This is a genomic window from Nocardia sp. CNY236 (genome assembly GCF_000482385.1).
Taxonomy (GTDB): Bacteria; Actinomycetota; Actinomycetes; order Mycobacteriales; family Mycobacteriaceae; genus Nocardia.
Genome location: NZ_AXVD01000011.1, coordinates 115343 through 199013, shown reverse-complemented (window position 1 = coordinate 199013; position 83671 = coordinate 115343). Strand labels below are relative to the sequence as shown.

Genomic DNA, 83671 nt, shown 5'->3' with positions numbered 1-83671 from the left:
CCCGCTCATGCTCCAGTTGTTCGGGTGTCGCTGGCGCCGTAGCGCGCGAGTACCGTGTCGCGCTTGGCCGGGTGGATATTGGCGCGGATGATGTCGCCGTCGTAGTGCGCCAACACTCGCTTGTCCATGACCCTGCGCCACAACGGCGGAACGTAGGCGAGCAAGATCATCGTGGCGTAGCCGCTGGGCAGGTTCGGCGCACCATCCCAACTGCGCAGCGTCTGATACCGCCGAGTCGGATTCGCGTGATGATCACTGTGCCGCTGCAGGTGGTAGAGGAAGACATTGGTGACGATGTGGTCGCTGTTCCAGCTGTGCACCGGCGCGGCACGCTCGTAGCGCCCACTCGCAGTACGCTGCCGAGCCAACCCATAGTGCTCCAAGTAGTTGACCGCCTCCAACAAACTGAAAGCGAAGACGGCCTGCGCAATCAGATACGGCAGCAACCCGATACCGAAGACTGCGACCAAGACCGTGAACAACACAACCGACATCAGCCAGGCACCGAGGATCTCGTTGTGTCGGCTCAATGGCCGCTTACCCAGCCGATGCAAGCGGTCTCGCTCCAAACCCCAAGACGACTTCACGCTGCCCCAGACGGTTCGCGGCCAGAAGGCCCAGAACGATTCACCCAGTCGGGCGCTCGCTGGGTCTTCCGGGGTTGCGACCTTCACGTGGTGGCCGCGGTTGTGCTCGATGTAGAAGTGGCCGTAGAACGACTGCGCCAAAGCGATACGTGACAGCCAGCGTTCCAGATTCACCTTCTTGTGCCCGAGTTCGTGCGCGGTGTTGATCGCGAGGCCACCGACCACTCCGATACTGACCGTCAAGCCGATCTTGTCGACCAGATGTAGGCCATTGTCCAACCCGAGCCAACCCACTTCGTCGGCGGTGAGCAGATAGCAAGCGATGAACAACGTCACGTACTGGAACGGCAAGTACACATAGGTGAGGTAGCGGTAGTACTTGTCGTTCTCCAGGTACTCCATCATCTCGTCGGGCGGATTCTCACCATCCGGACCGAAGAAGATGTCCACCGCCGGGATCAAAACGTACAGAATGATCGGACCGAGCCAGAACAGCACGTGCCCGGCAGCGCTCCAGCCGAGTGTGTTGAATGCCCAGACCAACGGGAGGACGATCGTCATCAGACCGGTGGGAACGAACAATCCCAAAACCCACATGTAGCGCTTGCGGTCGCGCCATCCTGGCACGTCGACTGCTCGCGCCGACCCCTCGACTTCTGTCGACATCGCCGCCTCCCGTCCATCGGCACATCGCCTGTGATGTGCATTACTCACAATGTGGACAATATTGGCAAACGTGTCATATGTCTAGACAAATTTTTCATTTTGTAAACACGGTGAGGTCCGGTTCCGGCAATGCTGTGGAGCCTGCCGTGGCCGGGACTCCACAGCGACATCAACGGCGCGATCGCCGGTTCCGACCTGCCGAGGATCCACCGACGCCAACGCGCACGTGGTGTCTCTCGCAGCGAAATGTCAGCGCACGAGAACCTCAGCGCTGTCCGGCAGCGCGTCGATCGGCCACCACCGCAGGTCGACGGACTCGCTGCTGCGGATCGGCACGGCACCTACCGGGGCGGTGATCCGGAACAGCAGGTCCAAGTGCCTGGTCGGCACACCGAGGGAGCAGGTGATCGGATGGGCCTGAGCACCGTACAGCCCCGGCGCCATCCGCAGCCCCTCGATGCCGGACTCCTCGACAGCTTCACGCAACGCCGCGTCGGCGACGGAGTCGTCGGTGTCCTCACAGTGCCCGCCGAGCTGTATCCAGCGACCGACGCGAGGATGCAGCGTGAGTAGCACTTCGCGACCATCGTGCGAGTAGACCACTGCAGACGCGGTGATGTGTCCGGGGACGTGCTCGCGCAGACACCCGCGCGGCGCCGACCCCAGGAACGCCAGGATGGCCTCACGCAGCGATCGATCGGATTCGGTGTCGGGGTGCCACGATTCGAGCAACCCCGTCGCCGAGACGTGCAGCGATTCCGCGCTCACCGACGATCCTCACGCGTGCCGGCCCAGCACGATCGAAGCATCGTCACCGCTCGACCAGCCCGACGTCGACGCCCGAAACCGACCGCGGGCTCAATTCCTCTATGGGATGGCCGATAGCGATAGCGCCCAAGGGATCCCAGTCGTCGGCCAGCCCCAGAATGTCGCGAGTGACCCCGGGGGCGAAGATCGTCGATCCGATCCAGCAGCTGCCGAGCCCCTCGGTGGCCAAGGCGACCAGCAATCCCTGCACGGCCGCACCCACCGCAACAGTGAACATGGTGCGCTCGTTGGCGCGCCGGCGCTCGTCCGGGTAGTCGTGCGCCCCGTCGGGCACGCAGAACGGGATGATCACCTCCGGAGCATCGAACAGGATGCGGCCCCGCGCGATCCGCCGTTCGATCCGGTCCCGCGAGAGCCCATCGGCAGTGAGATCGGCCCGCCACTGCTGGGCCATCGCCTCGAGCAACTGGGTGCGCAGGCCCGGTGTACGCACCCAAACGAACCGGACCGGTCGGGTGTGGTGCGGGGCAGGCGCGGTCAATGCGACCGACACCGCGGCACGGATACGCTCCGGGTCCACCGGCTCGTCGGCGAACTGCCGTATCGAGCGACGCAACAGCACAGCCTCCCGCCGCCCTCGCTCGATGGCCTCGGCCGTACCGAGCCAGAACAGATCCTCGGCCCCGCCGCGCAGCAGGTCCGTTGCGCTGGACCCGTCGTCCGCGATCGGAAACCCACGCACCACGGCGACAGGTACACCGCCGAGTTTACCTTTCACCAGGTCGCCGGCCGCCGCAAGCTCATCGGCTACCGCAACTTCGGTGACTTGCAGTTCATTGCCCTGGACGTCGACCGCGCCGCCGTAGCCGTGCAGCACCCGCAGCCCGGCCGCGCCGACGGCCGCGTCGGTCTGACCGTTGCGCCACGCGCGACCCATGGTGTCGGTGACGATCACTGCGACCGTCACGCCCAAGCGTTCGATCAGCGCAGCGCGCAACGCCCGAGCACTGGCGTCCGGATCGGCGGGGAGCACAACCAGTTCGCCCTGCTCGACATTGGACCCGTCGACTCCGGAGGCCGCCTGCACGATGCCGAGCTTGTTCTCGGTGATCAGCGTGCGCCCCTTACGCGCGAGCACGCGTACGGCTTCCTGGTCGATGAGCCGCCTCCGGGCGATGTCGCGGTCCTCGGGGTCCAGTGGGGCAGCCACGATACGGCCCTCGGCCTTGGCGACGACCTTGCTGGTGACCAGGAGAACGTCACCATCGGCCAACCAGGGCGCGCACTGCGCGATGTGCTCGGCGAGATCGTCACCGGGGCGAAATTCGGGAAGCCCGGTGACAGGCAGAATGCGCAGCTCGTGCGCGGCGTGATCGACAGATATGGTCACGGCTCCACTCCGGCCAGCTCGAGCGCCCGACGCACCATTTCGCCGGTGGTCGACGGATCGGTCATCAACAAAGGCACGCTGCGTACCTCGACACCAGGGACGTCGGCGGTGTCGGTACTGTGTACCAGCCAGCCGTCCAGGATTCCGGTGGCCGAGCGCGCGCCATAGTGCCGGCCGATCGCTTCGGCCGTGGTCTCCACTCCGATCACCGACAAACACTCGTCGGCCATGCCACGCAACGGCTTTCCGCCGATGACACCGGATACGCCGATCACCGCAGCAGGAGTGGTGCGCAACGCGCCCCGGATTCCGGGCACCGCAAGGATGGCGCCTATGCTGACGACGGGGTTCGAGGGGGCGAGCAGGACCACATCGGCGGCATCTATGATATCGATCACATTTGGCGCCGGTTTTGCTTCGTCGGCGCCAATTGTGGCGAATCCATGGGTAGGGATGTTCCCACGGTGGCGAACCCACCACTCTTGGAAATGGATCGCACGCCGTTCGCCGGGGTTGCCCGGTTCGGACACAACAACATGGGTTTCACACCGATCATCAGTTGCCGGGATCAGTTTCACGCCCGGTTGCCATCGCTTGCACAGCGCTTCGGTCACCGCGGAGAGTTGGTACCCTGCGCGCAACATTTCGGTACGGATCAGATGTGTAGCGATATCGCGGTCTCCCAAACCGAACCAGTCGGGCTGTGCGTGATATTTCGCAAGTTCCTCCTTGGCATGCCACGTCTCCCCCACCCGCCCCCAACCACGGTCGGTATCGATGCCGCCGCCGAGGGTATACATACATGTATCGAGGTCGGGGCAGATTCGGAGGCCATGCATCCATACGTCGTCGCCGACATTGACGATCGCGGAGACATCGGCCTCGGGCAGCAGTTCCCGAACCCCTTGAAGGAAACGTGCGCCACCGACGCCGCCGACCAGCACGGCGATCCGGGGCCCCTTCACGGGCGCGGCGTCTGCTTGTTGTCCAGTCACATCCACACACCCTATGCGTTGGCGTGGCGACTTCCATTCGGAGTCAATTTGCTATCTATTTGCTATTGCAGTGCACAAGATCGATTCGGAATGCGGCTCGGGATAGTAACGGAATAGCGTCGACAGCTTGACCATCGACGCGTCCGGCGTGTCTAATCTCAGTCATGTCATTCCAGGCTCGCGCGAGAGACCAAGCCGCGAGCGGGTTTTCGAACAGATGTTCGCACAGGGATGACGGGTTCGGGGACGTCCGCGGGACAACGTCGCGGGGTATGGCCGTCGACGCACAGGTTGGCTCGACGGAAAGAAGCATTCTGCGCTAACACACAGTGAGGAGGCGGAGCGATGGCCCATGAGATGGTCTCGCCGACCGATTCCACCGCAGGCGCAGCACGTGGCGTCTGCGCAGACAACGGCCGGCACGACGAAGCAGGGGGTGATGGAGTCGCAGCCCCGCAGCTCAGCCTGGTCGTGGCGGGTTTCGATGAGATATTCGACTCCATCGAAGAGCAGTGGCAGGAGCGCGCGCTGTGCGCCCAGACCGATCCGGAGGCGTTCTTCCCCGAGAAGGGCGGCTCGACCCGCGAAGCGAAACGGATCTGCATGGGATGCGAAGTACGCGACGAGTGCCTGGAATACGCTCTCGCGCACGATGAACGCTTCGGCATTTGGGGCGGGCTCTCCGAGCGGGAGCGCCGACGCCTCAAGCGCGGCATCGGCTGAAGGTGCGTGCGCGAGGCTCGGAGTCGCCCGTCGGACCGGACGACTCCGAGCACATGCGACCCGACGAGATGGTCGTGTGCCTCGATGCAGGCGATACGAGCCGGCTGGCCTAGATTTCCTGTCATGGCACGTTCCCGTAAGCGTCGACCACCGACCGCACGGTCGGTGACCCGCCGCGGCCGCGGCGTGCGCGGGCCGGTGCTGCCACCCACGGTGCCCGCGTGGCGGACTCGCGGCCAGAAGTTCGACCGTTTGGTGCTGGAGGCGTTCGCCCCCTTGGACACCCGTTGGCACGATCGCCTCACCAAACTCGACATCGCCGTCGACGATGTACCGAAAATCCGTCCACTGCATCCCGATTCGGTCACCTGGCCCGACGAGGTGGTCGCCGACGGTTCGGTCCCGCTGTCGCGGCTCATCCCTGCCGGAGTGGACCGACACGGAGCGGCGACCCGGGCGCGGGTGGTGCTGTTCCGCAAGCCGCTCGAGCTTCGCGCCAGCGATCCGGACGATCTGGTGGACCTTCTCCGCGAGGTGCTGGTCCAGCAGGTTGCGACCTACCTCGGCGTCGAACCGGACGTCATCGATCCGGAAGACTGAACTGCACCGGCCGGCGTGATGCGTGCGCTCGAATGTCCTTGCCCAGCAGAGCGGGCGGCTGCAGGCCGCCAACGTCATTGCGCAGACAGCAGACCGAAGCGCTTCGCGCGTGTCTGTCCCCATCGGCCCGCCCGGGGGGTTACCCTCATCGGCGTGATTCCCATGCGTCGTTGCTGCCGACCAGGTTGCAAGAATCCGGCCGTCGCGACGCTCACGTATGTGTACTCGGACTCCACGGCAGTGGTGGGGCCGCTCGCGACGGTCGCCGAACCGCACTCCTGGGATCTGTGCGAGACACACGGCTCACGAATCACCGCTCCGAAGGGATGGGAGTTGGTTCGCCACGAAGGCGGATTCTCCTCCAGCACACCGGATGACGACGACCTGACCGCTCTTGCGGAGGCGGTGCGCGAGGCAGGTCTACGCCGGCGGCCACCAGAACGCGAGCAACGCGGCTATCCCGACCGCACCCCGCCACCGCGCACGACACGCACCGGCCGGCGCGGTCATCTGCGGGTGCTACCCGACCCGCCCTCCTGACCGGACCGGGACGATGTCGGACCGACCCGACGCAACCACTAGGGTGTTGGGCATGACAGTCGCGCGCTCTGCCGAATCCGTGAATGCGGTGATCAAGGCGTACGACGTTCGCGGCGTGGTCGGTGATCAGATCGACGCGGAATTCGTCGAGGACGTCGGAGCTTCGTTCGCTCGACTGATGCGCGGCGAGGGCGCGCGCCGGATCGTCGTCGGTCACGACATGCGGGACTCCTCACCAGCATTGTCGAGGGCTTTCGCCGACGGTGCGCAGAGCCGAGGGCTGGACGTGGTGCACATCGGCTTGGCCTCGACAGACCAGTTGTACTTCGCCTCCGGCTACTTGGACTGCCCTGGCGCCATGTTCACCGCCAGCCACAACCCCGCCCGATACAACGGCATCAAACTGTGCCGGGCGAAGGCGCGTCCGGTCGGCCAGGACACCGGCTTGGCCGCCATCAAAGCCGAACTGACCGAGGGAGTACCCCCCTACTCGGGCGGCCGCGGTGCAACCAGCGAACTCGACCTACTCGGCGAGTATGCCGCTTTCCTCCACGGCTTGGTCGATCTCGGCGCCATCGGCCCCCTCACCATCGCAGTGGACGCCGGCAATGGCATGGGCGGCCACACCGTACCGGCAGTGCTGGACTCGCTGCCGCAGGTCACCATCGTTCCGCTGTATTTCGAACTGGATGGCAGCTTCCCGAACCACGAAGCGAACCCGATCGATCCGGCGAACCTGGTCGACCTGCAAAAGCTCGTGCGCGACTCCGACGCGGACATCGGCCTGGCCTTCGACGGGGATGCCGACCGGTGCTTCGTGGTCGACGAGAACGGCGACCCGGTGCCCTCGTCGGCGATCACCGCCTTGGTCGCCGAACGTGAGCTCGCCAAAGAACCGGGCGCCGTCATCATCCACAACCTGATCACCTCACGTGCGGTTCCGGAGTTGGTGCGTCAGCTCGGCGGGACGCCGGTGCGCACCCGGGTGGGCCACTCCTTCATCAAGCAAGAAATGGCTGCATCCGGAGCCGTGTTCGGCGGCGAACATTCCGCGCACTACTACTTCCGTGACTTCTGGGGCGCCGACTCCGGCATGCTCGCGGCTCTGCACGTGCTGGCCGCGCTGGGCGAGGCACACAGGCCGATGTCCGACCTGATGTCGTCGTATGCGACCTACGCCTCCTCCGGTGAGATCAATTCCACCGTGGCCGATGCCCACGAGCGGACAATGGCCGTTGTGGACGCATTCGCAGACCGGGCACACGTGGTGGATCGGCTGGACGGGGTCACCGTCGAGTTGGCGGACAATGCGTGGTTCAATTTGCGCGCGTCGAATACCGAACCATTGCTGAGGTTGAATGTCGAGGCCCGGTCACCGGAGGAAGTAGACGCACTCGTAACCGAGATCCTCAGCGTCGTGCGCTCCTGACTGGAATAGTGGAATCACAGGCCTTGGATTCGCCCGGCTCACGGTGCCAACCGGACCGGGCGGGCGCAGTGGCCCGAACGATACAGCGCGATGAGGGGAGGTGGGACGCCCGATGATCGCTGGGACACCGGTGCTCGACCTCGACGATGCCGCTTCACTCGAAGCTGCCGATGCCCAGGGCGCCCTGCGCTCGGCCGCCTCCGGTGGCGCCCAGGTGCGGGCCACCGCGGCGGCCGTCGGTGAGGACGCGCTGACTCGCTTGGCCGATCTGCGACCACGCAGCGTGGTGCTGGTCTCCGGTTCCGGACGCGCCGCCCGCGCCGCCGGGCTCTTGGTCGCAGCGCTCGGTGACCGCGTGAGCCTACCCGTCGTACCCACGGCCGCCCTCCCGCCCTGGGTGGGTCCGTTGGATGTCGTGCTGGTCGCCGGTGACGACGCGGGCGATCCTCGACTGATCGACGCGGTGGACCGGGCGCTACGCCGCGGGGCCGAAGTGGTCGTCGCCGCGCCACACGAAGGCCCGCTGCGCGCGATCGCGGCCGGCCGCGCCCATCTGCTGGAGCCGCGAGTGCCGGTACTGGGCCACAACCGCCTGCTGCGGTTCTTGGCCGCTGGAATAGCGGTGCTGCGGGCAGCCGACCCGCTACGGGCCGGCGCCGCCATCCCCGAGCTCACCGCATTGGCCGATGTGCTGGACGCGGAGGCGCTGCGCGACGGGCCACGCAACGAGGTCTTCCACAACCCGGCCAAGACATTGGCCGCACGCATGCAGCGGCACGGCATCGTGTTCGCGGGCGATTCACCCGCAGCCGCTGAACTGGCCGAGCATGCAGCCGAAGTACTCTTGCAGTCCGCAGGCAAGGTCGCCGCCGCGGCGAACCTGGCCGAAGTCGCCGCGGCGAAAGCTCGCATAGCGGAAGCAGCGGGCGGATCCGCCCCCGATTTCGACCCACTGTTCCACGACGAAGAGCTCGACGGACCTCCCCCGGTTCAGCGGGTCTGGGTGTTCGTGCTCAGTGCCGATCGAGATCGGGCTGCCGCGCGGCGCCGCGTCGCCATCTTCGGCGCCGGCGAGTCCCGGGTGATGGACGCCGACCTGATCAACCCCGACGTCGACCTACTCCATACCGAAACGACCGATGGCGCCGCGCCTGTCGGGGCCCGCGCGGAGGACTCCACGTCCGAGTACGGCACCGAACTGGAACAGCTCGCGGTGCTCGCGCTACGACTCGAGATGGCGGCCGCCTACCTAGGGCTGATCGGCGGGCGGGTAGCCGGCGGCGACGGCTCGAGGCAGTACGGGGGAAGCTTCTAGTGCACGAACTCGTTGGTGCGTTGCGCTCATATGCCTGGGGTTCGCGCACCGCACTCGCTCAATTGTGTGGCCGACCAGTGCCTTCCGCACACCCGGAAGCCGAACTGTGGTTCGGCGCCCATCCGGCCGACCCTGCGCATGTGAAAGTCGGTGAGCACACCACGTCGTTGCTGGACATGGTCGCAGCCGATCCGGACAAGGAACTCGGACCTGCCGCACCGAAATTCGGTGGCAAGCTGCCGTTCCTGCTCAAGGTCCTGGCGGCCGAGGAGCCGCTGTCGCTGCAAGCGCATCCGAGTGTGGCGCAAGCCAGGACCGGTTTCGATCGGGAGAATCGGGCGAAAGTTTCGATGGACTCCCCCTTACGCAACTATCGGGACGAAAACCACAAACCCGAACTGATCGTCGCATTGGATCGATTCGAAGCGCTGGCGGGCTTCCGCAATCCGCACCGCACCGTCGATCTGCTTCGCGCAGTTGCACCGGAAGGGTTGGGTTCCTACGCTGATCTGCTTGCTGCCCAACCTGATTCGGCCGGCCTACGAACCTTGTTCACCACGTGGATCACCCTGCCGCAACGCGTACTCGCGACCCTGCTACCCACAGTTCTCGACGGCTGCGTGGAATATCTGTCCGCAAAGGGGCCACACGAGTTCTCCATGGAGGCACGCACAACGCTCGAGCTCGCCGAGGCCTACCCCGGTGACGCGGGCGTACTGGCAGCGCTACTGCTGAACCGAATGACGCTGGAACCCGGCCAAGGACTATTCCTCGCAGCCGGCAATCTGCATGCCTACCTTCGTGGACTCGGTGTGGAGATCATGGCCAACTCGGACAACGTGCTGCGCGGTGGCCTCACCCCCAAACACGTCGACGTACCGGAACTACTGCGCGTATTGGACTTCGAACCGATCGATCTGCCGGTCGTGCTGCCGGAACCGGCGGGCGACGGGTCGGTTCGATATCGCACGCCTGCGCCCGAATTCGCCTTGCGGCGCTTCGACCTCACCGCAGGCTCCGCGCACGTACCTCTGACCGCGGTAGGACCAGGCATCGTGTTGTGCACCGCGGGAAGGGTACGCCTGCTGCAGAACAGCTCTTCGTTGGAGCTTTCACGAGGTGGCGCTGCCTGGATTTCGGCGGTCGACACAGATATTCGAGCGCAGGCCGTCGAAGGAGCCGGCCAATTGTTCAGCGCGTCCGTCGGCACACCTGCCTGACCGATCCACAGCGTGCGCCGAAGCGGCACCATCGTGCACCGACAGGTAGCGTCCTAGCTTGTTCGCGGGTGGTCGCAACAGAGAGGACACGTCTCCATGTCTACTGGTGGTGGCAGGAAAGCAATTCTCGCTGCGCTGACCGCGAATGCGGGAATCGCCATAGCGAAGTTCATCGGTGCGGCGATCACCGGCTCGGCGTCGATGCTCGCCGAGGCCGTGCACTCCGTCGCCGACACCGGGAACCAAGGACTACTGCTGCTCGGACAGCGACGCGCGGCGAAAGAGGCGGACGAGTTGCACCCCTTCGGGTATGCCCGCAGTCGCTACTTCTATTCGTTCATCGTGGCCCTGGTGCTGTTCACCCTCGGCTCGTGCTATGCGATCTATGAAGGCATCCACAAGATTCAGCATCCACAGGAATTGAACTCGCCGATCGTTGCGATCGTCATCTTGACGATCGCAATCGCACTGGAGATCTACAGTTTCTCCACAGCAGTGAGCGAATCCAGGCCATTGAAGGGCGAGGCGAGCTGGTGGCGGTTCATCCGCAACTCGCGGAGCCCGGAGCTGCCAGTCGTGCTGCTCGAAGATACCGGCGCACTCGTCGGGCTGCTCTTCGCACTCGCCGGCGTCAGCATGACCATGCTCACCGACGACCCGATCTGGGACGGCGTGGGCACCCTGGCCATCGGCGGACTGCTCGGCGTCATCGCCGTCGTGCTGATCGTGGAAATGCAGAGTCTGCTGATCGGCGAAGGCGCCACCCCAGAGGAGAATCGGCAGATCTGGGCACATGTGGTCGACAACACCCGCATCGATCGAGTCATTCATCTCCGAACGCAATACCTCGGCCCGGACGAGCTGCTGGTGGCGGCGAAGGTCGGTGTGGTCCCCGATCTGGATATCGCAGCGATTGCGCAGGCCATCGACGACGCGGAGTCCCGCGTCCGCGCGGCAGTTCCCGCCGCACGCGTCATCTACCTGGAACCCGACCTCTATCGCAGCACCGACGCCGCCACGCAATAGGTCTCGATTCCCGACACAGTGGTCGCTCGTCGTAGCGACCCCGGCATTCGGCTGTGGTCTTCGTCGTGTTCTGCAGGCCGTTCACGGCAACCTCGGTATGGGACGACGCAGCAACTCGAGCGGATCGATATCGATCGCGAAGCGATCGCGCAGGGCATGACCAGCCGCGTACAGACCGTTCATTCCGTGTACACCGGGACCGGGAGGGGTCGCGGACGAACACAGGTACACACCGGGAATGGGCGTAGCGTAAGGATTCCAGCGTGCAACGGGACGGAAGGCGAACTGGCGCAGGTTCATCGCGCCGGCGCTGATGTCACCACCGACATGATTGGCGTTGTGCGTAGACATTTCCGCTGCCGTGCGGACGTTCACCGCCACGATCAGGTCAGCAAAACCCGGTGCGAACCGTTCTATTTGAGTGATCACCTCGGCGCTGACGTCACGTGCGGAGCCGTTCGGCACGTGAGCATAGGTGTAGAAGGTATGACCGCCCGCAGGAGCGCGCGTGGGGTCGACCACACCGGGCTGTATGGCCAGCACGTAGGGCCGCTCGGCATGCCGGCCCACGGCAACGACCCGTTCGGCGACCATGGCCTCGGTCCGAGTGCCGATCAGGTGCAGCGTTCCCGCCGCCGCGCAGCCTTGCGCGCGCCAGGGGACCGGTCCCGACAGCGCGAAGTCGACTTTGCAGGCCGCACCGCCGTATCGGAAGCGGCGCAGCCGGTCTGCGTAGCGTACGGGCAGCCGATACTCTGCGATACGCAGCAGTTCTGCGGGAGCGAGGTCGAGCAGAACGGCGCAAGGAGTGTCGGATCTGGTCGGGACGAACTCGTCGAGCGAGTCGACCCGACAGCCGGTGTGCACCCGACCACCGAGCCGCTCGAGTTCGGCGATCAGGGCATCGGGGATCACCTGACTGCCGCCGCGCGGAATCACCCAGCCCCCCGTGTGGGCAAGGGTGCCCAACAGCATCGCGGCGCCCGCTGCGGTGATGGCGCGCGGTCGGACGATCGCGTGCGCGGCGACGCCGGTCAACAAGGCCGGCGCGAGTTGCTCGCGAAATCTGACTCCCCACAGCGGCGAGCCCTGTTCCAGGACCCGCAACCCGAACCGGATCGCGGTGGTCGGTCCGGACGGCACACGACGCAGATCAGACATCGCGATATCGACCACATCGGGCCAGTGCCGAACCAATGGCTCGAACATCGCGCGCCACGCACGACCGTCTCGGCCGAGTCCTTCGACGGTCCGATCCAGGTCCCGCCACGCCAACGCGGCCACGCCGCCGTCGAGCGGATGCGCGTAGGAAATCTCTGGCGCCAGGAGTTCGACGCCATGCGCGGTCAGGTCGAAGGCACGAAATACGGGTGATGCCAACGCCATGGGATGCGCGCCGGCACATACATCGTGTCGATATCCCGGTATGGTCGATTCGGCGGTGCGTGCTCCGCCGCCGGCGGTCGCCTCGGCCTCGTAGACCTCCACACCGAGCCCCGCGCGGGCCATGATCACTGCAGCGGCAAGCCCGTTCGGCCCGGAGCCGACCACCACCACGTCCGCCATGCGCCCACGCTACCGCCTTGCCGTCGAGCGAGGGGCGAGCTACGTCCGGGCAGACGCCATCGTTCGATGATCAGGCCGGTATCGGTTCGGGCACCGGCGCCCGACGCCCGAGTTCGACCGGCATCCGCGCACAACCATGCACGGTGAACAGCCGGCGCCGCTCCAGCGGACCGGCCAAGCGAAGATCGGGAAACCGCTCGAACAGGGCTCGCAGTGCATATCCGGCCTCCATTCGAGCCAAACGGGCGCCGAGGCAGGAATGGACACCGCTGCTGAAGGCGAGGTGTTCGCGGGCGTTGTCGCGCCCGATATCGAACCGCAGCGGGTCGCTGAAAGCGCCCGGGTCGCGGTTGGCGCCGGCCAGCGACACGATCACCGTATCGCCCTCCCGGAGCTGGACCCCGCCGATCTCCACGTCGGCCGACGCGGTGCGGGTGGTGGTCTGCACGGGCGGATCGAAACGCAGAATCTCCTCGACCGCGTTGGGCCACAGCTGCGGCTCATTACGCAACCGCTGCAGCTGATCGGGATGAGCCAACAACTGCACGACACCGTTACCGATCAGGTTGACCGTGGTCTCGAAGCCCGCGCCCATGAGCAGGCTGCCGGTCGCCGCGAGCGCGTGAGAGTCCAGCTCACCTCCGCTGACCAGGCTGCTGAGGATGTCCTCGCCCGGATCCAGACGCAGCCGTTCGATGTGGGAGCCGAGGTAGTCGTTCATCTGGTCCATGGCCGACAGCGCCGCCCGGTGCGTGCGCCATGGGATGCCGATGTCCAACAACGGTGTCATCCGATCGCCCCAGTGGAGAAATCTGGCCTGGTCCTCATCGGGGAAGCCGAGCATCTGCGAGATGATCGCGATCGGCACGCGGACGGCGAACGCTTGGATCAAATCCACCGTGCACCGCGTGGGCAATCTGGCCAGCAACTCATCGGTGACCGTCTCGACCCGATCACGGAGCCGCTCGATGGCGCGCGGGGTGAACGCGGACGCCACCGGTCTGCGCATCCGCGTGTGCTCCGGCGGGTCGATCACCAGCATCGACGGCGGCTCGACCGGACTCGGTGGCAGGGGAAAGCGCTTGGCGAGCGAGCGGAGCGGTTCCGGGGCGGTGTAGTCCCCGACCGGGCGTACGCCGAAACGGCTGTCGCGCAGCATGGAGCGACACAGCTCGTAGTCGAACGTCGCCCACGCGATCGGAGTGTGCACCAATCTGCCCTCTGCACGCAACCGCTCGATCAGCGGATACGGGGCCGCCCATCCGGTGTGTCCACCCCACAACTCGGCGAACGGATCGCCCCGACGGGCTTGGAGGCGCATCACCAGACGTGGTATTCCCTGCGCCGACACCCAGTGGAACCAATAACGTGATCTCATTGCGCAATCCCGTCGTTCGTGCAATGCCACCACCGTACAGAAATGCACCCGCCTGGACGGCGGACCCAGCTCAGCGCAGCTGCGCAGTCACTCGCTCCGACGCGATACGCCGCTCCCGCAGACCGGGGTCGGGGTTGACCACCTGGACCAACGACGCACCCGCGACGAGGACCGCGAGGTATCCATCGATCAGCTCGGCGGGGGTGTCCCACGGCGCACTGGACAACACCCGATCACCCTCGGAAATGCCCTGCCAGATCGCAGACTTTCGCGCCGCGGCGAGCACGTCGGCCACCGGCATGCCATCCAGGGCCACCCCGGCTCCACGGGCCAGGAACTCGTCGCCGTGTACCCGCACCGAGGTCGCGAAGTCCGTGACCCCTACGGGCAGATCCCGCACAGGCGCGCCCATTGCGTCCAGGGACAACACCGCGACCTCGCCGACACCGTCCGCCTCGTCCAGTCGGTTCGGAGTGGTCAGGGCCAGGTCGGCGTCCGCGTCGGCATGCAGCACCACTTCGGTACCCGCCCACCAACAGCCCAGCAACACTGCGGCGGTCTGCCAGTGTGCGGGCAGTAGCGCGGCGACCCGCGAACCCGGGCTCAGACCGAACTCGTCGCGAATCAAGTTGGCGGTTTTCGCCGCCCAGTTCGCCAAGGTCAGGCCGGACAGCTCGATCCGCGCTCCGATGGCGTCGTCGTAGTAGGTGACGCGGGGCCGAGCAGGTTCTCGAGCAAGCATCGGATCGAGTACCGCTTCGGCGAGGGTGTGCATCTGGTGTGAGTTACGCATGTTCAGTTCACGCATTTCGGTCCGGTGTGACCTGCATCGATCGGTAGGGCGGATGGGACGGGGGCGACCGAGGTCGCGGTGGCGGACGGATCGAACACCCGGCTGGCCGCGGAGCCCGGACCAGAATAGTCGCTCGCCAGTACGACCCTCACCGCTTCGGGCGACAGTGCCGGATCTGCGAGAATCGACAGTCCACCGAGCGCCTCGGACACCGCCCGAGCCGACGCGCTCGAGGTGGTCGAGGCGAAGATCCGACTGCTCGTCACTGCCGGGCCGGCGTAGTTGGTCACTGTGCCACGACCGAAACCGGTGGCGCTGAGCCTCCCGGCCACCTCGGCAGCCAATCCGTCGACCGTGCCAGCGTTGTAGACGCTGACGGTCACCGTCGCGGGGTCGGTGACCGGCTCGGAGTCACCAGCGGTCTCGCCATCGCCGACCAGGGAGGCGACGAAGGTCTCGACCGACTCGACATCGACGTCGATCACCGACTCGCCGCTGCTGGTGGATGCGTCGGGATCGGTCACTGGAATGGTCACGAAGGTCACCTGTTGGCCGGACAGCTCGTCGAGTCGCCGCAAGAACGCCAGCGCATCCCACCGTTCGTCGAGCACGACAGTGCGCCCGACCGCCGCGCCGAGCCGCTCGAGTCCGGCCGGGTTGCTCAGGGTCTTCGCGCTGAGCACTTGTCCTACCAACTGCGCCATGAACACCTGCTGGCGCACGATGCGATCCAGGTCGCCGCGCGGCAGACCATGCCGCTGACGCACGAAACTCAATGCCTGTACCCCGTTGAGGCGTTGGCGGCCCGCAGGGAAGTCGGCGCCGGACATCCAATCGTCGACGCGGTGGTTCAGGCATATCTCGACTCCGCCGACAGCATCGGTGAGCAGTACGAAACCGAGCAAACTCACCTCCGCGTAATGGTCGATGGTGACACCGGTGAGCGTGGCCACCGTTTCGATCAGCGCCTGCCTGCCCGCCCGGGTGGCCTGGCGCCACGCTTCGGCCTCGGCGACACCTCGTCCCAACAACGTCGACCGACGGGTCTGCGCGGTGGCGCCGTACACCGAGTTGATCTTGCCCATTCCGCCACCTGGAATACGCACGTAGGAGTCCCGCGGAATCGAGATCGCGGTGGCCGACCGGCCGTCGCTCGGGACTCGCAGCAACACGATGGTATCGGTGTTGGTGCCGACCTCGTCGCCGGCATGCAGCATCGCGCGCTCGTGGTCGGACAATGGGTTGCCGTGGGCATCACTGCGGCTGTCCATACCCACCATCAAGATGTCGACCGCTCCATCTCGCCCGCCACCGAGACCCAGGCCATCGATACGCTCGATGGTGGAGACCAGCGCGTCCACGCCGCGCCAGGCGAAACCGGTGAGCACGAGCACGACAGCAGCCGTGGTCGCGGTGACCATGCGCAACGTGCGCCGAGACGACACCGCGGGCCGTACAGGCGGCCGCGACGACACGACCGGACCTCTCCACTGCGACACTGCGCATCCTCTCGCCGACACCGAGACCTGCCACACCTGGGAGACTGCCGCGCCATCACCTACTTTCGGCCCAATTCTCGGCCCCGGGCGCGGCATGTCGAACGAACGATCGTTTCCGATAGCGTCGACCGCGAACAAACGTGCCACACTTGCGCCCGTGACCGACCTCACCACCGTCGACTCCACCGTATCCGGCCGCCTCGTCGTCACCGGGGCAGGCGGCCAGGTGGGTCGGGAACTTCTGCGCCTCGCCCCGGCCGCGCGCGGCTTCGCGCGCAGTGCGCTCGACATCACCGATTCCGCCGCGGTGCGCTCGGTTCTCGCGCCCGGCGACGTGGTGGTGAACTGCGCGGCCTACACCGCGGTGGATCGAGCCGAAACCGAAACCGAAACCGCCTTTGCGGGCAATGCGACCGGACCGGCAGTCCTGGCCGCCGCGTGCGCGGCGGTCGATGCCCGACTGATCCATCTGTCGACGGATTACGTCTTTGCGGGCACGTGCCGTCGACCATACGACACGACCGATCCGACCGGACCGTCTTCGGTGTACGGCAGGTCCAAGCTCGCCGGTGAACGAGAAGTGCTCGCGCACTGTCCGAACGCTCATGTGGTCCGTACCGCGTGGGTATACGCCGGACGCGACGGCGATTTCGTGGCGACGATGCGACGTCTGGAACGGGAGCGCGACACAGTCGATGTCGTCGACGACGAGGTCGGCTCCCCCACCTACGCCGCCGATCTGGCCGGCGCACTGTTGGAACTGGTTACGCGCCCGGACGCGGCACGGGTGCTGCACGCCACCAATTCCGGCGCCGCCAGCCGATTCGACCTTGCGCGCGCAGTTTTCACCCTGGTCGGAGCAGACCCCGACCGAGTGCGCCCCTGTGACTCCTCGAGGTTTCCCAGACCCGCACGCCGCCCGGCCTATTCGGTCTTGTCTCCGCGGTCCTGGGACGCGTCCGGGCTGACTCCGCTGCGAGACTGGCGCACGGCATTGCGGCAAGCCCTGGCGTGACGGTCGGTCCACACGCCAGCGCGTGATCGTCGGACTACACGCCAGAGCCTGATCGTCGGGCTACACGCCAGGGTGTGCTCGTCGGACTAGGGTGGGCGGATGTGAACGAGCGCAGCGAGCGGACCCTCGACCCAGCAGCTACCGCTGACGGTGCGTCCGAGCGTCGAGGGAGCACCACCGGAAGTGATCCGAATTCCGATGCGCCCGCCCAGGTGGCCGTCGTCACTGTCACCTACTCACCGGGTGCACATCTCGTGCACTTCATCACTTCGCTCGCCGGGGCCACCACGGCGAATCCCCAGGTGATCTTGGCCGACAACGGGTCGGTGGACGGCGTGCCCGAGCAGGTCGCACAGAATCACGCACAGGTGCGGCTGCTGCCCACCGGCGGCAATATCGGTTATGGCGGCGCGATCAACCGCGCGGTCGCGGAGATCGACCCGGCCGTCGAGTTCATCGTGATCGCCAATCCGGACATCCGCTGGGGCGCCGGGTGCATCGATACACTGCTCGCGGCGGCGAAACGCTGGCCACGCGCGGGCGCGCTCGGTCCCCTGGTGCGAGAGCCGGACGGCAGGATCTACCCTTCGGCCCGTCGGGTACCGGGGCTGCTCGACGGTGCCGGGCACGCGGTGCTGGGCACGCTGTGGAGGTCCAACCCGTGGACTCGCCGCTATCGACAGGACACCGAGCACATATCCGAGCGGCCAGTCGGATGGCTGTCCGGGTCGTGCCTGCTGGTGCGGCGCGCAGCCTTCGATTCGATCGACGGCTTCGACTCGCGGTACTTCATGTATCTGGAGGATGTCGACTTCGGCGATCGCTTGGGCAAGGCCGGGTGGCACAACGTGTTCGTGCCCGATGCCGAGGTCTCCCACGCCCAGGGGCACGCAGCCGAACGCCACCCAGAGGTGACACTGTCCGCTCATCACGCCAGTGCCTACCGCTTCCAGGCCGATCGACATCCGCGCTGGTGGCAGGCCCCACTGCGATTGGCTTTGCGGGCCGGACTTGCGGTGCGCGCAAAGATTGCGGTTCGATCTGCCCTGCGCCGTCGGGCGCGCGGCGCAGGATAACGGCCGAAGCAACAACCAGCCGCGGGCGACCACGGACGCCGCGAGCGAGAACAACAGTGTGGACAGGGGAGCGTGATGACAGGAAATGCCGGCACCGATGCTGTGATCCTGGTCGGCGGCCAGGGCACGCGGCTGCGTCCGCTGACGCTCTCGGCACCGAAACCCATGCTGCCGACGGCGGGACTGCCCTTCCTGACCCATCTGCTGGCCCGCATCGCCGAAGCGGGGATCACTCATGTAGTGCTGGGTACCTCGTTCAGAGCCGAAGTGTTCGAGGAGCACTTCGGCGACGGCTCCGAACTCGGGCTGGAGCTCGAGTACGTCACCGAGACCGAACCACTGGGGACCGGAGGCGGGATCCGGAACGTTCTGCCCAAGCTGCGCGCCGATACGGTGATGGTCTTCAACGGAGACGTGCTCGGGGGCAGCGATCTCGGGGCGGTGCTCGACACGCACGAGGCGGCACGCGCAGATGTGACGCTGCATCTGGTGCGGGTCGGCGACCCCCGCGCATTCGGCTGTGTGCCGACCGACGACCACGGTCGGGTCACTGCGTTCCTGGAGAAGACCCAGGACCCGCCCACCGACCAGATCAATGCCGGGTGCTACGTGTTCCGCCGCGAATACATCGAGAAGATCCCGGTCGGACGCCCGGTCTCGGTGGAACGGGAAGTATTCCCCGCACTCTTGGCCGAAGGCGCGCACATCCACGGTCACGTCGACACCTCCTACTGGCGCGACATGGGCACCCCCGAAGACTTCGTGCGCGGCTCGGCGGACCTGGTGCGTGGCATCGCCCCCTCCCCCGCGCTACCGGGCCAGCGGCGCGAATCACTGGTCCACCCCAGCGGGGGTGTCGCTCCCGGCGCGGTACTCATCGGCGGCACGGTCATCGGCCGCGGCGCCGAAATCGGAGCGGGAGCGCGCTTGGACGGTGCGGTCGTTTTCGATGGTGCGGTCATCGAGGCGGGCGCCACGGTCGAACGCTCGATCATCGGCTTCGGTGCACGCATCGGTCCACGAGCGCTGATTCGCGACGGCGTCATCGGTGACGGCGCGAATATCGGCGCTCGTTGTGAGCTGCTGCGCGGCGCTCGTATCTGGCCTGGGGTGGAACTCCCCGACGGCGGCATCCGATTCTCCACCGACGTGTGACGACCCGGCCGCGAGCCGAATGCCGGCCGCGGCGGTGACGTCAGTCGCGCCGGTCCAGGTGACCGAGGTCGCGACTGGGCGCGACCCGGTCACGCACTCGCTGCTTGAGGGTCGCGATGTCGGGAAACCCACCGTCGGCCTTGCGCTCCCAGATCTGTTCACCGTCGACGGTGATTCGAAAAATGCCCCCCGAGCCCGGGACGAGCGCAACCTCACCCAATTCGGTGTCGAAGGTGCTGAGCAATTCTTGCGCCATCCAACTCGCGCGCAGCAGCCAGCGGCATTGGGTGCAGTACTCGATCACGACTCGTGCCATGCTCGCCGACGCTACCGGCCGATGTGGCGCGCCGGCCGAACAGGTCGATCCGGGCAGCGCCGCACGGCGGTGACTCACTCTCGGCAGCCACCGACTGCGTCCAACCGAGCAATGATGGCGATGGTCTGTTCCCGCCAGCGACGTAGATCGGTGACGCTCGGCGCGAGTTCGTAGTCGTGGTGATGAGCCGCGCGCGACAGCGCCGTCCACAGCACCGCCACCTCGGCTGCCACATCCGGTCCCGCGAATGCCCGCAGCGCGATGAGCTGTGCCCGCATCGGGCAACGAACCAACGCCGGCGCCACACCCAACCACAGGTCGTCGACGGCTTGCTCCACAGCGATCCGCAGGATCCATGCTGTTGCCCGCGACCACAATCCGCCCGCGGCCGTGACCGACCCAGCGAGCAGTAGATCGACAGTGTCCATGCGCTCGATCATCGACGGACGAGACACACGGGGTCCGGACTCCCCGTTCTGCGGGGCTCGCGCACCGTGCCGGGCAGAACGGCCGCGCCCAGTGCGCGCACGCCGTGCTCCGGAGGACCGACGTCGCCCGCTCATCAGCGCTTCACTGGGCCAACCACGCCACGAACTTCTCGGTCGCTCGGATCAGTTCGCGCATGTTTCGTCCGATCGGCACATGCGCCGCCGCGGTGGTGTCGCGCAACGCCTCTACCACCCATCGCCCCTCCCGTGCCATCAGGTTCTTGTTCAGATCGTCGATCTTGCTGCCGACACCGAACACAGCCAATGCCACCTTCGCCCTCGTCGAGTGCGCGGAGTCGATGTGGCGCTCCACCTCACCATGATTCATGCCTGTAGCAAGGAGAGTGCGCCGGGCCCGAGCCAGACTGGCCGCCTCGACCGCCGAACGACAGCAGGTGGCCACCAGTTCGTCGGCAATGGATGGCGGCAACTGCGGCGTGCGTACCAGCGCGCGGGCGTCGTCGAGATAGCGTCGGATCGGGTCGCTGGACGTTCGCACCTCGACCACCGAGCGGTCGCGACGCTGTACCTCGAGCACCGTCACCTCGAGGTGCATTCGTCGCGCCGCCTCCGCGAGCCGCTCGTCGTGCGTGAAGACCACCACTTGACGGGCTCTGGCCACCGTGGCCAATACGTGTGCCAGTCCGTCTACCTTTGCCGGGTCCATCGCCTGAACCGGGTCGTCGATCATGACGAAACGAAAAGGGCTCTCCGCAACCGTGGCACGCGGCAGGAACAACGAAAGCCCGAGGGCATGCAACTCGCCTTGGCTCATCACGCCCAACGCGGCACCGTCCACGTCGTCCACGGTCACATCGAGCAGCACCCGGCGCGCGGTGCCCGTGTTGCCCTGTAGGCGAATCGCGCCGAGCTCGACATTGCTCTGCTGCCGCAAGGTACGCCACACCCACTGCGCAGTGGTCTCCAACGGAGACATACGCTCACCGCGCAAACCTGCGGTTGCGGACTTCAACCACTCTTCCGCCTTCTTTGCTGTGCGCAGTTCGGCTGCGTGCGCGGCGACCTCGCGCGCACCGGACAACCAGTGCGCGATCTGCGCGACCAACGGGGTCCACACTTCGTCCAGACGATCGAGTTCTTTGCGGATGCCCCGTTGCAGGAGCTCGAGTTGATCCACCAACCGGACGTGTGCACCGCGCAGCCTGTCCGGCAGGTCCGGCGCGTAGTCGGCGGCGGCCAGCGCAGCCCACTCCGCCCAGGCACGCCGCGCCGCACCGGTGTCCACCGATGGCGGGTTGCGTGGGTCGAATTCCAACACTGCCGGAACCGGATCCGGAAGCGCCAACGCCGCACGCACCGCGTTCTCGAGCTCCGCGCGCGCCGTGGTGAGCGCCGAACGGCGGGCGGCGAGTTGCGCAAGGACGGAATCGGTCTCACGAGCCCACGCCTGGTCGAGCGTACCGTGCCCGCAGACCGGGCACGGACAGGTTCCGGTCAGCGCGCGGTGCTCACGAGCGCCACGCAACAGCTCCAGGACCCGCAGATCGACCTCGGCATCGGTCGTGGACCTCTTGGCGATGGCCGCGCCGCAGACTTCGAGTCGGGCGGCGACCTCCTCGACCTCTGCCACGGCAGGAACCGTCAGCCGAGCGATCGCCCGCAAGCTGTCCGGCAGAACCGGATCGTCCACCGTCCCGCGCAGCTCACGACCGATCGCAGCCAGATCCGGCTGCGCCGGACGCAACAAGCCGGCCACACGCACCGCACGGTCGTCGGCCACCGACCCGAGCACCTCCAACAGATCCAGCCGTTGCTGACGTGAATCCCGCACGGCCCGTTCGAGCTCCAAGCGCCGTGCTCGGATCCGCTCCTGCGCCAAGGTCAGCTCGTCGAGCCCGAGCAACTGGTGCAGTGCGTCGAACAGATCACTCGGCTTACCGTCGACCAACGCACCCAGTTCGCTATAGGACAGGAAGGGACGGTAGAGCTCGAGTTCGGTCGACCATCTGTCTTTGGCGAATTCCGTTGGCGGACCCAGCGCACGCTGCTGAATCCAGCGCGCCTCGGGAAGGTCCGCATCGGCCTCCCACCGTGTACCGATGGTCAACTCCGGCGCAGACCCACCAGTGAGCAGCTCCAGCTCGATACGGGCCCCCGCACCGTCGTGCAGGTTGCGCCACCCTTCGCGCCACGCGGCCGACCGACCATCCCACCGGCGGTTTCCGCCGGTCATGGCGAATTCGGCAGCTTCGGCGAAACTCGACTTGCCGCTGCCGTTGCGACCGACGACCAGCGTGAGGCCCGGCCCGGGCGGTAAGTGCAGCGTGGCTTCCGGACCGATGCCGCGAAAACCGCAGACGCGAATGGCGCGCAGAAAGATGCCGGAGTGTTCGAACGGCTCTACCGTAGAGTCGGATTCGACGTCACCGAGGGCACGGCGCACGACCCGGGCGACCGACGGTGTCACCGCAGTGTCTTGCGCGAGACGCCGGTGCACGATAGTCGGCAGGCGAGGCGCCTCGCCCGCCATGCCGGCTCGGACGGTATCGGCATCCGAGCACATGCGGGGATCCAAGCACATGCGAAATCCCTCCCCATCGAGCCGGCACGCGTTCCGCTGCCGGTGCACGGTGCCTTCATCGAAGCGAAACGCTACCGGATGACGCTCGAATCGCCCACCCGCGCCAGCGTGCATCCACCCTGGGGACGGCTTGCGAATCTGCCTGTGGGGACGGCTTGCGAATCTGCCCGTGGGGAAGGTTGTGGCCATCGACATGCCTGTCCCGTTCATCGATGTCCACCCCTCGCACCAACCCCGACGGGCAGCTCGATGGTGTCAGCACCCGGATGGGTGGCTCGGTCGCGCCGAACAGGACAGAATGCCAGAGCAGCCGCAGCCACGCAAGATTTCCGAGCGACGAATACATCGTCGCGACAGGTCTTCTCACGTTCGGCAGCCGGCGACCTCGACGTGCCCCGGCCGCACAACATGTCGGTGCGCTGCGATACAACTGTGCGCGCTCGACCGAAGAACGAAGGAAGGCGATGCGACACATTCGCGCAGGAGTCACCCGATGAGACCATGGACCGAGGATCAGATCGAGAGGGTGGCACCAGATGCGAAATCGCTGGTAGCAGCAGGCAAACTGGCGGGCCGCTGGCGCGACAGCGGACACCACGACAGCGCGCTGTGGGGCCGGTGTGCCGGCAGCGGCGCGACGGTGTATCAGACTGTTGTCGATCTGTCCGGTCCCGCCTACCGATGCTCCTGCCCGAGCCGCAAGATCCCGTGCAAGCACGCGCTGTCACTGTTGCTGCGCTGGTCCAAGGGTGAGGTCGCCTCGGTCGCGGAGGCGGCGGATTACGCCACATCGTGGATCGACGAGCGCGCAGCTCGCGCAGCCCGGGCGGTCGTACCCAGGGTCCGAACCCCGAGCGCGACCACCGCGCAGCAACGCAGAGCTCGGGTGGGCGCTGGGCTGGACGAACTCGATCAGTGGCTCGCCGACCAAGTACGGACCGGACTCGCACAGAACGATCATTCTTTTTCCGCGTTCGATGCCATTGCCGCCCGAATGGTCGACGCGCAAGCTCCCAATCTGGCCTCGGCATTGCGCCGCCTTCCGACCGTGATCGCCACGCGACCCGACTGGCCGGATATCGTGCTGGGTGAATACGCCTGGATGCACCTGCTGATCACCGCACACCGGCAGCGCGACGCAGCCGCGCCTGCACTGTGCGCCAGTATCGACAGCCATATCGGCTACCCCACCCCCGTCGAAACGGTGCGCGCCGAACCCGCGGTCCGCGACCACTGGATGGTCGTCGGCCTGCAGATCACCATGCAGGAGCGGCTCTACACCCGACGAACGGGACTGTACGGGCGTGTCAGTGGTCGGTGGGCGGTCATCATCGACCATTCCTTCGGGTCCGCCGACTTCCCGACCCAACCGGCGGCGCTGGGCCACGTGATCGATGCACAGCTGCACTTCTACCCGAGCGCCGCGCCACTGCGGGCGCTGTGGGGAACGCACTACGGCACCGCCGAAACCTTCACCGCCATCCACACTGCGACGAACCGGCCCGCGACCATCGCCACAGCGCTCGCCGAGCATGCCGCCGCATTGGGCGCCGATCCATGGCTACGCACCTGGCCGGTGCTGCTGGCCGAGGTGGTGCCGACATGCACCGACCAGGGCTGGTATGTCACCGACCCCGGAGGCGAGGCGTTGCCCATTCGGCCAACCGAACAACCGTGGTCCCTGCTGTCGGTGTCCGGCGGCCACCCGGTCACCGTGGTCGGCGAATGGACTGCCGAAGGCCTGTCGCCGGTCTCGGTCTTCGCCGAAGGAGAATTGATCGACCTGGCACGAAACGACTCGTCCCGCGGCGCGGGGTCACCCGCGCCCACCAGCGGCGCACGGAACCGGGAGCTGACCTCCGTGGCTTTGCTGGGCACCGCACGGCGCGCACCGGACCTCGCCACCATGGCCCCGATCGCCGCCGCGGCAGCGGCGCAGCTGTCGACCGATCCGGCACTGCGACTGCTCGAATCGGTAGCGCTTGACGACCTGTTCCTCCGTGGTGGTATCACACCCGTTCCTGCATGCACTCCGGAGCCCGCGGCGAGCGACCCTCGGCAACGGCTTCCGCGCCCCGCTGCAACGCGCCTTGCGGGGATGCTCGGTTTCGATCATTCGGGTTTGCGGTTTTTGAACGAATGGCTCGCCGCGGCCGCCGTACACGACTATCGGGCCCCGGACGACCTGTGCGACCTGCTGCTCGACAATGCCGAGATCCACACTTCTCAGCGCGAGCCACTCCTGCGTTTGGCCGGTGTTCGAGGCGCCTGGCTGGCGTCGCAGCATCCGGTGTGGCAGTCCTCGACGCAAGCCGAGCCCTGCACGGACACCTGGCAATTCGGCCGCCCACCCCAGCGACGCAACTGGCTGGGCGAACTGCGCCGACGCGATCCCGAGGCCGCCAGAACACGCCTGACCGAGGCGTGGCCGAAAGAATCCGGACCCGCCAAGGCCGAACTGCTCGCGGTGCTGACCGACGGCCTGACACTCGCCGACGAGCCGCTATTGGAAATAGCACTGGACGACCGCCGCCCCGACGTCCGCCGAACCGCGGTCGGACTGTTGGCCCGGCTACCCGATTCGGCATTCGCCCAACGCATGTGCGCGCGGGCGCACGCATGGCTTCACATCGACCATCGGCCACCACACACCCACATGGGAGTCGCACTACCGGCTACCGTGGACGCAGCGGCACGGCGGGACGGGATCACCGGCCGCGAATTCGCCTACAACTGGGACGGCGCACCCGATGTCACCGCTAAACACCTTCGGCAACTGGTCGCGGCGACACCATTGACGCACTGGGCGCAGGCACTCGGCACAGCTGCTGCGGCAGCGAAAGTCGTGATCACCGATCGGTTCCGAGGGCCCGTCTTCGACGGCTGGCTGGATGCAGCTCTGGCGCACCGTGATCCAGAGTGGGCACGAGTGTTGTTCGCAGCCGGTGTACCCACCGATGTGGCCCTGCTGCGCAGGCGCGAGTTGTTCGCCCTACTACCGATGACCGAACGAGTCGAGCACCTCCTGCACCTCGACAGCACCTGGATCTCCGAACTCGAAGCGCTGTTGCCGGCCATGGGGCATCCGTGGCCGGAGCCCCTTGCCCAGCATGTGCTCGTGCTGCTGGTAGAGCAGGCTCGGTCGGCAGCGCGCAGCGGGGCGAACCTGCCTCGCTCGCTGTTGACCACGGCCGCAACCCATCTTCCCGTGGCCACCGCGGGCACACTGTCGGCGGCGGCGCGCCGATGCGACGATCCCGACTGGGAATCGGCCTTCGACCAACTGGCCAACGATCTCATCTATCGCTCGAAAATGCTCGAGGAGTTGCAATGACCCCCACCGACCGGCGCCCTACGGTGCTGCGCCCGCACGCGGAGCAGAAGTACGCCGAGGAACTACGCGCCCTCGCCGGCGCCGACGACCGGCCTCGCCCACCGTCGTGGCGACTGTCGCCCTGGGCGGTGGTCACCTATCTGCTCGGCGGTACCCTCGACGACGGTACCGTGATCACCCCGAAGTACATCGGCCCACGCAGGCTGATGGAGGTGGCCGTGGCCACCCTGGCCACCGATCGGGCACTGCTGCTGCTCGGTGTGCCGGGAACCGCCAAAACCTGGGTATCGGAGCATCTTTCCGCAGCCATCAGCGGCGCATCGACCCTGCTGGTGCAAGGCACCTCGGGCACGGCCGAAGAGGCGATCCGGTACGGATGGAACTATGCTCGGCTGCTGGCCGACGGTCCGAGCGAGGCAGCATTGGTGCCCTCCCCGGTATTGACGGCCATGCGAACGGGGGCCATCGCTCGAATCGAGGAACTCACTCGCATCCCCTCGGATGTACAGGACGCGCTGATCACCATCCTGTCGGAGAAGACTCTGCCGGTGCCCGAACTCGGGATGGAAGTGCAGGCGGCCAAGGGCTTCAACGTCATCGCCACCGCCAACGACCGCGATCGCGGTGTGAACGAGCTGTCCTCCGCACTGCGCCGCAGATTCAATACGGTGGTGCTCCCGCTGCCCGGCAGTGAGGACGAAGAAGTCGCGATCGTCGTTCAACGCGTCGAGCAACTGGGTTCCGCCCTGGAACTTCCGGCGGTGGCGACCGCTGCCGACGAGGTGCGGCGGGTGGTGCGGGTCTTCCGGGAACTGCGTTCCGGCAGCACAACCGACGGGCGGACCAAGCTGAAGTCACCGTCGGGAACGCTATCGACCGCCGAGGCGATCTCGGTACTCACCAACGGCATGGCATTGTCGGCGCATTTCGGCGACGGGGTTCTGCGCGCCTCCGACATTGCGGGCGCGGTGCTCGGCTCGGTGATCAAAGATCCAGTGGCCGACGCCGTGGTATGGGCGGAATATCTGGAAGCCGTGGTCCGCGAGCGGCCGGACTGGTCGGATTTCTACCGGGCCTGTCGTGAGGTCTCCGGGTGAATTCTGGCGCAGCACCCGATCCGACGACCAAGGTTTTCGGTATCCGGCACCACGGTCCCGGGTCGGCTCGCTCGCTGCAGCTGGCCCTGGACGCATTTCGCCCCGATGCAATTCTCGTCGAAGGACCCGCCGATGCCGACCCACTGGTGGGTCTGGTGGCCGCCGAAGGGATGACTCCGCCGGTGGCATTGCTGGCGTATGTTCCCCATGCCCCGTCCACCGCCGCATTCTGGCCCTATGCAGTGTTCTCCCCCGAATGGCAAGCGCTGCGCTACGCCGCGGACCACGACGTGCCGGTTCGGTTCTGCGATCTGCCCGCGGCCATCTCCCTCGCCACCGAGGTCGAGCCGAACGACCGGTTCGATCCGCTGGCGACATTGGCCGAGGCGGGCGGCTACGACGATGCCGAACGCTGGTGGGACGCGGTGGTCGAGTCCGCCCCCGATGCCGGGGTTTTCGACGCGATCGCCGAAGCGATGGGCACGTTGCGCGAGCACGCCGGACCTGCTGAACATACAGCTGTCGAAATCGTCGATGACTCGGGGCCTGCGGTCTCGATCGATCCGCACACCGTGCGTCGGGAAGCGCATATGCGCCAATGCATGCGCGCCGCGCTCGCCAACGGAGCCACGCGCCTTGCGGTGGTGTGTGGCGCATGGCATGCGCCCGCGCTCGCGGGCACGCTCGGTCCCGCCGCGCCGGATGCTCGGCTGCTCGCCGGGCTGCCGAAAACCAAAGCAGTGCTCACCTGGGTCCCGTGGACACATTCACGACTGTCGACAACCTCCGGCTACAGTGCGGGCATCGCTTCACCGGGCTGGTACCACCATTTGTTCACCGAAACCGAGCAACCGCTCACTCGGTGGCTGACCCGGGTAGCCGCGGTGCTACGCGCACGCGACCTGCCCGTCTCCAGTGCGCACATCATCGAATCCGTGCGGCTTGCCGACACACTCGCCACACTGCGTGGGCGACCCCTGGCCGGTCTGTCGGAAGTCGTCGAGGCGACCCGATCCGTGCTCTGCGGCGGAGACGAGACGATGCTGCAGCTGGTGGTGAGTGAACTCGTTGTCGGTGAGGCGCTCGGCGCCGTACCGGAGCAGACGCCGACCGTTGCGCTGGAGGCAGACCTACGTGCAGCGATCCGGTCGCTGCGCCTGAAGCTCGAACCGCAGGCCCGCACTCTGAACTTGGACCTGCGCAAGAAGAACGCGGTCGCGCGGTCACGTCTGCTGCACCGGCTGCGGGTGCTGGGCATCGACTGGGGTCGGCCCACCAGCAATGGCGATCCGCGCGCCACCAATACGTTCCGGGAATCCTGGATCCTGCAATGGCAGCCCGACTATGCGATCTCGATCATCGAGGCGTCGCGCTGGGGCACGACCCTCCGCGCCGCCGCGGAGGCCAAGATTCTGGACTCGACGAGCGGACCCGACGTCACTGTTGTCGCGTTGATCGGCGCGGTGCGCACAGCGCTGCTGTCGGATCTCGGTGGCGCCGTCGACGGGTTGATCAGCCGGCTGGATTCCATCGCCGCACTCGATCACGACGTCACACACCTGCTCGCCGCACTGCCGGACCTGGTTCGAACCCTGCAGTACGGTGATGCACGCGGCACCGATACAACCGCGCTGGCCCGCACCACCGACGGGCTGTTGGTCCGGATTTGTGCGGGACTGCCCGCCGCGGTGAGCGGACTGGACACCGACGCGGCGACCGAGCTGCGCCCCCAACTCGACCTGGCACATACCGCAGTGCACATCCGCGATGACGAGTGGGCGACCCGCGAGTGGTTGGCGACCCTGCGTCGGATCGTCGACCGTGAGGACGTGCACGGCGTCCTGGTCGGGCGAGCGGTCCGCTTGCTGGCCGACTCGGGTCGGATGGACGACGCGGAATCCGCGCGCAGGCTCGCGGCAGCCCTGTCGGTGGGCAACCCTGCTGCGGCCAAAGCAGCATGGATCGACGGGTTTCTGGGCGGCCGTGGATTGGTCCTGGTGCATGATCGTGCTCTGTTGGGATTCATCGACGACTGGCTTCGCAGACTCGACGAGAATTCGTTCGTCGACACGCTTCCATTACTACGCCGAACATTCGGCGGCTTCGAATCGGGTGAGCGCCGTGCGATCGGACAGGCTGTGCGCGACAGCGGGTCCGTGACCACTGCCGGGGCCGGCCTCGTGGATATCGACGAGCGCCGGGCCGCTATCGCCATTCGCACCGCCGCGGAAATCTTGGGAGCGAGGACATGAACGACGAAATGCGGCTGCGACGGTGGCGCCTGGTGCTCGGCGCAGCAGCGGACGCACCACTCGGCACGCTGGAAGTCAGCACCGACACGGCAATGGATCACGCGTTGTCAGCGCTGTACAACGTCGACGACGAGCCGCCATCCGGCCCGCGCGGTGGAAGTTTGCAAGGCTCGGCGCCACGGGTGGCCCGCTGGCTCGGCGACATTCGCAGCTATTTTCCGACAACGGTCGTCGAGGTCATGCAGCGCGACGCCGTGCAGCGACTCGATATCGCCCAATTGCTGCTCGAGCCGGAGCTCTTGGACGCAGTGACACCCGATATCCACATGGTCGGCACTCTGCTGAGCCTGAACCGGGTCATACCGGAGACCACCAAAGCGACCGCACGCCTCGTGGTCGAGAAGGTGGTGCGCGAGATCGAACAACGCATAGCCTCACAGACCGTAGCGGCGGTTTCCGGCGCGCTCGATCGCGCAGCGCGCGTCTCCCGGCCTCGATTGCGGGATATCGACTGGGACCGCACTATTCGCAAGAACCTCGCCAATTACCTCCCCGAACACCGAACCGTCGTTCCGGAACGCCTGGTCGGGTACGGCCGCAAAGCGCATACGATACAGCGCGATGTCGTGCTCGCGATCGACCAGTCCGGTTCGATGGCTCCCAGCGTGGTCTACGCCTCGGTGTTCGGCGCGGTGCTGGCGTCCATGCGGTCGCTGCGTACCTCACTGGTGGTCTTCGATACCGAGGTCGTGGACCTCACCGAGGATCTCGACGACCCGGTGGACGTGCTGTTCGGTACCCAATTGGGTGGCGGCACCGATATCAACCGCGCTCTGGCCTACTGTCAATCCTTGATCACCCGGCCCACCGACACCGTGTTCTTCGTGATCTCCGACCTCTACGAGGGTGGTGTTCGCGCCGAGCTGTTGCGCCGCGTCCGGGCGATGCGCGATTCCGGCGTGCAGATCGTGGTGCTGCTGGCCCTCTCCGACGAAGGCGCCCCCGCTTTCGACCATGCCAATGCTGCAGCCCTGTCCGCCCTGGGCGTGCCGGCCTTCGCCTGCACGCCGGACAAGTTCCCGGACCTGTTGGCGATGGCGTTGGACCGTGGGGATATTCAGACCTGGGCCAACGCCCACGCCGCCCATGAATAGCGCGCCGGCAAGCCGGCGCGCCGGCCGTTCTAGAAACCGATAACGCTCTGGAACAGGGAATATACCTGGACGGCCAAGGCCGCCACCGTGTTCACGATGCGGAACGGATCCATAACAGCTCCTTCTCCACGGTCGAATGGCACAGTGTTGCGGATACTACGCGGGGCCGGGTGTCGTTCGGGTGATCACCGCAGGCGTGTACACCGGTCGCTCTCGGTTGGTGCGCCACTCGATCGGCGCGGTGCACCAACCCCGGTCAGAGATCTGCCAATGCCGCGAGCGGAGGTGTACGGGCCGCTCGGACCGCCGGCCACAGTGCGGCCAGCACTCCGACGACACCCGAGCCGAACAACATCAGCACCAATTGGGTCCAAGGAATATCGATCTGATCGATTCCGAAATTGCGCAGCGTCCGCAGGAACCCGACACCGAGACCGATACCGAGCGCCAATCCGACGACCGCACCGAACAGTGCGATCAGCATCGACTCCAGGTAGATCGCCTGGCGTACTTGGGCACGGAGCATGCCCACGGCTCGGAGCATCCCGATCTCCCGACGACGCTCCACCACCGACAGCGCGAGTGTGTTCACAATGCCCAGAATCGCGATCACCACCGCCAAGGCCAGCAGGCCATAGAGGATGGCGAGCAGCATGTTGATCTGCTGGCCCTGCGCGCCTTTGAATTCTTCGCGATCTTGCACCTGGACCACGACGAACTGCTCGGTGGCTTTTTCCAGATCGGCGCGCATCTGCGCGACGTCTGCATCCGACGTCGCCTTGACCAGAACGAGCAGGTCGGTGCGGAAATTGAACGGCACCACTTCCTCGTAGACCACGGGCGAGATCACCATGGGCCCCAGCAGCGGATTGTTCTTGTAGACGCCGGTCACCGTGAGCGGTATCTCCTTACCGTCCACGCTGGTCGGCCGCACCTCCTCGCCGACCTGCCATCCCCGTTTGTCGGCTTCGTCCTCCGACAACAGAACATCGCGGTCACCGAGAGTGTCTCCACCACGAATGATTTCGTAGCTGAGTACGCCATCCAAGGCCCCGTCCGGCGAGCTGGCGATCAGTTGATCGTTGCCGATCTTGAAACCGGCGCCGCGGATACCGATCGCTTCCGCAACCCCGGGCACCGTGGTGCGAACCGCGTCGGCGGCCCCGAACGGTACGCCGAGCAATTGCGGCCCGCGCAACACGTAGTCGGCGCGTACGCCCTTGTCCACCAATACCGCCACGCTGGCCTTGGCCGAGGTGCCGAGCATTCCGATCGCCGATACCAGCATCAGCCCCAGCGTAAGTGCGAATGCAGTCGCGGCGGTACGGCGAGGATTGCGCGCGGCATTGTTGCCCGCCATGCGACCGATCGATCCGAACGGGCGCACCAGCACCCCGAGTGCGGCGACCAACGGCTGCGACAGCGCGGGCGCGGCAAGCAACACCGCGAAGATCAACCCGAGCGCGCCGACACCGACTGTGGCCGCGGCCGAGCCGCCCGTGTGTCGTGCGCCGAACACGACGAACCCCACACCGATGACACCCAGCACGGCCCCGACGAGCGTACGCACTCGCAGCGACTCGCCAGCGGAGGCGAACTCCTCCCGCATGGCCTGCACCGGCGGAATCCGCGCAGCGCGGCGCGCCGGCGCGTAGGCACTCACCGTCGTCACCACCAGACCGACCAGCAATCCCACCACGATCGTGCGCGGTTGGACGGCCAACGATCCGGTCGGCAATCCCAAGTCGAAGGCATTCAATACCGCCGACAGTCCGAATGCCAGCCCCACCCCACCCGCGAGGCCGATGGCACTGCCGATCAACCCGATGACGAGGGCTTCGCCGACCACCGACCGGCCGATCTGTTGGCGACTCGCACCGACGGCGCGCAGCAGCGCCAACTCGCGCAGTCGCTGCGCAACGATCATCGAAAACGTGTTGTAGATGATGAACGTGCCGACGATCAGTGCAATGGCGCCGAAAGCGAGGAGAAAATAGTTGATGAAGTTCAACGCGGTGGCGACGTCTCGCTTCAGGTCCTCGCGAACCTGCTCGCCATTCTGCACCTTGTAGGCGGGCAATTGCTCTGCCAGGTCGTCGCGCAACGCGTCGCCGGAGATACCGGCGGCCGCGATGTCCACGTAGGCGACATGTTGTCCGTCGGTGAACAACTCGCGCGCCTGCGCATCGTCGAACAGTACACCGATGAACCCGCCGGTGTCCGTGGGCTGCTCGTAGATCCCGGTGAGGGTGACATCGACGGGTTCGGGTTGCGACGGGATGAGGATCTTGGTCCGGTCGCCGATCTGCAGGCCGGCTCGCTCTGCCCCAGCGGCGCTGAGCCCGATCTCACCCGGACGCTCGGGGGGCGCTCCTCGAACGAACGCGTCGGTGTCGGCGACAGCGCGCTCCGGCGGTAGATACGACCGTCCGAACGACGGCGCACCACCGGTTTGAACCGCCTTCTTGCCGCTCGGATCCAGCAGTACGACCGGGCCGTTCACCATGGGAGCCACCGTCCCGACACCCGGATACTTGGCCAGCTCGTCCACGATGACGTTCGGAATGCCCTGTGCTTGCAGCTCCTTGGGACTCACTCGCACATCGACGCCCTTGGCCTCGTTGGCGAAGATACCGTCGAACGTGCGCTGCAAAGTGTCGGTGAACACGAACGAGCCCGCGATGAAGGCGGTACCGAGCACCACCGACAGCACGGTCAGCGCGAGCCGGACTTTGTGGGCTGCGAGATTGCGCAGCGCGACGGTGCGGATCGGATTGTCGGCCACTACCCCTGCCCCCCGTTCTCCCGGACCTGGGCGTTCACGCCTGCTCCAATGCCTTCATCCGATCGAGCACCGTATCGGCACGCGGATCGCGCAGCTCGTCCACAATACGTCCGTCGGCCAGGAAGACCACGCGGTCGGCGAATCCGGCCGCATGCGGCTCATGGGTGACGATGACAACCGTCTGGCCGAACTCGTCGACTGCTGCGCGCAGGATCGACAACACCTCTTCCGAGGCGCGGGAGTCCAGGTTGCCGGTCGGTTCGTCGCCGAAGATGATCTCCGGTTTGCCGGCCAGGGCCCGCGCGCAGGCCACCCGCTGCTGCTGCCCACCGGACAGCTCGCTGGGGCGGTGCGTCAGCCGATCGGTCAATCCGAGCCGCTCGATCACGGTGTCCAACCAGTCCTGGTCGGGCTTTCGTCCGGCAATGTCCAGGGGCAACGTGATGTTCTCCAGTGCAGTGAGCGTCGGCACCAGGTTGAACGCCTGGAACACGAATCCGATCCGGTCTCGGCGTAGCCGCGTCATCTGCTTGTCGGACAAAGTCGTCAGATCGGTGTCTCCGATATGGACGGCACCCAGGCTGGCACTGTCCAGCCCGGCCAGGCAGTGCATCAAGGTCGACTTCCCCGAGCCGGACGGACCCATGATCGCGGTGAACTCTTCCTTCGCGAACTCGACCGACACCCCGTCCAGAGCTCTGACTTGGGTATCACCCGCTCCGTAGATCTTCGTCACCTCGACGGCGCGTGCAGCGGTCTCGGTGGGAACCGCCGTATCGGCGGCATCGGCGCCCAACGCTTGCGAAGTCATGCCGTACAGTCTTACCGCGTTTGCGCCCGACCGCCATCAGGGACTTCCCCGACGCGCCGAGTACTACCGATTTCTTCGGCGCGTTCCACCTCGACACCCCGAGGCGCGGCGGACGCCGCCGAGACCACCCAGGGGAAGGCCGACGCCCTCGATCGGGCACCCTCCACAGCACGTGACCGGTTGGGCTCGCCGAGATCGGCCAGCAATTCGGTCGACATCTCGACCATGGCGGCGAGTGTGGCCGGGGTGAACCATTGCGGCCTGGTCGCGAACAGGATGTCTTCCGAGGCGGTATTGCCGCTCGCGCCCGGCGCGAACGGGCAACCGCCCAACCCACCGAGTGCACCGTCGACCATATCCGCCCCCGCAGCGACTGCGGCCAGCGTGTTGGCCACGCCCATTCCCCACGTATCGTGCCCGTGGAACACCACACGTCGGCGCGGCGTACGCTCCCGTACCGCGGCCACGAGCGTGGCCACGTGCCCCGGATACGCCTGTCCGAGGGTGTCGGCGAGCACGATGTCGGCAGCCCCGTCGGTCCGCGGATCACGGGCAATGGCCAGCACCCGTTCCGCGTCGACCGGGCCGTCGAACGGGCAGCTGAACGCGGTGGCCAGACAGAGTTGGATCGAACCGCCCACCTCGCGGGCCAATCGCACCGCCTCCGGCATCGCCGCAATGCTGTCGTCGGTGTCACGGCCGATATTCGCTCGATTGTGCGCGTCGGACACCGAGAAGCAGTACTGAAAGTTGCGCACGCCCACCGCAGCGGCCTTCGCGACATGTCGTGGCGTCGCCACCCACACCCAGCAGCGACTCAACTCCTCCGGAGTCAGCGCGGCAACCACCTCCATGGTGTTCGCCATCGGCGCGACCAGGTCGGGACGCGCCATCGAACCGATCTCCAACGCCGGTACACCGAGCGCCAACAAGCGACGAACGATATCCACTTTGCGTTGGGTCGGCAGCAGCTTTCCGGTCAGTTGCAATCCGTCGCGCAACGTGACATCGCGCAGCACCGGCGCACTCACCGTTGCTCCTCGGTCGAACCGCGGCTACCGACACCCGCGCCACCCTGTAGCGCGTCCACTTCTGCCTTGCTCATCCCGAGCAACTGCGACAACACCTCTCGAGTGTGCTCACCTAAGTCGGGTCCGACGCTGCGAATGGGTAGCGACTGCTCGCCGATCACCGGAACGATGCCGGGGAAACCGACGGATTTCGGCTGCGACGCCCCGACATCGACCATGAACGGTTGAATCATGTTGCGGGCTCGGTATTGCTCGTCGGCGACGATGTCGGCGGCCGAATAGATCGGACCGCAGGGTATGCCTGCAGCTTCGAGGTACTGGAGCGCCTCGGCACGACTATGCCGGATCGTCCACTCACCGATGGCTGCATCGAGCCGCTCACGATGGCGCCACCGGCCGGCATTGTCCTGCAGTTCCGGATCGCTGGCCAGGTCCGGACGGTCGATGACCGCCATGTAGCGCTGAAATATCGCGTCCCCGTTGCCGCCGATGATGATGCTGGCTGCGTCGGCACACTGGTAGGCGTTGCTCGGCGCGATCCCCTCCATCCGGCCTCCCACGCGTTCGCGCTGGACACCGTATGCGAGATAGTCCGGTATCAACGACTCCATCACCGACAGGATCGCCTCGTTGAGTGCCACGTCGATCACACGTTCCTGTAATGGAATCCGCTCGTCGTTCGCGGTCCGGCGTGCCCGCTGCAACAGCGCGGTCACGGTACCGAACGCCGCGTAGATCCCCGCGATGGAGTCTCCGATCGAGACCCCGGTACGTACCGGTGCGCGATCCGGGTCGCCGACCAACTCGCGCAGACCACCCACCGCCTCGGCGATCGCGGCGAAGCCAGGGCGCCCGGACAGCGGCCCGGTCTGTCCATAACCCGAGATCCGGGTGATCACCAGGTCCGGGTTCACCTCGTTCAGCGCCTCTGGGCCGAGACCCCACTTTTCGAGTATTCCGGGCCGGAAGTTCTCCAAGAGCACATCGCAGTGTCGGATCAGATCCAAGACGACGGCGCGCCCGGACTCGGTACCCAGATTCACGGTGATCGACTTCTTGTTGCGATTGATCGTCCGATAGAGCATCGAGGTGTCACCGCCGTACAGACGCCAGTTGCGCAACTCGTCGCCGGTCCCGGGACGTTCCACCTTGATCACTTCTGCTCCGAAATCACCGAGCATACGCCCGGCGGTCGGGGCGGCGATGTAGTTGCCGAGTTCCAGGACACGCACGCCATCCAGCGGCCGAATACTCATGCCACCAGTGTGGACCATGCCATCGGTGGTTTCCGCGCTATCGTGCGACTCGGCCATTGCCAGTCAGCCGAGGTGTTGCCGCAGGTATGCCAGATCATCGGCGATACCATCTGCGGGGGTTTCGAGGACGACAGGGGCGCGAGCTGTCCTACATACCTCGGCGAGCAGCTGTGGGTCGATGGTGCCATGGGCGAAGTTGGCATGCCGGTCGGCGCCGGAATCGAACTCGTCACGCGAGGAGTTCAGGTGCACCAGATCGATCCGGCCGGTGATCGCCTCGATCCGCTCCACGATGCCGATCAAGTCCTCGCCGGCCGCCCACGCGTGGCAGGTGTCCAGACAGAAACCCGCACCGTAGTCACCCACGGCGTCCCACAGTCGTGCGATGGCATCGAAGTGCCTGGCCATGGCATGGTTGCCGCCGGCGGTGTTCTCGATCAGGATCGGCACCGCGAAACCGCCCTTGTCCTGTTGGCGCTCGAACAGCTTGCGCCAGTTGTCTATTCCGGTGTCGCGCTCGGCGTCGGAACGTACGTGTCCTCCGTGGACGACCAGGCCGAAAGCGCCGAGCTCCGCGGCCGCCTTCGCCTGCTGTGCCACCGCGTTGCGCGAGGGCATGCGCAGCCGGTTGTTGAGGCTGGCCACGTTGATCTGGTAGGAGGAATGGATCACGACGTCGATCGAACTCGTGCGGATCTGTTCGGCCCGCGGATGAGGGACGGGTTTGTCCCAACTCTGCGGATCGACGACGAACATCTGAATCACCTCGGCGCCCAGTCGCTCACCGAAGCCGATCGGGTCGCTGTCGAGGCGGACATGTGCTCCAATGCGCATACCGGCCAGCCTATCGACCGCTTCCGACATCGCCCGGCAGTGACGCCGAAGCAGCCGAGGCGAACGCGAACTTCAGTCGGTATCGTCGGTACTGGCACGTAGCTTCAGCAGCACCAGTCCCGACGTACACGCGAGAATGAGCCCGGCGACGGTGATTTCGACGTGCAATCCGGCGATACCGAGCACCGCTGCGGCCCCACCTCCGACAAAGATCGCCCACGCCGAAATGCGCAAAAGCATCGTAGACAGTGTGCGGGCGGCCGGGATCGAGGCCATCTGCCGCACTGTGGCCGACACCGTCTCCTCGGCAGCACGGGGTGACCCATGCCGTGACGCTGTCGAGTAAGCACCCATCATCCACTCCTCGATGACGCCGGCCGGAGAACCACTGTCACGTTCTCACACAACATGTCTCGCGGTTCGACACGGGCGTCTCACCCATAACTTTCCGCCCAACGCTACGACGGCCGATCGTTGCACGACAGCGACACGTGCCCGCGACACGCCGAAGAGACCAATTCGATATCTGAATTGTCAGTGTTTTACACGCTTTGCTCGAGCACACCCGCGACGACCTGCCGCGCCCGATGACCCGGCCCCGAGTATCGTGAGGCCACTCGAGATACACCAGGAGTGTCACCGATGGACAGCAACAAGGCCACGATCGCTGGCTCGGCGGTCGCCGTGGGAGCAGTTTCCGTTGGACTCGTCGTGGTCGGGGTGTACGGCATCGACTCGCAGGACACCTATGTCCCGCCTCCGCCGCTGCGTGCTGCCCAGCAGGCCGAACCGGTCCTCCAGGAGATCGCCGCCGGTCCGACGACAGCCGAGGTGATCATCCCACCGTCGCCGAGTTGGAAGGTCGCGCCGTATCGGCGACAACCTCCGACCCCGTTCACCGGCTTCGCCAGCAGCACCACAGCGGGCAGCACCACAGCCAGCAGCAACCTTGCCAGCACGTCCGCCGAGCGTTCGACATCGATGCCAGACGAGACCACCTCGCCGAGCATCACGCAGGCGGAGTCGCCGCCGCTGACTCACGCGCTACGGTCTTCCGAACCGCTGTCCGCCGATGTGCCGGAACTCTCCCAGACACCAACACTCGCAGAAGTGCCGACACTCGTCGAAGAACCGACACTGCCCGCGCGAACTGGCGACAGCGCGCCAGGACCGTCCAGCATCACTCCGACCTCGGCAAACGCCCTTACTACCATTGTGCAGGCAATCGACACCGACCCGGACGACCCGATCGCGCAGAACGCAACCGGCACTCGAATCGACGCACAATGAGATGGTGGTGCGCGCAGCACCACCACAGCAGTCCTCTGGTTCGGGTAGCGCAGTCCTATAGTTCGGGCAGAACGTATTCGCCGACTCGGGAGCTGAGGACGCGCTGATGCTCCAGGAGCCCACCGAGCGTGCGCTCGATCGCGGTCAGCCGGGCCACGTAGTGGCCTACGGGGTACTCGGCAGTCATGCCGATGCCGCCGTGCATCTGGATCGCCTCCTGCCCGATGTGCCGGGCCGCACGACCGACGCGCAGCCTCGCACGGGAGGCGACCACTGGATCGTCGCCTCCGCCGGCCAGCGACGCTGTCGCATACATGCTCATGCTGCGCGCCAACTCCAAGGACACGTACATGTCCGCCGCCCGCTGAGTAAGTGTCTGGAATTTCGACAGCGAGACACCGAATTGCTTGCGCTGCACAAGATATGCCGAGGTCAGCTGCAATACCTCGTCCATGGCACCGACCGACTCCGCGCATAGACCTGCCTGTGCCCGGGTCAGCACCGAGGCGATCACCTCGGTCGCCCCCGCCTCCCCGAGCCGCTCGGCCACCACGTCGGCCAGCTCCAGCTGTGCACCGCGCTGACCGTCCATCGTGCGGTACGGCTTACACACGACACCCGACGCGTCCGGTGCAACCAGGAACAGCCCTACCTCACCGTCCGGCAGCCGGGCACTGACCACCAACTCGTCGGCGCAATCACCGTGCGGGATCGGGTTCTTGACGCCGGTGAGCGTGTAGAAGCCCCCTCGAGCGGACACTGTCGCGGTGGTCGTCGGCTCCATGGACGGCCAGCGAGCCCCGGGTTCGGAATGGGCAAAGGCGAGTAGTTTCGTGCCGGCCGCCACCTCCGGCAGGATCCGTTGGCATTGCTGGGCCGTGCCCGCCCTGGCGACAAGCCCGCCCGGCACCCACACCGCATCCAGAATCGGTTCCGGTGCGAGCCTGCGCCCGAACTCTTCCAGCACAACCATCGTCTCCACCGGCCCGGCACCAGCGCCGCCGTCGGCTTCGGAGAAGGGCAAACCGAGTACGCCGAGTTCGGCGAGCTGGCGCCACACATCGCGGCTCCAGCCGAGTTCGGAATCGGTGACTTTCGACCGGGTTTCGGCGTCGTAGGTACCCGCGAGCAGATCGCGAATGGTGTCGCGAAGCAAGTTCTGTTCAGCGGTGAGTTCGAAATCCATGATGTCGCCTCACAATCCGAGGATCGTGGAGGCGATGATGGTGCGCTGCACCTCGCTGGAGCCTCCGTAGATGGTTGTCTTGCGGTAGTTCAGGTAGTGCGGTCCACTGCGCTGCGCCCAGGAGGGCGACGCGATATCCTCTGCATCCACCGGAACGGCGTCCGGACCGGCAATGTCCAGCAGCAGCTCGGTCGCCGCTTGCTGCAGCTCGGAACCGCGCAGCTTCAACACCGAGGAGACCGGATTCGGTTTGCCCTCCGCGGAGTCGGCGACCACTCGCAGCTGGGTGAGCTCCAACGCGAGCAACTCGTTCTCCAGTTCGGCGACCCGCGTAGCGAACACCGGATCATCCAGCAACGTTCCAGCACCCAACCGGACCTCGGCGGCGTGCTGCTTGGCGACACCGACCATGACCTTGGTACGTCCGACTCCGGTGATACCGGTGCGTTCGTTGCCCAGCAGAAACTTCGCGTAGGTCCAGCCCATGTTCTCCTCGCCGACCAGCTGGTCGGCAGGCACCCGAACATTCTCGAAGAAGACCTCGTTCACTTCGTAGCCACCGTCGATCAATTTGATCGGACGGATGGTGACGCCGGGAGCCTTCACATCGAACAGCAGAAACGAGATACCCGCCTGCTTCTTTCGTGCGTTGGGATCGGTGCGGACCAGGCAGAAGATCCAGTCTGCGTGCTGGGCTGCCGTGGTCCAGATCTTCTGGCCGTTGACCAGGTAGGAGTCGCCGTCGCGAACCGCGGTGGTGCGCAACGACGCCAGGTCCGAGCCGGCGTCCGGTTCGGAGAAGCCCTGGCACCACCAGATGTCCAGCGCCGCGGTGGGGGGCAGGAATCGTTGCTTGAGTTCCTTGGATCCGAAGTGGGCGATCACGGGTCCGACCATCTGCGCATTGAAGGTCAGTGGCTCCGGCACCGATGCGAGTTGCATCTCGTCCTGCCAGATATGCCGCTGCATCGGCGTCCAATCCTTGCCACCCCACTCGACCGGCCAGTGCGGTACCGCTATGCCGTGGTCGTTGAGGATCTTGTGCGCGGTGACGACGTCACTGGTCAGCCCCCGACCATTGCGGACCCGCTCGCGAAGGTCGTCAGGGATCTCGGTCCGATAGAACGCGCGCAGCTCGTCGCGAAAGGCGGCGTCATCGGGCGACAAGGATAGTTTCATACGCATCTCCCTGCGTGTCTCGTACTTCAGGGTCGAAACTACCCTGCGAAGTTGTTCGTCTGTCGACTGGATCACAGCCGAGGTACGCGGACCCATCCCAGACCTCTCACCCCCGCCGCTCCCGACACGCTGGATCCGGCGAGCTGGTACCTTGCTCCCCAGGGGCGGGGACCCCGAAGAGTTCGGTATGCAGGAGAACGAGTGCACAGCAGGACCCTCGCGCGCGCCACAGCGATCGCGGTATCTGTCGGTATCGGCACAGCGCTGATGGGCACGAGTCCAGTTGCCGCCGCACCCGGCCCGACACCACTGCAGTCCGGGTTGGACGAGCTGATCGAGAGTGCAGAATCCGATCCCGCCACACAAGCCGGCATCGACGCGGTCGTCCAGTACGCGACACACACCGACGCCGACCAACTGCGCGTGATTGCGAGCGCCTTCACTCCCTTCGCTTATGCAGCGCCCACCTTCGGCTGCGGGAGCAATGGCCCGATTACCACGATCGTCGCCGCAGCGTCCACCAATGCCCCGGACGACGCGCTCGCGGGCAATGCCTCGGACTTGAATGTCACGCCCAGCACGCTGCGGTTCAGCGCGACACCCGCGCACCCTGGCACTGCACTCGCCTCTGGGCTCGTCGTCGCGTGGGTCAACGTGAACACCGGCGCCAGCGGCGTCGCCCCACTCGACGACATGACCGAATACGGCATGCCGTCACTGTCCAAGACGGTCGAGAGCGGTCCGGGCACAGTGCTCGCTTCGATGTGGGGCATCATCGACTACCCATTCGCGCACTGCGTGATGACTCCCACGGTAGGCCTGTTCACCGTGCCGGACGAGCCGAAGACCGCACCTGTCCTCGATACTGCGCGGGTCATCCCAGGATTGGTCGCGCCGGGTCCGGACACTTCCGCATCCACTGCTCCCTAGCCGATCGCAGTCCGATCCGCGAGAATCGGCCGGCCGGCGTGCAGGGGTGCAGCCAGGTCACAAGCCACCCGCCTCACCTGGACAGACGAATACGCAGGATCGCACCGCTCTCTGTGCTCGCAACCAGTTCGTTCGGCTGGTCGGGCACGGTGGCGACTGCGGTCATCGGCTGGTCGTACACAATCGTGCATGTAGTGCCGGTTGCCGGATCGACGCGGACCAATTGTCCGGCGAGTGTGGTGACGTAAGCGATTCCCTCCGAATCGACCAGGAGGTCATCGGCGAAATCCGGTAGACCGGCCACCGGAGCAGACAGGTCTGCGACGATGCTGTGTTCCTCGGGGGCAGAGATCGGGATGCGAACGATCCGACCCAACGGACCACCGTTGGTGGTCACGTACACCATGTCGTCATGTGCAGCAACGCCACTGGCCGCCGGCGCGGCTACGAACTGCTCCCATGCGTCCTCGGCCGGCGCCTCGGAACGAATCTTCACCACACCGGACAGGGTCGCGACGTACAGGTCGCCTCGAGCATCGAATGCGGCGCCGTTGGGCATCGTGAGCCCCGAGACGAATATCTCGGGCTCGGGCGCGGCAGCCGAGGGATCGAAACGAACGATGCCACCTGGACGAACGACACTGGTGGGCGAAGCGCCATAGACCACATACAGCAACCCGTCGGGGCCGAGCCGAACCGCGCCGGGCAATTCCACCGGCACGGTTGCCGTGAGCGTCCCCGCTGAGTCATAGCGTTGTACTTCGTTGCGGTTGAGCCGGGATACCCACATGTTCTCCTGCGCATCGTAGCCAACGTTCTCCGACCAATCGACGATCGGAATCTCGAAAGGCACGGCGGTAGTCGCTGTGGCGCCGACACAGGAGGGAGGCGGGGCAGCATCGCTGGGCTGAGCTGTGGCGACCGGCGCGATCGCTGCGCCCATTGCCAGTGCTGCGGCCGAGAGCCCAGCGAGGCGAGGTCGGACGGCTTTCATCGATGAAAAGTCCTCAACGCGGCCCCTCAGCTCGGAAGGTGGTATCCGCGACGCAGTATAGCTGCCTCGGTGACGAAAGACGTCGCCGCGCAGAGCGGATCATGATGGACGACGCACCGGGCCGCCAGCCCTCGGACCAGTCGAACCCCAACCACAGCGTCCTGGTGCTGGATTGCCTTCCAACACCAGGACGGTGGTGTCGAGACCGCTATCCTGCCTGGATCGGAGCCGGCTGCGGGTTTTCGATCTCATCGGGTACAGGCTGGGTGTAGCCGATCACGGCGCCCAGCAGCGCACCGAACACGGCCCCCGGAATGATGCCGATCAGAAGTGGCAGCCCGATCAGAGCACCGATCAGAGCACCGATTCCAGCTGCCTCGCCCGCCCGCTGCAAGCGATATTGATCGGCTGCATAGCCGATGTTGGTCCCACTCGGCAGCGCGGAGTTGGTCAACTCCAACCGCCGACCATCATCGGCCACGACCGGTTCGAGCGTAACGGTGTCGTTTGCGATCTCGTGCGCCAGCGGGATGGTAGCGACCAGTGCGCCATCCTCGTCGGAGAGAGTCACGGCACCCTCCGTGAGCTCGAACCGACCGTCCGCCACCGTGGTCACCAGGCGAGCGTCACTGTCGAGCACCGACTCGTACTGGATCCCGTGATCGATCCCCTGGTCGGCCAACACCGTCTCAGCGGTCGGCGTTCCGTGAGCCGTACCAGCCGCAATAGCAGTGGTGCCGATTGCCAGCATGGCTGTAGCAGCGTACTTCCTGAAATTCACTGTCATATCCCCTTGCTGTCCCAGCCAACTCGACTGGAACAGCAAACCTTAACCGATTTCCAAAACGGTCAGAAATTCCGGGGCACAGATGATTTCGTGTCCTCGTGTATCCCGACAGCTTCGGATGCGGTGCGACCTCTTCACAGCCTCGGAGAGGCCTTTCCCACAGCCTCGGAGAGGCCTTTCCCACAGCCTCGGAGAGGCCTTTCCCACAGCCTCGGAGAGGCCTTTCCCCACAGCCTCGGAGAGGCCTTTCCCCACAGCCTCGGAGAGGCCTTTCCCCACAGCCTCGGAGAGGCCTTTCCCCACAGCCTCCGAAGGCCGTTCCCCAAACCCTCGGACGAGCTGTTCCCCAGAGCCCCGGCGAGATTGATTCCCGCAGCCTGGGGGAGGGTTCTGTTTAGAATTGCGTGGTATCCCCTCTGCTGGACACCCGCCGGCGCACGCGAGTCACCGCAGACTTCGCGGAGCGGATACCGGGTGTCGTGGAGATGGTGCGACGCCGAGGAATCGAACACGCTCTCCGACCGAGGAAGGGGGACGGTGCAGATGCCTGTGCAGGAGAACGAATTCGGCGCCGAACCCGCAGCCGCCGCAACCGGCGCCGAACCCGCAGCCGCCGCCAATGTCGCCGCGCTCAACCGGGCCGTCGATGATGGTGCGCTGTGGATCGATGGCCTTCTGGTTGCCGATGGTGTGCACGAACGATGTGCAGATGCCTACGAGTGCCTGGCCGACCGGATCGAAGCGCAGGTCGCGGTGCTGCGCACGGCAACGGAACTGCCCGGCTTCGGCGGATTCGCCTCCGGCGCTGCGCTGCAGACCGGTTTCGAACACAAGGCCGATGGCGCACTCACCCGATTACTCGAATACGCCACCACTGCACGGGAACTCGCACAGATCTTGCGTACTGCGGCTGCCGCCTATCATCAGGCCGATCAGAGGCTAGCCAGCGCGGTCGACCAGATCGGCGGATCGGGGTCCATTCATGCTTAGGCAATCACATGCCGGCACGCCGACTACGGATCAACGCACCGACCCACCGTACGCGCCGACGGTCGAGGTTTTCGACAGTCTCACTCATGCCGAGATCCACGCTCGGGTCCAGCAACTGGACCCGGCGGTGCTCGCAGGTGGCGCGCAGGTCTGGAACGAGACCGCTGCGGCGGTATCCGAGGCAGTTGCTCAGACGCACAGCGAGATCCGTGCGGCGATCGCGGACGGGTGGCGCGGCGCAGCGGCCGCGAGCGCCGAGGCGGCAATGAGCGCCTTCGAACGTGACGGTCACGACCTCGCCGAAGTGTTCGCCGTGGTCGCATACCGCCTCGGCCGAGCATGTGATGCAGCAGAAACCGTGCGAGCCGCGGTGTCCGAGCCGCCCGAGGTCGCAGTGGATCTCGGTGCGGCGCTGTTGAATCCCGACCGAGCCAGTAGCAATATCGACCAGCAGAAGGCGAGTGAGCACGCGCGCCAAGACGTTGTGCGGGTGATGGACGACGTCTACGTCGGTGCGTTCATCGGCACCGGCATTGGCGTGCCCGCATTTCGCGCCACTGGTGCCTCGGCACCGGAAACCGTCTCCGATATGCAACCGATTCCGCCCGACACCACCGACACGCGCCCCATTCGCGCACGAGACCCGAACCTCGAGGCCGAACCGAACCTCGAGGCTTCTGCCGATACTGCGGTGTCGACGGCTTCCGATGAAGCGTCGGCCCAAGCAACGATCGACTCCGGCCGAACCACGGCCGCCACCGCCTCCGGCCAGGCCATGGACACCGCCTCCGGCCAGGCCATGGACACCGCCTCCGGCCAGGTCATGGACACCACCTCCGGCCGCGCCATGGAGGCCACGAACCCACCCGCCCCAGGTGGTTCGACCCCGTCGACGACCACTGCCGGCGTCGCGCCAGCGAGGGCCGCGGGCGACGGCGCGGCCCATGGTCGGACCGCGCCCAGCGGCGCTCACCAGGCCATGCACGACGTAGGAACTCCGTTCCCGACCAGTGCCACGGCGTCCGGCGTCCGCGCCGTCGCGGCAAACACATCCGCCCCAGCCACGACTGTCGATGCGTCCGAGCCGGCGGCCCCCGGCGCCGGGAGCCGCACAGCACCGGAAAGGTCCCACAAGCACAGCGATCGGAATGACGGTGGCGACGCAGTCACCAGCCTTGGCGCAGGTACAGTCGGCGGCCTGATGGGCGGCGCTCTGGCTACCGCCGATGCGCCGAGACCGTCAGCACACCGGGTCTCGAACTCCACCGCAGCGCGCGCCCCGGCGGCCCAGGACGATGCCGACGACATCGACCTGGACGACCTGAGCGACTTCCTCGAACCCGCCGAGCACGACGAAGGATCGTCCGCGCCCACGACACCGCCCGTGCTGGGCGAATGGACCGAGGACGAGTGAACTGGACACTGAGCCCGGACCAGTTCGCTCTGGCCTGGTCGCGCACCGATGGTGATCGCATCCCCTATCCACTCGCCGTGCGCCTGTCCGCGCGCGACACGGCCGAGCGCGCTGCCCAGCTGCCCGCACTCATCCGATGGTGCGATCAGGTACTGGATGCCGACCTCGAGGCTGCACTACGCGTTCTCGCACAGCCCGACATTCGCATCGAAGTGTTCGGTCAACGTGATCCCGCATCGGTCTCGCCCGAATCCCTTCCGGGCCGGCCGTCGTCGCCGGAGCAGGCGCCGGCAGCGGCGGACGCTCCCGGGTCCCGCAGCGACGTTCGTCCGGTGCGGATCCTCGGCACCGTCACAGGAAACATCGCCGTGGTAGCGGCGCAGCGCCCGGGGGCTACACCTGACCGCGGCGGCGCGGTGCGGTTGTTCGCCGGTGGCTCCAAAGGACTGTGCGCGCGAATCGTTTCGATGTTGCCGCAGAACGTGCCCGGCACCCTGTCACGGTTGACCGCTCCCGTGGCGCAGGTCGATACCGACAGCCGCGATCTGGTGACTGTTCCGGTAGCGGGTCCGTCCACTTCGGCACGAATCCGCACGCTGCTGAAGCAGCAACGCGACGGTGTCGGCCAGGTCGTCGTCTCCGCACGCCGCAGCGACGACGAGTCGCAGCCATCCGCCGTGCTGTGCTGGCTCGATGTCGTCGCCGACGGTCGCTACACGGTCCGGACCGACACCGACGTAGAAGTTACCGCCGTGACCGCACAGCAGTTCACCGCCCAACTGCGGCCCGTGGTCGCCGCGGTCGCCCGCGCCTCCGCCGCGTCCTTCGAGCGCTGAACCACGCGACGGTCGAGTGCCAACAGCCCGACCGGGGCAACTCACCGTCTCGCCGAGGTGTGGGCATCCGATCGGATCGGGCGCAGCAGTGTCTCGCCGGCTGGGCGGGGTCCGGCAGTGCCGACCGCGGGCGTGAGTCGTTTGCCTACAGTGTGGGAGTGCCCCTCTACGAATTCGAAGGCAAGCGGCCTCAGGTCGATCCGAGCGCGTTCATCGCACCGACCGCGACACTGATCGGTGACATACGCGTCGAGGCGGGGGCCTCGATCTGGTACGGCGCGGTACTGCGTGCGGATTTCGCACCGATCATCATCCGGGAACGGGCGAACATCCAGGACAATGCGGTACTACATGTACCACCGGACGTGCCGATGGAGATCGGCTCCGGCGCCACTATCGCGCACAGCGTGGTGTTCCACGGCTGCTCGGTCGGCGCGGAAACCATCGTGGGCAATGGCACCGTTGTGCTGGACCTGGCGAAGATCGGTACCGGTAGCATGATCGCCGCGCAATCGCTGGTGCCGCCCGGCGCGGAGATTCCCGACCGAGTTCTGGCGGTTGGCGCCCCCGCCAGGGTGAAGGGACCGATCGAGGAAGGCAGTCAGGCGCAGGTGTGGGTTCAGATGAACCCGGCGATCTATGTGGATCTGGCACAACGGCACCGCAAAGGAATCGTCGAGGTCTGAAATCGCTCAGGACAGCAGTGCGAGAACCTCGGCGTCGGTGAGCTGGTGGAAGTCGCGATAGGCGCCGCCCACACCGTGCAACGAGCGCGGCACCCATGGGCAGATCACTGCGTCGGCTTCGGGAGCGACGCGGCGCATGGCCTCGGTCGAGGAGACCGGAACCGCGACCACGACTCGGTCGGGCTGGTGCAGGCGCGCAACCCGACAGGCGACCACGACAGTGGCGCCCGTAGCCATACCGTCGTCGACGATTACTACGGTGCGACCCGCCAGCGGGATCGGATCAGCGGACCCCCGCAGTACATGTCTGCGGCGATGGAGTTCGGTGAGTTCGCGCGCCTCGATCGCGGTCAGCTGTGGGGACGATATGCCGGCATACCTCATGACGTCGGGATTGACCACTCGGACTCCGCCCTCACCGACAGCGCCCACGGCCAACTCCGGTTGCCGCGGCACGCCCACCTTGCGGACCAACAGAATGTCGAGTTGACCGCCGATCACCGCCTGCACGGCGGCAGCCACCGCAACGCCGCCGCGGGGTAGACCGAGCACCAACGGATGCACTGCTTGCAGGTTGTCCAGACTGAGACCCAGCACGTGACCGGCCGCGGTCCGATCGGCATAGACCATCGACTCGAACGCTATTGCGGTTCGCGCTCGGTGATCGCGAATCGACGCAATGCGAGGCTGGGGTTGACCGCCCGTACCTTGTCCAGATGCGCAAGGTCGATTCCGGCGGTCGTCACTGCGGGGTCGGTACCGAGTTCGCTGAGCACCGCGCCGGCCGGATCCACGATCATCGAGGAACCGGCGCCCCAGGGGGCAGCCTGATCGGCGGCTACGACGTAGACCGTGTTCTCCAGTGCACGTGCCCGCACCAGCGTGGTCCACTGGTCGACCTTGGTCGGGCCGGGTATCCACTGGGCAGGCAACAGCAGCGCATGCGCGCCAGCGGCGGCCACCCGTCGAATTCCTTCGGGAAACCTCAGATCGAAGCAGGTCTGGATGCCGAATGTGACCCCCTCGACGGCGAACACGGCAGGCTGCTCGATCGCACCCGGCGCGACGACGTCGGATTCGAGATGGCCGAAGGCGTCGTAGAGGTGCACCTTGCGATAACGGGTGACGAGGGTGCCATCGGTCCCGAGCACCACGACGGTGTTGTGGATCCGGTCGTTCCCGGAAGCAACCTGCTCCACCGTTCCGGCAACGAGAACCACTCCGAACTCGCGTGCGATATCACCCAGGCCGGTGACGAACGGGCCGGTCAGCGGCTCGGCAACGCCGACGACCCGCGCATCGAGGCGAACAACCGCATACATCGAGTACTCCGGGGCGACGACCACCCGCGCGCCCTGCTCACGGGCTGTGCGCACGTGCTCGCGCAGCGTGGCGAGATTGGTCGAGGGGTCGGTCGAGGGGGCGAACTGCACGGCTGCGACGACCAGCCTGGGCGGCAGTGGGTCCTGATGTGCAGACACGGCATCCAGTTGCATAGGTCTCACCGTATTGGGGCTGTAGCCGGAAGGACCAGCACGGGGCAGTAAAGTCCCTGGCAATGAACACCCATCAGGTCGACAGCGTTCCTGGCGACAACGACAGGGACGCCGCCGGCCCGTCATTCGCCGATCTCGGAGTCGATGACCGCATTCTGGCGGCCATCGCCGACGTCGGTTACGAATCACCCTCCCCGATCCAGGCCGCGACGATTCCGCCATTGCTCGCCGGCACCGACGTCGTCGGGCTCGCACAGACCGGCACCGGCAAGACCGCCGCCTTCGCGATTCCGATTCTGATGGGGCTGGCAATGGCCGGGCGCACCCCGCGTGCTCTCGTGCTCGCCCCGACGCGCGAACTCGCAATCCAGGTCGCGGAGGCATTCGGTCGCTATGCCGCACACATTCCCGGGTTACATGTGCTGCCCATCTACGGCGGCCAGAGCTATGGGGTGCAGTTGTCCGGTCTGCGCCGTGGCGCGCACGTCGTGGTCGGCACGCCGGGTCGGGTCATCGATCACCTGGAGAAGGGCACACTCGACCTGTCGCAGTTGCAATACCTGGTCCTCGACGAAGCCGACGAGATGCTCAAGATGGGCTTCCAAGAGGACGTCGAGCGCATCCTCGCCGATACGCCCACGGACAAGCAGGTCGCGCTGTTCTCCGCGACCATGCCGGCCGCGATCCGCAAGATCTCCAAGCAATACCTGCGCAGTCCGGCCGAAATCACCGTCAAGGCGAAGACCTCGACGAATACCAACATCACCCAGCGCTGGGTGCTGGTGTCACATCAACGCAAGCTGGACGCCCTCACCCGGGTTCTCGAGGTCGAGTCGTTCGAAGCAATGATCATCTTCGTCCGCACCAAGCAGGCCACCGAAGAACTCGCAGAGAAGCTTCGGGCCAGGGGATTTTCCGCCGCAGCGATCAACGGCGACATCGCCCAGAACCAGCGAGAGCGCACGATCGGTCAGCTCAAATCGGGTGCGCTGGACATCCTGGTCGCCACCGACGTTGCCGCGCGTGGCCTCGACGTCGACCGCATCTCGCACGTGGTCAACTACGACATTCCGCACGATACCGAGTCCTACGTGCATCGGATCGGCCGCACCGGACGCGCCGGCCGCAGTGGCGAGGCACTGCTGTTCGTCGCGCCGCGCGAGCGCCACCTGCTCAAGTCGATCGAGCGGACCACCCGTCATCCCTTGACCGAGATGCAGCTGCCCAGCGTGGAAGACGTCAACGCACAGCGCGTCGCCAAGTTCGGCGATACCATCACCGAGAACCTGGCCTCGGCGAACCTCGCGCTGTTCCGCAAGCTGATCGAGGACTACGAGAACGAACACAACATTCCCCTGGCCGACATCGCCGCGGCATTGGCGGTCGGCTCCTACGACGGCGACAACTTCTTCATGGAGCCCGAGTCGGAGCCCGTCGAGCGCCCACGGCGCGCTGCCCGTGAGCGTCCGGCGCGACGCTTCGACGACGATCGGCCACGCGGCGCGCATCAGCGCACCGGCGGGGGCGATCTGGCCACCTACCGAATCAGTGTCGGCAAACGCCATCGTGTCGTGCCCGGAGCGATCGTCGGCGCCATCGCGAACGAAGGCGGATTGCGCCGCAGCGATTTCGGGCATATCAGCATCCGTCCGGATCACAGCCTGGTAGAACTGCCTGCGCAACTCCCCGCGGAAACGCTGGAGGCATTGCGGCGCACCAGAATCAGCGGTGTGCTCATCCAGTTGCAGCTGGACCCTGGACCGCCGCAGCAGCGCACGTTCAGCCGTGGGCAGCGCCGGGACCGAGAGGGCGGCAAACGCGCGGAGCGCCGCAAACCGCGCTCCTGAGGCAGGCGGCTTCCTCGAGACCGAAGGCGCTGGCTACAGTGTTGCCGTCCGTGCGTCACCAGATGCACGGCGGTAGCGGGTGTCCCGCGAAGACACAGGAGGGCCGCGTTTGTTCGTATTCGGTGATCGTGTCGTCTGCTCCGCTGTAGATCTGGTGCGCGCCGCGCACTGCGAGTTCGCGCTCCTGCGCGCACTCGATGCCGAACTAGGCACCATCCCGGCCGAGTCCGACGCCATCGCATCGCCGACCGCGCGCGCAACCGCCGAGAACTCCGAGCCCGGGGTCGCCGTGGGCTCCGAACTCGAGGTCGCCGTGGGCTCCGAACTCGAGGTCGCCGTGGGCTCCGAGCCCCGACTCACCGACTATCGCGCGCATTTCGGCACCTCGGTGGTGGAGATCGTCCGCCCTCACGACCATGCGGAGGATCCCGCCGAACGGGCCACGGCACTAGCCGCGGCCCACACCGCCACGGTCACCGCCCTGTACGCCGGCGCGCCGGTCATCGGTCATCCGACGTTCTACGATGGCCGATTCCATTGCTCCTGCGACTTTCTGGTGCGCGCGCAACATCGACCGCGCTATACCGCACACGGGTCCGCGACCACAATGTCCGATCAAGTGAGCACCGCGCTCGAGCTGGCCGCTTGCGCCGAGGCAGTCGGCCGTGCGGGCGCGCAATCCGCGGTATCGGTCCGGCTGCACCTGGGCGCGAGGAGCAGCGCTCAGGCGCTGCGCGAGTTGCTTCCCGTTCATCGTGCGCGACGACGGCGGGTGGAGCACATCATCGAGATGAAGCTCGCCGAACTCCTGCCGGTGCAGTGGGGGGATCCGCGCTTCCTCGCCTGTGGACACTGCCACAGCTGCGTCGCCGCCCTCACGGCCGCACGTGACCTGTTGCTCGTCGCGGGCATGCCGTTGGCGACCCGCACTCGACTGCGCGCGGCAGGTGTGGGCACGATCGACCGGCTGGTCGCCCTGCACGGCACGGTTCCCGGCGTTCCGGTGCGTACTCTCGCCGCCCTGCGTCGTCAGGCCCACACCCAACTCGAGCGCGAAATTCCGGGTAAGCCCGCGTATACGCTGGCGAACCCGATCGCGCTGCGCACACTGCCACCGCCCTCGGTCGGCGACCTCTCGCTCACCATCGCCGCCGACGAGTACTCACCGCTCACAGTCGAAATCGGCGGGCTCGACACCGTGCACCTCTCGCTGCACGGGCCGTCACCCACCTCGGACGATCCCGAGCACGTCGTGGCCCAGGAACGCCGACTGCTCGAGCAGGTCCTCGACTACCTGACCCAGCGCAGGCGGCTCTACCCGGATCTACACATCTATCACTACACCTCGGTAGTGCGCACAACGTTGGCGCACCGCACGGGACGCTGCGGAGTCGACGAGCAACTCCTGGACGAAGTGCTGGGCACCGGTGCTTTCATCGACCTGTACCCGATCGTGCGCAATGCGGTGCTCGTCGGCGAGTCGTCCTACGATCTGGGCCAGCTGCGTCGACTGTTTTCCGCCACCGCGCTCCCGTCGGGTGCCACAAGCGATTGCCGGGCCGTGTTGTGGCTGCGTGATTGGCTGCTCGACCGCGCAGTCGAACACGGTGTCACGCCGCACGGGGACGAACGACAGGCGAGCGCAGCGACCGTCCTCGGTGAATCACGGCCGGCGCCGTCTTGCCCCTCGGCGCTGGAAGCCGCGCTCGCGGAATACGCCGCCACGCACGGTGACCCGCTGCATCCAGCCGCGATGATGGCCGCCACGCTGGGTTATCACCGCCGCGAGTGGCAGACATCCTGGTGGGCGCATGTCGACCGGCTCATGCTTCCTGCAGAGGAATGGGCCGATACGCCAGGGGTGCTGCTCGCCGACACCGGAGCGGTCGACACCACATGGCATCACCGGCCCGGCCGCGCGGCCATGCGCCGGTATCTGACACTGGTCGGCCGGATCGGAGCCGGTCACCACGGCGGGCCGGCGGCTCCCGCGCTCGCTCCCGGTGCAGTCGTCTACACCTGCTACGACCGGCGGGGGGCCACCCATGCGGGCATGAGCGGTGACCGGCACGTCACCGCCGAGGCCATCGTGCTCGGCTGCTCGACCGACACCGAATTCGACGACACCGTCCGGCTCGAAGAGCTGCTACCTGTGGAGTGCGACCCGTACGACGACCTTCCCTTCGCGATCATGCCCGGCCTGCCTGCCCGAAACGAGCACTTCGAAGCAGCAATCGAACACACCGCCCACCGGTTGCTCGCGACACTGCCCACCACTCCGCACGAGGCGATCTTCGATATTCTGGCCCGGCGCGCTCCTCGGCTGCACGATGGCGCACCCTTGCCCGAGGTACACGGCGACCACGCCGCGGCGATCGGCGCGGCGGTCGGCGCGCTCGACCGGTCCTATCTGGCGGTGCAGGCAGGTCCGGGCACTGGGAAGACCACGACCGCTGCCCGGGTGCTGCAGCGCCTGCTCACCCACCGCAAATGGCGAATCGGCGTGGTTGCGCCGGAGGATGCCACCGTCGAGAACCTGCTCGACGCAGCGGTCGGGATCGGTGTGCTTCCCGAATTGGTCGCGAAGAGGGACCCGGTTGCACTCGCCCCGGAGTGGGCCGTGATCGACACCGCACGCTATCGGCAATTTCTGCACAATGCGATCAATGGCTGCATCCTCGGTGGCACACCGTCCGACTTCGCCGACGAGAATGTGGTTGCGCGCGCGAGCCTCGATCTGCTCGTCGTCGCCGACGCCGGGCATTTCGCCGTCGCCGGTATCGTCGCGGTCGCGGCGAGCGCACGTAATCTGCTGCTCCTCGGCGACCTCGCACCATCGCCCGCGCACGGGGCGCACCCAGCGCCGGTGGACGAATCGGTCCTGGGTTGGTTGGCCGCAGCAGGACACACCGTGCCCGCGGAGCGCGGCTACTTCCTCGACCGGACGTGGCGGATGCATCCTGCCGTATGTGCACCCCTGTCTCGACTGTATTACGACGGCCGGCTACGCTCCAACGAAACCGTCACCCTCGCACGGGATCTGGATGGTGCGCAGCCCGGCGTGCGCACTGTGTTGGTGGACCACTTCGGCAACTCGACGTCCTCGCCCGACGAGGCGCGTGAAGTAGTGCGCCGGGTTCGGACACTGCTCACGTTGTCATGGTCGGCCGGTACAACGACCCGCAAACTGCACCCACACGACATCTTCGTGATTGCACCCTTTGCCGCTCAAGTCGGGCGCATTCGGAATATGTTGACTCGCGCCAAGATCGAGGACGTGCTGGTAGGAACGCCAGATCGGTTCCGCGGCAGAGAGGCGGCGGTCGTACTGCTGTCGATGACCAGCTCCAGTTCAGCCGACGCCCCTGCCGGCATGCCGGCACTGCTGACGTGCGGCCTGCTACAGGCGGCGCTCAGCCGTGCGATGTGGCAAGCGATCATCATCCGATCGCCACTACTCACCGAGTACCTACCCGCGACCACAGCCGAGCTGTCCGACCTGGGCACGTTTCTGCGACTGAGCGGTGACCGCGAGTGATGCGGCGACTGCGAGTGATGCGGCGAGCACCGGTGATCGGCCTATCGGTCACCCTCCGACCGAACACCGATCACCCGAAACAGAAGCCTTCGCCGCGGTAGGTCGGCACCGCAACGCGGGAGCCGTCGGCATCGACCAGGTGCACCGTGTCGAAGCGTTCACACAGTTCGCCGGCCTTCGCATGCCGCAACCACACCCGATCGCCCACCGGAAGCCGCGCGGCGCCATCCAGCGGCGTCTGCACCTCGCCTGCGCCCTCGGCTCCGAGGAGTTTCAATCCCTTGGGCCACACCGGTTTCGGAACCCGGGACCGCCCGGCGGGACCAGAGGCGATGTAACCGCCCGCGAAAACCGTGGCGATCCGGGGCGAGGGTCGCCGCAGCACCGGAAGGGCAAAGAACACCGCGGGCCTGGGTGTGAAGGACCGGTACTGATCGAACAGCGTCGGCACATACAATCCTGATCCGGCACTCACCTCGGTCACATTCGGGTCGGCGATACTGACCTCGATGGACCCGGTTCCGCCGCTGTTGACGATCTCCAGCCCTCCGGCGACCGAGACGACCGCGTCGAGCACTGCACCGCGGCGCCGGACGATCTGCGCCGCGGACAACCGCTTCACCAGACGCAGCGCACCACTGCTATCGGGGAGCCCCGCGATCTGCGCCTCGTAGGTCATCACGCCCACCACGGCGAAGTTCTTGTGCTGCGCCGACTTCGCCAGGGCTGCTGCCTGGTCCGGTGAACGCACCGGAGAGCGACGCACGCCCAAGTGCAGTGAACCTATGCGCAGAGCGGCGTCCACGTCCAGACATACCCGGGGTCGTACCCGGTCGGTGCCGACTGCGGCACGGATCAGATCCAGTTGCGCGACGTCGTCGACCATCAGCGTGATCGATTCCAGCAAGGTGTCGTCGGTGGCCAGTTCGGCCAGTGCCGAACGGTCCACGGTCGGATAGCCGAGCAGAATGTCCCGCGCTCCGCAACGCACCAGCCAGATGGCCTCGCGCAGCGAGTATGCCATGATGCCGGCGAAGCCGTCGGCGGCGGTGAGGCCGTCACCGAGCACCTCGGCGAGTACCGCACGACAGCGCACCGACTTGCTGGCCACCCGCACCGGCACACCGTTCGCGCGAAGCACCAGATCGGCAGCATTGCGACGCAAGGTGGGCAGGTCCAACGCGACGAGCGGGGGATCCAGCTCGGCGGTGGCCGCATGCAGCCCTGCGATCGGCGACGTTTCGGTCACCAGGACAACTCAACCACCAAACTGGTCAGCCGTCCAGCATCTGACGCGGTCACACCTCGATCGCTTTCGTCACCATGGTTGCCACAAGGTCGTCCAGCACGACCAGCATTGCTTCGTCGTCACAGTCGGCCAGCCATCGAAGCGCGGCACCACGAACGAGCGAGATGCCATAGGCCGCAATCGCCTCCACCGGTTCCAGCCACTGCGTACCGGAACGGGCAGCACACAGTTTCAAGAAGTCTGCGACCTCGGCTTCCATCTCACGGTATTCGGCCGACGCCACCGGGTGGGCGCCGCGGTCGGTCCGCATCTCCCAGCGATCGCGCAGCGTTCGCACCTCTGTCTCGTAGCACTCCATTTCTTTGACCGGAGCGGCCAACATCAACTGCCAGCGCGCACTCACGCCCGCGTGCAGTAGCGCACGTAGCGCGCCGAGCCCGGGACGGTCGATGGTGGCGGCTGCCTGCTCCACGGCCTCACGGAAGCGGGGCCGCACCCGCTCCTTGGTTATTGTTTCTCCACGTACGCTCAACGACGACTCCTTGGCGAAGAACTCGCACACCCCAGTGGGCGCAACTCGCTGAACATGGCGGGCAACTTCGAGAATCCTCAGAAGTGCCCGGTCCAACGGCCTCAATCGTAGAGCGTTTTCCGAGTTTAGGAACTGCTTCTGTGGGTATTTACAAACCTCAGGAATGTTTTCAACTCGCCTCGATGTCGGGACGATTCTGTGCTGCACCCCATGGGATGCGAAGTACTATGGCCGATTTCGAAACGAGTCCGACGTTTCGAAGACCATTGATTACGGTGTGGTCGCATCCGCGCAACTGGGACGTTATGGCAAATCACACATCGGAAACACCCATATCGGTCAGCTCACTCCGTGTTCGCACAGTGACCCACACCACTGCATGTCCCGGTGCCACTAGCCTGAGCCGGTGACCGCGTTGCCCCCAGCCGACCATTTCTTCCTCTCCGGCACGTTCAACTTCCGCGATACCGGCGGACTCGGCGCGGAAGGTGGCGCACGGGTGCGCCCCGGCGTGCTCCTGCGCTCGGCCCAGTTGAGCGGACTCGATGACGCCGGCCATGCAGTATTGCGGCAACTGCGCGTCGACCACGTCCACGACCTGCGCGGATGGCGCGAGATCGAGCACATCGGCGCCGACCGACTCCCCGACGACGTCCGTTTGAGCGTCACTCCGTTCGATTCCGGCATCACTGGCAGGCCTCCACACGAGAAGGCCGTCGCCAACGCCTACGAGCACATGCTCGCGGTCTACCGCATGTTCCCGGCGCTACCCGAGGCACACGCCGCAATCCGCGCCGTCGCCGAGTCCGTCGTGCGCAGCGAGGGGGCTGTGCTGGTGCATTGCGCTGCGGGCAAAGACCGCACCGGCTGGGCCGTGGCAACGCTGCTGCGCGCGATCGGTGTCGCCGAAGCGGACGTGCGGGCCGACTATCTGCTCAGCAACGCCGCTGTGTCCGCCCTACGCTCGATGCTCACCACGAAACCCGCATCGGGGATGGAGTTCCCCGACGACCTGCTCGGCGTGCACCCGGAATATCTGGACAGCGCCACCACCGCGATGACCGAACTACACGGGGATCTGCGGGGTTACCTCGCCGCTGTCGGGCTCACGCCCGACCTGATCGAGCGGTTACGCACGCGCATGTTGGAGTGAGCCGAGATCACTCGACCGGCGCCGCACCAAACCATCGGCGCCGATGGTGACCTGGTCGCCGGTGTGGAACCACGCTCCGGTGAACCGTTGCGCCGTCGCGGCGGGGTCGTTCCAATAGCGCGAGGTGACATTCGGCCCACGACACAGCAACTCACCATTGCCCGCCATTGCCTGCGGTCCCAGAAGCGCCAACTCCATACCACCGAACGGGAACCCGAGCACCGCATCCGACCTGTCGGCCGCGGCCTCGCCATCGTCCACCGCAAGGCCGATACCGCTGGTCTCCGTCGCACCCCAGACCGACCATTGCCGAGCGGCGGGAAAAACCTCGCGCAACTCGACCGCCAGATCACCGGAGACGGCCGGCGGCGCAGCGCGCTCGGCGCGATGACCGGCCGTGCTGATCCGGACGATCCCCTCGGTACGCAGTCCATCGGCGCGCAACTCGGCGAGTTCGCACAGCAGGCGTGCGAAGATTCGCGGCGTCGCGGCGAGCATATCGACCTGCTCGGCCGCGATGGCTTCGACCATGCCGCAGATGTCGCGGGCCAGTACCACCGTGCCGCCGACCGCGAAGGTCGGCAGCAACTGGTCGACACACCCACTGGCATGGGCCAAGGGCAACAGCACCAAGTTGCGCAGACCGTCACTGGGCAGATCCTGCGCGGCAACGACCGAGCGAACCGCAGACAGCAGGTTCTCGTTGGTCAACTCCACCCCCTTGGGGGTGGCAGCGCCACTGGTGTAACACAACAGCGCCAGGTCGGCCAACGCCGCGCCGTCGTCGATATAGGCGGCGCCGTCGGGTAGTTCGATGCCCGCACCCTGGGAACCCAGAACGAAATCGGCATGGCTGTTGGTGATCACGCGCTCGGCCACCGGCGACGACAGCCCGTCGGGCACCAACACCGGTACCGCACCGCTGAGCAATGCGCCGAGAAAGGCTTGCACCCACCGCACGCCGGAGGGCATGTGGATCGCAATCCGGTCGCCGTAGCCGATTCCGTGCTCTTGCAGACCGCCCGCGATCCGGGAGGCCGAATGCCACAGCTCCCGGTAGGTCAGACGGGGTCCGCCGACCTCCACCACGGCCTCGCGCGCGGCGAAGGTATGGATCCGTAGATCCAACAACTCGGTCAGCGCAGGAGTCAGGTTTCCATAGCGCAACACACCATCCGCGCCGCGCGCCAATGGGACGTCCCAAACCTGTGGGCTGGACAAAGGGTATTCGACGAGCAACTGCGACATTCGTCCTCCGCGCGCCTAGAGTCGTCAGGCACTGCGACTATATGACCAATGTCACAAACGCGCACGGAAAAATGGTAATTGTGTCCGATCGGTCACCGGCCGGCGTAGCTGGCCTTCCCCGGACCGACGTCGAGAAAGCTGCGCACCGCACCGCGGAGGTCCTCGGTGTCGAACAGCGCACCGGAGGCCTCGGGCGTGATCGAATCCGCATGTGCGACACCACCGGAACGCCACGCTTCGATGATCTTCTTGGTCGCTGCGTGCGCCACGGTCGGACCATCGGCGAATTTTCGAACCATCGCGGTCGCCGCCGCGTCGACATCGTCGTGCACTGCATTGACCACACCCCATGCGGCCATCGTCGCCGCGTCGTAGAGGTCGCCGGTCATCACGAGTTCGCGAGCACGGCCCGACCCAGCGCGCTCGGCCAATCGCTGCGGGCCACCCATCGACGGAGTCAACCCGACCACTGTCTCCACCAATCCGAATTTCGCTTGGGGCGCGGCGAGCACGATGTCGCAGGCGAGCGCGATTTCGAATGCGGCGGTCAAGGTCAGTCCATGCGCGGCGAACACCACCGGGCAGGGCAACGCCTCCAGCGGATGGATGATCCGCGCGAACAGAGTCCGCCACAAATCGACGCCTTGGTCGACGTCGAGTCCGTCGAACATGTGTACATCGACCCCACCCGACACCACTTTGCCCTCCGCACGCAAGAGCACCGCCCGGGGCGGGCGCGCCGACAACTCGGCGATATCGACGATCAGTGCGTCGAGCATCTGCCGATCGAACAGATTGAGCGGCGGATGGGCGAGGGTCAGCGTCGCCACCTCGGCACCGCCGTCGGTGACCTCGCGCTGCAGTCCGGTGGCCTTCTTTTCACTCATCCGGCCAGCGTACGGTGTCGAATGTGAGGTCGACGCAGCAGAACTGATCCGGTCGGGTAGGTCGTCGCCGACACCGGCCGACGGCGACCGGTGCCATACAGTGCAAGACAGCAGACCGGAGAAGGAGGGTGCCACGGATGCTCCAGGGCGGGTTCGAGAAGGCGGTGGTCGAACTGCTCGACACCGGATCCCGGGTACAGGCGCCCGCGGTGGCCGGGTATGTCGACCGGCTTCGGCAGGCCCATCCCGACGACAGCCCCGCGCAGATCATCGCACGGCTGGAGCGACACTACCTGCTCGCAGTGACCGGAAGCGGTGCGGCGGCAGGGGCGACCGCAACATTCCCTGGGATCGGCACTGTGTCCGCAATCGCTGCAGTGACCGCGGAAACCGCGTTCTTCCTGGAGGCATCGGCAGTGTTCACACTCTCGGTGGCCGCGGTGCACGGCATATCGCCCGAAGACCGGCAGCAGCGCAGGGCGCTGGTCCTGACGGTCGTGCTGGGTGAACGCGGCATCGAGATCCTGCAGAAACGGATCGGCTCCACAGCGAAGAACTGGGGCGCTACCTTCGCCCATCGGATTCCTGGACTCGCGGGCGTGAACGACTCGCTGCTCGAACGGTTCATCGTGCGATGGTTCACCAAACGGACCGCGCTGATCGTGGGCAAGGTGCTGCCGGCCGGTGTCGGCGCGGTGATCGGCGGTGCGGGCAATCGCGCATTGGGCTCTGCGACGATCGCCAACGCGCGCAACGCGTTCGGGTCTGCACCGGCGCTGTGGCCCACCGATCGGCTGGTCGTCGATGCCGATACCGGCCCGGCCGCCCGGTCCGAGCACCGACGACCTTCGAGCGACCGATGACGGCGAGGGGTCCGATCGCGTGCGCGGTCCGTGGATTGACCAAACGGTACGAGCCGACCGCCGCGGTGACCGATGTCAGCTTCACGGTCGCGTTCGGTACCGTCGCGGCGCTGGTCGGACCGCCAGGCGCGGGCAAGACGACCATTGTGCGTGCCCTGCTCGGTCTGACCCTGCCCACCTCCGGCACCGCGTCCGTCCACGGACTTGCATCCAGCATTCCCGCCCCCACCCGGGCCTCGTCCACGGGAGCACCACCGGGGCACGACACACCACAGTCGGCCCGCCTGGTCGGTAGCGTGCTCGCGACCCGCGGGTTGCATCCGGCTCGAACGGCACGCGATCACCTGTGGATCTACGCGGCGGCGGCGGGTGTCGCGGACACCCGCGTGGCCGAGGTGCTCGAACTCGTGGAATTGACCGAGCAGGCCACGACCAGAGCACGCGCATTGTCGATCTGGCAACAGACTCGATTGGCGCTGGCCACCGCACTCCTGAGCGATCCGCCGGTGTTGGTACTCGACGAGCCGATGGCCGGTCTCGAACACCGCGAGCGCGGCTGGTTGCTCGACTATCTACGCCGGCACGCCCGACGCGGAGGTAGCGCTGTGCTGACCAGCGATAGTCTGTCCGCTGTACTGCCCGGAACCGATGACCTGATCGTGCTGAACCAGGGCGCCGTGGCCTACCACGGCAGCCCCGCGCGATTGCGCCGCCGATATCCCGACCGCGTGGTCGTGGGTACCCCTGCCCCGGTCGCGCTCGCGACCGTGCTCGCCGCACATGGGTTTGCCGACGCGGTGATTCGCGCGGACGGGCGCCTCGCGGTAGCCGAAGCGACCGTGGCGCAGATCAGAACGGCCGCAGCGACGGCAGGCGCACGACTCGACGACATCAGCATGGACCCGATCTCGCCCGATCGAGTGCTCGCGGCGCTGACCAGGCCCACGGCACCGACCGCCCCGCGCCGTCACGGCCCTGCCGAGACCGGCGCTCGGTACTCGCCATCGATACCCTATGGAATCCCACGATGATCTCGATCCTGCCCGCAGGCCTGGTGCCGAACGTCGTCTCCGAAATCCGCAAGCTGGTCACGATGCCGCACGTGGTGCTGGTCGCCAGCGTTCTCCTGACGGGCGCACTGCTGGCGAGTATCACCTCGGCAACCTTTGCCGGACCGGTGGATCCGGCCGGCCAGCCGGTCACGGGCACCGCGACACTCGGACTCTATGTCGGACTCGCGCTGCTGATGCTGGCAGCAGCCGCCGTCGGCGCAAAGGGTGGCGGTGGCGAGTTCGAATACCACACGATGCAGGTGAGCACGCTGCTGTCCGTCGACCGCGATCGGCTCGCGGCGGCAAAGTTCTTTGTCACCGGTTGCTGCGCGCTCGCCAGCGCGGTCGCAGTGGAGATCGTTGCACTCGTGGGACTGTTCGGCGCCGGCCGAGGCAAGATCTCCGTGACCCTGGAGCTGGTCGCGGTGCTCGGCGGTGGTGCGCTGGCTACGGTCTGCTGGGCGTTGATCGGCCTGAGCACAGGAGTGCTTCTTCGATCGTCGTCGCGTGCGGTGGCGCTTTTGCTCGGCTGGATCGTGCTCGCCGAGCCGATACTGTGGCTGCTCGCCTCCGGTATCGATCTTCCTGGCGTCGCGGCTGTGCTGCCACTGTCGGCAACCGTCGCTACCGTAGCCGTCGGATCCTTCTCCGACACCGACATCCTCGCTCCGCCTGCAGCCGCGGCCGTGGTCCTGGTGCTGTGGACCGCCGGGCTGAGCGTTGCCACCTGGCGGCGGCTGCGCACCGAGGAGCTGTGATCTCCGACTCACGTGGAACACCGATCCGTCGGTGCGCGTCGATACAGTCGAGGAGAAAATAGGACGACAGAGGGAACTGGCAGGCGAAGTGGTCGGGGTCGGGAAGCCGGCGTGGATTCGCACGCTATGGGGCGAATGCCGACGACATCGGAGGATTCTCGCCGGTCTCGCAGCCGTGGTGCTCGGTGGCGCGGTCGTCGAAACCGCCGGACCACTGCTGACCAAGCGGGCGATCGACGCGGCGGGCCTGGGCGACACGGCCGCGATCGGCGCGGTCGCGGGACTGATCCTGGCGCTGGCCGTCGGTCGGTTCGCGGCGGGCTTCGGGCGGCGCTGGTTGGCCGGAAGGCTCTCGCTCGAAGTCCAGCACACGCTGCGAATCGATCTACTGGGCTCCTTGCAACGGCTCGACGGAACCGGACAGGACACCCTGCGCACCGGGCAGGTGGTATCGAGGTCGATCACCGATCTGCAGCAGGTACAGGGTCTGCTCGCAATGGCGCCCTTGTCCGGTATGGCGCTGTTGGAATTCGTGCTCGCCGCCGCGGTCATGGTCTGGCTGTCGGTGCCGCTGGCTGCGGTGGCGCTGCTGGTGGTCCCGGCCATCGGGCTGGTCGTCTATCGCACGCGACCACGGCTACACGCGGCTACCTGGTCGGCACAACAGCGCGCGGCCGACCTCGCCCAGCACGTCGAGGAAACGGTAACCGGCGTGCGGGTGGTCAAAGGTTTCGGCCAGGAATCGAGAATGATCGATCTGCTGGAGCGGCACGGCCGGACTCTTTTCGCCGAGCGGATGCGCGTGGCAAAGATCGATGCGAGGTTCGCACCCACGGTCGCGACTATTCCCCAACTGGGAATGGTCGCGGTGATCGCCCTCGGCGGGTTGCTCGCGCTGCGCGGCAGCATCGGGATGGGTACCTTCGTCGCGTTCGCCGCGTACGTCGCGGTCATGACCTCGACCGCGCGCATCCTGTCGTCGGTGGTGGTGATGGCGCAACTGACCCGAGCGGCAGCCGAGCGCGTGTTCGAGGTGATCGACACCACACCGGTCATCACCGAACCACCACGCCCGGAGGATGTTCCGAGCGGACCCCTCGGCATCGAGATCGACGCCCTCACCTTCGGTTTCGACCCCGGACAACCCGTCCTGCGCGACATCGACCTGCGGATTCGCCCTGGCGAAACTGTCGCGGTCATCGGCCCCGCAGGCTCGGGCAAATCGACTCTGGCGCTGCTGCTCCCCCGGTTCTACACCCCGGATTCCGGTGCCATCCGACTGTTCGGCGAGCGAGCCCGGGCGATCGACATCGCCGAGTTTCGCTCCGCCGATCTGCGCGCGGCCGTCGGCGTCGTCTTCGACGAACCCTTCCTGTTCTCCGACACCATTGCCGCCAATATCGCGCTGGGCAACCCGCATGCGACCGACGAGGAGATCCGACAGGCAGCCACACGCGCCGCGGCCCACGACTTCATCGCCGAGTTGCCCGACGGATACGACACCGTGGTCGGCGACCGCGGTCTGACTCTGTCCGGCGGGCAACGGCAGCGCATCGCACTGGCGCGAGCGCTGTTGGCGCGCCCACGCATTCTGGTGCTCGACGACGCCACCTCGGCAGTGGACGCGGTTACCGAGGCCGCGATCTTCGACGGGCTCTCCGACCGCGAGACACGCACCACGCTGATCCTGGCACATCGAGAATCGACACTCGCCCACGCCGACCGGGTGATCCGACTGCCCGCGCCCACTCGAACCTCCGGCCCTGGGGCGGAAGCGGTAGCCACCAGGCTCTCCACCGATCCGACACACACTCGTCCGACCGTCGGCGGCTCGTTCGACGCGCCGACGACGGTGGGCGCAACACCCGAACTGCGGCGCACGATCGAAAGCCTGCCGCCCGCCACGGAACAGCCGCATTCGGATGCGCGGCAGTTTCGCGAACCCGATCCGGGTTTTCGGCTCGGCCGCATGCTGCACCCGGTGCGTGGGCTGGTCGCGGCGGTGATGGCGCTACTGGCCGCGGACGCGGTGATCGGCATCTCGTTCCCACCGCTGGTGCGCTACGCGATCGACGGCGGGGTGCTCGCCGGCGACGCCGAAGTCGTACTTCGCGCGACCGCCCTGGGAGCGATCCTCGCCGCGGCCGGCTGGGTCGTCGGCGTGGCAACGACCGTGCTGACCGCCCGCACCGGAGAACGGGTGCTGTTCACTTTACGAGTGCGCAGCTTCGCCCACCTGCAGCGGCTCGGGTTGGACTACTACGAACGAGAGTTGTCCGGGCGCATCATGACTCGGATGACGACCGACGTCGACGCATTGTCGACGTTTCTGCAAACCGGAGTGGCGACCACCCTGGTCGGCCTACTCACACTGACCGGAATCACGGTGGCACTGTGCGTCATCGACCTCACGCTGGCTGCGGCGGTGCTGGCCACCGTGCCCGCACTGGTGATCGCGACGGCACTGTTCCGACGAGTGTCCTCCACCTCGTACACGATCTCCCGAGAGCGCGTGTCCGCGGTCAATGCCGATTTCCACGAGAATGTCGCAGGACTGCGCGCGGTGCAGGCGAATCGACACGAGCCGCGGGCGGCGCGGCGTTTCGCGGAGTACTCCCGCCGCTACCGCGACAGCCGGCTGCGGGCACAGCGGGCAATCGCGCTGTACTTCGCATTCGTCGGCGGATGGGCAGACGTGGCGCTGGCCGCGGTGGTGTTCTTCGGGGCCCGCGAAGTAGCCGCTGGAGCGACCAGCACGGGAACTCTGATCGCGTTCGTGTTGTACCTGCAGCTGTTGTTCGGGCCGATCCTGCAGCTGTCGCAAGCATTCGACAGCTACCAGCAGGCCAGGGTGGGCCTTCGCCGAATCGGGCAGCTGCTGCGTACGCCCTCTTCGATCGGCGCCGATCCGGTCGACCCGGTGCCGATCACGAACCGGCTGTCCGGCGATATCGTTCTCGACGACGTGCGCTTCCGCTATACGGGAAGCCGGATTCCGGCGTTGGACGGAGTCAGCCTGCATATCCCGGCGGGGTCCACCCTGGCGCTGGTCGGTCCTACCGGTGCAGGCAAGTCGACAGTGGTCAAGGTGCTGGCGCGGCTGTACGACCTGCCTGCGGACCCGCCGCACGCCCCGACTGGCGACGCAACACCGACGCAGGGCCACGAATCCGGCGCAATCCGTGCGGGCGGTACAGATATCCGCGACTTCCGCCTCGCCGACTACCGCTCCCGGCTCGGTATCGTCCCGCAGGAAGCTCACCTGTTCGCCGGCGACGTAGCGAGCAACATAAAATTCGGACAACCATTTGCGGATGCCGAACAAGTCGCCGCGGCCGTCGCCGCGGTGGGCGCGACGGAGACGATCGCTTCCTTGCCGCTGGGGTTGGCTCAACCTGTCGGCGAGCGCGGTCGTGGCCTGTCGGCAGGGCAACGTCAGCTGATCGCCCTGGCACGGGCCGAACTGGTCGCACCGGACGTGCTGTTGCTCGATGAGGCGACCGCGACGCTGGATCCGGATTCCGAGGCATCTGTGCTGGCAGCGAGCCGATCGCTGAGCCGCGACCGGACGACGGTGATCGTGGCGCACCGCCTGAACACCGCCGCGCGCGCCGACCGAATCGCCGTGGTAGACCATGGGCGGATCGTCGAATTCGGTCGCCATGACGAGCTGCTCGCGGCCGGGGGGACCTACGCCCGACTATGGGAAGCGGCCGGGACGACCGAGGGAATATTCTCGAGGACCGACGGGTCGTCACCTATGCGGTTGGGGGTGTCGGACGGTCAGTGAGTCCGTCGGTAGGCCACTGGGCCTATTCTCGGAGGGGGGCGCATCGGCGGGCACCAGCCGAGCCCTGTGCCGGGCACGTCACAAACGTCGCAGCGCGAAGAACGAAATGAGGCGAACACCTGCTGTGAGCAGCTCAACTTCCCAGTTCGGACAGAACCAGTGGCTCGTCGACGAGATGTATCAGAGGTTCAAACAGGACCCCTCGTCGGTCGACGAGAGCTGGCACGAGTTCCTGGCCGACTACACGCCAGACGCGAGTGGCGAATCCGGCAACAGTCAGACCGCTGCCACGCAGGCGTCTCCTGCCTCGGCACCGACCACCACCACGGCACCCACCCCGACGCCCCCCACTGGTTCTCCCGCAGCGCGCACGGGCGCGCCCACACCGTCCGCTCCTTCGGCTCCCCCGCCTGCAGCCGCCGCTCCCGTGGCGTCGAAGCCAGCCGCTCCGGTCACCCCGCCGCCCGGCGTCCGGGCGCCCGCGAGCGCCCGCGCCCCACAGACCACTCCGGCGCCGTTGTCGAACGCCGCGCCCACGTCCGGTCCGAGGAGTGCCAGTGCCGCCACCGACGAGGCCACCGTGCTCCGTGGCGCCGCCGCGGCCGTGGCGAAGAATATGGCCGCGTCGCTGAGCATCCCCACCGCAACCAGCGTGCGTGCCATCCCCGCCAAGCTGATGATCGACAACCGCCTGGTCATCAACAACCATTTGGCCCGTACCCGGGGCGGCAAGATTTCTTTCACCCATCTGCTCGGCTACGCCATCGTGCAGGCGGTCGAAGCCTTCCCGAACATGAATCGGCACTATGCCGAGATCGACGGCAAGCCCAACGCGGTCACCCCGGCGCACACCAATCTCGGCCTCGCGATCGATCTGCCCGGCAAAGGCGGAAACCGCTCGCTGGTCGTCGCGGCCATCAAGGGTTGCGAGTCGATGACGTTCGGACAGTTCCACACCGCCTACGAGGATGTCGTCCGCCGTGCCCGCGACGGCAAACTGACCGCCGAGGACTTCGCCGGCGTCACCATCTCGTTGACCAATCCGGGCACCATCGGCACCGTGCACTCGGTGCCCCGCCTGATGAACGGCCAAGGCGCGATCATCGGCGCGGGAGCAATGGAGTATCCGGCCGAATTCCAGGGCATGAGTGACGAGCGGATCGCGGAATTCGGTGTCGGCAAGCTGATGACCCTGACCTCCACCTACGACCACCGCATCATCCAGGGTGCGGAATCCGGCGACTTTCTGCGCACCATTCATCAGTTGCTGATCTCCGACGACTTCTTCGACGAGATCTTCCACGGCTTGGGTGTGCCCTACGAGCCCGTCCGCTGGCGCAAGGACATCCGCGAACGCGGCGTGGACAAGAGTGCACGAGTCCTGGAGATGATCGCCGCCTACCGCAACCGCGGCCACCTGATGGCCGACACCGACCCACTGCAGCTGATCAAAGACAAGTTCCGCAGCCATCCCGACCTGGATGTCACGCAGCACGGCCTGACGTTGTGGGACCTGGATCGTGCATTCGCCGTCGCGGGCTTCCACGGCCAAGAGCGGATGAAGTTGCGCGATGTCCTGTCCATTCTGCGCGATGCCTACTGTCGCCATATCGGTGTCGAGTACACCCACATCCTGGATCCGGAGCAGTTGGAGTGGATTCAGGACCGGGTCGAGCAGAAGCACGTCAAACCGACCATCGGACAACAGAAGTACATTCTGAACCGGCTGAACGCGGCGGAGGCATTCGAGACCTTCCTCCAGACGAAATACGTCGGGCAGAAGCGGTTCTCGCTCGAGGGCGCCGAGGCCGTCATACCGATGATGGACGCAGTGATCGACCAGTGCGCCGAGCATGCTCTCGACGAGGTGGTCATCGGTATGCCACACCGTGGTCGGCTCAACGTGCTGGCCAATATCGTCGGCAAACCCTATTCGAAGATCTTCACCGAGTTCGAGGGCAATATGAACCCGGCCGCCACTCACGGCTCGGGCGATGTGAAGTATCACCTCGGCGCGCACGGCACCTACCTGCAGATGTTCGGCGACAACGACATCGAGGTCTCCTTGACCGCCAATCCCTCGCACCTGGAAGCGGTGGATCCGGTTCTGGAAGGTCTGGTCCGCGCCAAGCAGGATCTGCTGGACAAAGGAGACGGGCCGGGAGGCTACTCGGTGGTGCCGTTGATGTTGCACGGTGATGCCGCATTCGCCGGCCAAGGCGTGGTCGCCGAGACGCTGAACATGTCGGGGCTGCGCGGCTATCGGGTCGGCGGCACCATTCACATCGTGGTGAACAACCAGATCGGCTTCACCACCGCTCCGGAGAACAGCCGCTCCACCGAATACTCCACCGATATCGCAAAGTTCATCGGTGCACCGATCTTCCACGTGAACGGGGACGATCCGGAGGCATGCGACTGGGTGGCGCGTCTGGCGGTCGATTACCGGCAGAAGTTCCGCAAGGATGTCGTCATAGACATGATCTGCTACCGTCGCCGCGGCCACAACGAAGGTGACGACCCGTCGATGACCCAGCCGTACATGTACGACGTGATCGACACCAAGCGCTCGGTCCGTAAGGCATACACCGAGAGTCTGATCGGGCGTGGCGACATCTCGCTGAAAGAAGCCGAGGACGCGCTGCGTGACTACCAGGGCCAGCTGGAGCGGGTGTTCAACGAGGTCCGTGAACTGGAGAAGTACTCGCCCGAGCCGAGCGAATCGGTCGAAGGCGACCAGCCACGGCCGGGCGCCGTCGCGACGGCCGTGGACAAGGCGGTCCTCCAGCGCATCGGTGACGCTTTTCTCGATGTCCCCGACGGGTTCAATGTGCACCCGCGCGTCAAGCCGGTGCTGGAAAAGCGTCGCGACATGGCCTACGAGGGCAAGATCGACTGGGCCTTCGCCGAACTGCTCGCATTCGGCACGCTGATCGACGAGGGCCGTACGGTGCGCCTCACCGGACAGGACTCACGCCGCGGCACGTTCACGCAGCGGCATGCGGTCATCATCGACCGGAAGACCGCCAAGGAGTACACACCGCTGCACACCATCAGCGCCGAGCGACCGGGGTGGTTCGCGGTGCACGACTCGGCCCTGAGCGAATTCGCCGCCGTCGGCTTCGAATACGGGTATTCCCTGGGCAACCCCAATGCGCTGGTGTTGTGGGAAGCCCAGTTCGGTGACTTCGTCAATGGCGCGCAGCCGATCATCGACGAGTTCATCTCCTCCGGTGAAGCCAAATGGGGCCAGTTGTCCGACGTGGTGCTCCTGTTGCCGCATGGGCACGAAGGCCAGGGCCCGGACCATACGTCCGGGCGTATCGAGCGCTTCCTCCAGCTGTGCGCAGAAGGTTCGATGACCGTCGCAGTGCCATCCACTCCGGCCAACTACTTCCATCTGCTGCGCCGGCACGCGCTGGATGGTATTCGCCGACCCCTGATCGTGTTCACGCCGAAGTCGATGCTGCGGAACAAGGCCGTGATCTCGGATCTGAAAGACTTCACCGAGAGCGAGTTCCACCCGGTGTTCGACGAGCCTGCCTACGAACAGGGCATCGGCGACCGCGGCAAGGTCGAACGCATCCTCATGACCAGCGGGAAGCTCTACTACGAACTGATCGCGGAGAAGGCCAAGCGCAAGCGTGAGGACATCGCCGTCGTGCGGATCGAGCAACTCTACCCGCTGCCCGCCGACCATCTGAGCACAGCGCTCAACGGCTACCCGAATGCCACCGAGGCGGTCTGGGTTCAGGAGGAACCGGCCAACCAGGGCGCCTGGCCGTTCTTCGGCCTCAACCTACCGGAGGTTCTCCCCCGGCACCTCGGGCCGCTGCGCCGCATCTCCCGCCGCGCCATGTCGGCTCCGTCCTCGGGCTCGAGCAAGGTCCACGCGGTGGAGCAGGCAGAGATCATCGCGGAGGCCTTCGAACCGACCGTCTGACCCACCTTCCCACGACGCCGCTGGGCCCGATCGCATGCACGAATTCGACGATTCGGCCCGGCGGCGTTGTTCTACCTGCCGCGGAGCTCGGGTCCGACGGCTCCGCCCCGAATCAGCAATCGTCGAGCAGTGGCAGACACAGCGGCAGCAATTCCAGCTGGGGTTGTGTTTGGGTAGTCGGTGGCGCGGACGTGACGACCACCCCGGCGGTCGCTGGCGCCGGTGGCTGTCGCACCGCGTCGTCGGAGGGGGTCGAGCGCGCAGCCGACAGCAGCCAGATCACGCCGGCAACAAGCGCGATCAGCACCACCGCTGCGATCTGCTGGAGACGATGACGACCCATCCGCGGTCGCTGGGTCGGGCCATGGGAGCGGCGCCCCGGCACCGCGAACCGTCGCCGAAGATCCCCGATTCGTGGTCGCCGAGTGACATCGAATCGTGCGGCGCCGCGCCGCACGGTGTCCGCACCTTCGACCGTCGCGGTCGATGCCACCGGCGCGTCCGGCACAGGCGCGGATTCAGCAGCGTGCACGGACTCACCGTGAACGGACCGAGCCTGCGCGGGCTCGGCGTGAACGGACCGAGCATGCGCGGGCTCGGAGTGTGCCGGCACGTGCCGATCGGTATCGGTTTCGATCCACGACGACCACTGGTCGGTAAAGGGCGACGACTGTGGTCGCCCCGACACCGACGTCTCCGGGGCGATGGGTACCGACGTCTCCGGGTCGATGGGTACCGACGTCTCCGGGTCGATGGGTACCGACGTCTCCGGGTCGATGGGTTCGGAACGGTCCGACGACTCGGAGGCATCTACCGCATCCGAACCATCGGCCGCAGACGGGTTCGCCCCGAGATCCTCGCTGCCGGGCGTCACCGGCGTCGCGTTCAACGCCTGTTCTCGCGGAAAGCCGTCGCCGACCAGCTCGTCGACAGTGACCTCTTCGGCCAGATTCAACGCACCGAGCAGCATATGCACGCGCTCGGCGCTCCAGACGAGCCGGCGGGTGGCGGTATCGCGGAACCAGGAGCGTAGCTCGTCAGGGGTGGACCCGAGCACCACGCCGCAACCGTGTCGCTGTGACTGCACCTGCACCGAGATCGTCGATTCCTTGGGCGGGACCACGACGACCAAGCCATCAACGAAGGCGGTAGCGAGAAACGTGCGCACCAGTTCCTTCAAGTTGAAGACATTGGTGGTCACCTGATCGAACGGGCTGCCGTCGTGCTCGCGCACGCGAATCGGATCACCGTCGAAACCGGACAACCGCCACCGCCCGTTGGCCTGTACCAGCAGTACACCGGAGGTGGCCGCCGGCGCGATCCCTTTCACCTCGACGACGACCGCGGATGTCGGGGTGATCACGACGAGATCGGCTTCCTGCGCCTCGCGTCGGCCGTTGCGATCGGGCAGATAGCACCCCGAGATCGCCAATCCCACGAGGGCGTGCGGTCCGGTCCAGGTGCGCATCCAGTCGAGCACTCGCCGCTCGGATCGCGACATCATTGTGCGTTCGTTGATGACCAGCATCGGCGGCCGCCTCCATCGAGTCGTGCATGTCGACCACTCGACGGTATTCGGCGTGGTGTGCGGTCGAGAATTCGAAAGGCACTGTAACAGCTGGGCTTTGGCGGCATAAGGGCGCGTCCCGTCGTTGCCGGGGCAGCGTCGATGCGCCCCGAGCGGCGAGCCGATCGCGCCCCGACCGGCGAGCCGATCGCGCTGCGGCCCTCCGATCTGTGGTCGGCGCCGGGTGTCGCTGCGATCACGGATCGCTTCTCGAGTCGCGGGCAATCCCGACCGTCGACCGCTCTGACCTGCGTACGCTGGAGGAATGCCCGACACGCCGGAGTCGACGACGCTCAACCGGCCCGGCGATATGGCGGGCGCTGCGACCTCGACCTCGCGTCGGTGTAACGACAGCACCGGCCGCTCGATCTTCGCGCTGCGCCGGCCGACCGCGATAGCGCGACCCGGCGCCGCGACATATCCATATCTGGTCCAGAACACGAGGTGGTGGCGCAGTGAACAACAAGGACAGCTACTTCGAGAACAAGGTCTGTGTGATCACCGGGGCAGGTGGCGGGATCGGGCGTGAACTGGCGACGAATCTGGCCGGACGTGGCGCGAAACTCGCGCTCTCCGACATCGAGCCCGAGGAGCTGGCCGAGACTGCCCGCCAGTGCGAACGACGCGGCGCCGAGGTCACCGTCGATCGGTTGAATGTCGTCGAGCGTGCAGACGTGCAGCGTTATGCGGACGAGGTGAAAGCACGGTATGGCACCGCGCACCAGATCTACAATATCGCGGGCGTCGCCCACCACGGCGAAGTGATCCGTTCGGAGTTCAAGCACTTCGAGCGGACCATGGACGTCGATTTTTGGGGCGTGCTCAATGGCACCAAGGCGTTTCTGCCCCTGTGCATCGAATCGGGGGCAGGTCATATCGTCAACATGTCCAGCATATTCGGCCTGTCGCCATGCCCCAATCTGAGCGCGTACGTCGCGGCGAAGTTTGCCGTGCGAGGCTTCACCGAGTCGCTGCGTGTGGAGATGTTGGTGGCTCGATACCCGGTCAAGGTCACGGTCGTGCACCCGGGCGGCGTGCAGACGCCGATCGCGTCGCGTAGCACGACCTACGTCGAGGGAGCCGACCGCGAGAAGTTGATCGCGGGATTCGATCGGTTGATGACCCCGACTACTCCCGAAGCGGCGGCACAGAAGATCATCGAGGGCGTGCGTAAAGGCCGCCCGCGGGTGGTGGTCGGCTGGGATGCCCGGGCGGTGGACGTCCTCACCCGAGTCGCCCCGCTGACCGTTCAGCGTGCTGCCAGCATTGTCGCGCGCTACGTTCTTCCTTGAACTGCGATTCGACAGCTGTGATTCGAGGATTACGATGCGGGACCTCAACCTGCCGCTGCCCGTCACGCGGGCGATGCTGCGTCCGATCTTCTGGGCGATACTGAACGCGCGCTTGCCCTTTCCAGCGCAACGGACCCTGTTCGAGGCGGTGTCACGCGCGCAGCCGATACCCGAAGGCGCCATGGTGCGACAGATGCGTCTGGGTGGCCGAGCCGCCGAGCGGATCAGCTTCGAGGACACCGCAGACGACGGCGCCGTGCTGTATCTACACGGTGGCGGGTACACCATCGGCTCGATCACCACACACCGCACGCTGGCAGCCCGGCTCGCACGCGAGGCCGGGTTCGCGGTGTACATCCTGGACTACCGGCTCGCCCCCGAACATCCCTACCCGGCGGCACTCGACGACGCCGAGGCTGCGTTCGTGGACTTGATGGCGCTCACGGGATGTCGCTCGGAACAGATCGCCATCTCCGGCGATTCCGCGGGCGGCGGCCCCGCGCTGGGCCTGGCGCAACGCTTGGTCACCCACCATGGGTGCACCCCGGCCGGACTCGGCCTGATCGCACCCGTGACCGATCCCACCCGGATCCCCGACGGCGCGCGGGAGCTGGTGCTCAACGTGCCGTGGATGCGTGCCTGCGCAACCGCCTACGTGGGCGATGGTGACCCCGCCGACCCCCGTTTCGCTCCATTGCTCGGCGAGATGCGTGGCCTTCCGCCCACCTATGTACAGGTCGACGTCAGCGAACTGCTGCACGGTCAGTGTGTCGATCTCGTCGCCGCACTGCGCGCGGCAGATGTGCCCGTACGCTACACCGAAACCCGCGGGATGTGGCACGTCGCGCAGTTACAAGCCGCGCTGACCGCGCCAGCCGCCACATTGGTGCGCGAACTCGGGCAGTTCCTGCGCAGTGTGATTCGAATGGCTGACCTGCAGGAACTAGACTAACCGACAGACCGATCGGTACAAAGCGGTGATGTTCGAAGCCGATTACCGTGGTTGACCTCACGGCCCTGGCACAGGTGTCGTAGATTACTGACGAGTAAACCCACGTGGAAGGGCACTGATGCGAGAGTTCGAAGTCCCGGCTTCCTACACCATTCCGGATGACGCGAACAGTTCCGACACCGTCTTCCGTCACGCCGAACAGTCGCCGGACATGGTGGTGTTCAACGTACCGAACAGTGGCGGCGGCTGGCGCGACGTCACAGCCGCCGAATTCGCGAAGACCGTGACCGAGGTGGCCAAAGGCCTCATCGCCTCTGGTCTCGAACTCGGCCAGCGGGCTGCGATCATGGCCCCGACTCGATACGAGTGGACCGTCCTCGACTTCGCCATCTGGGCCGCGGGCGGCTGCACCGTCGCGATCTACGACAGCTCCTCCGCCGAGCAGGCGGAGTGGATCCTGCAGGACTCGACGACCACGCTGCTGGTTGTGGACAACGACAGGCACCGCAAGGTCATCGATGAGATCCAGCCCGGTGCGCTGCCGAATCTGCGAGAGATCCTGCAGATCGACCAGGGCGCTGTGGACGAACTGATCGCCCGTGGCGCCGATGTGGACGACCAGGTGCTTCGAGACCGCCGTGCCCAGGTCGGCGCACAGTCACCGGCTACCCTGATCTACACCTCGGGCACCACGGGTCGCCCCAAGGGGGTCATGCTGACCCACTCGAATCTCTACGCCGAATCCGCCGCAGCCCGCGCCGCATTGCACAATTTCGTGGCCGAGGGCAGGAAGACCCTCATGTTCCTGCCGCTGGCGCACATTTTCGCGCGGATCATCGGGCTGACCGCGTTCGAAGCGAAGGTGATCGTCGCACACACCGCCGACTGGTCCACCCTCGTCGAGCAATTCGCAAGCTTCAAGCCCGACTTCATCCTTTCGGTGCCACGCGTGTTCGAGAAGGTGTTCAACAGCGCCAAACAGAAAGCCTACGACGACGGCAAAGGCAAGATCTTCGATGCCGCGGCGAGCACGGCCATCGCCTGGAGCGAAGCCGTGGACAATGGCGGCCCCGGGTTGGCGCTGAAGCTGAAGCACACGCTGTTCGACAAGCTGGTCTACAGCAAACTGCGTGCCGCCCTCGGCGGCAAGTGTGAGACGGCCGTCTCCGGCGGAGGCCCGCTCGGCGCCCGCCTCGGTCACTTCTTCCGAGGCATCGGGGTAACGATCTACGAAGGCTACGGCCTGACCGAGACCAGCGCCGCCGCCACGGTGAACACCCCCGAACACAACCGCGTCGGAACGGTTGGGCGACCGCTCGCCGGCCATGCCGCCAAGATCGCCGACGATGGCGAATTGCTGTTGCGCGGCGAAGTTGTGTTCGGCGGATACTGGGGCAACTCCGAGGCCACCGAGGATGCGTTCGAGGATGGCTGGTTCAAGACCGGTGACCTCGGCGCCATCGATGCGGACGGTTTCATCACCATCACCGGCCGCAAGAAGGAGATCATCGTCACCGCCGGCGGGAAGAACGTCTCCCCCGCGCTGCTCGAGGATTCGCTTCGGGCGCATCCGCTGATCAGTCAGGTGATGGTGGTGGGTGATGGTCAGCCGTTCATCGGTGCGTTGATCACGCTCGACCCCGAAGCATTGCCCGGGTGGAAGCAGCGCCACGGTGTGCCCGACGACACTCCCATCGAGAAGCTCGTCGAGCAGCCCGACCTGATCGCCGAGATAGACACCGCGGTGACCGAGACCAACAAGAAGGTCTCGCACGCCGAGCAGATCAAGAAGATCCGCATACTGAGCACCGACTGGACTCAGGAGACCGGCGAACTCACCCCGAAGATGTCGCTCAAGCGCGCGGTCGCCATGAAGAAGTACGCCGACGACGTCGCGAAGATCTACGGCTGACCACACACCGCGGCGCGCCCACCGGTGCCCGCCCCGCAGACCATTTCACCTGCGCGGGCGGGTGCTGGGTCTTCGCGGCGGGTGCTGGGTCTTCGCGGCGGGAGCTGGGTCTTCGCGGCGGGAGCTGGGTCGCGTCAACTCGAACCGCGACTCGCTCGCGCAACCTCGCGCTCGGAATCGAAGGCGAAGCTGTGCCCGACCAGCAGCGCCGATGCGGCCGCGCCCAATAGCAAGATGCCTGCAGGCAGCACAGTGGATTGACCGAGCGCACTACCGAAGGCGGTCTTGACCGAATCCGGAATTGTTGCTTCCTCGACCAGCGGGCCGCCGCCCACTCCATTGGCCGTCATGCGGGCCGCGATCAGCGCGCTGATTGCGGCGCTGCCGAGTACCGAACCGCCCTGGCGCATGGTGTTGTAGACGCCGGAGCCCGCCCCGGCCTGCCGCACCGGTAGGTCGTGCATCGCGGTGGCTGTCAACCTAGCCCAGATGCATGCATTACCGAAACCGGCCAATCCGCTGGCGACCGCATACCAGACCAATGACGAGTCCGGCTGCATCAATGCCGCGAACCAGAGCACCGAAATGGCGAACAGGGAGAAGCCGAGAGTGGGCACCACTCGCGGATGCACACGATCGGCAAGTTTGCCGATCACTGGCGATGCGAGGCCGACGATGACCGCATTCGGCGCCAAGAGCAACGCCGACATCGTCGACGACATCCCTCGCACAGCTTGTAGATAGAAGTACACAGGCACCATCACCGCTGTCGCCGCCGCGCCCATCGCGGCAATAGCGGCACTTGCCAATGCAAAGTTGCGATCGCGGAACAGACTCAGCGGCATCAAAGGCTCCCTGGTGTGGCGCGCCTGGTGCACCACGAATGATCCGAGCACGAGCACGCCCATGCCGATCACCAGCCAGATGCGCAAGGACCAGTCGTGGTCGGCGCCTTCCTGGACGCCGTAGACGAGCAGGAACATCCCGACGCCACTGAGCAACATGCCGGGAACGTCGAAAGTGTGCGTGTGGGTCGGCAGCGCAGGCACCAGCCTGACTACCAATCCGAAAGCGACTACACCGACCGGAACGTTCACGATGAAGATCCATTCCCAACCGAGTCGGTCGACCAGCACTCCCCCGAGGAGGGGACCGGTCAACGTGGCCAGACCTGCCACTCCACCGCCCACCCCCAGCGCCGCACCCCGTCGGTCCGGCGGAAAAGTCCTGGTGATGACCGCCATGGTTTGCGGTGTCATCAATGCCGCGCCGACGCCCTGCGCCGCACGGGCCGCAATCAACATAACGATGCTGCCGGACAATCCGCACCACAGCGAAGCACCGGTGAACACGGCCAGCCCGATCAGGTAGATGTTCTTCGGACCGAATCGATCACCCAGTCTACCGGTAACCAGCAACGGCACCGCATAGGTGAGCAGATACGCACTGGTGACCCAGATCACCTGCGAAACATCTGCGTGCAGGCTGGCCATGATCGCCGGATTGGCGACCGCGACGATCGTCACATCCAGCAAAAGCATGAAAAAGCCGACGACCAGCGCGAAGAGCGCAGGCCAGGGATTGCGATTGGTGGACATGGTTGTCATCTCCACTACGAGCCTCGCCGGCTGCTAGCGCCGGAACGCCCAGTTCCTGCCTACCACTGGCTACAACCTGTGCGCGTCCAGCCAAGCCCGCGCACTGTCCTCTGGTGAGGCGCCGCGATCGCGCACTCGCACGACCATTCGAGTCAGTTCCGCGGTGGTCAGCTCACCCGCAACGTAGTTCAGCTTCGTGATCTGCCGATGGTCGAGCAACCCTCTCCGAAACAGCGGTAGCACGTTTTGCGCCCGCACGCAATAATCTTCATCCGACAACACGGTCAGCCCATCGATCTCGGTGGGAGCGAGCTCGGTCAGAACGGTCACGAGACCGATCTGGACCGTGCCGTCCAACAGTGCCGCACGTAGCGCCGACAGGTCGCTGAAAGCCACTGTAGTCGTGAACTCACATCCGGCGATCCGATCGCGCACGGCTGGGTCGGGCAGCAAACCCGGCGCCGAAACCACGCCGAGGGTCGAGTCGCCACAGCGCGCAGTAAGGTCCCTGACCGAGCGCACGGCGGCGCCGTGTGTTGCCTGCCGAGCAGGTAGCAGGACGCGCGGCCGTAGATCGGCGCTCTCGGCGATATCGCCGACCACGAGTCCCGGGGGCAGGGCAGCGCTCACCGCCGAAGCGACGGCCTTCGGCAGCTGGTCGCGAGCACGGTCGTTGAAATGGGTCAGCAATGGGCCGGTGTGTTCGCCGACCAGGTGCACCCGACCCGCATCGAGCGCGGCAAGATATTCGGAACGATCACCCAGACGGGTGACCACCTCGGTGCGCGCGCCGGCCCGCTCCAACGCGCCCGCGTAGATCTCGGCCAGGACGACGGACTCCGCGGAGTCGCCCGCACCAACTGCGATCAGCGTGCCTGGTTCGGTGTTTCCGCAGGAAGCAATCAGTAGCACGGACACGAAGACCAGAAATCGAGCCAGCACCCGCTGGGACGCAACGACCACCATCCGGTGTTACCAACCCTCCGACGAACGGACACGGACAACAGAAGCACCCGGAACCGGGCAGTATGGATACCCAGAATGTACCGGCGGCCGCCCGATCCCATCCCGTGCACCGCTCGTCATGCCGGAAGGACCCTTGTGACACCCACCCACACTCCCGAGCGACGCACCGCGTCGACGGCCGCCCGCATCCACGTCGTGGCAATAGCCCTCGCCATCGCGATGATCCTTTCCGCCTGTGGTGATTCCGACCCGCTCGCCGCAGACGGCACGTGTTCGGGACCGGGGCTGGTCGTCGGCTCGGCCAACTTCCCGGAGTCCGAGACCGTCGCCCTCGCGTACGCGGAGGCTCTGCGCGTCAACGGATTCGATGTCGAGACCAAGCTCGGCATCGGTAGCCGCGAAGCTTATATCCCCGCGGTGCGACAGTGCGCTATCTCGGTGATCCCCGAGTACACCGGCAATCTGCTGCAGTACCTGGACCAGAATGCCACTGCCACCACCGCCGACGAGGTCGAGAAGGCACTCGGCGCGGCGCTCGGCTCCGACCTGACCATCGGCACGCCCGCGCCCGGCCAGGATTCCGACGCCGTCGTGGTCACCCGGGCCACCGCCGAACGCTGGAATCTACGCACCATCGGCGACCTCGCCGAGCACTCGGCCGGGGTGACCTTCGGTGCACCTGCCGAATTCCAGGAACGCGCAGGCGGTTTGCCTGGCCTGCGGAAGAACTACGGCCTCGAGATCTCCGTGGAGAACTTCGTGCCGATCGCCGACGGCGGCGGTCCCGCAACCGTGCGCGCACTGGTCGAGGGCCAGCTGACCGCGGCCAACATCTTCACCACCTCGCCCGCCATCGCCCAGTACGACCTGGTCGTGTTGGAGGACCCGAAGCACAATTTCCCCGCGCAGAACATCGTCCCGCTGTTCAACACGGCCGAGCACTCCGACCGTGCCCGCGCCGCACTGGATGCGGTGTCGGCCGTGCTCACCACCGACGAACTGATCGAGTTGAACGAAGCGGTGTCCGGTCCGAGCAAGACCGAACCCGAGGTCGCTGCCAAGGCCTGGATAGCCGCACAGGGACTGAACACACCGATCGACTAGGGAAAACGTTGTCCGATATCGAGTTCTCCCGCGTCAGCAAGACGTATCCGGGCCGCACCCGCGCAGTCGACAACCTCGACCTGCGCATCGAATCCGCCTCGTTCACGGTGTTCGTCGGCCCGTCCGGCTGTGGAAAGACCACCTCGATGCGGATGATCAACCGGATGATCGTCCCCAGCTCCGGCACGATATCCATCGCCGGGAAGGACATCGCGACCGTCGACCCGGTGCGGCTACGCCTCGGTATCGGGTACGTCATCCAAAACGGTGGCCTACTCCCACACCGAACGGTCATCGACAATGTGGCGACGGTTCCGGTGCTGCGCGGCGACACGCGGCGTGCTGCTCGTGCCGCCGCGCTGGAGGTACTCGACCGCGTGGGCCTGGACCGGTCGCTGGCGCGACGATATCCCGCGCAACTGTCCGGCGGTCAACAACAGCGGGTCGGCGTGGCACGGGCACTGGCCGCGGACCCACCCATCCTGCTGCTGGACGAGCCGTTCAGTGCCGTGGACCCCGTGGTGCGCGCGGAACTCCAGGTCGAAATGCAAAGGCTACAAGCGCAACTGCACAAAACCATCGTATTCGTCACGCACGATATCGACGAGGCGATCACTCTCGGCGACCGGGTAGCGGTGTTCGGCCACGGCGGGGTTGTCCAGCAATACGATTCGCCACGCCGCCTGCTCGCCCAGCCGGCCACCGATTTCGTCGCCGACTTCGTCGGCCGCGACCGTGGCTACCGCGGATTGTCCTTTCGCTCCGCGAGCGAGGTGGCGCTGCACGAGATCCGCTCGGTCGACATCGACGATGTGATCGGGCTCCGGCTGGACGTCGGCGAATGGGCGCTGGTGGTCGACGCCGAGGGGAAACCCGTCGGATGGGTTGACGAAGCCGCCGTCGCAGAGGTTCGCACAGGGCAGCCGCCGACTCGGTGCATGCTGGCCGGCGGCTCACTGTTCACCCCGGTCGGAGACCTGCGCCAAGCGTTGGATGCCGCCATCTCTTCACCGTCCGGGATCGGGGTGGCCGTCGACGAGGCCGGTCTGGTTCGCGGCGGTGTGCTGGCCGCCGACGTTCTCGAGCTCCTGGCCGGCCAGCGCGCGCGGGAGAACTCTCGACGGCATCGGCGGTGCGCCACATCGGACGCGACGCACCGCGACGTCGGAGAATGACATGAGCTATCTGACCACCAATTTCACGGAAGTCCTCGAGCTCACCGGGACCCACCTCCATCTCGCGCTGACGCCGCTGCTCGTGGCGCTGGTGATCGCGATTCCGGTGGGCGCACTGGTGCGGCGCAGATCGTGGCTACGGCGGATCACGGTGACCGCGGCGAGCCTGGCCTACACCATCCCCTCACTGGCGCTGTTCGTGATCATTCCGCCGGTGGTGGGGATTTCGGCGATCGACCCGCTGACCGTGCTCATCGCGCTCACCATCTATTCCGCAGCACTGCTGACGATCGCGGTCCCGGCAGCGCTGGATTCGGTGCCGGCCAGTGTGCTCGACGCGGCCGACGCGGTCGGGCACAGCGCCCTGCGCCGCGTGCTCACCGTGGAGATGCCACTGGCCATCCCGGTGTTCGTATCGAGTCTTCGGGTGGTCGTGGTGGCCAATATCGCAATGGTGTCGGTGGGATCGCTGATCGGTGTCGGCGGGTTGGGCAAGTTGTTCACGCAGGGGTATCAGCGTGACTATCCGGAGGAGATCGTGACCGGCGTGATCATGACGCTCGCGCTGGCGCTGATCGCCGACCGCATCGTGTATGCCCTCGGCCGCTGGGCCACGCCTTGGATATCCGCGGGCGCCCGGGGCGCGCAACCCCGAGGCACGGCGTCATGAGCGCAGGCACGGCGTCATGAGCGTTTTCCTCGATGCCTGGCATTACTTTGCCGAGGGCGCCAATTGGCGCGGCCCGGCGGGTATCGGTACCCGGATCATCCAGCATCTGTACTACAGCGTCGTCACCGTCGCCGTCTCCGCCGTGATTGCAGTGCCGCTCGGGCTGCTCATCGGCCATATCAGGCGTGGTGCGGCGATGCTCGTCGGCTTCGCCAACGCGATGCGCGCCCTGCCCACTCTCGGACTACTGACCTTTTTGGTGTTGCTTCTGGGGTTGGGCCCGATCCCGCCATTGCTGGCGTTGGTCACGGTCGGTGTTCCACCATTGCTGGCCGGCGCGTATGCCGGAATGGCCAATGTCGCGACCGATGTCGTGGACTCCTCGCGGGCGATGGGCATGACCGAACGCCAGATCCTCCTGCAGGTGGAGCTGCCCAATGCACTGCCCGTGCTGCTCACCGGCCTGCGCAGCGCCACACTTCAGGTCGTGGCCACTGCCACGATCGCCGCGTACGTGAACCTCGGTGGTCTCGGCCGATTCATCTTCGACGGCATCAGCCTCTACCGGTACGACCGCGTTCTGGTGGGTGCGCTTCTCGTTGCGATCCTGGCGATGCTGCTGGACGGCGTGCTCGCATTCGCGGTATGGGCCAGTGCACCGGGAACCGGCCGGCTGACCCGTCCGTCACGCCCGACGGGCGAAGTTGCCTCGACCCGCTAGGCGCCTCCGACCCGCTAGGCGCCTCCGACCGGCTGGACTTCTCGACCCGCTAGACGATGCCCTCGGCCACGGCGGCAGCTGCCACCGCCTCGGCGACCGCAGGAGCCACCCGTGGATCCAGGGGACTGGGCACGATCTTGTCCGGGCCGAGCTCGTCGGCGACGACACCGAGGATGGCCTCGGCGGCGGCGATCTTCATGCCTTCACTGATCCGCCGAGCACCGGCGTCCAGGGCTCCCTTGAAGACCCCGGGAAACGCGAGCACATTGTTGATCTGGTTCGGGAAATCGCTGCGTCCGGTGGCAACGATCGCGGCGTGCTGGCGAGCCGTATCCGGGTGGATCTCCGGGTCCGGGTTCGACATGGCGAACACGATCGACTCCGGTGCCATCGAGGCGATGAGCTGCTCACCGATCCGACCAGCCGACAGGCCCAGGAACACATCCGCGCCGGCCAATGCCTCGGGCGCCCCGCCGGTACGGCCCCGTGGGTTGGTCCGACCCGCCAATTCCGCCTTGACGTCATTGAGATCGTCGCGATCGGCACTCACGATGCCTTTGGAGTCGAGCACGGTGACGTCGCGAAGGCCCGCCGCGAGCAGAATGTTCGCGCATGCGATGCCGGCTGCACCCGCCCCGGACACCACCACCTTCATCCCCTCGATGCCGCGACCCTGGACTGCGGCAGCACCATTGAGCGCAGCGAGCACCACGATGGCGGTGCCGTGTTGATCGTCGTGCATCACCGGGCAGTCCAACGCCTCGATCACCCGCTGCTCGATTTCGAAACAGCGAGGTGCCGAAATGTCCTCCAGATTGACTGCACCGAAGCTGTGCCGCAGGCGGATCAGCGTCTCGACGATCTCGTCGACGTCCTTGGTGTCCAGCACGATCGGAATCGAGTCCAGGCCGGCGAACTTCTTGAACAGCGCGGCCTTGCCCTCCATCACCGGCAACGACGCGCGCGCACCGATATCCCCCAAGCCGAGCACGGCGCTGCCGTCGCTGACCACGGCTACGAGCCGGTCGGTCCAGGTATAGCGCTTGGCCAGCGCCGCGTCTTCCGCAATGGCCCGGCTGACCCGAGCAACACCTGGGGTGTAGGCGATCGACAGATCGCGCTGGGTCTCCAACGGTGCACTGAGTTCCACCGAAAGTTTGCCACCGAGATGTCCGGCGAAAACTTCGTCGCCGGTGATTTCGGAAAGACTTGTGGTGGCATTCGGTGCGTCAGTCACAGGTGACACGATTTCACTCCTGCTCGGGTCGGGCTAAACCGGAGGACGGTTACCACCGGGTAATTGATATCAAGCGTTCACTGTGCTCGGCGGGCGCGCTGACCAGGGTGTTCGATGTCGTTTCGAATGTCGCGTGCCGACATCTGGAACGACATGGCGCGGCGCTGATCCGCGAAGCAAGAACCGGG

General features: G+C 66.2%; 66 protein-coding genes. 35 read left to right on the top strand and 31 right to left on the bottom strand.

Annotated elements, in window-relative coordinates; all coding sequences use genetic code 11:
• Positions 1-5 precede the first annotated feature (5 nt).
• The 4 genes from K940_RS0109260 to cofD all read right to left on the bottom strand — a co-directional run bounded on the left by K940_RS0109260 (position 6) and on the right by cofD (position 4406).
• Positions 6-1253, bottom strand: a complete 1248-nt coding sequence (locus tag K940_RS0109260; protein ID WP_028477299.1) for an alkane 1-monooxygenase — start codon at positions 1251-1253, stop codon at positions 6-8.
• A gap of 249 nt (positions 1254-1502) precedes the next feature.
• On the bottom strand, positions 1503-2021 hold the full coding sequence (locus K940_RS0109255; RefSeq protein WP_028477298.1) for an NUDIX hydrolase: 519 nt from the start codon (positions 2019-2021) through the stop codon (positions 1503-1505).
• Positions 2022-2064: 43 nt separating this feature from the next.
• Complete coding sequence (locus K940_RS0109250; RefSeq protein WP_028477297.1) at positions 2065-3411, bottom strand: coenzyme F420-0:L-glutamate ligase; 1347 nt, start codon at positions 3409-3411, stop codon at positions 2065-2067.
• The gene (gene cofD / locus K940_RS0109245; protein WP_051407036.1) at positions 3408-4406 is read right to left on the bottom strand and encodes a 2-phospho-L-lactate transferase; all 999 of its coding nucleotides are present in this window, start codon (positions 4404-4406) and stop codon (positions 3408-3410) included. Before cofD ends, K940_RS0109250 begins: the two co-directional genes overlap by 4 nt.
• A 465-nt stretch (positions 4407-4871) precedes the next feature.
• Here cofD and K940_RS0109240 point away from each other — a divergent pair, with 465 nt between their 5' ends.
• From K940_RS0109240 to K940_RS0109205, 7 genes are all read left to right on the top strand, one after another.
• Positions 4872-5129 carry a WhiB family transcriptional regulator gene (locus tag K940_RS0109240; protein WP_051407035.1) on the top strand — a complete coding sequence of 86 codons (258 nt, stop codon included), beginning with the start codon at positions 4872-4874 and terminating at the stop codon, positions 5127-5129.
• Between the two features lie 123 nt (positions 5130-5252).
• Complete coding sequence (locus tag K940_RS0109230; protein ID WP_028477294.1) at positions 5253-5729, top strand: metallopeptidase family protein; 477 nt, start codon at positions 5253-5255, stop codon at positions 5727-5729.
• Positions 5730-5891: 162 nt separating this feature from the next.
• The gene (locus K940_RS0109225; RefSeq protein ID WP_081706242.1) at positions 5892-6269 is read left to right on the top strand and encodes a DUF3499 domain-containing protein; all 378 of its coding nucleotides are present in this window, start codon (positions 5892-5894) and stop codon (positions 6267-6269) included.
• Positions 6270-6321: 52 nt separating this feature from the next.
• Positions 6322-7698: a phosphomannomutase/phosphoglucomutase gene (locus K940_RS0109220; protein WP_028477292.1), complete on the top strand. Its 1377-nt coding sequence runs from the start codon at positions 6322-6324 to the stop codon at positions 7696-7698.
• 112 nt (positions 7699-7810) lie between these two features.
• Complete coding sequence (locus K940_RS0109215; RefSeq protein WP_028477291.1) at positions 7811-9013, top strand: hypothetical protein; 1203 nt, start codon at positions 7811-7813, stop codon at positions 9011-9013.
• Positions 9013-10233: a mannose-6-phosphate isomerase, class I gene (manA, locus tag K940_RS0109210; protein ID WP_028477290.1), complete on the top strand. Its 1221-nt coding sequence runs from the start codon at positions 9013-9015 to the stop codon at positions 10231-10233. Before K940_RS0109215 ends, manA begins: the two co-directional genes overlap by 1 nt.
• Positions 10234-10329: 96 nt before the next feature.
• Complete coding sequence (locus tag K940_RS0109205) at positions 10330-11259, top strand: cation diffusion facilitator family transporter (RefSeq protein WP_028477289.1); 930 nt, start codon at positions 10330-10332, stop codon at positions 11257-11259.
• Between the two features lie 81 nt (positions 11260-11340).
• On the opposite strand, the gene K940_RS0109200 is transcribed toward K940_RS0109205, so the two are convergent.
• The 4 genes from K940_RS0109200 to K940_RS0109185 form a co-directional block, all read right to left on the bottom strand.
• The gene (locus tag K940_RS0109200; protein ID WP_028477288.1) at positions 11341-12825 is read right to left on the bottom strand and encodes an NAD(P)/FAD-dependent oxidoreductase; all 1485 of its coding nucleotides are present in this window, start codon (positions 12823-12825) and stop codon (positions 11341-11343) included.
• Positions 12826-12895: 70 nt separating this feature from the next.
• A complete protein-coding gene (locus K940_RS0109195) occupies positions 12896-14203 on the bottom strand; it encodes a cytochrome P450 (protein WP_028477287.1) in 1308 nt (435 codons plus the stop codon).
• Positions 14204-14273: 70 nt separating this feature from the next.
• Positions 14274-14978, bottom strand: a complete 705-nt coding sequence (locus tag K940_RS0109190) for a TIGR03089 family protein (protein ID WP_028477286.1) — start codon at positions 14976-14978, stop codon at positions 14274-14276.
• A 20-nt stretch (positions 14979-14998) separates the two neighbouring features.
• Positions 14999-16417 carry an LCP family protein gene (locus K940_RS0109185; RefSeq protein WP_036528015.1) on the bottom strand — a complete coding sequence of 473 codons (1419 nt, stop codon included), beginning with the start codon at positions 16415-16417 and terminating at the stop codon, positions 14999-15001.
• 235 nt (positions 16418-16652) lie between these two features.
• Here K940_RS0109185 and rfbD point away from each other — a divergent pair, with 235 nt between their 5' ends.
• The 3 genes from rfbD (at position 16653) to K940_RS0109170 (ending at position 19741) form a co-directional block, all read left to right on the top strand.
• Positions 16653-17510 carry a dTDP-4-dehydrorhamnose reductase gene (gene rfbD, locus K940_RS27600; protein WP_036528078.1) on the top strand — a complete coding sequence of 286 codons (858 nt, stop codon included), beginning with the start codon at positions 16653-16655 and terminating at the stop codon, positions 17508-17510.
• Between the two features lie 212 nt (positions 17511-17722).
• A complete protein-coding gene (locus K940_RS0109175) occupies positions 17723-18586 on the top strand; it encodes a glycosyltransferase family 2 protein (RefSeq protein ID WP_028477284.1) in 864 nt (287 codons plus the stop codon).
• Between the two features lie 75 nt (positions 18587-18661).
• Positions 18662-19741, top strand: a complete 1080-nt coding sequence (locus K940_RS0109170) for a sugar phosphate nucleotidyltransferase (RefSeq protein WP_028477283.1) — start codon at positions 18662-18664, stop codon at positions 19739-19741.
• Positions 19742-19781: 40 nt separating this feature from the next.
• Here K940_RS0109170 and K940_RS0109165 read toward each other — a convergent pair whose 3' ends face one another.
• From K940_RS0109165 to K940_RS0109155, 3 genes are all read right to left on the bottom strand, one after another.
• Positions 19782-20057 (bottom strand): SelT/SelW/SelH family protein, encoded by a 276-nt coding sequence (locus K940_RS0109165; protein WP_028477282.1) that lies wholly within the window; start codon positions 20055-20057, stop codon positions 19782-19784.
• A 74-nt stretch (positions 20058-20131) separates the two neighbouring features.
• Complete coding sequence (locus K940_RS27595) at positions 20132-20485, bottom strand: hypothetical protein (protein WP_231390296.1); 354 nt, start codon at positions 20483-20485, stop codon at positions 20132-20134.
• Positions 20486-20627: 142 nt separating this feature from the next.
• Positions 20628-23087 (bottom strand): AAA family ATPase, encoded by a 2460-nt coding sequence (locus K940_RS0109155; protein ID WP_231390295.1) that lies wholly within the window; start codon positions 23085-23087, stop codon positions 20628-20630.
• 493 nt (positions 23088-23580) lie between these two features.
• On the opposite strand from K940_RS0109155, the gene K940_RS0109145 reads away from it, so the two are divergent.
• The 4 genes from K940_RS0109145 to K940_RS0109130 are packed head-to-tail and all read left to right on the top strand — an operon-like array spanning position 23581 to position 30924.
• Positions 23581-26421: an SWIM zinc finger family protein gene (locus K940_RS0109145; protein ID WP_028477279.1), complete on the top strand. Its 2841-nt coding sequence runs from the start codon at positions 23581-23583 to the stop codon at positions 26419-26421.
• On the top strand, positions 26418-27518 hold the full coding sequence (locus K940_RS0109140; protein WP_028477278.1) for an AAA family ATPase: 1101 nt from the start codon (positions 26418-26420) through the stop codon (positions 27516-27518). The genes K940_RS0109145 and K940_RS0109140 overlap by 4 nt, the downstream gene beginning before the upstream one ends.
• On the top strand, positions 27515-29770 hold the full coding sequence (locus tag K940_RS0109135) for a DUF5682 family protein (RefSeq protein WP_028477277.1): 2256 nt from the start codon (positions 27515-27517) through the stop codon (positions 29768-29770). Before K940_RS0109140 ends, K940_RS0109135 begins: the two co-directional genes overlap by 4 nt.
• Positions 29767-30924, top strand: a complete 1158-nt coding sequence (locus tag K940_RS0109130; protein ID WP_028477276.1) for a VWA domain-containing protein — start codon at positions 29767-29769, stop codon at positions 30922-30924. Before K940_RS0109135 ends, K940_RS0109130 begins: the two co-directional genes overlap by 4 nt.
• 256 nt (positions 30925-31180) lie before the next feature.
• Here K940_RS0109130 and K940_RS0109120 read toward each other — a convergent pair whose 3' ends face one another.
• The 6 genes from K940_RS0109120 to K940_RS33500 all read right to left on the bottom strand — a co-directional run bounded on the left by K940_RS0109120 (position 31181) and on the right by K940_RS33500 (position 37998).
• The gene (locus K940_RS0109120; RefSeq protein WP_036528008.1) at positions 31181-33709 is read right to left on the bottom strand and encodes an ABC transporter permease; all 2529 of its coding nucleotides are present in this window, start codon (positions 33707-33709) and stop codon (positions 31181-31183) included.
• A 34-nt stretch (positions 33710-33743) separates the two neighbouring features.
• Positions 33744-34520, bottom strand: a complete 777-nt coding sequence (locus tag K940_RS0109115; RefSeq protein ID WP_051407024.1) for an ABC transporter ATP-binding protein — start codon at positions 34518-34520, stop codon at positions 33744-33746.
• 11 nt (positions 34521-34531) lie between these two features.
• Positions 34532-35551, bottom strand: a complete 1020-nt coding sequence (locus tag K940_RS27590) for a hydroxymethylglutaryl-CoA lyase (RefSeq protein ID WP_081706239.1) — start codon at positions 35549-35551, stop codon at positions 34532-34534.
• On the bottom strand, positions 35548-36807 hold the full coding sequence (locus K940_RS27585; protein WP_051407034.1) for a CaiB/BaiF CoA-transferase family protein: 1260 nt from the start codon (positions 36805-36807) through the stop codon (positions 35548-35550). Before K940_RS27585 ends, K940_RS27590 begins: the two co-directional genes overlap by 4 nt.
• Before the next feature lie 63 nt (positions 36808-36870).
• Complete coding sequence (locus tag K940_RS0109100) at positions 36871-37641, bottom strand: deoxyribonuclease IV (RefSeq protein ID WP_028477273.1); 771 nt, start codon at positions 37639-37641, stop codon at positions 36871-36873.
• Positions 37642-37713: 72 nt separating this feature from the next.
• Positions 37714-37998 (bottom strand): hypothetical protein, encoded by a 285-nt coding sequence (locus K940_RS33500; RefSeq protein WP_231390294.1) that lies wholly within the window; start codon positions 37996-37998, stop codon positions 37714-37716.
• Positions 37999-38283: 285 nt separating this feature from the next.
• On the opposite strand from K940_RS33500, the gene K940_RS0109090 reads away from it, so the two are divergent.
• Positions 38284-38931, top strand: a complete 648-nt coding sequence (locus K940_RS0109090) for a hypothetical protein (RefSeq protein WP_028477271.1) — start codon at positions 38284-38286, stop codon at positions 38929-38931.
• A gap of 55 nt (positions 38932-38986) precedes the next feature.
• Here K940_RS0109090 and K940_RS0109085 read toward each other — a convergent pair whose 3' ends face one another.
• Together K940_RS0109085 and K940_RS0109080 are read right to left on the bottom strand one after the other, a co-directional pair.
• Positions 38987-40117, bottom strand: a complete 1131-nt coding sequence (locus K940_RS0109085; RefSeq protein ID WP_028477270.1) for an acyl-CoA dehydrogenase family protein — start codon at positions 40115-40117, stop codon at positions 38987-38989.
• A gap of 9 nt (positions 40118-40126) precedes the next feature.
• On the bottom strand, positions 40127-41296 hold the full coding sequence (locus tag K940_RS0109080) for an acyl-CoA dehydrogenase family protein (RefSeq protein WP_028477269.1): 1170 nt from the start codon (positions 41294-41296) through the stop codon (positions 40127-40129).
• 201 nt (positions 41297-41497) lie between these two features.
• On the opposite strand from K940_RS0109080, the gene K940_RS0109075 reads away from it, so the two are divergent.
• Positions 41498-42226 carry a hypothetical protein gene (locus K940_RS0109075; protein WP_028477268.1) on the top strand — a complete coding sequence of 243 codons (729 nt, stop codon included), beginning with the start codon at positions 41498-41500 and terminating at the stop codon, positions 42224-42226.
• 73 nt (positions 42227-42299) lie between these two features.
• On the opposite strand, the gene K940_RS0109070 is transcribed toward K940_RS0109075, so the two are convergent.
• The gene (locus K940_RS0109070) at positions 42300-43220 is read right to left on the bottom strand and encodes a hypothetical protein (RefSeq protein ID WP_028477267.1); all 921 of its coding nucleotides are present in this window, start codon (positions 43218-43220) and stop codon (positions 42300-42302) included.
• Between the two features lie 208 nt (positions 43221-43428).
• Entirely contained in the window at positions 43429-44007 is a 579-nt protein-coding gene (locus K940_RS27580; protein ID WP_051407023.1) for a DUF456 domain-containing protein, read from the bottom strand.
• Between the two features lie 543 nt (positions 44008-44550).
• Here K940_RS27580 and K940_RS27575 point away from each other — a divergent pair.
• The 4 genes from K940_RS27575 to K940_RS0109045 all read left to right on the top strand — a co-directional run bounded on the left by K940_RS27575 (position 44551) and on the right by K940_RS0109045 (position 47933).
• Positions 44551-44997: a hypothetical protein gene (locus K940_RS27575; protein WP_231390299.1), complete on the top strand. Its 447-nt coding sequence runs from the start codon at positions 44551-44553 to the stop codon at positions 44995-44997.
• The gene (locus tag K940_RS0109055) at positions 44990-46411 is read left to right on the top strand and encodes a hypothetical protein (RefSeq protein WP_028477266.1); all 1422 of its coding nucleotides are present in this window, start codon (positions 44990-44992) and stop codon (positions 46409-46411) included. The genes K940_RS27575 and K940_RS0109055 overlap by 8 nt, the downstream gene beginning before the upstream one ends.
• Positions 46408-47247: an ESX secretion-associated protein EspG gene (locus K940_RS0109050; RefSeq protein WP_028477265.1), complete on the top strand. Its 840-nt coding sequence runs from the start codon at positions 46408-46410 to the stop codon at positions 47245-47247. Before K940_RS0109055 ends, K940_RS0109050 begins: the two co-directional genes overlap by 4 nt.
• A gap of 158 nt (positions 47248-47405) precedes the next feature.
• Entirely contained in the window at positions 47406-47933 is a 528-nt protein-coding gene (locus K940_RS0109045; RefSeq protein WP_028477264.1) for a gamma carbonic anhydrase family protein, read from the top strand.
• A gap of 6 nt (positions 47934-47939) precedes the next feature.
• Here the strand turns inward: K940_RS0109045 and K940_RS0109040 are convergent, their stop codons facing one another.
• Together K940_RS0109040 and K940_RS0109035 are read right to left on the bottom strand one after the other, a co-directional pair.
• Positions 47940-48563, bottom strand: a complete 624-nt coding sequence (locus tag K940_RS0109040) for a phosphoribosyltransferase (protein ID WP_028477263.1) — start codon at positions 48561-48563, stop codon at positions 47940-47942.
• Positions 48564-48574: 11 nt separating this feature from the next.
• The gene (locus K940_RS0109035) at positions 48575-49429 is read right to left on the bottom strand and encodes a carbon-nitrogen hydrolase family protein (RefSeq protein WP_051407022.1); all 855 of its coding nucleotides are present in this window, start codon (positions 49427-49429) and stop codon (positions 48575-48577) included.
• Between the two features lie 62 nt (positions 49430-49491).
• Here K940_RS0109035 and K940_RS0109030 point away from each other — a divergent pair, with 62 nt between their 5' ends.
• Both K940_RS0109030 and K940_RS27570 read left to right on the top strand, forming a co-directional pair.
• The gene (locus K940_RS0109030; protein WP_028477261.1) at positions 49492-51276 is read left to right on the top strand and encodes a DEAD/DEAH box helicase; all 1785 of its coding nucleotides are present in this window, start codon (positions 49492-49494) and stop codon (positions 51274-51276) included.
• Between the two features lie 109 nt (positions 51277-51385).
• Entirely contained in the window at positions 51386-54814 is a 3429-nt protein-coding gene (locus K940_RS27570) for an AAA domain-containing protein (RefSeq protein ID WP_036528002.1), read from the top strand.
• Between the two features lie 70 nt (positions 54815-54884).
• Here the strand turns inward: K940_RS27570 and K940_RS0109015 are convergent, their stop codons facing one another.
• Both K940_RS0109015 and K940_RS0109010 read right to left on the bottom strand, forming a co-directional pair.
• Positions 54885-56063, bottom strand: coding sequence for an amino acid deaminase/aldolase (locus K940_RS0109015; protein WP_028477260.1), 1179 nt, complete (start codon positions 56061-56063; stop codon positions 54885-54887).
• 49 nt (positions 56064-56112) lie between these two features.
• Positions 56113-56595: a hypothetical protein gene (locus K940_RS0109010; RefSeq protein ID WP_051407032.1), complete on the bottom strand. Its 483-nt coding sequence runs from the start codon at positions 56593-56595 to the stop codon at positions 56113-56115.
• 406 nt (positions 56596-57001) lie between these two features.
• On the opposite strand from K940_RS0109010, the gene K940_RS0109005 reads away from it, so the two are divergent.
• The gene (locus K940_RS0109005) at positions 57002-57748 is read left to right on the top strand and encodes a tyrosine-protein phosphatase (protein WP_028477258.1); all 747 of its coding nucleotides are present in this window, start codon (positions 57002-57004) and stop codon (positions 57746-57748) included.
• On the opposite strand, the gene K940_RS27565 is transcribed toward K940_RS0109005, so the two are convergent.
• The gene (locus K940_RS27565) at positions 57725-58996 is read right to left on the bottom strand and encodes a class I adenylate-forming enzyme family protein (RefSeq protein WP_036528000.1); all 1272 of its coding nucleotides are present in this window, start codon (positions 58994-58996) and stop codon (positions 57725-57727) included. The genes K940_RS0109005 and K940_RS27565 overlap by 24 nt on opposite strands.
• A 92-nt stretch (positions 58997-59088) precedes the next feature.
• Positions 59089-59883 carry an enoyl-CoA hydratase/isomerase family protein gene (locus K940_RS0108995; RefSeq protein WP_028477257.1) on the bottom strand — a complete coding sequence of 265 codons (795 nt, stop codon included), beginning with the start codon at positions 59881-59883 and terminating at the stop codon, positions 59089-59091.
• 137 nt (positions 59884-60020) lie between these two features.
• On the opposite strand from K940_RS0108995, the gene K940_RS0108990 reads away from it, so the two are divergent.
• The 5 genes from K940_RS0108990 to K940_RS0108970 all read left to right on the top strand — a co-directional run bounded on the left by K940_RS0108990 (position 60021) and on the right by K940_RS0108970 (position 70289).
• On the top strand, positions 60021-60746 hold the full coding sequence (locus tag K940_RS0108990) for a membrane protein (protein WP_028477256.1): 726 nt from the start codon (positions 60021-60023) through the stop codon (positions 60744-60746).
• The gene (locus tag K940_RS0108985; RefSeq protein ID WP_028477255.1) at positions 60743-61777 is read left to right on the top strand and encodes an ABC transporter ATP-binding protein; all 1035 of its coding nucleotides are present in this window, start codon (positions 60743-60745) and stop codon (positions 61775-61777) included. Before K940_RS0108990 ends, K940_RS0108985 begins: the two co-directional genes overlap by 4 nt.
• A complete protein-coding gene (locus K940_RS0108980) occupies positions 61774-62556 on the top strand; it encodes an ABC transporter permease (protein WP_028477254.1) in 783 nt (260 codons plus the stop codon). Before K940_RS0108985 ends, K940_RS0108980 begins: the two co-directional genes overlap by 4 nt.
• Before the next feature lie 88 nt (positions 62557-62644).
• Complete coding sequence (locus K940_RS0108975) at positions 62645-66346, top strand: ABC transporter ATP-binding protein (RefSeq protein WP_051407031.1); 3702 nt, start codon at positions 62645-62647, stop codon at positions 66344-66346.
• A gap of 106 nt (positions 66347-66452) precedes the next feature.
• Positions 66453-70289: a multifunctional oxoglutarate decarboxylase/oxoglutarate dehydrogenase thiamine pyrophosphate-binding subunit/dihydrolipoyllysine-residue succinyltransferase subunit gene (locus K940_RS0108970; protein ID WP_081706238.1), complete on the top strand. Its 3837-nt coding sequence runs from the start codon at positions 66453-66455 to the stop codon at positions 70287-70289.
• A gap of 112 nt (positions 70290-70401) precedes the next feature.
• Here K940_RS0108970 and K940_RS0108965 read toward each other — a convergent pair whose 3' ends face one another.
• Positions 70402-71817, bottom strand: a complete 1416-nt coding sequence (locus K940_RS0108965; RefSeq protein ID WP_028477251.1) for a nuclease-related domain-containing protein — start codon at positions 71815-71817, stop codon at positions 70402-70404.
• 494 nt (positions 71818-72311) lie between these two features.
• Here K940_RS0108965 and K940_RS0108955 point away from each other — a divergent pair, with 494 nt between their 5' ends.
• The 3 genes from K940_RS0108955 to K940_RS0108945 all read left to right on the top strand — a co-directional run bounded on the left by K940_RS0108955 (position 72312) and on the right by K940_RS0108945 (position 76012).
• Positions 72312-73148: an SDR family oxidoreductase gene (locus tag K940_RS0108955; protein WP_028477249.1), complete on the top strand. Its 837-nt coding sequence runs from the start codon at positions 72312-72314 to the stop codon at positions 73146-73148.
• Between the two features lie 34 nt (positions 73149-73182).
• The gene (locus K940_RS0108950; protein ID WP_028477248.1) at positions 73183-74100 is read left to right on the top strand and encodes an alpha/beta hydrolase; all 918 of its coding nucleotides are present in this window, start codon (positions 73183-73185) and stop codon (positions 74098-74100) included.
• Between the two features lie 118 nt (positions 74101-74218).
• The gene (locus K940_RS0108945) at positions 74219-76012 is read left to right on the top strand and encodes a long-chain fatty acid--CoA ligase (RefSeq protein WP_028477247.1); all 1794 of its coding nucleotides are present in this window, start codon (positions 74219-74221) and stop codon (positions 76010-76012) included.
• Between the two features lie 134 nt (positions 76013-76146).
• On the opposite strand, the gene K940_RS27560 is transcribed toward K940_RS0108945, so the two are convergent.
• Both K940_RS27560 and K940_RS0108935 read right to left on the bottom strand, forming a co-directional pair.
• Complete coding sequence (locus K940_RS27560) at positions 76147-77610, bottom strand: DHA2 family efflux MFS transporter permease subunit (RefSeq protein WP_036528066.1); 1464 nt, start codon at positions 77608-77610, stop codon at positions 76147-76149.
• 69 nt (positions 77611-77679) lie between these two features.
• Complete coding sequence (locus K940_RS0108935; protein WP_028477246.1) at positions 77680-78576, bottom strand: glycine betaine ABC transporter substrate-binding protein; 897 nt, start codon at positions 78574-78576, stop codon at positions 77680-77682.
• Positions 78577-78795: 219 nt separating this feature from the next.
• Here K940_RS0108935 and K940_RS0108930 point away from each other — a divergent pair, with 219 nt between their 5' ends.
• Genes K940_RS0108930 through K940_RS0108915 form a run of 4 tightly spaced genes read left to right on the top strand, consistent with a single transcriptional unit; the run spans position 78796 to position 82246 of the window.
• On the top strand, positions 78796-79680 hold the full coding sequence (locus tag K940_RS0108930) for an ABC transporter substrate-binding protein (RefSeq protein ID WP_231390298.1): 885 nt from the start codon (positions 78796-78798) through the stop codon (positions 79678-79680).
• A gap of 8 nt (positions 79681-79688) precedes the next feature.
• The gene (locus K940_RS27555) at positions 79689-80855 is read left to right on the top strand and encodes an ABC transporter ATP-binding protein (protein WP_051407021.1); all 1167 of its coding nucleotides are present in this window, start codon (positions 79689-79691) and stop codon (positions 80853-80855) included.
• A gap of 1 nt (position 80856) precedes the next feature.
• The gene (locus tag K940_RS0108920) at positions 80857-81525 is read left to right on the top strand and encodes an ABC transporter permease (protein ID WP_028477244.1); all 669 of its coding nucleotides are present in this window, start codon (positions 80857-80859) and stop codon (positions 81523-81525) included.
• Between the two features lie 16 nt (positions 81526-81541).
• Positions 81542-82246 carry an ABC transporter permease gene (locus tag K940_RS0108915; RefSeq protein WP_028477243.1) on the top strand — a complete coding sequence of 235 codons (705 nt, stop codon included), beginning with the start codon at positions 81542-81544 and terminating at the stop codon, positions 82244-82246.
• A 49-nt stretch (positions 82247-82295) separates the two neighbouring features.
• Here the strand turns inward: K940_RS0108915 and K940_RS0108910 are convergent, their stop codons facing one another.
• Complete coding sequence (locus tag K940_RS0108910; RefSeq protein ID WP_028477242.1) at positions 82296-83492, bottom strand: NADP-dependent malic enzyme; 1197 nt, start codon at positions 83490-83492, stop codon at positions 82296-82298.
• Positions 83493-83671: the final 179 nt, after the last annotated feature.

What these genes read in the sequence shown, in the direction of transcription:
- K940_RS0109260 (WP_028477299.1), bottom strand. Translation starts at nt 1,253, where the DNA reads ATGTCGACAGAAGTCGAGGGGTCGGCGCGAGCAGTCGACGTGCCAGGA.
- K940_RS0109230 (WP_028477294.1), top strand. Translation starts at nt 5,253, where the DNA reads ATGGCACGTTCCCGTAAGCGTCGACCACCGACCGCACGGTCGGTGACC.
- K940_RS0109225 (WP_081706242.1), top strand. Translation starts at nt 5,892, where the DNA reads ATGCGTCGTTGCTGCCGACCAGGTTGCAAGAATCCGGCCGTCGCGACG.
- K940_RS0109220 (WP_028477292.1), top strand. Translation starts at nt 6,322, where the DNA reads ATGACAGTCGCGCGCTCTGCCGAATCCGTGAATGCGGTGATCAAGGCG.
- K940_RS0109215 (WP_028477291.1), top strand. Translation starts at nt 7,811, where the DNA reads ATGATCGCTGGGACACCGGTGCTCGACCTCGACGATGCCGCTTCACTC.
- K940_RS0109205 (WP_028477289.1), top strand. Translation starts at nt 10,330, where the DNA reads ATGTCTACTGGTGGTGGCAGGAAAGCAATTCTCGCTGCGCTGACCGCG.
- K940_RS0109200 (WP_028477288.1), bottom strand. Translation starts at nt 12,825, where the DNA reads ATGGCGGACGTGGTGGTGGTCGGCTCCGGGCCGAACGGGCTTGCCGCT.
- K940_RS0109195 (WP_028477287.1), bottom strand. Translation starts at nt 14,203, where the DNA reads ATGAGATCACGTTATTGGTTCCACTGGGTGTCGGCGCAGGGAATACCA.
- K940_RS0109190 (WP_028477286.1), bottom strand. Translation starts at nt 14,978, where the DNA reads ATGCACACCCTCGCCGAAGCGGTACTCGATCCGATGCTTGCTCGAGAA.
- K940_RS0109185 (WP_036528015.1), bottom strand. Translation starts at nt 16,417, where the DNA reads ATGGTCACCGCGACCACGGCTGCTGTCGTGCTCGTGCTCACCGGTTTC.
- K940_RS0109170 (WP_028477283.1), top strand. Translation starts at nt 18,662, where the DNA reads ATGACAGGAAATGCCGGCACCGATGCTGTGATCCTGGTCGGCGGCCAG.
- K940_RS0109165 (WP_028477282.1), bottom strand. Translation starts at nt 20,057, where the DNA reads ATGGCACGAGTCGTGATCGAGTACTGCACCCAATGCCGCTGGCTGCTG.
- K940_RS27595 (WP_231390296.1), bottom strand. Translation starts at nt 20,485, where the DNA reads ATGGACACTGTCGATCTACTGCTCGCTGGGTCGGTCACGGCCGCGGGC.
- K940_RS0109155 (WP_231390295.1), bottom strand. Translation starts at nt 23,087, where the DNA reads ATGTGCTTGGATCCCCGCATGTGCTCGGATGCCGATACCGTCCGAGCC.
- K940_RS0109145 (WP_028477279.1), top strand. Translation starts at nt 23,581, where the DNA reads ATGAGACCATGGACCGAGGATCAGATCGAGAGGGTGGCACCAGATGCG.
- K940_RS0109140 (WP_028477278.1), top strand. Translation starts at nt 26,418, where the DNA reads ATGACCCCCACCGACCGGCGCCCTACGGTGCTGCGCCCGCACGCGGAG.
- K940_RS0109130 (WP_028477276.1), top strand. Translation starts at nt 29,767, where the DNA reads ATGAACGACGAAATGCGGCTGCGACGGTGGCGCCTGGTGCTCGGCGCA.
- K940_RS0109115 (WP_051407024.1), bottom strand. Translation starts at nt 34,520, where the DNA reads ATGACTTCGCAAGCGTTGGGCGCCGATGCCGCCGATACGGCGGTTCCC.
- K940_RS27585 (WP_051407034.1), bottom strand. Translation starts at nt 36,807, where the DNA reads ATGAGTATTCGGCCGCTGGATGGCGTGCGTGTCCTGGAACTCGGCAAC.
- K940_RS0109100 (WP_028477273.1), bottom strand. Translation starts at nt 37,641, where the DNA reads ATGCGCATTGGAGCACATGTCCGCCTCGACAGCGACCCGATCGGCTTC.
- K940_RS33500 (WP_231390294.1), bottom strand. Translation starts at nt 37,998, where the DNA reads ATGATGGGTGCTTACTCGACAGCGTCACGGCATGGGTCACCCCGTGCT.
- K940_RS0109090 (WP_028477271.1), top strand. Translation starts at nt 38,284, where the DNA reads ATGGACAGCAACAAGGCCACGATCGCTGGCTCGGCGGTCGCCGTGGGA.
- K940_RS0109085 (WP_028477270.1), bottom strand. Translation starts at nt 40,117, where the DNA reads ATGGATTTCGAACTCACCGCTGAACAGAACTTGCTTCGCGACACCATT.
- K940_RS0109080 (WP_028477269.1), bottom strand. Translation starts at nt 41,296, where the DNA reads ATGAAACTATCCTTGTCGCCCGATGACGCCGCCTTTCGCGACGAGCTG.
- K940_RS0109070 (WP_028477267.1), bottom strand. Translation starts at nt 43,220, where the DNA reads ATGAAAGCCGTCCGACCTCGCCTCGCTGGGCTCTCGGCCGCAGCACTG.
- K940_RS27580 (WP_051407023.1), bottom strand. Translation starts at nt 44,007, where the DNA reads ATGACAGTGAATTTCAGGAAGTACGCTGCTACAGCCATGCTGGCAATC.
- K940_RS27575 (WP_231390299.1), top strand. Translation starts at nt 44,551, where the DNA reads ATGCCTGTGCAGGAGAACGAATTCGGCGCCGAACCCGCAGCCGCCGCA.
- K940_RS0109055 (WP_028477266.1), top strand. Translation starts at nt 44,990, where the DNA reads ATGCTTAGGCAATCACATGCCGGCACGCCGACTACGGATCAACGCACC.
- K940_RS0109040 (WP_028477263.1), bottom strand. Translation starts at nt 48,563, where the DNA reads ATGGTCTATGCCGATCGGACCGCGGCCGGTCACGTGCTGGGTCTCAGT.
- K940_RS0109035 (WP_051407022.1), bottom strand. Translation starts at nt 49,429, where the DNA reads ATGCAACTGGATGCCGTGTCTGCACATCAGGACCCACTGCCGCCCAGG.
- K940_RS0109030 (WP_028477261.1), top strand. Translation starts at nt 49,492, where the DNA reads ATGAACACCCATCAGGTCGACAGCGTTCCTGGCGACAACGACAGGGAC.
- K940_RS27565 (WP_036528000.1), bottom strand. Translation starts at nt 58,996, where the DNA reads ATGTCGCAGTTGCTCGTCGAATACCCTTTGTCCAGCCCACAGGTTTGG.
- K940_RS0108995 (WP_028477257.1), bottom strand. Translation starts at nt 59,883, where the DNA reads ATGAGTGAAAAGAAGGCCACCGGACTGCAGCGCGAGGTCACCGACGGC.
- K940_RS0108990 (WP_028477256.1), top strand. Translation starts at nt 60,021, where the DNA reads ATGCTCCAGGGCGGGTTCGAGAAGGCGGTGGTCGAACTGCTCGACACC.
- K940_RS0108985 (WP_028477255.1), top strand. Translation starts at nt 60,743, where the DNA reads ATGACGGCGAGGGGTCCGATCGCGTGCGCGGTCCGTGGATTGACCAAA.
- K940_RS0108980 (WP_028477254.1), top strand. Translation starts at nt 61,774, where the DNA reads ATGATCTCGATCCTGCCCGCAGGCCTGGTGCCGAACGTCGTCTCCGAA.
- K940_RS0108970 (WP_081706238.1), top strand. Translation starts at nt 66,453, where the DNA reads ATGAGGCGAACACCTGCTGTGAGCAGCTCAACTTCCCAGTTCGGACAG.
- K940_RS0108965 (WP_028477251.1), bottom strand. Translation starts at nt 71,817, where the DNA reads ATGCTGGTCATCAACGAACGCACAATGATGTCGCGATCCGAGCGGCGA.
- K940_RS0108950 (WP_028477248.1), top strand. Translation starts at nt 73,183, where the DNA reads ATGCGGGACCTCAACCTGCCGCTGCCCGTCACGCGGGCGATGCTGCGT.
- K940_RS0108945 (WP_028477247.1), top strand. Translation starts at nt 74,219, where the DNA reads ATGCGAGAGTTCGAAGTCCCGGCTTCCTACACCATTCCGGATGACGCG.
- K940_RS27560 (WP_036528066.1), bottom strand. Translation starts at nt 77,610, where the DNA reads ATGTCCACCAATCGCAATCCCTGGCCTGCGCTCTTCGCGCTGGTCGTC.
- K940_RS0108935 (WP_028477246.1), bottom strand. Translation starts at nt 78,576, where the DNA reads ATGGTGGTCGTTGCGTCCCAGCGGGTGCTGGCTCGATTTCTGGTCTTC.
- K940_RS0108930 (WP_231390298.1), top strand. Translation starts at nt 78,796, where the DNA reads ATGATCCTTTCCGCCTGTGGTGATTCCGACCCGCTCGCCGCAGACGGC.
- K940_RS0108920 (WP_028477244.1), top strand. Translation starts at nt 80,857, where the DNA reads ATGAGCTATCTGACCACCAATTTCACGGAAGTCCTCGAGCTCACCGGG.
- K940_RS0108915 (WP_028477243.1), top strand. Translation starts at nt 81,542, where the DNA reads ATGAGCGTTTTCCTCGATGCCTGGCATTACTTTGCCGAGGGCGCCAAT.